88 protein-coding genes (1 of these 88 running past the window's edge) are annotated in these 115,343 nt (G+C 71.2%); 51 read left to right on the top strand and 37 right to left on the bottom strand.

Annotated features, from left to right (window positions below):
- Positions 1-492: 492 nt before the first annotated feature.
- Positions 493-783: a septal ring lytic transglycosylase RlpA family protein gene (locus ACFSKW_RS18775; RefSeq protein ID WP_379573546.1), complete on the bottom strand. Its 291-nt coding sequence runs from the start codon at positions 781-783 to the stop codon at positions 493-495.
- Positions 784-844: 61 nt separating this feature from the next.
- On the opposite strand from ACFSKW_RS18775, the gene ACFSKW_RS18780 reads away from it, so the two are divergent.
- On the top strand, positions 845-1,309 hold the full coding sequence (locus ACFSKW_RS18780; protein WP_379573547.1) for a hypothetical protein: 465 nt from the start codon (positions 845-847) through the stop codon (positions 1,307-1,309).
- Between the two features lie 668 nt (positions 1,310-1,977).
- On the opposite strand, the gene ACFSKW_RS18785 is transcribed toward ACFSKW_RS18780, so the two are convergent.
- Positions 1,978-3,504 carry an ATP-dependent DNA ligase gene (locus tag ACFSKW_RS18785; RefSeq protein WP_379573548.1) on the bottom strand — a complete coding sequence of 509 codons (1,527 nt, stop codon included), beginning with the start codon at positions 3,502-3,504 and terminating at the stop codon, positions 1,978-1,980.
- 574 nt (positions 3,505-4,078) lie between these two features.
- Entirely contained in the window at positions 4,079-4,453 is a 375-nt protein-coding gene (locus tag ACFSKW_RS18790) for an FKBP-type peptidyl-prolyl cis-trans isomerase (RefSeq protein ID WP_379573549.1), read from the bottom strand.
- 126 nt (positions 4,454-4,579) lie between these two features.
- On the opposite strand from ACFSKW_RS18790, the gene ACFSKW_RS18795 reads away from it, so the two are divergent.
- A complete protein-coding gene (locus ACFSKW_RS18795) occupies positions 4,580-5,209 on the top strand; it encodes an SDR family NAD(P)-dependent oxidoreductase (protein WP_379573550.1) in 630 nt (209 codons plus the stop codon).
- On the opposite strand, the gene ACFSKW_RS18800 is transcribed toward ACFSKW_RS18795, so the two are convergent.
- Positions 5,173-6,612, bottom strand: a complete 1,440-nt coding sequence (locus ACFSKW_RS18800) for a GuaB1 family IMP dehydrogenase-related protein (protein ID WP_379573551.1) — start codon at positions 6,610-6,612, stop codon at positions 5,173-5,175. The genes ACFSKW_RS18795 and ACFSKW_RS18800 overlap by 37 nt on opposite strands.
- A gap of 136 nt (positions 6,613-6,748) precedes the next feature.
- Between ACFSKW_RS18800 and ACFSKW_RS18805 the strand changes: the two genes are divergently transcribed.
- Positions 6,749-7,201, top strand: coding sequence for a GyrI-like domain-containing protein (locus ACFSKW_RS18805; RefSeq protein ID WP_379573552.1), 453 nt, complete (start codon positions 6,749-6,751; stop codon positions 7,199-7,201).
- An 82-nt stretch (positions 7,202-7,283) separates the two neighbouring features.
- Here ACFSKW_RS18805 and ACFSKW_RS18810 read toward each other — a convergent pair whose 3' ends face one another.
- From ACFSKW_RS18810 to ACFSKW_RS18830, 5 genes are all read right to left on the bottom strand, one after another.
- Positions 7,284-7,805: a hypothetical protein gene (locus tag ACFSKW_RS18810; protein WP_379573553.1), complete on the bottom strand. Its 522-nt coding sequence runs from the start codon at positions 7,803-7,805 to the stop codon at positions 7,284-7,286.
- Positions 7,802-7,996, bottom strand: a complete 195-nt coding sequence (locus tag ACFSKW_RS18815; RefSeq protein ID WP_203946469.1) for a helix-turn-helix transcriptional regulator — start codon at positions 7,994-7,996, stop codon at positions 7,802-7,804. The genes ACFSKW_RS18810 and ACFSKW_RS18815 overlap by 4 nt, the downstream gene beginning before the upstream one ends.
- Before the next feature lie 42 nt (positions 7,997-8,038).
- Positions 8,039-8,809, bottom strand: a complete 771-nt coding sequence (locus ACFSKW_RS18820; protein WP_379573554.1) for an ABC transporter permease — start codon at positions 8,807-8,809, stop codon at positions 8,039-8,041.
- Positions 8,806-9,630 (bottom strand): ABC transporter ATP-binding protein, encoded by an 825-nt coding sequence (locus ACFSKW_RS18825; RefSeq protein ID WP_379573555.1) that lies wholly within the window; start codon positions 9,628-9,630, stop codon positions 8,806-8,808. The genes ACFSKW_RS18820 and ACFSKW_RS18825 overlap by 4 nt, the downstream gene beginning before the upstream one ends.
- Positions 9,631-9,699: 69 nt before the next feature.
- Positions 9,700-10,230, bottom strand: coding sequence for a TetR/AcrR family transcriptional regulator (locus tag ACFSKW_RS18830; protein ID WP_379573556.1), 531 nt, complete (start codon positions 10,228-10,230; stop codon positions 9,700-9,702).
- Between the two features lie 67 nt (positions 10,231-10,297).
- On the opposite strand from ACFSKW_RS18830, the gene ACFSKW_RS18835 reads away from it, so the two are divergent.
- Positions 10,298-11,545, top strand: coding sequence for an FAD-dependent monooxygenase (locus ACFSKW_RS18835; protein WP_379573557.1), 1,248 nt, complete (start codon positions 10,298-10,300; stop codon positions 11,543-11,545).
- On the opposite strand, the gene ACFSKW_RS18840 is transcribed toward ACFSKW_RS18835, so the two are convergent.
- Entirely contained in the window at positions 11,520-12,620 is a 1,101-nt protein-coding gene (locus ACFSKW_RS18840) for a CaiB/BaiF CoA transferase family protein (RefSeq protein WP_379573558.1), read from the bottom strand. The genes ACFSKW_RS18835 and ACFSKW_RS18840 overlap by 26 nt on opposite strands.
- A gap of 115 nt (positions 12,621-12,735) precedes the next feature.
- Here ACFSKW_RS18840 and ACFSKW_RS18845 point away from each other — a divergent pair, with 115 nt between their 5' ends.
- The 4 genes from ACFSKW_RS18845 to ACFSKW_RS18860 all read left to right on the top strand — a co-directional run bounded on the left by ACFSKW_RS18845 (position 12,736) and on the right by ACFSKW_RS18860 (position 18,080).
- Positions 12,736-14,262, top strand: a complete 1,527-nt coding sequence (locus ACFSKW_RS18845; RefSeq protein ID WP_379573559.1) for a serine/threonine-protein kinase — start codon at positions 12,736-12,738, stop codon at positions 14,260-14,262.
- A 79-nt stretch (positions 14,263-14,341) separates the two neighbouring features.
- On the top strand, positions 14,342-15,310 hold the full coding sequence (locus tag ACFSKW_RS18850) for an NAD(P)-dependent oxidoreductase (protein WP_379573560.1): 969 nt from the start codon (positions 14,342-14,344) through the stop codon (positions 15,308-15,310).
- A gap of 157 nt (positions 15,311-15,467) precedes the next feature.
- Complete coding sequence (locus ACFSKW_RS18855) at positions 15,468-16,817, top strand: FAD-binding oxidoreductase (RefSeq protein ID WP_379574555.1); 1,350 nt, start codon at positions 15,468-15,470, stop codon at positions 16,815-16,817.
- A 3-nt stretch (positions 16,818-16,820) separates the two neighbouring features.
- Positions 16,821-18,080 carry a class I SAM-dependent methyltransferase gene (locus tag ACFSKW_RS18860; protein WP_379573561.1) on the top strand — a complete coding sequence of 420 codons (1,260 nt, stop codon included), beginning with the start codon at positions 16,821-16,823 and terminating at the stop codon, positions 18,078-18,080.
- A 52-nt stretch (positions 18,081-18,132) separates the two neighbouring features.
- On the opposite strand, the gene ACFSKW_RS18865 is transcribed toward ACFSKW_RS18860, so the two are convergent.
- The 4 genes from ACFSKW_RS18865 to ACFSKW_RS18880 form a co-directional block, all read right to left on the bottom strand.
- A complete protein-coding gene (locus ACFSKW_RS18865) occupies positions 18,133-18,693 on the bottom strand; it encodes a hypothetical protein (RefSeq protein ID WP_379573562.1) in 561 nt (186 codons plus the stop codon).
- A 24-nt stretch (positions 18,694-18,717) separates the two neighbouring features.
- A complete protein-coding gene (locus tag ACFSKW_RS18870) occupies positions 18,718-19,176 on the bottom strand; it encodes a hypothetical protein (protein ID WP_379573563.1) in 459 nt (152 codons plus the stop codon).
- Between the two features lie 71 nt (positions 19,177-19,247).
- Positions 19,248-19,685: a MarR family winged helix-turn-helix transcriptional regulator gene (locus ACFSKW_RS18875; RefSeq protein ID WP_379573564.1), complete on the bottom strand. Its 438-nt coding sequence runs from the start codon at positions 19,683-19,685 to the stop codon at positions 19,248-19,250.
- 104 nt (positions 19,686-19,789) lie between these two features.
- The gene (locus ACFSKW_RS18880; RefSeq protein WP_379573565.1) at positions 19,790-21,325 is read right to left on the bottom strand and encodes a long-chain-fatty-acid--CoA ligase; all 1,536 of its coding nucleotides are present in this window, start codon (positions 21,323-21,325) and stop codon (positions 19,790-19,792) included.
- 126 nt (positions 21,326-21,451) lie between these two features.
- On the opposite strand from ACFSKW_RS18880, the gene ACFSKW_RS18885 reads away from it, so the two are divergent.
- The 3 genes from ACFSKW_RS18885 (at position 21,452) to ACFSKW_RS18895 (ending at position 25,155) form a co-directional block, all read left to right on the top strand.
- Positions 21,452-22,996, top strand: a complete 1,545-nt coding sequence (locus ACFSKW_RS18885) for a GMC family oxidoreductase (RefSeq protein WP_379573566.1) — start codon at positions 21,452-21,454, stop codon at positions 22,994-22,996.
- Between the two features lie 66 nt (positions 22,997-23,062).
- On the top strand, positions 23,063-24,292 hold the full coding sequence (locus ACFSKW_RS18890; protein WP_379573567.1) for a cytochrome P450: 1,230 nt from the start codon (positions 23,063-23,065) through the stop codon (positions 24,290-24,292).
- A gap of 32 nt (positions 24,293-24,324) precedes the next feature.
- The gene (locus ACFSKW_RS18895; RefSeq protein ID WP_379573568.1) at positions 24,325-25,155 is read left to right on the top strand and encodes an alpha/beta fold hydrolase; all 831 of its coding nucleotides are present in this window, start codon (positions 24,325-24,327) and stop codon (positions 25,153-25,155) included.
- Here the strand turns inward: ACFSKW_RS18895 and ACFSKW_RS18900 are convergent.
- The gene (locus ACFSKW_RS18900; protein ID WP_379573569.1) at positions 25,121-26,185 is read right to left on the bottom strand and encodes a TRM11 family SAM-dependent methyltransferase; all 1,065 of its coding nucleotides are present in this window, start codon (positions 26,183-26,185) and stop codon (positions 25,121-25,123) included. The two genes, ACFSKW_RS18895 and ACFSKW_RS18900, sit on opposite strands and share 35 nt — an antisense overlap.
- A gap of 204 nt (positions 26,186-26,389) precedes the next feature.
- Positions 26,390-27,586, bottom strand: coding sequence for a beta-ketoacyl-[acyl-carrier-protein] synthase family protein (locus tag ACFSKW_RS18905; protein WP_379573570.1), 1,197 nt, complete (start codon positions 27,584-27,586; stop codon positions 26,390-26,392).
- 126 nt (positions 27,587-27,712) lie between these two features.
- Between ACFSKW_RS18905 and ACFSKW_RS18910 the strand changes: the two genes are divergently transcribed.
- Positions 27,713-28,954, top strand: a complete 1,242-nt coding sequence (locus tag ACFSKW_RS18910; RefSeq protein ID WP_379573571.1) for a cytochrome P450 — start codon at positions 27,713-27,715, stop codon at positions 28,952-28,954.
- 24 nt (positions 28,955-28,978) lie between these two features.
- Here ACFSKW_RS18910 and ACFSKW_RS18915 read toward each other — a convergent pair whose 3' ends face one another.
- Entirely contained in the window at positions 28,979-30,484 is a 1,506-nt protein-coding gene (locus tag ACFSKW_RS18915) for a hypothetical protein (RefSeq protein WP_379573572.1), read from the bottom strand.
- A 562-nt stretch (positions 30,485-31,046) separates the two neighbouring features.
- Between ACFSKW_RS18915 and leuS the strand changes: the two genes are divergently transcribed.
- The 3 genes from leuS (at position 31,047) to ACFSKW_RS18930 (ending at position 37,428) form a co-directional block, all read left to right on the top strand.
- Entirely contained in the window at positions 31,047-33,497 is a 2,451-nt protein-coding gene (gene leuS, locus ACFSKW_RS18920; protein ID WP_379573573.1) for a leucine--tRNA ligase, read from the top strand.
- A gap of 185 nt (positions 33,498-33,682) precedes the next feature.
- On the top strand, positions 33,683-34,201 hold the full coding sequence (locus ACFSKW_RS18925) for a DUF1697 domain-containing protein (protein ID WP_379573574.1): 519 nt from the start codon (positions 33,683-33,685) through the stop codon (positions 34,199-34,201).
- 74 nt (positions 34,202-34,275) lie between these two features.
- Positions 34,276-37,428 carry a S41 family peptidase gene (locus ACFSKW_RS18930; RefSeq protein WP_379573575.1) on the top strand — a complete coding sequence of 1,051 codons (3,153 nt, stop codon included), beginning with the start codon at positions 34,276-34,278 and terminating at the stop codon, positions 37,426-37,428.
- Between the two features lie 556 nt (positions 37,429-37,984).
- On the opposite strand, the gene ACFSKW_RS18935 is transcribed toward ACFSKW_RS18930, so the two are convergent.
- The 3 genes from ACFSKW_RS18935 to ACFSKW_RS18945 all read right to left on the bottom strand — a co-directional run bounded on the left by ACFSKW_RS18935 (position 37,985) and on the right by ACFSKW_RS18945 (position 40,386).
- The gene (locus tag ACFSKW_RS18935; RefSeq protein ID WP_379573576.1) at positions 37,985-39,115 is read right to left on the bottom strand and encodes a MalY/PatB family protein; all 1,131 of its coding nucleotides are present in this window, start codon (positions 39,113-39,115) and stop codon (positions 37,985-37,987) included.
- A gap of 260 nt (positions 39,116-39,375) precedes the next feature.
- A complete protein-coding gene (lexA, locus tag ACFSKW_RS18940) occupies positions 39,376-40,083 on the bottom strand; it encodes a transcriptional repressor LexA (RefSeq protein WP_379573577.1) in 708 nt (235 codons plus the stop codon).
- Positions 40,084-40,110: 27 nt separating this feature from the next.
- Complete coding sequence (locus ACFSKW_RS18945) at positions 40,111-40,386, bottom strand: hypothetical protein (protein ID WP_379573578.1); 276 nt, start codon at positions 40,384-40,386, stop codon at positions 40,111-40,113.
- A gap of 922 nt (positions 40,387-41,308) precedes the next feature.
- Between ACFSKW_RS18945 and ACFSKW_RS18950 the strand changes: the two genes are divergently transcribed.
- The 6 genes from ACFSKW_RS18950 to soxR all read left to right on the top strand — a co-directional run bounded on the left by ACFSKW_RS18950 (position 41,309) and on the right by soxR (position 49,514).
- A complete protein-coding gene (locus ACFSKW_RS18950) occupies positions 41,309-41,614 on the top strand; it encodes a LysM peptidoglycan-binding domain-containing protein (protein WP_379573579.1) in 306 nt (101 codons plus the stop codon).
- A gap of 162 nt (positions 41,615-41,776) precedes the next feature.
- Positions 41,777-42,688 (top strand): diacylglycerol/lipid kinase family protein, encoded by a 912-nt coding sequence (locus ACFSKW_RS18955; protein ID WP_379573580.1) that lies wholly within the window; start codon positions 41,777-41,779, stop codon positions 42,686-42,688.
- Between the two features lie 1,569 nt (positions 42,689-44,257).
- Positions 44,258-44,497, top strand: coding sequence for a hypothetical protein (locus ACFSKW_RS18960; RefSeq protein ID WP_379573581.1), 240 nt, complete (start codon positions 44,258-44,260; stop codon positions 44,495-44,497).
- A gap of 772 nt (positions 44,498-45,269) precedes the next feature.
- Positions 45,270-45,725: a transcriptional regulator NrdR gene (gene nrdR, locus ACFSKW_RS18965; RefSeq protein ID WP_183647109.1), complete on the top strand. Its 456-nt coding sequence runs from the start codon at positions 45,270-45,272 to the stop codon at positions 45,723-45,725.
- The gene (locus ACFSKW_RS18970) at positions 45,722-48,529 is read left to right on the top strand and encodes a vitamin B12-dependent ribonucleotide reductase (protein ID WP_379573582.1); all 2,808 of its coding nucleotides are present in this window, start codon (positions 45,722-45,724) and stop codon (positions 48,527-48,529) included. The genes nrdR and ACFSKW_RS18970 overlap by 4 nt, the downstream gene beginning before the upstream one ends.
- Before the next feature lie 529 nt (positions 48,530-49,058).
- Positions 49,059-49,514: a redox-sensitive transcriptional activator SoxR gene (gene soxR, locus ACFSKW_RS18975; RefSeq protein WP_379573583.1), complete on the top strand. Its 456-nt coding sequence runs from the start codon at positions 49,059-49,061 to the stop codon at positions 49,512-49,514.
- A 206-nt stretch (positions 49,515-49,720) separates the two neighbouring features.
- Here the strand turns inward: soxR and ACFSKW_RS18980 are convergent, their stop codons facing one another.
- Positions 49,721-50,734 carry a LacI family DNA-binding transcriptional regulator gene (locus ACFSKW_RS18980; RefSeq protein WP_379573584.1) on the bottom strand — a complete coding sequence of 338 codons (1,014 nt, stop codon included), beginning with the start codon at positions 50,732-50,734 and terminating at the stop codon, positions 49,721-49,723.
- A gap of 233 nt (positions 50,735-50,967) precedes the next feature.
- Here ACFSKW_RS18980 and ACFSKW_RS18985 point away from each other — a divergent pair, with 233 nt between their 5' ends.
- From ACFSKW_RS18985 to ACFSKW_RS18995, 3 genes are read left to right on the top strand one after another with little or no spacing between them, the layout of a single operon-like run.
- Positions 50,968-52,275: an ABC transporter substrate-binding protein gene (locus ACFSKW_RS18985; RefSeq protein ID WP_379573585.1), complete on the top strand. Its 1,308-nt coding sequence runs from the start codon at positions 50,968-50,970 to the stop codon at positions 52,273-52,275.
- Positions 52,272-53,126, top strand: coding sequence for a carbohydrate ABC transporter permease (locus tag ACFSKW_RS18990; RefSeq protein ID WP_379573586.1), 855 nt, complete (start codon positions 52,272-52,274; stop codon positions 53,124-53,126). The genes ACFSKW_RS18985 and ACFSKW_RS18990 overlap by 4 nt, the downstream gene beginning before the upstream one ends.
- Positions 53,123-53,929, top strand: coding sequence for a carbohydrate ABC transporter permease (locus tag ACFSKW_RS18995; RefSeq protein WP_379573587.1), 807 nt, complete (start codon positions 53,123-53,125; stop codon positions 53,927-53,929). The genes ACFSKW_RS18990 and ACFSKW_RS18995 overlap by 4 nt, the downstream gene beginning before the upstream one ends.
- A gap of 5 nt (positions 53,930-53,934) precedes the next feature.
- Here the strand turns inward: ACFSKW_RS18995 and ACFSKW_RS19000 are convergent, their stop codons facing one another.
- Positions 53,935-54,381, bottom strand: coding sequence for a hypothetical protein (locus tag ACFSKW_RS19000; protein ID WP_379573588.1), 447 nt, complete (start codon positions 54,379-54,381; stop codon positions 53,935-53,937).
- Between the two features lie 104 nt (positions 54,382-54,485).
- Here ACFSKW_RS19000 and ACFSKW_RS19005 point away from each other — a divergent pair, with 104 nt between their 5' ends.
- Positions 54,486-55,694: an amidohydrolase gene (locus ACFSKW_RS19005; RefSeq protein ID WP_379573589.1), complete on the top strand. Its 1,209-nt coding sequence runs from the start codon at positions 54,486-54,488 to the stop codon at positions 55,692-55,694.
- Positions 55,695-56,076: 382 nt separating this feature from the next.
- Here the strand turns inward: ACFSKW_RS19005 and ACFSKW_RS19010 are convergent, their stop codons facing one another.
- A complete protein-coding gene (locus tag ACFSKW_RS19010; protein ID WP_379573590.1) occupies positions 56,077-56,595 on the bottom strand; it encodes a winged helix-turn-helix transcriptional regulator in 519 nt (172 codons plus the stop codon).
- A 44-nt stretch (positions 56,596-56,639) separates the two neighbouring features.
- Here ACFSKW_RS19010 and ACFSKW_RS19015 point away from each other — a divergent pair, with 44 nt between their 5' ends.
- Positions 56,640-57,998 carry an MFS transporter gene (locus ACFSKW_RS19015; RefSeq protein WP_379573591.1) on the top strand — a complete coding sequence of 453 codons (1,359 nt, stop codon included), beginning with the start codon at positions 56,640-56,642 and terminating at the stop codon, positions 57,996-57,998.
- On the opposite strand, the gene ACFSKW_RS19020 is transcribed toward ACFSKW_RS19015, so the two are convergent.
- Entirely contained in the window at positions 57,906-58,478 is a 573-nt protein-coding gene (locus ACFSKW_RS19020) for a CGNR zinc finger domain-containing protein (protein WP_379573592.1), read from the bottom strand. The genes ACFSKW_RS19015 and ACFSKW_RS19020 overlap by 93 nt on opposite strands.
- A gap of 53 nt (positions 58,479-58,531) precedes the next feature.
- Between ACFSKW_RS19020 and ACFSKW_RS19025 the strand changes: the two genes are divergently transcribed.
- Positions 58,532-59,380: an alpha/beta fold hydrolase gene (locus ACFSKW_RS19025; RefSeq protein WP_379573593.1), complete on the top strand. Its 849-nt coding sequence runs from the start codon at positions 58,532-58,534 to the stop codon at positions 59,378-59,380.
- Here ACFSKW_RS19025 and ACFSKW_RS19030 read toward each other — a convergent pair whose 3' ends face one another.
- Complete coding sequence (locus tag ACFSKW_RS19030) at positions 59,381-60,412, bottom strand: PrsW family intramembrane metalloprotease (RefSeq protein ID WP_379573594.1); 1,032 nt, start codon at positions 60,410-60,412, stop codon at positions 59,381-59,383.
- 107 nt (positions 60,413-60,519) lie between these two features.
- Complete coding sequence (aceE, locus tag ACFSKW_RS19035) at positions 60,520-62,955, bottom strand: pyruvate dehydrogenase (acetyl-transferring), homodimeric type (protein ID WP_379573595.1); 2,436 nt, start codon at positions 62,953-62,955, stop codon at positions 60,520-60,522.
- Between the two features lie 37 nt (positions 62,956-62,992).
- Between aceE and ACFSKW_RS19040 the strand changes: the two genes are divergently transcribed.
- Complete coding sequence (locus tag ACFSKW_RS19040) at positions 62,993-63,598, top strand: GntR family transcriptional regulator (RefSeq protein WP_379573596.1); 606 nt, start codon at positions 62,993-62,995, stop codon at positions 63,596-63,598.
- Here the strand turns inward: ACFSKW_RS19040 and ACFSKW_RS19045 are convergent.
- Positions 63,586-65,013: an MFS transporter gene (locus tag ACFSKW_RS19045; protein WP_379573597.1), complete on the bottom strand. Its 1,428-nt coding sequence runs from the start codon at positions 65,011-65,013 to the stop codon at positions 63,586-63,588. The genes ACFSKW_RS19040 and ACFSKW_RS19045 overlap by 13 nt on opposite strands.
- A gap of 64 nt (positions 65,014-65,077) precedes the next feature.
- Between ACFSKW_RS19045 and ACFSKW_RS19050 the strand changes: the two genes are divergently transcribed.
- Both ACFSKW_RS19050 and ACFSKW_RS19055 read left to right on the top strand, forming a co-directional pair.
- Positions 65,078-65,707, top strand: coding sequence for a TetR family transcriptional regulator (locus tag ACFSKW_RS19050; RefSeq protein WP_379573598.1), 630 nt, complete (start codon positions 65,078-65,080; stop codon positions 65,705-65,707).
- A gap of 62 nt (positions 65,708-65,769) precedes the next feature.
- Complete coding sequence (locus ACFSKW_RS19055; RefSeq protein WP_379573599.1) at positions 65,770-66,393, top strand: pyridoxamine 5'-phosphate oxidase family protein; 624 nt, start codon at positions 65,770-65,772, stop codon at positions 66,391-66,393.
- Here ACFSKW_RS19055 and ACFSKW_RS19060 read toward each other — a convergent pair whose 3' ends face one another.
- Entirely contained in the window at positions 66,394-66,567 is a 174-nt protein-coding gene (locus ACFSKW_RS19060) for a hypothetical protein (protein ID WP_379573600.1), read from the bottom strand.
- Between the two features lie 359 nt (positions 66,568-66,926).
- On the opposite strand from ACFSKW_RS19060, the gene ACFSKW_RS19065 reads away from it, so the two are divergent.
- The 10 genes from ACFSKW_RS19065 (at position 66,927) to ACFSKW_RS19110 (ending at position 82,190) form a co-directional block, all read left to right on the top strand.
- Positions 66,927-70,379, top strand: a complete 3,453-nt coding sequence (locus ACFSKW_RS19065) for a WD40 repeat domain-containing serine/threonine protein kinase (protein WP_379573601.1) — start codon at positions 66,927-66,929, stop codon at positions 70,377-70,379.
- A 16-nt stretch (positions 70,380-70,395) separates the two neighbouring features.
- Positions 70,396-73,740 carry a WD40 repeat domain-containing serine/threonine protein kinase gene (locus ACFSKW_RS19070; protein WP_379573602.1) on the top strand — a complete coding sequence of 1,115 codons (3,345 nt, stop codon included), beginning with the start codon at positions 70,396-70,398 and terminating at the stop codon, positions 73,738-73,740.
- Between the two features lie 63 nt (positions 73,741-73,803).
- The gene (locus tag ACFSKW_RS19075; RefSeq protein ID WP_379573603.1) at positions 73,804-74,907 is read left to right on the top strand and encodes an MFS transporter; all 1,104 of its coding nucleotides are present in this window, start codon (positions 73,804-73,806) and stop codon (positions 74,905-74,907) included.
- Between the two features lie 46 nt (positions 74,908-74,953).
- Complete coding sequence (locus ACFSKW_RS19080) at positions 74,954-75,706, top strand: SDR family NAD(P)-dependent oxidoreductase (protein ID WP_379573604.1); 753 nt, start codon at positions 74,954-74,956, stop codon at positions 75,704-75,706.
- A 498-nt stretch (positions 75,707-76,204) separates the two neighbouring features.
- Complete coding sequence (locus tag ACFSKW_RS19085; RefSeq protein WP_379573605.1) at positions 76,205-76,921, top strand: hypothetical protein; 717 nt, start codon at positions 76,205-76,207, stop codon at positions 76,919-76,921.
- Positions 76,918-78,111 (top strand): S8 family peptidase, encoded by a 1,194-nt coding sequence (locus ACFSKW_RS19090; RefSeq protein WP_379573606.1) that lies wholly within the window; start codon positions 76,918-76,920, stop codon positions 78,109-78,111. The genes ACFSKW_RS19085 and ACFSKW_RS19090 overlap by 4 nt, the downstream gene beginning before the upstream one ends.
- Positions 78,112-78,169: 58 nt before the next feature.
- A complete protein-coding gene (locus ACFSKW_RS19095; RefSeq protein WP_379573607.1) occupies positions 78,170-78,421 on the top strand; it encodes a hypothetical protein in 252 nt (83 codons plus the stop codon).
- Between the two features lie 15 nt (positions 78,422-78,436).
- Positions 78,437-78,703: a hypothetical protein gene (locus ACFSKW_RS19100; RefSeq protein ID WP_379573608.1), complete on the top strand. Its 267-nt coding sequence runs from the start codon at positions 78,437-78,439 to the stop codon at positions 78,701-78,703.
- The gene (sthA, locus tag ACFSKW_RS19105) at positions 78,696-80,099 is read left to right on the top strand and encodes a Si-specific NAD(P)(+) transhydrogenase (RefSeq protein ID WP_379573609.1); all 1,404 of its coding nucleotides are present in this window, start codon (positions 78,696-78,698) and stop codon (positions 80,097-80,099) included. The genes ACFSKW_RS19100 and sthA overlap by 8 nt, the downstream gene beginning before the upstream one ends.
- A gap of 168 nt (positions 80,100-80,267) precedes the next feature.
- Positions 80,268-82,190 carry a S9 family peptidase gene (locus ACFSKW_RS19110; protein ID WP_379573610.1) on the top strand — a complete coding sequence of 641 codons (1,923 nt, stop codon included), beginning with the start codon at positions 80,268-80,270 and terminating at the stop codon, positions 82,188-82,190.
- A 53-nt stretch (positions 82,191-82,243) separates the two neighbouring features.
- Here ACFSKW_RS19110 and ACFSKW_RS19115 read toward each other — a convergent pair whose 3' ends face one another.
- Both ACFSKW_RS19115 and ACFSKW_RS19120 read right to left on the bottom strand, forming a co-directional pair.
- Positions 82,244-82,735 (bottom strand): hypothetical protein, encoded by a 492-nt coding sequence (locus tag ACFSKW_RS19115; RefSeq protein WP_379573611.1) that lies wholly within the window; start codon positions 82,733-82,735, stop codon positions 82,244-82,246.
- A gap of 75 nt (positions 82,736-82,810) precedes the next feature.
- Positions 82,811-83,251: a MarR family winged helix-turn-helix transcriptional regulator gene (locus ACFSKW_RS19120; RefSeq protein WP_379573612.1), complete on the bottom strand. Its 441-nt coding sequence runs from the start codon at positions 83,249-83,251 to the stop codon at positions 82,811-82,813.
- A gap of 150 nt (positions 83,252-83,401) precedes the next feature.
- On the opposite strand from ACFSKW_RS19120, the gene ACFSKW_RS19125 reads away from it, so the two are divergent.
- The 4 genes from ACFSKW_RS19125 (at position 83,402) to ACFSKW_RS19140 (ending at position 89,164) form a co-directional block, all read left to right on the top strand.
- Positions 83,402-83,797, top strand: a complete 396-nt coding sequence (locus tag ACFSKW_RS19125; protein ID WP_379573613.1) for a DnaJ family domain-containing protein — start codon at positions 83,402-83,404, stop codon at positions 83,795-83,797.
- Positions 83,798-84,029: 232 nt separating this feature from the next.
- Positions 84,030-85,235, top strand: a complete 1,206-nt coding sequence (locus ACFSKW_RS19130) for an ROK family transcriptional regulator (protein WP_379573614.1) — start codon at positions 84,030-84,032, stop codon at positions 85,233-85,235.
- A 333-nt stretch (positions 85,236-85,568) separates the two neighbouring features.
- On the top strand, positions 85,569-87,251 hold the full coding sequence (locus ACFSKW_RS19135) for an ABC transporter transmembrane domain-containing protein (protein ID WP_379573615.1): 1,683 nt from the start codon (positions 85,569-85,571) through the stop codon (positions 87,249-87,251).
- Positions 87,252-87,427: 176 nt separating this feature from the next.
- Positions 87,428-89,164, top strand: coding sequence for an ABC transporter ATP-binding protein (locus ACFSKW_RS19140; RefSeq protein ID WP_379573616.1), 1,737 nt, complete (start codon positions 87,428-87,430; stop codon positions 89,162-89,164).
- Positions 89,165-89,201: 37 nt separating this feature from the next.
- Here the strand turns inward: ACFSKW_RS19140 and ACFSKW_RS19145 are convergent, their stop codons facing one another.
- Genes ACFSKW_RS19145 through ACFSKW_RS19155 form a run of 3 tightly spaced genes read right to left on the bottom strand, consistent with a single transcriptional unit; the run spans position 89,202 to position 105,288 of the window.
- On the bottom strand, positions 89,202-89,417 hold the full coding sequence (locus ACFSKW_RS19145) for an MbtH family protein (RefSeq protein ID WP_379573617.1): 216 nt from the start codon (positions 89,415-89,417) through the stop codon (positions 89,202-89,204).
- Positions 89,418-89,420: 3 nt separating this feature from the next.
- A complete protein-coding gene (locus ACFSKW_RS19150) occupies positions 89,421-104,255 on the bottom strand; it encodes an amino acid adenylation domain-containing protein (protein WP_379573618.1) in 14,835 nt (4,944 codons plus the stop codon).
- 16 nt (positions 104,256-104,271) lie between these two features.
- Positions 104,272-105,288, bottom strand: coding sequence for an iron-siderophore ABC transporter substrate-binding protein (locus ACFSKW_RS19155; protein WP_379573619.1), 1,017 nt, complete (start codon positions 105,286-105,288; stop codon positions 104,272-104,274).
- Between the two features lie 140 nt (positions 105,289-105,428).
- Here ACFSKW_RS19155 and ACFSKW_RS19160 point away from each other — a divergent pair, with 140 nt between their 5' ends.
- The 3 genes from ACFSKW_RS19160 to ACFSKW_RS19170 are packed head-to-tail and all read left to right on the top strand — an operon-like array spanning position 105,429 to position 108,363.
- Positions 105,429-106,448 carry a FecCD family ABC transporter permease gene (locus tag ACFSKW_RS19160; RefSeq protein WP_379573620.1) on the top strand — a complete coding sequence of 340 codons (1,020 nt, stop codon included), beginning with the start codon at positions 105,429-105,431 and terminating at the stop codon, positions 106,446-106,448.
- A gap of 3 nt (positions 106,449-106,451) precedes the next feature.
- Positions 106,452-107,525: a FecCD family ABC transporter permease gene (locus tag ACFSKW_RS19165; RefSeq protein WP_379573621.1), complete on the top strand. Its 1,074-nt coding sequence runs from the start codon at positions 106,452-106,454 to the stop codon at positions 107,523-107,525.
- 4 nt (positions 107,526-107,529) lie between these two features.
- A complete protein-coding gene (locus ACFSKW_RS19170) occupies positions 107,530-108,363 on the top strand; it encodes an ABC transporter ATP-binding protein (RefSeq protein WP_379573622.1) in 834 nt (277 codons plus the stop codon).
- Here the strand turns inward: ACFSKW_RS19170 and ACFSKW_RS19175 are convergent.
- A complete protein-coding gene (locus ACFSKW_RS19175) occupies positions 108,329-109,603 on the bottom strand; it encodes a lysine N(6)-hydroxylase/L-ornithine N(5)-oxygenase family protein (RefSeq protein WP_379573623.1) in 1,275 nt (424 codons plus the stop codon). The two genes, ACFSKW_RS19170 and ACFSKW_RS19175, sit on opposite strands and share 35 nt — an antisense overlap.
- Before the next feature lie 81 nt (positions 109,604-109,684).
- Between ACFSKW_RS19175 and ACFSKW_RS19180 the strand changes: the two genes are divergently transcribed.
- On the top strand, positions 109,685-110,623 hold the full coding sequence (locus ACFSKW_RS19180) for a methionyl-tRNA formyltransferase (protein ID WP_379573624.1): 939 nt from the start codon (positions 109,685-109,687) through the stop codon (positions 110,621-110,623).
- A 196-nt stretch (positions 110,624-110,819) separates the two neighbouring features.
- On the top strand, positions 110,820-111,296 hold the full coding sequence (locus ACFSKW_RS19185) for a TetR/AcrR family transcriptional regulator (protein WP_379573625.1): 477 nt from the start codon (positions 110,820-110,822) through the stop codon (positions 111,294-111,296).
- A gap of 86 nt (positions 111,297-111,382) precedes the next feature.
- Here the strand turns inward: ACFSKW_RS19185 and ACFSKW_RS19190 are convergent, their stop codons facing one another.
- Positions 111,383-112,024, bottom strand: coding sequence for an FMN-dependent NADH-azoreductase (locus tag ACFSKW_RS19190; RefSeq protein ID WP_379573626.1), 642 nt, complete (start codon positions 112,022-112,024; stop codon positions 111,383-111,385).
- Positions 112,025-112,111: 87 nt separating this feature from the next.
- On the opposite strand from ACFSKW_RS19190, the gene ACFSKW_RS19195 reads away from it, so the two are divergent.
- Together ACFSKW_RS19195 and ACFSKW_RS19200 are read left to right on the top strand one after the other, a co-directional pair.
- Complete coding sequence (locus ACFSKW_RS19195; RefSeq protein WP_379573627.1) at positions 112,112-112,612, top strand: MarR family winged helix-turn-helix transcriptional regulator; 501 nt, start codon at positions 112,112-112,114, stop codon at positions 112,610-112,612.
- 50 nt (positions 112,613-112,662) lie between these two features.
- Positions 112,663-113,604, top strand: coding sequence for a DMT family transporter (locus ACFSKW_RS19200; protein WP_379573628.1), 942 nt, complete (start codon positions 112,663-112,665; stop codon positions 113,602-113,604).
- Between the two features lie 93 nt (positions 113,605-113,697).
- Here the strand turns inward: ACFSKW_RS19200 and ACFSKW_RS19205 are convergent, their stop codons facing one another.
- A complete protein-coding gene (locus tag ACFSKW_RS19205) occupies positions 113,698-114,462 on the bottom strand; it encodes a DoxX family protein (RefSeq protein WP_379573629.1) in 765 nt (254 codons plus the stop codon).
- A gap of 35 nt (positions 114,463-114,497) precedes the next feature.
- Positions 114,498-115,343, bottom strand: the 3' portion of a protein-coding gene (locus ACFSKW_RS19210; RefSeq protein ID WP_379573630.1) for an MFS transporter. It continues 675 nt past the right edge of the window; the window shows 846 of its 1,521 coding nt (coding positions 676-1,521); its start codon lies beyond the right edge, outside the window; its stop codon occupies positions 114,498-114,500.

Genomic DNA, 115,343 nt, shown 5'->3' on the forward strand with positions numbered 1-115,343 from the left:
GAAGGGGGAACATCCGCGGAGCGGTGGGACGTCCGAACGGCAGAGAACGTCCGGCGGTCCAACGGCGGGGGGAAGCCTGCGGGGCGGTGGAACATCCAAACGGCGGTGGGAACGTCCCAACGGCGGTGGGAAGTCGGCGGGGCGGTGGAGACATCCAAACGGCGGCGGGAACGCCCGAATGCCGGTGGGGAGTCTGCGGGGCGGGGGGAAGTCGGCGGGGAACGGCGGCGGGAACGCCCGAATGCCGGTGGGGAGTCTGCGGGGCGGCGGGAACGCCTCAACAGCGGTGGGAACGTCCGAAATGCTGGCGGGAACGCCCGAATGTCAGTGGAGAGGTGGGAACGCCTCAACGGCGGTGGGAACGTCCGAAATGCCGATGGGAACGTCCGGACGGGCGATGGTGGGGGTGCGGCCGGGCGCCGTTGGTAGGTCTGGGGGGATGTGTCGTCCGACGGGGTCCGGCCGCGAGTAAGTTCCCGCAGGGGGAAGCGCCTAGGCCGCGAGGACCTGGTACTTGACGGTCATCACGCCCGCGCTCGTGCTCCCGATGGCGGAGAAGGCGGCCGCGGACAGGTCGAGGCATCGTCCGCCGGTGTAGGGTCCGCGGTCGTTGATGCGGACGACGACGGCCTTGCCGTTCGACGGGTTGATGACGCGGACCTTGCTGCCCAGCGGGAGCGACTTGTGCGCCGCGGTCATGGCCGACGGGTCGAAGCGTTCGCCGCTGGCCGTCATCTGGGGCTCGTCGTAGAACGAGGCGCCACACCTGCCTGTGGAGATCACGCGCGCCCTCTGCTTGGCGGGCCTGTCGGCGACCTTGGATGACTCGGCCGAGGTGGCGTGCTTGGACGTCGCGTTCTTCTCGCCGTTCGCGGACGACGCGCGGTCTGCGGACGACGTGGAGGAAGACCCGCGGTCCACGTTCGATGTGGAGGAAGACCCGCGCGCGGAGTCCGAGGCGGTCTCCCGGGCCGAAGCCGAAGCCGAGGGGGTGACCCGCGGGGTGGGGGAGACCGAAGGGGAGGTGGCGGCCGAGGTCGACGCGGAGGGGGAGGCCGAGGCGGTCCGGGTCGAGGCGGCGGAAGGGGAGAGCGACGGGGTGCCGGTGGGCGAGCTTCCCGGTGCGACGGCCGCGGCGAGGCCCACGGCCGAGGTCTCGGGCGAGTCGCCGTTGGCGACGGCGGCCCATGCGGTGGTCGAGGCGGCGGCCAGTACGGCGGCGCCTGCCGCGACGGTCGTCCAGCGACGCCTGCCGGGGGCCATGAGACGGCCGAGCGGGTTCTTGCGTGACGACTCGGTCGAATGCTGACCCAAGGGAAACCACGGTCCTAGATAGGGGATAGGACAGGGAAAGGCCAGACGGGCAGGGGTGGGGGACACGCGTCGGCCGGATCCCTGGGCGAGGCGACGAGCGCTTCGCAACGCGCCGAACATACGTGACAAAGAGGAGGTAAAGGCAACCTAATGGGACATTCCGTGACATATCCCACTTTGGTCACGAAAGGGTTGCCGACGATCGACACTACGCCCTTGATCTTGGGTTTTATCGAGAACCGCACGATCCGGAACGTGGGCGGACGGCCCCATCGTGAGGCGTCGGACTCTGGTAGGCGTCCGCTCCCGGACGCTCTGGCGGGTGTCTGAATCGCGGCTGCCGGACTGTGGCGGACGCACCGAATCAGGGATGTCGCACCTCGCGGGCGTCCGAATCGCAGGGCGTCGCCTGCCGGCGTGCTGCCGGCCGAAGGGAGGCGCGCTGCCCGGCCGAAAGGGGAGGCGTGCTGCTCGGTCGAAAGGGGAGGCGTGCCGCTCGGCTGAAGCGAGGCGTGCTGCCCGGCTGAAGGGAGATTGGCTTGAGGCTCAGTCGGCCGGGAGGAGGGCTGACGCAAGAGGCGTGGTCGGACAGGCCGCCGGACCCAAGAAGCGCGCTGGTCTGAGAGGAGGGCTGGACCCCGGGCGGCCGACCTGGAAGCCGGGTTACAGCATCAGGGAGCGCACGGTCTCCACCGTGTCGGCGTCCTCGGCACGCTTGTCCGGCCGGTACCGCAGGACTCGCGCGAACCGTAGCGCCATCCCGCCCGGATAACGGGGCGAGCGCTGGACGCCGTCGAAGGCGATCTCCACGACCAGTTCGGGCCTGAGCGCGACCGTCCAGCCGTCGGTGGGGCCGTCGGCGATCTCCAGGAAGCGTTCGGTCTGCCAGGCAAGCAGCTCGTCGGTCAGCCCCTTGAACGTCTTGCCCAGCATGACGAACGCCCCGCTGTCAGGGTCGCGGGCGCCCAGGTGGAGGTTGGACAGCTTGCCCTCGCGCCGGCCGTGGCCCCATTCGGCGGCCAGCACGACCAGGTCGAGCGTGTGGCGGGGTTTGACCTTGATCCAGCCCGCCCCGCGCCGGCCGGCCGCATAGGGGGAGGTGAGGGACTTGGCGACCAGGCCCTCGTGGCCGCGCCGTACGACTTCGGCGAAGAAGGACTCGGCGGCGGGCAGGTCGCCGGTGACCAGGCGAGGGGTGAGCAGCTCCGGGGGAACGGCCGTGGCGAGCCGCTGCTGGCGCTCACCGTACGGCAGGTCGAGCAGGTCGGCGCCGTCGACCCTGAGCGCGTCGAAGAAGAAGACGCTGAGCGGGGTCTCCTCGCGCAACCTGGGCACGCCGGTCTTGCTGCTGACCCTGCTGGCGGTCACCTGGAACGGCTGGGGGCGGCCGTCGGGACGCAGCGCGATGACCTCGCCGTCGAGCACCAGATCGGTCGAGGGCAGCGCGAGCACCGCCTCGACCAGTTCGGGGACCTGGTCGGTGATGTCGTCGAGGGTGCGGGTGAAGACCCTGACGTCGTCGCCCGAGCGGTGCGTCTGCACGCGGACGCCGTCGAGCTTCCACTCCAGCGCCGCTTCGCCGCCGATCTTCTCGAGCACGGCGGCGACGTTGGGCGCGCTGCCGGCGAGCATGGGGGCGACGGGGCGGCCCACCTCCAGCTTGAAGGCGCGCAACGCCTCGACGCCGCCGGACAGCGCGGCCGCGCCGACAGCGGGGAGCCAGCCGCGCAGGGTGAGCGCGCGCCGTACGTCGGCCGAGGCCGCGTCTGAGGCCTTCGCGATGGCCTCGATCATGACGCCGTCGAGCGCGCCCTGCCGCAGCTCACCGGAGAGCAGCCGCAGCAGGAAGGACTGCTCCTGGCTCGTGACGGCGGTGAACAGCTCCTCGACCATGGCCTTGCGCGCGGCCTGCGAACCGGGGCCCGAGACGGCCTTGATGCGGGTCAGGAGGGCGTCGACGTCGGTGAGGGTGGCGGTGGCGACGAGTTTGGGCGAGGGCGGGTCCTGCAGCGTGCGCCAGCCGACCCCGATCTGGCGCTGGGGGAGCTCACCGGACAGGTACGCGATCGCGATCTCCGCCTCGTCGGCGCCGACCCGGCTCAGTAGCTCGGCCAGGTGACCGATCTTGCCCAGCCGGGCGGAGGTCCTGGCCACGGCCTCGGAGACGCGGACGACGTCGATCAGTAGCACACCGCTTATGTTGCCCTACGGAACCGACAAAAGTCGCGCCCGCCCTGCCCCTGAGAGGGCGGGCCCTGCTGCCGGCGCGCGGCCGGGGTTCCGGGCGGGGTACGGCCGGGTTGCCCGGCGTGTGGCACGTGCGATGCGCTCCCGGCCGTGGCGGTTCGCTGGGGCGGCCGGTGGGGTCCGGCCCTGCCCGCCTGCGTGCGGCCGGTGTTTACCGGCGTCAGGCGGTGGGTGCCACGCGCGTGATGGGGTGCTTCCTGCCCGTCTGCGTCGGCTGGGGTTTCCGGGGTGAGGTGTGGCCCTGCCCGTTTGCGTGCGGCTGGGGTTTCCGGGCTGAGGCGCGGCCCTGCCCGTCTGCGTGCGGCAGGGATTTCCGGGGTGGGATGCGGCCCGGCCCGTCTGCGTGCGGCAGGGATTTCCGGGGGTGCGGTCCGCCTTCCCGCTGGGGCACGCGTGGGTCGCGGAGCTGGCCGCCGCCGAGGGCAAGGGGTGCCGAGCAGCCGGGGGCGAGGGCGCCGGGCGAGGGTCGGGCGGGGAGTGTGGGGTACGGCGGGCCGTACCCCACGTGGTGTGCGGGTCAGCGCACGCCGAGCAGGTCGACGACGAAGATGAGCGTCTCGCCCGGCTTGATGGCCCGGCCGGCGCCGCGGTCGCCGTAGCCGAGGTGCGGCGGGATGACGAGCTTGCGCCGCCCCCCGACCTTCATCCCCGCCACGCCCTGGTCCCAGCCCGCGATGACGCGGCCACCGCCGAGCGGGAACTCGAACGGCGTGCCGCGGTTCCAAGACGAGTCGAACTCCTCGCCCGAGGAGAAGGAGACGCCGACGTAGTGCACCTGGACGCTGTGTCCAGCCTTGGCCTCGGGGCCGTCCCCCTCAACGATGTCGACGATCTCCAGGTCGGCGGGCGGGTTGCCCTCCGGGAAATCGATCTCCGGCTTCTCGAGTGCCACGATGTTCTCCTTGGTGGATGTCTTCTGACGGACAGACTCTATGGCAGCCCGCCACGCGGCCGGAGAACGCGCCCCGCCCGCGGGCGGATCGTGGCCGGCCGCGCCGGTCCGTGGTGAACTGATCGCATGGCCACCTCGCTGAGCGGACGAGTCGCTGTGATCACCGGCGCGGCGGGGCGCGTCGCCGAGACGCTCGCGGAGCTGGGCGCGACTCTCGTGGTCGCCGGTCCTGCGCCGGGGATGAGATCGGTCGCCGGTCCTGCGCCGGGGATGAGATCGGTCGCCGGTCCTGCGCCGGGGGTGAGGCAGGCCGCCGGTCCTGCGCCGGGGGTGAGGCAGGCCGCCGATCTGGCCCTGACGCTGGACCTGGCCGATCCGATGGCGCTCAACGTGCTGGCGACGGCCGTCGAGGAGCGTCACGGCAGGATCGACCTGCTGGTCGCCGCCGCGACGGGGACGACGATGGCGCCGTTCGAGTCGGTGACGGCCGGGGCGGAACGTGCTCTGGTCGAGGAGAACTTCACCGGCGTCACCACGGTGATCAGGCGGCTGCTGCCGTTGATGGGCGGCGGCTCGTCGATCGCCGTTCTCGTGCCCGAGGAGGCCCGCCACGCTCTCGACGCCGCCATGAAAGCCGCCGTCGAGAGCCTGTGCGAGGCGTTGTCGGTGGAGCTGGCCCCGCGCGGCGTCGGTGTCGGCGCCTTCACGGAGGCCGCCGCCTACCAGCTCTGGTGCAGCGGCATGCCCTCGGTGTAGCCGGACGAGCTCTGGATGCCGACCACGGCCCGCTCGTGGAACTCCTCCAGGTTCGTCGCCCCCGCGTAGGTGCACGAGGAGCGCAGGCCCGCCACGATCGCGTCGATCTGGTCCTCGACGCTGGGCCGCTGCGCGTCGAGGTACATGCGGGAGGTGGAGATGCCCTCCTCGAACAGCGCCTTGCGGGCCCGTTCGAAGGGGCTGTCCTCGGCGGTGCGCAGCCGTACGGCCCGCGCCGAGGCCATCCCGAAGTTCTCCTTGTACTTGCGCCCGTCGGCGTCGGTGCGGGCGTCGCCCGGCGACTCGTAGGTGCCGGCGAACCACGAGCCGATCATGACGTTGGCCGCGCCCGCGGCCAGCGCGAGGGCCACGTCGCGCGGGTGCCGTACCCCTCCGTCGGCCCACACGTGCCGGCCGAGGCGGCGTGCCTCGGCAGCGCACTCGAGGACGGCGGAGAACTGTGGCCTGCCCACGCCCGTCATCATCCTGGTGGTACACATGGCGCCGGGGCCGACGCCCACCTTGAGGATGTCGGCGCCGGCGTCGACCAGGTCGCGGACGCCCTCGGCCGTCACCACGTTGCCGGCGGCGACGGGCACGCCGGGGTCGAGCGCCCTGACGGCGCGCAGCGCGGAGATCATCTTCTCCTGGTGGCCGTGGGCGGTGTCGACGACGAGGCAGTCGACGCCTGCGTCGAGCAGTTCCTTGGCCTTGGCGGCCACGTCGCCGTTGACGCCGACGGCGGCCGCGACGCGCAGCCTGCCCCTGGCGTCGAGCGCGGGCTGGTAGAGGGTGGCGCGCAGCGCGCCGGTGCGGGTCAGGATGCCGACGAGGCGGCCCTCGCCGTCGACGATGGGCGCCAGGCGGTGACGGCCCTCGTGCAGCATGTCGAAGGCCTCGCGGGGATCGAGTCCCGCGGGCAGCGTGAGCAGGTTGGCCGACATCACCTGCGAGAGCTGGGTGAACATGTCGACCCCGTGGCAGTCGGCCTCGGTGACCACCCCGACGGGGCGGTTGTCCCAGTCGACGACGATGACCGCGCCGTGCGCCCGCTTCGGCAGCAGCGCCAGCGCCTCGCCGACGGTGTCGTGCGGGGTGAGCGTGAGCGGCGTGTCATGCACGAGGTCACGCTTCTTCACCCAGTCGACGACGTCGGCGACCACGTCGATCGGGATGTCCTGCGGGATGACCGCCATGCCGCCCCTGCGGGCGACGGTCTCGGCCATGCGACGGCCCGCGACCGCCGTCATGTTGGCGACCACGAGGGGCAGGGTGGTACCCGTGCCGTCGTTGGTCGACAGGTCGACCGCGAGCCTGGAGCCGATCGAGGACCGCGACGGGACCATGAACACGTCGCTGTAGGTCAGGTCGTATGACGGCTCGAGTCCGTTGAGAAACTTCACGTTCGTCCATCCTACTTGCGAAAACCGGACATGCCGCGCAGGTGGACGGGGCATGCACCGACTGGTTCACCAAGGGTCTTTCCCGCTTTCGATGGCCATATGATCTGCGGGATGGCTCTGGGGGATGGAGGACGCGTTGGACGTCGTTGAGCGGTCGGAGCTGCTGGTCGTGGGGCTTGCCGTACGGACCACGAACGCCGATGAGATGGACCCGTCGAGGGCGAGGCTGCCGGGGCTGTGGCAGCGGGCGGGGGCGCCCGGGGCCTTCGCGCACGTGCCGGGTCGCCTGGACGAAAACCTTTACGCGGTGTTGACCGACTACGAGAGCGATCACCACGGCGCGTACACGCAGATCGTCGGGGTCGGCGTGCGGACCGTTCCACGGCTGCCCGAGGGCATGGTGGCGGTACGGGTGCCCGCGGGAAAAGCCCTGAAGGTGGAGGCCAGGGGGCAGATGCCGCAGGCCATCGTCGACGCGTGGCAGCGGGTGTGGAAGCACACCGAGTCCGGCGGCACCCCGGCCAGGTCGTTCACCACCGACCTGGAGGTGCACCACCCGGCGGGAGCCGATCTCTACGTCGCGGTGTGAGGCCCGGCCCCGCGGCCGCAGGCGAGGGCGACGGGGCGGGCGTGCCGAGCTTCAGCCCGGGTGTCCCCGTACCGTGCGGGGATCACTCGTCGTCATCGGGCGGGTCGGCCACGGTCCAGGCCGCGATGAGCAGCGGGATCGTGTAGTGCGTCACGAACAGCGTCAGTGCCAGCGGCGCCACCAGGGCCGTCGGCACGGTCAGCGTGAGCCGATCCCCGTAGCTCCAGAAGTTGGCCAGCACGAACAGCGAGCCGAGCACCAGGCTGGTGGCGCGGTGGGCGGAGGTGTAGGCCCTGCGCCGGTCGTGCAGCTGCCGCTCGTCGAGCAGCCGCTCGGGCAGGTACAGCACACCCCTGGTGGCCGTGTGGAGCCAGCCGACCACAGGCAGGCCGACCAGCAGGCTGATCCCGAACATCGACAGGTAGACGTTGCGGGCCAGGTCGCTCGGCGCATGGCGGGCGATGATCACCAGCCCTGCCCACAGCACCACGAGCGCCGCCGCGGCGACCACGACCAGGCGGCGCCGGGCGGGCCTGGTCGACCACAGCCGGCTCGCCGGCATGTTCTCCAGGCGCTCGCGCCGTTTCTCCCACGTTCCCATCATGACCCCAGCCTGGCGAACGGATGGAGGGAGAAGACGACCTCCACCGGCACCTCGAAATATTCGGCGATCTTCAGCGCGAGGAAGAGCGAGGGGCTGTACTCGCCGCGTTCCAGGTAGCCGACCGTCTGGTAGTGCACACCCAGCGCCGCGGCCAGGTCCTTGCGGGAGATCCCCCGCTCGGCCCTGAGCATCGGGATCCTGTTGTAGACGACCTCGTTCGACACCGGGAATCCTCACTTGCGAGTGACCCTGCGCAGCAGCCACGGTGCCAGCACCATACCGGCCACCGCCCACGCCCCCATCACCGTCGCCGCGGTGCCGAGCTCCCACGTTCGGTGCAGCTCGCCCGCCGCGGAGTCGAAGAAGGCCGCCCGGAGCGCGTGGCCCTGCCAGTAGAGCGGGAAGGCCTGCGCGATCCACTGCACCGCCTCGGGCATCATCCGCAGCGGGATCATCACCCCCGACATGATCATCAGGAGCATCGTCGGCAGTCCGATGATCGCGGCCGCGGCCTTCGCGGTCGGCAGCATGGCGCCGATCGCCGTGCCGAGCGGGACCACCGCGAGCGCGCCGAGCCCGAGCGCCCACAGCAGCGTCGGCCAGTCGGAGGGCGCTCCCAGCCCGCCGAGCGCGGCGCCGAGGGCCATCATGAGCGCCGAGTTCGCGACGATGTGCACCAGCAGCGAGACCGCCCTGCCCGTGACGTACACGGGCATGCCCTTCGGCAGCGCGCGCAGCCGCAGCAGCGCGCCCTCCTCCCTGTCGGCGGCGATCAGCGTCGGCAGCGACATCGTGCCCGCGGAGAACACGGTGAAGGCGATGAAGCCGACCGCCATGAAGGCGCTCATCCCGATCCCGCCACCGGCGGGGTTGTCGCCGATCCACAGCATCAGCAGGACGAACGTCACCATGCCGGCGAGCTGACCGCCGAGCTCCTTGCCGTCCCGCATGATCGAGCCCTGCTCGATGAGGCCGCGCCTCACTCCCAGCGTCAACGTGTTCACGCCGCGCTCCTTTCCACCAGGTTGAGGTAGCTCTCCTCGAGAGTCGGGCGCCTGATCTCCAGGCCGGGGACGGGCCCGCCGTACTGCTGGTGCAGCCGCCAGGCCAGCTCGGAGGGCTCGCCGGTCTGCTCGGCCCCGTCCCTCCAGCGCACCAGGGAGGGCGCCTGCACGGCGTCGGCCAGCTCGGCGGGCGTGCCGAACACCGCGATCCGTCCCTTCACCAGGACGGCGATGCGGTCGGCCAGCTTCTCGGCCTCCGCCAGGTCGTGCGTGGTGAGCACGATCGTCGTGTCGAGACCCTCGATCAGGTCGTGGAACTCCCTGCGCGCCTCAGGGTCGAAGCCCGTGGTCGGCTCGTCGAGGAAGAGCAGCTCCGGCCTGCCGACGATGCCGAGCGCCACGTCGAGCCTGCGCCGCTGGCCGCCGGACAGCTGACCGACCTTGGCGGCCGCCTGCCCGGCCAGGCCGAGCGCCCGCAGCAGCTCGCCGGTGTCCCAGGGGTCGGGGTAGTGCGCGGCGATGTGGTCGACCAGCGTGGCGACCCTCCAGCGGGGGTGGTCGCGCCAGTCCTGCAGAACCACGCCCAGTTTGGCCCTCCAGGTGTCGTCGCCCTTGGCGGGGTCCTCGCCGAGCACCTGGACCTCGCCGCCCATGCGGTGCCTGAAGCCTTCGAGGATCTCGATCGTGGTCGTCTTGCCCGCGCCGTTGGGCCCGAGGAGCGCCATGGTCTCGCCCCGCCGCACGTCCAGGTCGACGCCGCGCAGGACCTCGCGCTTGCCGTACGACATCCGCAGTCCGCGGACGCTCACCACAGTATCCATGCTCGAAAACGTAGTACATGTACTACATTTCAGACAACTCCTATGACGGCTCCGTGCTCGGCGAAGGGGCTAGAGGCCGAGGGCGGCCATGGCGGAGTCGACGGCGGGCGGGCGCACGAGCTCGGCGGGCAGGTCGGCGAAGGTCCAGGTGCAGTCGGCGAGCCCGCCCAGTGCCACCACCGCCCCCACCTGCGCGGCCAGGGGCGCGTCGGCGCCGACGAGCATCTCGCCGAGCCGCTCCCGCCAGCCGGTCACGATCTCCAGCAGCCCGAGGTCGTTCAGCGTCGTCATCTCCCGTACCGCGAGCATCATGATGTCGCGATGGCGGTAGTGGAAGTCGAAGTAGCCCTCCAGCAGCGCCCTGGGCTCCATGTCCCCGCGGGCCGTCGCCTCCTCGAGGAACGCCCTGCCCTCCTCGATCAGCGGCACGATGATGCTGCGCACCAGCTCCTCGCGTGAGGCGAAGTGGTAGTAGAGCGCCGGCTTGGTGATGCCGAGCCGGTCGGCGATCTCCTGAAGGCTGGTCCGCTGCACGCCCTGCGCGATGAACAGCTCGCGGGCCACCTGCTGGATGCGTTCTCTGGTCTTTCCTCGTGCCACGGCCACTCAGCTTACTTATCGATCGGTAAAGACGTATTGTTTACTTATCGATAAGTAAGGAGACTCCATGAACATCCTCATCTCCGGAGCGAGCGTCTCCGGCCCCGTGCTGGCCTACTGGCTGAAGCGGCACGGCTTCACCCCGACCGTCGTGGAGAAGGCGCCCACCCTGCGCAAGTCGGGCGGTCACGCGGTCGACCTGTTCAAGCCGGCCATGGACATCGTCGAGCGCATGGGCGCGCTCGACGCGATCATGGAGAGGAAGACGGGCACCGAGTGGATCACGATGATCAGGCGGGGCACCGCCAAGCCGGTGAACATCCAGGTCTCCAGGCTGATGGGGGGAATCTCGGCCAGGCACGTCGAGATCATGCGCGACGACCTCAGTGAGGTCCTCTATGACGCCACCAAGGACGACGTGGAGTACGTCTTCGGCGACTCCATCACCTCGATCTCCGGCGACGGCGAGGTCACCTTCGAGCGGGGCGCGCCGCGCCGTTTCGACCTGGTGATCGGCGCCGACGGCCTGCACTCCAACGTGCGGCGGCTGGTCTTCGGTCCCGAGTCGAGCTTCACGCACTGGCTCGGCGCCTACATCGCGGTCGCCACCATCCCCAACTACCTCGACCTCGGCGACCGGATGGCAGGGATGCCCACCGTCGGCAGGATGGTCGGCGTCTACAGCGCCCGCCACATGGACGACGCCCGCGCCTTCTTCTTCATGCGGCCCGCCGGGCAGCTCGACTACCACTACCGCGACACCGCGCGGCAGAAGGAGCTGTTGCGCGAGCAGTTCGCGGACCTGGGCTGGGAGACGCCCAGGCTGCTCGACGAGATGGACCGCGCCGAGGTGTTCTACTTCGACTCCGTCACCCAGCTGCGCATGGACACGTGGTCACGCGGCAGGGTCACGCTGGTCGGCGATGCGGGCTACTGCCCGGGTCCCGCGGTCGGCGGCAGCACGAGCATCGCGGTCGTGGGCGCCTACGTGCTGGCGGGCGAGCTGGCGAAGGAGCTGGCGGGCGGGCAGGGAGCGGCGAGGGGCGACCACAGCCGCGCCTTCGCCGCCTACGAGAGCGAAATGTCGGAGTACGTACGGCGCAGCCGCGACTTCGCGATGACCGCCGCCAAGCGCCTCATCCCCGGCAGCGGGGCCGAGGTGTGGGCGCTGATCAACGGCGCGCGACTGTTCACCAGTCTGCCCACCCGCCTCACCAGGGCGATCACCAGGCGAGGCGGCGGCAACCTCGGCATGCACGACACGTTCGAGCCGAAGGACTACGGCGCCCTCACGCCAGCACACCCGCCTGCCTGAGCTTGGCCGCCCGCTCCTCGTCCAGTCCCCACGCCGTCAGGTCCTCCAGCCTGGTGGCGGGGGACAGGTCGGGCTCGGAGGTGCCCAGCAGGCGGGGGGCGGGTGTGGGCTGGGTGACCTCGCCGACCGTGGTGAACGTGCCGCGCGCGGTGTTGTGCGGGTGCGCTGCGGCCTCCGCCATGGACAGCACGGGTGAGACGCACGCGTCCGAGCCCTCGAAGACCGCCTCCCACTCGGCTCTCGTCCGCTGCTTGAACGCCGCCTCCAGGCGGAGCCTCAGCGCGGGCCACTGGGCGGGGTCGCCCCTGTCGGGCAGGTCGTCGAGGCCCGCCCTGGTCACGAACTCCGCCCAGAACTGCGGCTCCAGCGCGCCGAGCGCCATGAAGCCGCCGTCGGCGGTCTCGTAGGTGTCGTAGAAGGGCGCCCCCGTGTCGAGCAGGTTGGTGCCGCGCGGACCCCAACCCGACCGGTAGAACATCGCGAACAGCATGGCCGCGCCGTCCACCATCGCCGCGTCGACGACCCTGCCCCTGCCGGTCCTCTCGCGCTCGAACAGGGCCAGCAGCACGCCGTACGCGAGCATGAGGCCGCCACCGGCGAAGTCGCCGAGGATGTTGATCGGCGGCGTGGGCTTGTCGCCCGCGCGCCCGAGCATGGACAGCACGCCCGAGATCGCGATGTAGTCGATGTCGTGGCCCGCGGTCGTGGCCAGGGGGCCGTCCTGCCCCCAGCCGGTCATCCTGCCGTAGACCAGGCGCTCGTTGACCGCGTGCAGGTCGCCGGGGCCGATGCCCAGGCGCTCGGCCACGCCGGGCCTGAAGACCTCGATGACCACGTCGGCGGCCGCGGCCAGCTCCTTGAAGGCCGCCACACCCTCCGCCGACTTCAGGTCGAGCCCGATCGTGCGCTTGCCGCGGTCCATCACGTCCGTGCGCGGCCGTTCGGAGACGGCCGACACCCTGTCGACGCGCAGCACCTCGGCCCCGTGGTCGGCGAGCATCATCCCGGCGAAGGGGCCGGGCGCGAGCCCGGCCAGCTCCAGCACCTTCACTCCTGCCAGCGGTCCCTGAGTCATGTTCAAGAACTTTATTCGGTGCGGCCGCGCCGCGACAGCCCCCGTAAGATCGACACACCGCCCTGTCCGGCGGACCGCCCGCACGCTTGTCACCGGTATGGGAAACTTGCGCCTTATGGCTTCGGAATCCGATCAGCTGGTCGCCCATCGCTACCGCCTGGCCACAGAACTCGGCAGGGGCGGCATGGGCGTGGTCTGGGAGGGCCACGACACGCTGCTGAACCGGTCGATAGCGATCAAGGAGGTGTTACTCCCGCCCGGGCTGTCCAAGTCCGACAGGGAGCGCCACCTGATGCGCACCGCCCGCGAGGCGCGCACGGCGGCCAGGCTCAACCACCCGAGCGTCGTGGCCGTCTATGACGTCGTGGAGGAGGACGGCCGCCCGTGGATCATCATGGAGCTGGTGCGCGCGCCCGCCCTCGACGAGGTCGTCGCCACCCACGGCGCGCTGCCGATCAGGGAGGCCGCAGCAGTCGGCCGCCAGGTGCTGTCGGCGCTCAAGGCCGCCCACGAGGTCGGCATCCTGCACCGCGACGTCAAGCCGAGCAACATCCTGCTGTGCGACGACGGCCGCGCCGTCCTGACCGACTTCGGCATCGCCACAGCCGAGGGTGACAGCTCCCTCACCAGGACCGGCATGGTCACGGGGTCGCCCGCCTTCCTCGCGCCCGAGCGGGTCCGCGGCCTCGACGACATCGGCCCCCCTTCCGACCTGTGGTCGCTCGGCGCGACCCTCTACGCCGCGCTCACCGGACGCTCGCCGTTCGAACGGGGCGAGCCGATGGCCACCCTGTCGGCGCTGCTCGGAGAGGAGCCCGACTACCGCAGGATCCCTCCCGCGCTGCATCCCGTGCTGAAGGGGCTGCTGAAGAAGGAGCCGGAGGAGCGGCTGAGCGCGGCCGAGGCCGACGCGCTGCTCCTCTCGATCGGCGAGCAGCAGGCCGCCAAGCACGACGACGACGATGACGAGCGGCCGTCCTCACGCAGGCGCGGCAGCCGAACGACGCTGATGGCGGCCGCGGCGGCGATCCTGGTCGTGACCGTCGGCGCCGGCGCCTATCTGAAGCTCTCCCCCGAGGCGGCGCAGGGCAGCGCGCGCCTGCCGCAGACCAAGGCCGTCACGCCGGCCTCGACGCCCGCCAACCCTGCCTCCCCGGCGACGCCATCGCCCACCCCCACCCCGGCGGTCTCCAGGACGCCCGTCGCCCTGACCCGGCTGTGGACCTCGCCCGACGGCTGGTCGATCCAGCGGCCGACCAGGTGGAAGGGGGCCCGCTCCCAGGCCTACACGCAGTGGACCCGCCCCGACCGCTCGGCCCACCTCGGCGTCGAGGAGCAGTACGCCACACTCGATCCGCACCAGATCCTGCGCGACGCCGAGGAGAGCATGACCGGGGCCGCGGACGTGCGGACCGTGCGCCGCAAGACCGCCCCACAGGGCGCGGTGGACTGGGAGTTCACCTGGACCGCCGCTCCCGGGCACCCGTGGGCGGCCGAGGGACGGGTCTACCACGAGGTACGGCGCGCGATGGTGGCGGGTGACACGGCGTACGTGGTGTCGTGGACGGTCGCCGAGGAGCAGTGGCGGCGCCACGGCCGGATGATGCGCCAGGTGATGGGCAGCTTCACGCCGGGCTCCTGACGCGGAAGGGGTCCGGCACCCCGGCGGAGCCTCGCCGCGGGCGTGGTCAAGGTCCCGGCGCCGTCCTAGGGTCGGCCTCATGACTCCTTGGAACCTGCTGGCCCTCGCGCCCCTGCCGCCCGACGCGCTTCGCGGCCTGCTCGCCCCGCTCGGCGACGGCGTCACGCTCGTGACCGCGCGCGACAGGGCCGCGATGGAGGCCGCCCTCCCGGACGCCGAGATCGTGCTCGGCGACTGGAGCGGCAGCCTCGCCATGGACGCGGCCGCGGTCGCCGCGGCCCCGCGGCTGGCCTTCGTCCAGCAGCCCTCCGTGGGCGTCGACGGACACGACCTGGCCGCGCTGGCGGCGGCGGGGGTCCCGCTGGCCAACACCGCGGGGGTCAGCGCGACGGCGGTGGCCGAGTGGTGCGTGGGCGCCGCCCTGGCCCTGGCCCGCCGCCTGCCCGCCGCCGACGCGGCCGTCCGCGCCGGCCGGTGGCCGCAGCTCGACCTCGGCCCCCGTGAGCTGTCCGGCTCCCGCGTGGGCATCGTGGGCTACGGCCCGATCGGCGAGCGCTGCGCCCGCCTGTTCGAGGCGTTCGGCTGCCAGGTCTCGCACTGGACGCGGACGCCGCGCGGGGCGGGTCACGCTCCGCTCGAGGAGGTCGTGGCCACCTCCGACGTGCTGGTCGTGGTGATCGCCCTGTCCGACGAGACGCGCGGGCTCGTCGACCCCGCCTCGATGAAGAAGGGCGCGCTGCTGGTCAACGCCGCCCGCGGAGGCGTCGTCGACCAGCGGGCGCTCGTCGACGCGCTGCGCGAGGGACACCTGGCGGGCGCGGCGCTCGACGTCTTCGAGAGCGAGCCGCTGCCGGACGGGGACCCGCTGCGCGACCTGGAGAGCGTGCTCCTCTCGCCGCACGTGGCGGGCGTCACACCCCAGACGACAGGACGGCTCGTCTCCGCCGTCCTTGCCAACCTGGCTGCCGCGCTCGACGGAACGAAGATCATCAACGTCGTCAACGGCGTGCAGGCGCAGGTCCGCAGAAGGGGCGTATCTGGTAAGTAGAGTTTCCTGTCGGTTCGCCGGTCGATAGCGGCTTCACCTGGGACGATAGGAAGTTTTCGAGCGTTTAACGACCCCGACCTGTTCGAGGCTGATTTGGAGAGATACGGTCTTACGGACGATCTCGACCACAGCTTCTGGGGGTGTTTCTGTGACAACGATGTCGGCACACCAGCGGGCCGTCGAACAGATCAGGCAGTCCTATGCCGAGATTCCCGCGGACGCCGCTCCTCGGCTGGCCAAGGCGACCTCGAACCTGTTCAGGTTCCGCGATTCGGGCAAGGCCGCCAAGCTGTCGGCCCGCGACCTCGACGAGGTCATCAGCGTGGACCCGGTCAGCATGACCGCCGAGGTCCAGGGCATGACGACCTACGAGGACCTCGTCGATGCCACGCTGCCGCACGGCCTCATGCCGTACGTCGTGCCGCAGCTGAAGACGATCACGCTCGGGGGGGCGGTGACCGGGCTCGGCATCGAGTCGAGCAGCTTCAGGGACGGCCTGCCGCACGAGTCGGTCGAGGAGCTGGAGATCCTGACCGGCGAAGGGCGCATCGTGGTCGCTCGCGACGACAACGAGCACCGCGACCTGTTCAGGGCCTTCCCCAACTCCTACGGCACGCTCGGCTACGCGCTCAGGATCCGGATCAGGCTCAGGAAGGTCCAGCCGTACGTGCGGCTGACCCACCTGCGCTTCACCGACGCCGCCAAGTGCATGCTGGCCATGCAGGAGATCTGCGAGCAGATGGTGCACGACGGGGAGCCTGTCGACTTCGTGGACGGCGTGTTCTTCGACCCGTCGGAGATGTACATCACGCTCGGCCGGTTCGCCGAGCGCGCCCCGTACACCTCCGACTACACGGGGATGCGCATCTACTACCAGTCGATCCAGAAGAGGGGCCGCGACTGGCTGACCGTGCGCGACTACCTCTGGCGCTGGGACACCGACTGGTTCTGGTGTTCGCGGGCGTTCGGCGTCCAGCAGCCGCTGGTGCGGTCGCTGATGCCGCGCAAGTGGATGCGCTCGGACGTCTACCGCAAGCTCGTCGCCCTCGACCGCAAGTACGGCGTGGTCGCGAGGGTCGACAGGTGGCGCGACGCCCCGGTCCAGGAGTCGGTCATCCAGGACGTCGAGACGCCGGTGGAGAGGGGCGCGGAGTTCCTCGAGTTCTTCCACGCCAAGGTCGGCATGACCCCGGTGTGGATGTGTCCTCTCCGATCGTCGAGTGAGTGGCCGCTGTACCCGTTGGAGACGGGAAAGCTCTACGTCAACTTCGGCTTCTGGGGCCTGGTCCCGTTGCCGCGCGGACAGTTCGACGGTTACTACAACAGGCTGATCGAGAACGAAGTGCACGACCTCGACGGGCACAAGTCGCTCTACTCGACCTCTTTCTATGCCCGTGAGCAGTTCTGGCAGCTGTACAACGGCGATGCTTACTGGCCGGTCAAGCGGGAATACGACCCGAACGGTCGCCTGCTGGACCTGTACGACAAGTGTGTGCGGGGAAGGTGAGAGATGGCTCTGGCGAGCATCTTTGAGAAGATCGTTGGCGCGAACACCAACATCGCGTTCATGGCCTACGACGGTAGCAAGGCCGGTCCCGACGGCGCCGACGTGCGCATCGAGGTGAAGTCCCCCATCGCCGTGGCCTACCTGGCCCAGGCGCCGGGAGAGCTCGGCCTGGCCAGGGCGTACGTGTCGGGACACATCGACGTTCACGGCGACATGTACACCCTGCTCGACCGCATGTGGAACATCACCACCAATGACCTGACCCTCGCCGAGAAGGTCGACGCCGTGCGGGCTCTCGGCACCAAGCCGTTGCTGATGCGCGTTCCTCCGCCGCCTCAGGAGATGCGCAGGAGCACCCTGGCCAGGCTCGGCTCGCGCCACGCCAAGCAGCGTGACGCCGAGGCGATCCACCACCACTACGACGTGTCCAACCGCTTCTACGAGTGGGTGCTCGGCCCTTCCATGGCCTACACCTGCGCGGTCTTCCCTCGCGAGGACGCGACCCTCGAAGAGGCGCAGTACACGAAGTTCGACCTGGTGGCCAGGAAGCTGGACCTCAAGCCCGGCATGCGTCTGCTCGACGTCGGCTGCGGCTGGGGCGGCATGGTCATGCACGCCGCCCGCGAGTACGGCGTCAAGGCGCTCGGGGTCACGCTGTCCAGGCAGCAGGCGGAGTGGGCGCAGAAGGCGATCGTGGACGCGGGCCTGCAGGATCTGGCGGAGGTCCGCTTCATGGACTACCGCGACGTCCCCGAGGGCGACTTCGACGCGGTCAGCTCCATCGGGCTCACCGAGCACATCGGCAAGGACCAGCTGGCCGGCTACTTCGCCGGCCTGTACGGCAAGCTCAGGCCGGGCGGGCGGCTGCTCAACCACTGCATCACCCGCCCGACCAGCACCGAGAAGACGATCAACAAGGGCGGCTTCATCAACCGCTACGTCTTCCCCGACGGCGAGCTCGAGTCGGCCGGCTACCTCATCTCGATGATGGAGAACACCGGCTTCGAGGTCCGCCACGAGGAGAACCTGCGCGAGCACTACGCCCGCACGCTGAAGTTCTGGTGCGACAACCTGGACGACAACTGGGAGGACGCCCTCCAGGAGGTCGGCCAGGGCACGGCCAGGGTCTGGCGGCTCTACATGGCCGGTTGCATCGTCGGCTTCGAGCGCAACAAGGTCCAGCTCCACCAGGTCCTCGGCGTCAAGCTCGACAGGGAGGGCGGCGCGCACGTGCCGCTGCGTCCCTCCGTCGACTGGCCCTGACCGGCACATCGCGAGGACCGCGTCGCCCGGCGGGCGACGCGGTCCTCGCGCGTCACGGGGTGGGGGAGAGCGCGGCCAGTCCCCTTCTGGCGTAGGTGATGCTGCCCGACAGGAGCGTCACGCCCGACAGCACGCCGCTGACGAACGGAACCCATGCCAGGGCGGAGGTGAACGACATGGCCAGGCCGACGATCCCCAGGACGGTCAGGACCACGCCGGGAATCATGATGCTGGGCTCCTTCCACACCGGAGCCAGCGCGACGAAGTGGAGGCCCACGATCAGGGCGATCCACGCGACGTTGGTCTCCGCGGGGCGCTCCATCACGCGCAGCACCTGCAGGCCGCCGAACAGCAGGACGGCCTCCGCGGCGACGATCAGCAGGTAGCCGCGGCCGTACATGGTGCCCCCCGCGGGCGGCTGGGGAGGCTGCGCGCCCGACCTGATGCGCCGACCGGCGCTGAACCACAGGAAGATCGCATACGCCGCGGCGAGGGCCGCGGCCACGCGGAGGACGGTCGCGATCACGGAGCCGAGGGGCCCGGGCGCGTTGACGATCACGAATACCGCACCGAAAACGGCACCGACCAGCATTCCGGTCAGACGATTCTGCATGACCGCAAACCATACAGGTCATCATCATCTTTCACGGAAGTACGCGTTCGCCGCAGAACTAAACATCAGCACCATCGCTCCCAGAACGGCCGCCAGGTGCAGAATGCGACTCGCGGTGAACACGTACGTCATCGCGTCGGCCGAGGCGTAGAACTCGACGACGGAGTTGCCCGCGAGCAGCCACCGGATGGGCTCGATCACCAGCGACAGCGTGCCGAAGACGCCGAGCGTGAGCGCCAGCGCGACCCTGGCCCATGGGCGGCCCTGGCGCAGACACACCGCCAGGAAGACGGCGCCGGCGAACACCGCCAGCCGGAACGCGAGGCCACCGGCGAGATCGGAGAAGGGCGCGCCGGCGGACAGCGCCTGCCCGACGGCGAGGGCGGCCTCGAAGGCGCCCGCGCCGACGGCGGCGAACCAGAGGGTGGCGGAGGCCCTGACGGGAGCGGGGACGGGTTCGAGTGCCGAGAGTGTGGTGACCATGCACCCAGTGTTCACGCGCGCGCATGCCCCGATCAGCCCTGCGCGCACCCATGTCGGGGGTAGGGGGCGCCCTACCCCCGGCCTGAGGTGAGCTCGTCGGTGGCCTCCTGAAAGGCGTTCGCGGCCTTGTCGAAGTAGTCGAACAGCGTCGCTCGCTGCTCGTCGGTGTAGTCGCCGAGCAGCTCCGCCAGCCGCTGCCTGGCCCCCTTGAGCGCCTCGTCGAGCCGTGCGGGCCTGCCGGAGGCCTCGACGATCACCTTGCGCCGGTCGGTGGGATCCGCCACCCGCCGGACGTACCCGCTCTGCTCCAGCCGGTCGATCAGCCTGGTGGTCGCGCCCGTGGTGAGCCCCGCGCGCGCGGCCAACTCGCCCGACGTGAGCGGGCCCGACAGCTCCAGCGTGTTGAGCGCGTAGAGGTCGGTGGCGTTGAGCCCCGCCGATTCGGCGCTGGCCAGGCTGTGCAGGACCACCGCGCTGAGGTAGTGCCGGAAGACCGCGCTCGGTTCCATCGGGGGTTCCTTATCTCGTGCAAGTATTGCACTAGGGAAGATATCACCCCCGATGTCGCCGAGCGTGCCGGAGGCTCGCGGGACCGTGGCCGGACGGCGTGGCGTCAGCGCAGCTCGCGCTTGAGGATCTTGCCGGTGGCGGTCATCGGCAGGTTCTCGCGGAACTCGACGACGCGGGGGTACTTGTAGGCGGCCATGTTCTCCTTGCACCAGGCCACCAGCTCGTCCGCGGTGATCGAGGCGCCCGCGTTCAGGATGATGTACGCCTTGACCTCCTCGCCGTGCGAGTCGTGCGGGACCCCCACGACCGCGGCCAGCGAGACCGCGGGATGGGTCATCAGGACCTCCTCGATCTCGCGCGGATACACGTTGAACCCGCCGCGAATGATCATGTCCTTGGCCCTGTCGACGATGGCGTAGTAGCCGTCGGCGTCGCGGGTGGCGATGTCGCCGGTGCGGAACCAGCCGTCGTTCATGACCTCGGCGGTCGCCTCGGGCCTGTTGTAGTAGCCCTTCATGATGTTGTGGCCGCGGATGGCGATCTCGCCGGGGCCCTCGCCCTCGATCGTCTTCCAGTCGCTGTCGATCAGCCTCATCTCCACGCCCCAGATGGGCGTGCCGATGGTGCCCGGCTTGGTCGGCCTGCCGAGCTGGTTGAAGCTGGCCACGGGGGAGGTCTCCGACAGGCCGTACCCCTCGAGGATGCCGATGCCGAAGGTCTGCTCGAAGTCGCGCAGCACCTCGACGGGCGAGGAGGCGCCGCCGGCCACGGCGAGCTTGAGCGTGGTGGGTGCCTGGCCGCCCTCGGCGTGGATCTTGGTGAGCAGGCCCCAGAACATCGTGGGCACGCCCGCGAAGAACGTCACGTTCTCCTTGAGGATCAGGCCCAGGGCGTCACCCGGGTCGAAGCGCGGCATGAGCACGAGCGTGCCGCGGCGGCGGAAGCCGGTGTTCATCACGACGGTCTGGCCGAAGGAGTGGAAGAGCGGGAGCACGGCCAGATAGATGTCGCCGCCCGGCGTGCGCGGGAACATCTCGTCGCTCACCATGGCGTTCATCAGCATGTTCTGGTGACTGAGCTCGGCGCCCTTGGGCTGGCCCGTCGTGCCGGAGGTGTAGAGGATGACCGCGGTGTCCTCGGGAGCGGTCTGCACGGTCTGGAACTCGCCCGGCATGCCGTTCAGCGCCGCCCAGATCGACTCGCCGTACTCGGACTCGGTGGCGAGCGGCGTGGCAGGCAGCACGAAGAAGTGCTCGCACCCCTCGGCGGCCTCGAAGCCCGCCTTACCGCGCTCGCCGAGCGGCAGTTCGGGGGTGCCCTCGAAGCAGAACAACGCCTTGGCGTCGCTGTCGTCGAGGTGGTAGGCGATCTCCCTGGACTGCAGCAGCACGTTCAGCGGCACGACCGTCGCGCCGGCCTTGAGGATGCCGAAGTAGACGAAGGGGAAGTAGGGCACGTTCGGGCATGCGAGCGCGACCTTGTCGCCCTTGCCGACGCCGCGCGCCACCAGCAGGTTCGCCACCTGGTTGGCGATCGTATCCACCATGGAGTACGGCAGGCGCAGATCGCCGAAGACGACGGCCGTGTCGTCGGGCGCGGTGCGGGCGCTGTCCTCGAGGACGATCGACAGGTTGAGCATGGCAGGCCTTCCTCCCTCGCTTACTCCTACGCGCGCCATCTTGGCAGCAACTACATACCAACCGGTAGGTAACAAAGGTTACAGATGCATATGGACGAGCCCGGCGAGGTGACGTATGCACGTCCTGTGGAGTATGACTACGTGATCGTCGGCGCGGGCTCGGCGGGCTGCGTGCTGGCCAACAGGCTGACCAGGGATCCCTCGGTGAGGGTGGCGCTCATCGAGGCGGGCGGACCGGACGACAGGCTGGAGATCCGCATGCCCGTCGCCTTCGCCAAGCTCTTCAAGACCGACTACGACTGGAACTACTCCACCGCCAAGCAGGACGAGCTGGCAGGGCGCGAGCTCTACTGGCCGCGCGGCCGCGTGCTCGGCGGATCCTCCTCGCTCAACGCCCAGATGTGGGTGCGCGGCCACCGGCGCGACTACGACCAGTGGGGCGTGCCCGGCTGGGGCTACGACGACGTCCTGCCGTACTTCCACAGGGCCGAGCGCCGCGTCGGCAGCAACACCGGCGGCGTGTACGGCGCGGCGGGACCCGTGCACGTCTCCGAACTCCGCAGCCCCAGCCCCGTCACGCGAGCCTTCCTCAAGGGCTGCGAGGAGCTGGGCATGACCAGGCTCGACGAGCTCAACGGGCCGTCGAACGAGGGCTGCAGCCCCACCCCCGTCACCCAGAACCGCGGGCGCAGGTGCAGTGCCGCCGACGCCTACCTGAAGCCCGTGCTCAGGCGGCGCAACCTGACCGTCGTCACCGGCGCGCGGGTCGAGCGCGTGGTCTTCGACGGCAGGAGGGCGGTGGGCGTCGAACACGACGGCGGCGCCAGGATCACCGCCAGGCGCGAGGTCGTGCTGTCGGCAGGCGCGATCGGCTCCCCGTACCTGCTGCTGCTGTCGGGCGTCGGCGCGGCCGGCGAGCTGAAGGAGGCCGGCGTGCCGGTGGTCCACGACCTGCCCGAGGTCGGCAGGAACCTGCAGGACCACCTCGCCTCGGCCGTCTACATGAGCTGCCCGCAGCCGATCACCCTCACCAAGGCGGCGGAGAGCCTCGGGAACCTGCTGCGCTACCTGGTGCTGCGCAACGGCCCGCTGACCACGAACGTGGGCGAGGCCGTCGCCTTCGTCAGGACCTCGCCCGAGGAGCCCGCGCCCGACATCGAGCTGGTCTTCGCTCCCGGGTTCTTCTTCGAGCACGGGCTCGTCGCGCCCACCGAGCACGGGCTGACCATCGGCGCGGTGCTGCTGCAGCCGCAGAGCAGGGGAAAGGTGGGGCTGAGCGGCCGCGACGCGGCCATCGACCCCCGCTACCTGACGGATGAGGCCGATCTGCGCAGGCTGGTGGCGGGATTGAGGACGGCCAGGCGGATCTTCGAGACCGGCGCGCTCAGGCCGTACGTGTCGGGGCCGATGGCGCCCTACGCGGGGCAGGGCGGCGAGGAGGAGCTGGCGCAGTGGGTGCGCGAGCGCGCGGAGACCCTCTACCACCCGGTGGGCACCTGCAGGATGGGCGCCGACGCCGGCTCGGTCGTGGACCCCGAGCTGCGAGTGCGTGGGGTGGAGAGACTGCGGGTGGCCGACGCCTCGATCATGCCGACGCTCAACCGCGGACACACCCACGCCCCCGCCGTCATGATCGGCGAGAAGGCCGCGGACCTGCTGGCCTCGGCCTGACAAAGGCCCTTCCAGAGGCGGCGTGGACCCTTGACGTAAGTGAACACTTGCGTCAACGATGGCGGCATGGACATCGATCTGTCGCAGATCCCGTTCTGGGGACTTCCACAGGCCGAGCGGATGAACGCCTTCAGGCGGCTGCGCGAGCTGGACCGGCCGGTGTTCGTCAAGGAGAACGTGGTCCCCTTCATCGGCGCGGGCGAGGGCTACTACGCCCTGGTACGGCATGCCGACGTGACCGAGGCCAGCCGCAACGCCGGGGTGTTCAGCAGCGAGCCCTGCTCCAACAGCATCCCCGACATGCCGCGGTGGCTGGCCGTGTACTTCGGCTCGATGATCAATATGGACGACCCGCGGCACGCCAGGCTGCGCAGGATCGTCTCCAGGGCCTTCACGCCGCGCATCCTGGCGAAGATGGAGGACGACCTGGCCGTGGCGGCGGCCGAGATCGTGGACGCCGCGATCAAGGAGGGTCCGGGCGACTTCGTCGAGCAGGTCGCCGCCAGGCTCCCGGTGCGCGTCATCTGCGACATGATGGGGATTCCCCCGAAATTTCATGACATGGTGCTGCGCCGTACCAACGTGATCCTCGGCAACGCCGACCCCGAGTACACCGGCATCAGTCCCGACCTCAACCGCTGGAACGTCGCCAAGGGCCTCGGCAAGCTCCTGCACGCGGGCCACTCGCTCAACCGCCTGGCCGCCACGCTCGGCGACGAGCGGCGCAAGCGCCCCACGGGCGACCTCGTCAGCCTGCTGGTCAACGGCGAGGAGCGGCTCACCTCCCAGGAACTGGGCTCGTTCTTCATCCTGCTGGTCGTGGCGGGCAGCGAGACCACCCGCAACGCGATCGCCTACGGGCTCAAGCTGTTCACCGATCATCCCGAGCAGCGCGAGCACCTCATGGCCGACTTCGACGGGCGGATCGTCAAGGCGTGCGACGAGATCGTGCGCTACTCCACCCCGGTGATCCAGTTCCGCAGGACCGTCACCCAGGACCACGGGATGTACCACAAGGGCGACAAGGTGCTGCTCTTCTACAACTCCGCCAACAGGGACGAGGCGGTCTTCACCGACCCCGACGCCTTCGACATCACCCGCGACCCCAACCCGCACGTCGGCTTCGGCGGTCCGGGGCCGCACTACTGTCTCGGCGCGCACCTGGCGCGCAGGGAGATGACCGTCATGTTCCGCGAACTGTTCACCAGGCTGCCGGCCATCCACACCGTGGGAGAGCCCGACTTCCTGCTCTCCAACTTCATCAACGGCGTCAAGCACCTGCGGTACGCGCACTGATGGGACAGGAGGGGCGTGGCACACTTGCCGCCATGGAGATCAGGACTGTCCATGCCAACGGGCTGGAGTTCGCGTATCTGGCGTTAGGCGAGGGCCCCCTCGCCCTCTGCCTGCACGGCTTCCCCGACACCGCGCACACCTGGCGCCACCTCATGCCGGAGCTGGCCGAGCGCGGCTATCGCGCGGTCGCGCCCTTCCTGCGCGGCTACGCGCCCACCGAGATCCCCGCCGACGGCGCCTACGAGGCCGCGGCCCTCGTCGCCGACGTCCACGCCCTGCACGAGGAGCTCGGCGGCGACGAGCGGGCCGTGATCATCGGCCACGACTGGGGAGCCGTTCCCGTGTACGGCACGACCGGCCGCTTCCGCAGGTCGGTGGCCATGGCCGTGCCACCGATCGGCGCGTTGCTGACCGGGTTCACCGAATACGAGCAGCTCAAGCGCTCCTTCTACGTCTTCCTCTTTCAGACGGGCCTGGCCGAGAGCGCCGCCGCCGCGCCTGGCTTCATCGAGGGGCTGTGGCGCGACTGGTCACCCGGCTACGACGCCACCCGCGACCTGGAGTTCGTCAGCCGGAGCATCGGCGCGCCCGCCAACCTCGCCGCCGCCATCGGCTACTACCGCGCCATGCTCGGCACCACTCCGCCCTCGGGCCGCCACCCCGCCCCTCCCGCTCCCGACAGGCCCGTCCTCTACCTGCACGGCGCGCAGGACGGCTGCCTCGGCGAGCACCTGGTCAAGGACGCGCCGGCTCACCTGCCCGAGGGCTCCAGGGTGGAAAGGATCGCGGGGGCGGGCCACTTCCTGCACCTGGAACGCCCCCGCGAGGTCAACGACCTGATCCTCTCCTGGCTGGAGGGCTGAGCACCGCGATCACCGGGTGCCTGCCCATGAGGCTCAGCCGGACCGCCCTGTCCACCGCGAACCCCGCAGGCTCGACGTCGTCGGGCAGCAGGGCGACCACCCTGCCCCGCGGCGCCAGCACCCGCCGCACCTCTCGCCACAGCCTGTCGCCGTCGGCGGCCGGCAACCCCGCCATGGCCACCTGGCGGTCCCACGGCGGATTGACCAGCACGACGTCGACGCTGCCAGCGGGCAGCGGGACGCGGCCCGCGTCGGCCACCAGCCACCCGATCCCGCGCGCGTCCACCGCGTTCCCTGCCTGCCCGGCGTTGCCCGCGGCGACTCGCACCGCCGCGGGGCTGAGATCGGCGCCGAGGTAGCGGGGCCCAGGAACGCAGGCGAGGGCCTCGACGAGCGTCGTGCCCGCACCGCAGCACGGGTCGAGCACCGTACGCGCCCGCTCCAGCCCCGCCATCCTGGCCATCGCGGCCGCCACCGGCGGATGCAGCGTGCCGGGGACCGTGGCGAGCTTGTACGGCCTGCGATGCAGCGGCCGGTCGGCGATCCTCAGGCCGATCACCGCCTCGTCGTCCTGCACGCTGACCCGCCAGGACAGCGTGCAGGGCGGCGGCGGCCCATGCCTTCTCGAGTGGTACGGCACGCCGAGCCGCCCGGCCAGCTCGGCCCCCACGGCGTCCTCGACGTCGTAGCGCGTGAACGTGCGCCTGCCGAGGAAGGAGGCGGACACGTCCAGGCCCTTCACCTCCGTCGAGCCGCCGAACGCCGCCTTCAGCGCCACCAGAGCGGCGGCGTCGACCCCGCGCGCCGCCGCGCGCAAGCCGTCGAGGGCGGCCTTGGTGTGCCCGATCCGTCCTGCCACGGCGCCCGCCAGCAGCACGTCGTCAGCCGTTCGCAGCCCCAGCACGCCGGGATCGGGAACCGCGCGCCTGAACCACACCTCGCGATGCCGTCGCCGGACGGCACCGCCGATCTCCTCGGCCACCAGCGGCTCCAGGCCGCGGACAGTCCTGGCCACCAGGAGCGTATGCACTTGTCTTCTCCCACGTCGCGACCCGGGGCGGCGGCATGCCGTCCCGCATCACCGGCGGTGGGCTGGTGCTCGCGAAAAGCGGCCACGGCCCGCCGGCGGGTCGTCAACGTCGGAAGAAGAACGTCACGCGGCAGAACCTAGCGGGGGCGCAGAGGCGGGTTCAACACATTTACGTGGAGCGCCCGTGGACGGACGCCTGGCCGCCTACCTTCCCAGCACGAGGCTGGCGTTGTGCCCGCCGAACCCGAACGCGTTGACGAGGACCGCGCCGTGGGGGAGCGGCGCGGCCGATCCCCTTACGACGTCGAGCTCGATCCTCGGGTCAAGGGTGTCCAGGTTGATGGTGGGGGGCACCAGGCCCTCCACGATCGAGCGCACCGCCGCGACCGCGGCCACGCCGCCCGCGCCCCCGCACAGGTGGCCGAGCATCGACTTGATCGCGGTCACCGAGGGATGCCCGCCGACGGCCCTGCCGATCGCCTCCGCCTCCACGGGGTCGCCCTCGGGGGTGGAGGTGGCGTGCGCGCTGACGTGCCCCACGTCGACGGGGTCGAGCTCCGCCTCCCGCAGCGCCGCCGTGATGGCCCGGGACTGCCCTTCCACGTCGGAGGCGGTGATGTGGACCGCGTTCGACGTGATCGCCGCCCCCGCCAGCGTCGCCAGCACGCGGGCGCCGCGTGCGGCGGCGAACGCGGCCCGCTCCATCACGACCAGGCCCGCGCCCTCGCCGAGGACGAACCCGTCCCTGCCGGCGTCGAACGGCCTGGAGGCCAGCTCGGGCTCGTCGTTGCGCTTCGACAGCGTCCTGGCCTGGGCGAACCCGGCCAGCGTCAGCGGGTGGACACACGCCTCCGCGCCGCCGGCGACCACCACGTCCGCCCTGCCGAGCCTGATCAGGTCGAGGCCCATCGCGATCGCCTCGGAGCCGGACGCGCACGCGCTCACAGGGGCGTGGGCGCCGCCGCGCGCGCCGAGCTCGATGCTCACCCAGGCGGCGGGGCCGTTGGCCATGAGCATGGGCACCGTGTGCGGCGAGACCCTGCGCACACCCTCCTTCTCCAGGATGTCGTCCTGGCCGAGCATGGTCAGCGCGCCGCCGGTGCCCGTGCCGATGACGACGGCCAGCCGTACCGGATCGACCTGGGGGCTGCCCGCGTCGGCCCACGCCTCCCGGGCCGCGACGAGCGCGACCTGCTCGCACCGGTCGAGGCGGCGGGCCAGCGGTCTGCCGAGCACCTCGGCGGGATCGTCGGCCAGCAGCGCCGCGATCCGCGCGGGCAGGTCCCACTCCGTCGTCCGGACACCTGAACGGCCGGCCAGTAGCCCCTCCCACGTCGTCGTCACGTTCCCGCCGAGCGGGGTGGTCGCGCCGAGCCCGGTGATCACCACGTCAGATCTCATGTGTTCCACGCTGCAGCGCGAAGATCGCCGGTGTGGATGCCGCAACCGACGAACGTCGGAGCCAGATGTTGTCGGACCCGCACACAATCTTGACGTAAGTGGTCACTTTCGCCAACTATGGAGCCCATGACGCTCGTGGACTTCGACCTGTCGGACCAGGCTTTCTGGGCGTTGCCCATGGCCGAGCGCGAGGCGGCGTTCGCCCGGCTGCGCGCGCTCGACGAGCCCGTCTTCTTCGAGGAGATGGAGGTGTCCTTCGCCCCGAAGGGGCCGGGCTACCACGCGCTGGTACGGCACGCCGACATCCTCGAGGCCAGCCGCAACCCCTCGGTCTTCTGCTCGGGCGACGGCGGCGCGACCAACATCCCCGACATGCCCGCCGAGTTCACCGAGTACTTCGGCTCGATGATCAACATGGACGACCCCCGGCACGCCAGGCTGCGCCGGATCGTCTCGCGGGCCTTCACCCCCAAGATGATCAAGCAGTTCGAGGCGGACGTGGAGTCCGCGGCCGCCCGCATCGTCGACGACCTGCTGGCCAAGGGGCCCGGCTGCGACTTCGTCACCGAGGTGGCCGCCAGGCTGCCACTGAAGATCATCTGCGACATGATGGGCATCCCGGAGAAGGACTACCAGTTCGTCTTCGACCGCTCGAACTTCATCCTCGGCGGCTTCGACCCCGAATACACCGGCTCGGACGTCAGCGACATCGCCACCCGCCTGCTCAACGCGGGTTTCGAGCTCCAGCAGCTCGTGCAGGACCTGGCCGCCTACCGCGCCGAGCACCCCACGGCCGACCTGACCTCCTCGCTGGTCAACGCCAACCTCGACGGCGAGCGGCTCACGCTGCAGGAACTCGGCTCCTTCTTCATCCTGCTCGTCGTCGCCGGCAACGAGACCACCCGCAACGCCATCTCCTACGGCCTGCGTCTGCTCACCAAGAACCCCTCCCAGCGGGCCCTGCTGCTGTCCGACATGGAGATGCGCCTGCCCGGCACCGTGGAGGAGATCGTACGGCTGGCCTCGCCCGTCAACTTCATGCGCCGCAAGGTCACCCGCGACTTCGAGATGAACGGCCACCTCTACAGGGCCGGCGAGAAGGCCGTCCTGTTCTACTGGTCGGCCAACAGGGACGCCGAGGTCTTCACCGACCCCGACGTCTTCGACATCACCCGCAGCCCCAACCCCCACGTCGGCTACGGCGGTCCGGGCCCGCACTTCTGCCTGGGCGCCCACCTGGCCCGCAGGGAGATCACGGTGATGTTCCGCGAACTGCTGCACAGGGTGCCCGGCATCGAGGGCGGCAGGCCCGACCGCCTGCACTCGGCCTTCATCAACGGCATCAAGCACATGGAGTGCACGTTCTGACCCCGCCGGGACGGGGGCGCGAGGTCAGGAGGCGGCGGTCAGCTTGATCTGCTTGAACACGCTGTTGATGTCGGGCAGCAGTTCCTTCTGTTCCGACGGCACCGACATGTAGACGATCGCGGGCACGTCCGCGCCCGTGCTGACCGCGGCCGCGACCACGGTCGTCTTCACCCCGTCGACCGTGATCTCGTAGGCGTTGAGCTGCCCGGGCAGGCCGCCGATCTTCAGCGCCTGGGTGGCGGTCTTCCTGGCGGCGTTCGGGGTGGAGAAGTACAGCTTGCGGGCCGACACCACCACAGCCTTGATCACCGGCTCGAGGTTCTCCGGCGAGGTGTAGGTGGCCGCCAGCTTGGCGGGCAGAGGGCCGGTCATCACCTGGGCGACGACCTGCTTGCCCGCCGTGTCGGTGCCGGCGGGGGCGAACTGGCGGGTGCTGTAGCCGAACGTGGACTTCATGGTGCTGCGCAGGTCCGGCTTCCAGGTGCCGCCGAGGCGCGGCACGGAGATGCCGGCGGAGGGGTCGGCGGTCACACCCGTGACGGGGGACGCCTCGCCCTGGAACCTGGGCAGGCGGCCGACGGACGGCTTCTTGGTCGGCGGCTTCTTGTTGACGGACGCGGACGCGGACGGCTCGGCGGAGGGGGCGGCCGACGTTTCGGAGGCCAGCGGCCCGGCGATGAAGGCCCACAGGAGGGCGGCGACCAGCGCGATCGCGACCGAGCCCGCCAGGGCGTAGATCCAGACGGGCTTGCCCGAGCCCTCGTCGGCCTCGTCCTCGCCCATGGCCTCGTAGTTGTCGCCGAAGACGGTGTCCCAGAGCTCCTGCTGGCGCTCGGGCGGAGGAGTGCGGGAACCGCTGATCTGCCCGGCGGTGACGAAGCGGTTGTCCGGATCGGAGGGGTCGCGGCTCAGGTTGGCGCCCGGACGCGGCTCGCCTGGCGCGCCCTGCGGCAGGGCGTCGGGAGCGTGTGCGCCGGGTCCGGCCGCGTGGCCGTCCCGCATGGCGCGGGGGTCGGCGGGCCCGTGCTGGGGCTGCCCCTGGACGGGCGGCATGCCGGGCTGCTGGATGGGCTGCTGGCCCGGGTGCTGTGGCGCGAGCCCCGCCTGGCCGCCCGCCACGGGCGGAGCGCCGGCGGGCGGGGGGCCCGCCTGCGGATAGGCGGCCTGCGGATGGGCCTGCGAGCGGGCGGCGTGGGGGTCACCCGCCTGATGGTGGGGCGGGAGCGGGTCGAGGCGGGGGTGGGAGGGGTTGGTCCCCGCTCCGAGCGGGTCGGCCGGGTCGATGCCGAGTGGGCCGGTCCCCGGCGGCGGCGCGGGGGAGTCCCTCGGCGGCCACGGCGCGGGAGCCGACAGGTTGGACCAGGCGGGCAGCGGCTCACGAGTCGGCGGTTGTTCGGGCCACGCGGGCGACGAGCCGCCGGCGCGAGGGGCCTCGGGCCAGGAGCCCGAGGCGGGCTCGATGCGCCCTGACTCCGGCCAGGAGGTGGGAACGGGCTCCTCGCGCGAGGTTTGGGGCCACGACGTCGGCACGTCAGGCCAGGACGGCGGCAAGGGTGACGCTCCGGAATTCTCCGTTGCCATTGCTGCCGTACCTCCCGAGGTTATGTCCGGATTGGACGCACCCGGCATGATCTCATGCAAAGCCGGTGGTTCCGCAGCAAAACGTGAGAAGCCAGTGGGATCGGTCGGCGGGTCCTGCATGGGCAGGTCGTCGGGGTCCCATCCGGGCTCAGCTGGGCGCGCCACGGTGACGAGAGTAATCTAAAGGGACATAAAAGGGCACATGGGGCGTAGGTCGTCGGGTGGGGAGGGCGGGGACCGAAGCCGGCGCGGCTGGGAAACGCTCCATACATCACCAACAGGTCGGGCAGTGGCAGAAACGTCCATTGTGCCCGGGGATCCCGGCCCTGGCATGGCTTTCATGGAAGACGAGGGGTTGCGGGCTGCGCTAGTCTTGACGTATGCGTTCCGCGACCCAGCTCCTTAGCGGGCCGCGACGGCCGTCGAGCTGAACTCCTGCCGTCGCGGCAACCCCTCGTTGCGGGAACGAGGGGTTTTCTTATGGGTCAAATCAAACCGAAGGAAAATCGCCGTGAGTGAGTACGATCCGCAGGCGCTGCAGGCCAAGTGGCAGCAGCGATGGGAGGAACAGGACCCCTTCCGGGCGAGCGAGGACGCCGCCGACACCCGGGAGAGGCGCTACCTGCTGGACATGTTCCCGTACCCCTCAGGCGACCTCCACATGGGCCACGCGGAGGCCTTCGGCCTGGGCGACGTGGTGGCGCGCTACTGGTTCCAGAAGGGCTACAACGTCCTGCACCCCATCGGCTGGGACTCCTTCGGCCTGCCCGCCGAGAACGCCGCGATCAAGCGCAACGCCCACCCCGCCGAGTGGACCTACGCCAACATCGAGACCCAGGCGGCCTCCTTCAAGCGTTACGCGATCTCCTTCGACTGGTCGCGGCGGCTGCACACCAGCGACGCCGAGTACTACAAGTGGACGCAGTGGCTGTTCATCCGCTTCTTCGAGCGCGGCCTGGCCTACCGCAAGGGCGGCCTGGTCAACTGGTGCCCCAACGACCAGACCGTGCTGGCCAACGAGCAGGTCGTCGCCGGCAGGTGCGAGCGCTGCGGCGCCGAGGTGGTCCGCCGCGAGCTGACGCAGTGGTACTTCAAGATCACTGACTACGCGCAGCGGCTGCTGGACGACATGGAGCAGCTGCAGGGCGGCTGGCCCGACCGCGTCCTGGCCATGCAGAACAACTGGATCGGCCGCTCCACGGGCGCGGACGTGCAGTTCGAGATCGAGGGCCGCGACGAGCCCGTCACCGTCTACACCACCCGCCCCGACACCCTGTACGGCGCGACGTTCTTCGTCGCCGCCGTCGACTCGGCGCTGGCCGACGAGATCTGCGACGACGAGCACAGGGAGGCCTTCGAGGCCTACAGGTCCGAGGTCGCCAAGCTGAGCGACATCGAGCGGCTGTCCACCGAGAAGGAGAAGACGGGCGTCTTCCTGGGCCGCTACGCGATCAACCCGGTCAACGGCGAGCGCATCCCCGTCTGGGCGGCCGACTACGTGCTGTCCGACTACGGCCACGGCGCCATCATGGCCGTGCCCGCGCACGACCAGCGCGACCTGGACTTCGCCCGCACCTTCAACCTGCCGGTCAAGGTCGTCGTCCACACCGGACTGGCCGACCCGGGCGAGACCGGCATCGCGACCCCGGGTGAGGGCGAGCTGGTCAACTCGGGCACGCTGGACGGCCTGAGCAAGACGGAGGCGATCGCCAAGATCATCGAGGTGCTGGAGGAGCGCGGCACCGGCACCGCGACGGTCAACTTCCGCCTGCGCGACTGGCTGCTGTCGCGCCAGCGGTTCTGGGGCACCCCGATCCCGATCATCCACTGTCCCGACTGTGGCGAGGTCCCCGTCCCCGACGACCAGCTGCCCGTCACGCTGCCTGACGTGCGCGGCGAGGCGCTGGCGCCGAAGGGCATCTCCCCGCTGGCCGGCGCGACCGAGTGGGTCAACGTCGAGTGCCCCAAGTGCGGCGGCGCCGCCCAGCGTGACACCGACACGATGGACACGTTCGTCGACAGCTCCTGGTACTACCTGCGCTACACCGACCCGACCTACGAGGACGGCCCGTTCGACGTCGAGAAGGTCCGCGAGTGGGGCCCGATCGACCAGTACGTCGGCGGCGTCGAGCACGCGGTGCTGCACCTGCTGTACTCCAGGTTCTTCACCAAGGTCCTGTACGACATGGGCATGGTCGGCTTCACCGAGCCCTTCACCCGCCTGCTGAACCAGGGGCAGGTCATCAACCAGGGCAAGGCGATGTCGAAGTCCCTGGGCAACGGCGTCGACCTGGGCCAGCAGATCGACGCGTTCGGCGTCGACGCGGTCCGGCTGACGATGGTGTTCGCCGGTCCGCCCGAGGACGACATCGACTGGGCCGACGTCTCGCCCGCCGCCTCACAGAAGTTCCTGGCCAGGGCCTTCCGCGTCTTCGCCGAGGTGACGAGCGGGCCGGGCGTCTCCTTCGAGGACGGCGACCTGGAGCTGCGCAAGTTCACGCACAGGACGGTCGACGAGGTCACCAAGCTGGTCGAGTCCCACCGCTTCAACGTGGCGGTGGCCAGGATGATGGAGCTGACCTCGGCCATCCGCAAGGCGATCGACTCGGGTCCCGGCGCCGCCGATCCCGCGGTCCGTGAAGGAGCGCAGGCGCTGGCGGTCATGCTGTCGCTCGCCGCGCCGTACACCTCCGAGGAGGGCTGGGAGCGCATGGGCCGCAGCGGCTCGGTGTTCCACGCGGGCTGGCCCGTCGCCGAGCCCGCGCTGCTGGTTCAGGACTCGGTGACGTGCGTCGTGCAGGTGGCGGGCAAGGTCCGCGACCGGCTGGAGGTCTCGCCCGACATCTCCGAGGGCGACCTGCTGGAGCTGGCGCTGGCCTCGGAGAAGGTGCGGGCGCTGGTGCCAGGCGAGCCGCGCAAGGTGATCGTCCGCGCGCCGAAGCTGGTCAACATCGTCCCGTAGCGCCTTCCGCGCGGTTCTTGCGAGCCGCTCGTACGGCACGCGGGCTCACGGCCACCGGGGTCACCCGGTGGCCGTCCGTCTTTCACGCGTCCTCCGGCGGGACTTCGCCGCTCGCCGTCACGTCGCCCGCTGAATCTGCCTGTACCTGACAGCCGATGGCAGGTAGGCGGCGTAGCGTGCGAGGCATGCGATATGTGGCCTTCCTGCGCGGCATCAACGTCAATCCCGCCACCCAGGTCGACATGGCCGCCCTGCGCGCGATGCTGGAGGGCCTCGGCTACAGCGACGTCCGCACCCACCTGCGCAGCGGCAACGCGGTCTTCAGCGCCGAGCCGCAGCCCAGGGAGAAGATCGAGAAGGCGATCCGCGACGGGCTCGCCCTGCCCGTCGCGGTGATGGTGCGCACGGCCGACGAGTTGCGGGCCGTGGTCGACGGCAATCCGCTGGAGGTGCGGGAGCCGGCCAAGTTCGCGGTGGTGTTCCTGTCCGAGCCGCCCGACCGCGAGGAACTGGAAGCCATCGACCCGGCCCGCTACGCGCCTGAGGTGATGCGCATGGGCGAGCGGGAGCTGTACATCGACTTCCCCGATGGTCTGGCCAGGCCCAGGTTGCCCGCGCTGCTGGAGAAGGGGGCGAAGAACGCCGGTACGATGCGCAACTGGAACACCGTCACGAAGCTGCTGGAACTGGTCACGGCTTCCTGAGCGGCGGCGCCTTGCCCTGCGTTCCGGCACAGAAAATCTTCGGCTGCCGGCGGAGCGCGCATTAGTGTGCATCTGTGACAATTGGCGCTTACCTAAGGTATCCGCATCTGTACGGAGACCTGATCACGTTCGTGGCCGACGACGACGTCTGGCTCGCCCCTCTCGACGGAGGAAGGGCCTGGCGGTTCACCGCCGAGCGCACTCCCGCCTCATACCCCCGCTTCTCGCCCGACGGCACCCGGCTGGCGTGGACCAGCACCCGTGAGGGCGCGCCCGAAGCGTTCGCCGCCGAGATCGACGGGCCCGAAGGCGAACGACTGACCCACTGGGGCAGCGCGACGACCGGCGTACGCGGCTGGACGCCTGACGGCCGGGTCCTGGCGATCAGCGCGACGGGTCAGGCCTCGCGCGACAGGACCTGGGCCTACGCCGTACCGCTGGACGGCGGCCAGGCCGAGCGCCTGCCGTATGGATGGGTGAGCGAGGCCGAAGCGAACGCCGACGGCGGCGTGGTGACCGTCTCGCCGGTCTGGCGCGAGCCCTCGCAGTGGAAGCGCTACAGGGGCGGCACCGCCGCCAAGATCTGGATCGACGCAGCGGGATCGGGCGAGTTCACCAGGCTGTTCGCCGACAGCATCGCGCAGTACTGGTCGGCCATGTGGATCGGCGACAGGATCGCCTTCCTGGCCGACCACGAAGGCGTCGGCAACCTCTACTCCGCCCTGCCCGACGGCACCGACCTGCGCAGGCACACCCGGCACGAGGAGTTCTACGCCCGGCACGCCGCCACCGACGGCACCAGGGTGATCTACAGCCACGCGGGCGACCTATGGGTGCTCGACTCGCTCGACGGCGAGCCGTACCGGCTGGACCTCAGGCTGGGCGGCCCCCGCCCCGCGCGCGCACGACGCCCCGCGCCGAGCAGGATCGGCGACTTCGCGCCCGACGCCGGCGGCAGGGCGAGCACCGTCGAGATCCGCGGCAGCGCCCACTGGGTGACCCACCGCGACGGCCCCTCGGGCGTGCTGCGCGCCGAGCCGGGCGTCAGGGTACGACTGCCGCGCGTCCTCGGCGACGACGGCCTGGCCGTCTGGGTCAGCGACGCGACAGGCGAAGACGCGCTCGAGATCGGCCGCGCCGGCGGCGAGATCCGCACGCTGGCCTCCGGCGAGATCGGACGGGTCCTCGACCTGGCCGCCGCGCCCGACGGCAAGCACGTCGCGCTGGCCACCCACGACGGGCGCCTGCTCGTCGTCGACGTCGCGACCGGCTCGATCAGAGAGCTCGACAGGACCGCCAACGGCGACATCAACGGGCTCACGTTCTCGCCCGACTCCGCCTGGCTCGCCTGGTCGCACCCGCACCACGAGCCGCTGCGCCAGATCAAGATGGGCCGCGTCGACGGCACCTCCACCATCGAGGTGACCTCACAGCGCTTCAGCGACTACGCGCCCGTGTTCACCAAGGACGGCAAGCACCTGGCGTTCCTGTCGATCAGGACATTCGACCCCGTCTACGACGCGCACGTGTTCGACCTGTCGTTCCCCGCGGGTGCCAAGCCGTACCTGGTGCCGCTGCAGGCGACCACGCCCTCGCCGTTCGCGCCCTCGCTCGAAGGCCGCAGCTTCAACGGCGCCGAGTCCGGCGACTCCACCGACGACGGCAAGGGCAAGAAGGACGCCAAGCCCGCCACCGAGGTCGACGCCGAAGGGCTGCCCGCCCGCGTCGTGGCCGTCCCCGTCCCCGCCGGGCGCTACACCAACCTGCGCACCGCCAAGGACGCCCTCCTGTGGCTGCGCCACCCCCTGGCCGGCGAACTCGGCGACGGAAGCGACCGCGAGGAGGTCGTCCTCGAACGCTACGACCTCAAGAAGCGCGCGAAGTCCGAACTCGGCAAGGAGGTACGCGCCTTCGAGGTCAGCGGCGACGGCGCCCGCCTGGTCACCAACGGCAAGAACGGCCTGCAGACCCGCTCGGCGAACGAGGGCGACGAGGTCATCACCATCGACCTCGACCGGATCACCGTCACCGTCGACCCCGTCGCCGAATGGCGGCAGTCCTACCACGAGGCGGGACGCCTCATGCGCGACCACTACTGGCGCGAGGACATGAACGGCGTCGACTGGGCCGGCACCCTGGCCCGCTACGCGCCGCTGGTCGAACGGATCGGCGCCTACTCCGAGCTCATCGACCTACTGTGGGAGGTACAGGGCGAGCTGGCCACCTCCCACGCCTACGCCCGCCCCAACGGCGCCGCCGTCGACCCCAAGCGGCGTCAGGGGCTCCTGGGCGCCGACCTCGCGCTCCAGGACGGCTCGTGGGTGGTCGCCAAGATCCTGCCCGGCGAGTCATCCGACCACGCCGCCCGCTCCCCGCTGCTCGCCCCAGGCGTCGCCGTCCGCGAGGGCGACGCGATCGTCGGCGTCGGCGGCCGGCCCGTCGACCCGGTCCGCGGCCCCCAAGCCCTCCTCGCCGGTACGGCGGAACAGCCCGTCGAGCTGACGATCAGGCCGGCCGCGGGCGGCGACACCAGACGCGTGGTCGTGACACCGCTGTCCGACGAGACCGCGGTCCGCTACCACGACTGGGTGGAGAGCCGCCGCGGCTACGTCAGGCAGGCCTCCGGTGGCCGGCTCGGATACCTGCACGTGCCCGACATGGTGGCCAGCGGCTGGGCCCAGTTCCACCGCGACCTGCGCACCGAGATGCCGCAGGAAGGGCTGATCGTGGACGTGCGCGGCAACAGCGGCGGGCACACCTCCGAGCTGGTGCTCGAGAAGCTCTCCCGCAGAGTGTCAGGGTGGGCGATCTCGCGAGGCTACGAGCCGATGCGCTACCCCGAGGACTCCCCGCGCGGCCCGATCGTCGCCGTCACGGACGAGTTCGCCGGCTCCGACGGTGACATCGTCAGCGCCGGCATCAAGAACCGCCGCATCGGGCCGCTCGTCGGCACCCGCACGTGGGGCGGAGTGATCGGGATCGACGGCCGGTACCAGCTGGTCGACGGCACGATCGTCACCCAGCCCCGGTACTCGTTCTGGCTCGACGGCGAGGGATGGACGGTGGAGAACTACGGCGTCGACCCTGACATCGAGGTCGTGATCACACCCCAGGACCGCGTGGCCGGCCGCGACCCGCAACTGGAGAAGGCGGTGGAACTGGCGCTGGAGGCCCTCAACGACCACCCCGCCGCCACCCCGCCCGACCTTCCCCCCGCCGCCCACTAGCGGCACTGCCCCGCTGTGCACAGCTCCACCGTGCACTAGCTCTACGGGCCACTCGCTCTACGGTGCGCCCGCTCTACGGTGCGCTAGCTCCACTGTGCACCGGCCACCCGCCCGCCTCTCGTGCCCCGCACACCGTCGGGGTCACGAGAGGCGGTCACGGGCGAAGGACCCGGGGAAGGCCCACACCTGGTGCCACGTCCGTCCGCGCCTGTGCAGACCGGAACGGCCTGCCGCCGGCAGTGTCGTCCTGTGGAGGCCTCGGCGAACATCGGGGGCAGGTGCCTCTGCGCATCCGCGTTGGTGCTTGGTGCGCACCCGCGCTGTGCCGGCGCGGTCGAGCCCGCCTGCCTTCCCGGCTGGGCGGGGAAGTCCAACCGAACGTTTCCGGGGGCGACCTGGCAGCCCCGCCCCTTCCAGCGGGGATGGGGCAGTGTCGTTGACAGCGTCAGGCCGACCTGAGCGGAGGCCGTCCTGCCGTTTCAGGTTGGGATGGGGCGGTCTCGTTGACAGCGTCAGGCCGACCTGGGCGCAGGCCCCCCGCCGTGCGCAGGGGTCGTCAGCGGCCGGTGAGCGGTTCGGGCCGAGGTGACGTCGCCGCCGGGATCGCGCACACGCGAGTCAGGCGGTCCAGGACCTCGGTGAGGATCTCGGCCGAGGTCGCGAAGTTGACCCTGACGAACCTCTCCCCACCGGGCCCGAAGGTGGCGCCGTCGCTCACCAGGATGCGCGCCTCTCGCTCGAGCACCTCGGCCATCCCCGGACGGCCCACGTCCAGCCACGCCAGATACGTCGCGTCGGGCGCCACGTACCCGGGCACCCGTGAGGCGATCAGCTGCCGGTTGCGGTCCAGGACGGTCATGGTGTCGCTCAGCCACCCGTCGGCGTGCTTCCACGCGGCCACCGTGGCCTCGACGCCGAACACGTTCGCGCCGCCGTACAGGAAGGAGGGATGGGAGCGGAGTGTCTCGCGGATCCGCGGCGGGCCGAGGTGGGCCAGCGCGCAGCGGACGCCGCCGAGGTTGAAGGCTTTGGTCGCGGACGTGAGGGTGATCGTGCGTTCGGGCAGGATCGAGGCGAACGGGATGTGTTCGGCGGGGGAATAGACCAGGTCGGCGTGGACCTCGTCGGAGACGACTAGCAGGTCGTGCCGTTCGACCTGCTCGGCCAAGGCGGCCAGCTCGGATCTCGTGAAGACCCTGCCCGTCGGGTTGTGCGGGTTGACCAGGACGAGCGCGCGGCAATCAGCCAGGTCCGACAGGTCGGTGCGCAGCACGCGGCCCATCTCCTCGAGTGTGCCGAGGAACGGAGGGTAGGCCGGGGCGTGCATCGCGACCGTGTCACCAGGATCTGTGGCGATGTGGAGCACGACCTGGAGCGCCTGGTTGAGGTCGGAGAAGGCGCGGACGGCTGACGGGTCGGCGGCCCAGCCGTACCGGACGAGCATGCGTTCGGTGAACGCCTCGGCCAGCGGGCCCGCCTGCGGGTCGGCCGCCCAGGCGGGATAGCCCAGGTCGCCGCGGGCGCGTCGCTGGAGTGCCTCGACGATCGCGGGCGCGGTGGGGAAGTCCATGTCGGCGATCCAGCAGGCGATGACGTCAGGACCCGCGTTCGCCCATTTCAGGCCGTCTTTGGTGGGCCGGGGGAAGGTATCGTCCACCCGATCAGTGTCACCCAGAATGTGCGACATGCCCGATGGATACGGATTGCGAGCTGATCTGCCCGCTGGGAGGAGTCGACGGGCGAACCGCCGTGGTGGCCGAGAGCTCGGTACCGGAACACGTTCTGCGGCATGGCCCACCATGCCGGTTCGGCTGTGTCACCTCACAGTAAGGTCGGACGTTGCCTGATGCGGCACTGGAACACGTGCGCCATGAAGACCCAGCTCGGGGTACGCCGACTCGATCGACCCTCGGGAAAGGTGAGGGCCGATCGAGCGGCGAGACACGGCTAGAGGCGGCGGAGGACCGCCACGACCTTGCCGAGCACGCTGGCCTCGTCGCCCGGGATCGGGTCGTAGTTGGCGTTGTGCGGGACCAGCCAGATGTGGCCGTCCTTGCGCTTGAACGTCTTCACCGTCGCCTCGCCGTCGATCATGGCTGCCACGATGTCGCCGCTCTCGGCCACCGGCTGCTGCCGTACGACCACCCAGTCGCCGTCGGCGATCGCGGCCTCGATCATCGAGTCACCGGCGACCTGGAGGAGGAAGAGAGTGCCCTCACCGACGAGCTGCTTGGGCAGCGCGAAGACGTCCTCGACGCTCTCCTCGGCCAGGATCGGACCACCGGCGGCGATGCGGCCGACCAGAGGCACGTAGGCGGCCGTCGGCCTGCTGACCGGCGACTCGTCCTCGCCACCGTCGGGGTCCACCCACAGCACCGGCTCGCCGGGGAGCCTGACCTCAAGGGCGCGGGGGCGGTGCGGGTCACGCCGCAGGTAGCCCTTGCGCTGCAACGCGGTCAGCTGGTGCGACACACTGGAAGTGCTGGTCAGCTGCACGGCCTCGCCGATCTCGCGCATGGACGGCGGGTAGCCGCGCTGCTGCACCGAGTCGCGAATCACCTCAAGGATCTTGCGTTGCCTGGGTGTCAGGCCCAGTGAGTCACGACGGCGGACCGCAAGGTCGCTGACGCCATTGCCGTCATTCGGCTCGCTCATGCTCTCCTCCTCGCCCGGCGGCATGCCTCACCGGCCCACCTTCCGGTCCGTGGTCTTCATGTCGCACACAGCGACCGTACCGCCGATGAAGATCAACTTCAAACAATTGTTCGAGTCTTCCTCGAAATCGTCGGTGACGTGGTGTACAACATCGTACGGGAGTTCGATCGACACCGTGTTCGATTCGCTGATCTTTATTTGACCTTTTCCTTGGGTCGACGGTGGCGGGAGGTCATCAGTGCGAGCGACCACAACGACAGATTCGACCAGCCAAGACGAACAACTCACCTTGATCGCGGACATCACGAGAGAGGAGCGCGTGCGTCCTCCCGCTCCTGGAGGCCGACTCCGCCTGGTCCCCCCACCTCGTGGTACGGCAGGGCGCGGCGCGGCGCCTCGCACGGCGAAGGGGCGCGGCGCAGGGGAAGCGTCCGCGGGGGCGGACGGACGGGAGGCCCTGGCCGCCGACGGCGGCGCCAAGGGCAAGCAGGTCGGCGGACGGCCCGCGGGGCCGCGCGAGGCCGGGGGTGGGCGGTCTGCCGGGTCACGAGGGGCATCGGGCGGACGGTCCACGGGGCCACGCGCGGCAGGTGGCGGGCGGTTGCGGGTCGTCCGCGACCAGGGGGTGCAGGACTCGGACGCGCGGGAGGGCACGAGCGGTCCTGAAGGCGGGACGAGAGAGCCGGGGGCGGAGATGGACGGCATGCGGGGCCGGGCGATCGCGACAGGCGATCGATCAGGGCGGACAGGACGCGGCGAAGGTACGCGTGGAGGGCGGGAGGGGCGCCAGAGCGGTCGACGGGGCAAGCGAGGCGGGCTGCGCGGTACGTCGCTGGGCAGGCCGGCCTGGCGACGAAGGGGCGGCGGTCTCCAGACGGGCGCGACACAAGGGCAGAACGCGTTGCCGGGCGGGAACCGGCCCCAGGAGGTGGGGTCGCCCACGGAGCGGACGCGGGAGGTGGGATCGGCGGCGGCCCGGTCCCACGAGGCGCGGTCGGCCACGGTGCCTCAGATCGCGCGGGCGGCGTTGCCCCTGAGTGAGGCCGTCGCGGATCGGCCCAGGCCGATGGCGGTCGACCGAGCCCCGAAGGTGCGCACCGCGGCGAATCGGGGGAAAGCGAGGAAGCGTAGAGCGCGCGAGACCAGGCCGAGGTCGGGCCGGGGTGGGCTCAGGGTGGTCCCGGCAGGGCCGGAGCCGGGTGGAGAGCAGATCCAGCACCCTCCCATGAGGCTGACCAGACGGGGGAGGGTCGTGCTCGTGGGGTTGTTCGCCGTATTGTCCCTGGGAGGCTTCGTGCTCGGCGCCAAGGCCACCAGTTGGGCCATCGCGCAGGAGATGACCGGGACGGGGCGCGAGGGGCTGCCCTGGGTGGTCGTCGAGAAGGGCGACACGCTGTGGACCATCGCGGCCGCGGTCTCTCCGGGCGACGACCCCTCCGCGGTGGCGGGAGAGATCATGCGGCTCAACGGGCTGAACAGCTCACTCATCCGCCCCGGCGGTCGGCTCTACCTGCCCGACCGCGCGCCCTGACCGGCACCTGGGGTATGCGTCGGCCGCCGGCCGAGAGTCGGCGCCCCTTCTTCCTGAGAGACGACGTCCGCTCCACGGCACGCGCTCGGCAACGGCCTGCCCTCGCCAGGTGTGTCGCCCCGGCACGGGAGGGCAGGTGAGCGGTTCTCCGAAGGAGGAACCGTGAAGCTGCTCGTGATCCGTAACTCGAAGGCAGGCGGGGCCGACGACGACATCCGCCGCGCCGCGGTGGCGGCCCTGGAGGCCGGGGCCGATGTGCGGATCTGTGAGGATCCCGAGGATCTCGGCAGGGTGCTGGGGGAGCATTCCGACCGCGTACCCGTGGTCATGGGCGGCGACGGCACCCTGCACGCGCTGGTGGCGGCGCTCGCCGACCGCGGGGAACTGGAAAGCAGGCCGGTCGGGCTGGTGCCGATGGGCACGGGCAACGACCTGGCGCGCGCGGCCGGTCTGCCGCTCGACCCCCCGAGAGCCGCCCGCGTGGTCCTGGACGGGCGCGTGCGCCCCATGGATCTCCTCGCCGATGACAGAGGCGGCATCGTGATCAACGCCGTCCATCTCGGGGTCGGGGCGCTGGGTTCGCGCGAGGCCGTACCGCTCAAATCGCTGCTCCGCCGGGCCGCGTACGTCGTGGGGGCGGTGATCGCGGGCGTGCGGGCGCCGGGCTGGAGGCTGCGCGTCGTCGCGGACGGCGGGACGCTCGCCGACGGGCGGCGCAGGGTCCTGCTGGTCGGCATCGGCAACGGCAGGTCGATCGGCGGCGGAACCCCTCTGACGCCCGACGCCCTGCTCGACGACGGGCTGGCCGACGTGGTGGTCTCCTTCGCCACGGGCCCGCTCGCCCGCCTCGCCTTCGCCCTTCGGCTGCGTCGCGGCGAGCATCCCGATCATGCCGACGTGCGCACCTGCCGGGCAAGGGAGATCACGATCGCGGGGGAGCCCGTTCCCGTCAACGCCGACGGCGAGGTGGGTCCCGAGGTGACGCGCCGTACCTGGACGGTCCGCCACGCGGCCTGGCGCCTTCTGGTTCCCGCACCCGGCAGGAGCGACGATTCCGCGACAAGCCGACCATGACCCGGCCGCCCGATGGAGATACGGGTGCGGCGACCGGCGCATCGCCGGCGTTACTGATCTCGACGGGCGCCCGATGGGGATACGGGTACGGCCCTGTGTTGTTTCTGAAATGCCGCCAAGCCGGTGCACACACAAGGGGTGATGACGGCGGCCCCACTTTGATGCCGATAGCGCTGGTTCGGCAACCGGGCTGATGTCCGCGTGCTGATGTCGGCCGCGGATCCATGGGGACGTATGGTCGCACCGGGGTGGCGGATCCGGAGTGTGCTGGCGGCACTCATGGCCATTCTCGCCCTGGCCGGTTGCTCCGCAACTGTGGCACCTCCGCAGATTCCACGGTCGCAGCCGTCATGGGATTCTCTGACGGATGCCGATTCGCGTGCCGCGGCCGATGACATCTGCCCAAGGGGTAAGGGGTCGAGAGGGTTGGACTGCCGGCCGAAAGCGCCAGGATATGAGGACTGCGTCACGCGCCATAAGGCGAAGAACTCGGCCACATCGAGCCAGCAAGCACTGATCGTCGGAATTGAAGGTAGCTGCGGAGCGGGCGGCGTTCCCTAATGGAGAGGGCTGTGCCGCATCCGTCGAACCCCACTTGTCGTGCCGTACGGGAGCCCCCATCCGGTCTGACGTCGTGTGCGCTGCGAGTGAAAGAGAGTTCTCGCGCTGTCCGGGGAACGTTGATCCGGCTGTCGATTTCGACTGTTCGAAGGCCCGAGACGCCAACTATGAGTGCCGCGACGACCCGCGAGGTGACAACGCGTTCTGCTCGACATATATCGAGGTTCTCGGTTCGTGTCACACGCTTCTTGCGTGCGCCGGTGAAGGACTGTCCCCCATGAGTGCGCATTCGGGATCACTATGAGGATTCAATTGCTTGAGGGATCTGGGAGACGGCATCTTCCAGCAGATCGCGACGTGCGACACCATCTGGCGTCATGCCGTGAGGCTGCGGCGGTCACCAAGGGCTCAGAATGGACCGTCCTTCGCGTTGTACAAGCGGTGCGGACTGGGATGTGGCGAGCTACTCCCCACCTCAGAGAGACAGGGCGAACCTGCCGGAGCGGTGGGTGTGGCGTACGTGTATCCGTTGCACGGAGCCGTTGACCGTGTACATGTGTGCTGGGCGCCTGGGATGGGAGCTATTCCATGGTCGAGGCGGCCATGCACGCCTCTGGCGAACGGGGCGTTGGCGCCGTACATCGCCATGGTGAAATCACCTGTCAACCCCTGTGATCCGCATCTACAGCCGGTCAGACTTCCTCCCCTTCCGTGCCTGATGGTCCATCTCGTGCCTGATGGTCCATCTCGTGTTTGACGGTTCATCTCGTGCTTGATGGTCCATCTCATGAGGCGTCGCCGCCGCCGTGGTCGGCTCGCGTTCGCCGGTGGGAAGCAGGGGCTCGATCGCTGAGTTCGATCGCCACACCCCACCAGACGAACCAGGTCGTCATGATCGGCACCCAGGCGAGGCGGCAAGGCGCCGAGTGCGGTGTTGGCGGCGCTCCGAAATTGTCGGTGGCGTCTGGTGGGATGGAATCCACACCGGCGAGGTGAAGGAGGGATGGCATGGGCTTCGATTTGTGGCTGCCGTTCCTGAAGTGCTGGGGCAGGCAGTGGCCGTTCGCTCGCCTGGCTGCGCCTCGTTCGGCCTTCGAGCAGTCGATCATCGGCGGCCTGCCGGCCTTCTCACCTATCTCCGAGGGGGAGTCGGACGCGGCCGAGATGCGGCTTGGATGTGCGTTCACGCCCTCGTTACGCGCGTTACTCCCGGCGATCAACGACCGGCGGTACGCCGGCCTCGTCTGAGGGTTCCGTGTGGCCGGCGACCGGCGTATGCGAGCCTCGTCCGAGGTTCCGTGTGCCGAGCGCGGAGGTAGGCGGGCTTGGTCCGAGGTTCCGTGTGCCGAACGCGCCGGTGCGCGAGCTTGGTTCGGGGTTCCGTGTGGCCGGCGCCCGGCGTACGCGGGCCTCATCCGAGGGTTCCGTCGTACGGCGGGTGGCGGCGCGGCGTTGAGGCAGAGGCGGATCAAAGGCCTCGGCGATCATGACGGCGTCATCCTCCGCCGGTCGGATGTGAGGGGACACGGATCTGGTCGTCCTGTCGCTCGGTCCGGGACGTACCGACGAGTGCTCGAATTGAGCCGCGCATTCGCCGGTGTCGTGGTCGAGAGTGGGCGCGCGGCGGCATAGGGTCTTGCCTCGTGCCGACGTTCGCCCCCTTCACGGAGATCATCTGCGCCTGTCGACGAGCCGCGACGCGAGGGTGGCGGACCCGAGAACGGCGGCGCGGGCGGTCGTGCCGTGACGAGTCACAGGAGCGTGCGTACGTCACTCACGTGCGACACGCCCGACCCTGAACGGCTGATCAGCGACTTCGATTCACCGGGCCCGGCCAACTTGCGTTCATGGTCGCGCGCTTCTACGGTTGGACCACAACATCTAGTAGTTACACCGATGTAGGTTCACCATAACTTGTGTTTCCGTGACCGGTCCATGGCAGCCCGTGGAGCGGGCGCGAGCATCTGCCGACGAGCATTTTACGAGTGGTGAGCCAGGTGGAGTGTCGAGGAGGCGAAGCGTGCACTGTCCGTTCTGTCGTCACCCGGACACCAGGGTCATCGACAGCCGCTCCACGGACGACGGAGGCGCGATCAGGCGTCGCCGTACCTGCCCTGAATGCGGGCGCAGGTTCACCACGCAGGAGACGGTCCTGCTGATGGTGAGCAAGCGCAGCGGAGTGACGGAGCCGTTCTCGAGGGACAAGGTGGTGGCGGGCGTACGCAGGGCCTGCCAGGGCCGGCCTGTCACAGAGGATTCGCTCGCGCAGCTCGGGCAGCGGGTCGAGGAGGCGATCAGGGCCAGAGGCGCGGCTGAGATCCCCTCCAACGAAGTCGGCCTGGCGATCCTCGGGCCGCTGCGCGACCTGGACGAGGTGGCGTACCTGCGGTTCGCATCGGTATATCGCGGTTTCGAGAGCCTGGCGGACTTCGAGGCCGAGATCAAGCAACTTAAAGCCGAGAAGGGGGAGTCATGACGGAGACGGTCAGCGGGTCAGCGACGCGTGGGGGCAAGCGCAAGGGGTTGAAGATGAAGAGGATCTTCACCAAGCCCGGAGTGCATCCCTATGACGAGATCACGTGGGAGCGCCGCGACGTTGTCATGACCAATTGGCGCGACGGCTCGATCAACTTCGAGCAGCGGGGTGTGGAGTTCCCCGAGTCGTGGTCGGTCAACGCGGCCAACATCGTGACGACCAAGTACTTCCGCGGCGCGGTCGGCACCCCGCAGCGCGAGTGGAGCCTGAAGCAGCTCGTCGATCGCGTGGTCGGGATGTACACCAGGACCGCGGTCGAGAACGGCTACTTCGCCACCGACGAGGATGTCGAGATCTTCGACCACGAGCTGAAGCACGCCCTGGTCAACCAGGTGTTCGCCTTCAACTCGCCGGTGTGGTTCAACGTGGGCACGCAGAGCCCGCAGCAGGTCAGCGCCTGTTTCATCTTGGCCGTCGACGACACCATGGAGTCGATCCTCGACTGGTACAAGGAAGAGGGTGTGATCTTCAAGGGCGGTTCGGGCTCGGGCGTCAACCTGTCCCGCATCCGCTCCTCCAAGGAACTGCTGTCGAGCGGTGGTACGGCCAGCGGCCCTGTGAGCTTCATGCGCGGCGCCGACGCCTCCGCAGGCACCATCAAGTCGGGCGGCGCGACCCGCAGGGCCGCCAAGATGGTCGTCCTCGACGTCGATCACCCCGACATCGAGGAGTTCATCGAGACGAAAGCGCGCGAAGAGGACAAGGTTCGCGCGCTCCGTGACGCCGGGTTCGACATGGACCTGGGCGGCAAGGACATCGTCTCGGTCCAGTACCAGAACGCCAACAACTCCGTCCGCGTCTCCGACGAGTTCATGCGCGCCGTCGACAAGGGCGGCAAGTTCAGCCTGCGCGCTCGCCTGACGGGTGAGGTCATCGAGCAGGTCGACGCCAAGGACCTCTTCCGCAAGATGGCCAAGGCCGCGTGGGAGTGCGCCGACCCCGGCGTGCAGTACGACGACACGATCAACGACTGGCACACCAGCCCCGAGACCGGCCGCATCACCGCGTCCAACCCGTGCTCGGAGTACCTGCACCTGGACAACTCCTCGTGCAACCTCGCCAGCATCAACCTGATGAAGTTCCTGAAGGACGACAACTCCTTCGACATCCAGAACTTCGTGAAGCTCACCGAGCTGATCATCACGGCCATGGACGTGTCGATCACGTTCGCCGACTTCCCGACCGAGAAGATCGGCGAGACCACCCGCGCCTACCGCCAGCTGGGCATCGGCTACGCCAACCTGGGCGCGCTGCTCATGGCGACGGGCCACGCCTACGACTCCGACGGCGGCCGCGCGGTGGCCGGGGCGATCACCTCGCTCATGACCGGCGTGTCCTACCGGCGCAGCGCCGAGCTCGCCGCGGTGGTCGGGCCGTACGACGGCTATGCCAGGAACGCCGACGCGCACAAGCGCGTCATGCGCAAGCACGCGGGCGCCAACGACAGCCTGCGCACCATCGGCACCATGGACGCCAAGATCCACACCGAGGCGTCCAAGCAGTGGTCCGACTGCCTCAGGCTGGGCGAGAAGAACGGCTACCGCAACGCGCAGGCCTCGCTGCTCGCGCCGACCGGCACCATCGGCCTGATGATGGACTGTGACACCACCGGCATCGAGCCCGACCTGGCGCTGGTCAAGTTCAAGAAGCTAGTGGGCGGCGGCTCCATGCAGATCGTCAACCAGACGATTCCGCGGGCGCTCAAGCAGCTCGGCTACCAGCAGGAGCAGATCGAGGCCATCGTCGAGTACATCGGTGAGCACGGCCACGTCGTCGACGCCCCCGGGCTGAAGCGCGAGCACTACGAGGTGTTCGACTGCGCGATGGGCGAGCGGGCGATCGCGCCCATGGGCCACGTCCGCATGATGGCAGCCGCGCAGCCGTTCCTGTCCGGCGCGATCTCCAAGACCGTCAACCTCCCCGAGTCGGCCACGATCGAGGACATCGAGCAGGTCTACATGGAGGGTTGGCGGATGGGCCTGAAGGCCCTGGCCGTCTACCGCGACAACTGCAAGGTCGGCCAGCCGCTGTCGGCCGCGGGTAAGAAGGAGGCCGCTGCCGGCGTCGAGGCGCAGGAGCCCGAGGTCAAGGTCATCGAGGTCAACCGGCCGACCCGGCGCCGGATGCCGAACCAGCGTCCCAGCACCACCACCCGCTTCACCGTGGGCGGCGCCAAGGGCTACATGACCGCCTCGTCCTACCCTGACGACGGGCTCGGCGAGGTCTTCCTCAAGATGTCCAAGCAGGGTTCGACACTGGCGGGTGTCATGGACGCCTTCTCCGTGGCGATGTCCATCGGCCTGCAGTACGGCGTGCCGCTGGAGACGTACGTCAGCAAGTTCGTCAACATGCGCTTCGAGCCCGCCGGGATGACCGACGACCCCGACGTGCGGATGGCGACCTCGGTGATGGACTACATCTTCCGCCGCCTGGCGCTCGACCACCTGCCCTACGACGAGCGGGCCGCGCTCGGCATCTTCTCCGCCGCCGAGCGTACGGCTCAGCAGCGCGGCGAGGACCCCGCGGTCGACAGGGAGGAGCTCGCGCAGTCGGCGCCGATCGAGGCGAAGGCGGTCGAGCCCGCCGCTCCCGCGCCTGCGCGGGAGACCAAGGAGCTGACGCTGGAGAGCCACCAGCGCTTCACCGCCGACGCGCCGCTCTGCATGACCTGCGGCACGAAGATGCGGCCCGCGGGCAGCTGCTACGTCTGCGAGGGCTGCGGCTCCACCAGCGGCTGCAGCTGACACCTGGCTGAACAGGGGGATTCGGAGGGCGACTTCCGAATCCCCTGTTGTCGTCACGGCGTGGCCCGGTCGTCTCGAACCCCCGACCTGCGGGAATCTCTGGTCCCGGTGGGGCCGCGCCACCGGCCTGCGTGCTCGATGGCCGCGCTCCGACCTCGCGCATGCTCTCCGACCTCGCGCATGCTCTCCGACCTCGGTGAGGAGCCAGAGCGGAATAGCTACCCCGGGAAGTGGTGGCCGGACGGGGTGGCTTCGGGGTTTGGGTGGCGGGACCGTGTCAGGTGAGGAGGCGGGCAGGAGTGACTTCGGGGAGTGGACGATCATGTCGAACCATGCGCCGAGCGAGCCGCCCGACAGGCGATGGTCGGCATCATTCTCGGTGGTGTGGCCGGGGCCGATCAGGCACGTCGTCGCGGGTGCGTCGAGCCAGGCCCTGGGTCACGACGTCGGGCATCGGGGGACTCCTCGGTCGTCGAGGAGACCGCCCTCGTAGTTAAACCGAGGTTGAAGTCAAGCTAGCCTGGAGGGCGTGCCGGAGCCCGCAGCGATCTCCAAGGAACTCACGATCGGTGAGCTGTCGCAGCGCAGCGGCGTGCCCGCCTCCGCGCTGCGCTTCTACGAGCGGGAGGGCCTCATCGGCAGCCGCCGTACCATGGGCAACCAGCGCCGATACCATCGCAGCACGCTGCGCAGGGTGGCGTTCATCCGGGCCTCGCAGAGCGTCGGCATGCCGCTGTCGGTGATCGGCGACGTGCTGGGCTTCCTGCCGCCGGACGCGCCGCCCACGCGGGAGTTCTGGGTGCGGGCCTCGCAGTGCTGGAGCGAGGAGATCAACGCCAGGATCGAGAAGATGGAGCGGATGCGCGACAGGTTCACCGAGTGCATCGGTTGTGGTTGCCTGTCGTTCGAGCAGTGCACGCTGGTCAACCCCGGTGACGCGCTGGGAAGGCAGGGGTCTGGGGCCCGCCGCCTGCTGGAGCCCTGACTGGGGGCTCGGGTCGATAGGCGGACCACCAGCCTGGGGGCTCGGGTCGATAGGCGGACCACCAGCCTGGGGGCTCGGGTCGATAGGCGGACCACCAGCCTGGGGGCTCGGGTCGATAGGCGGACCACCAGCCTGGGGGCTGGGGTCGATAGGCGGGCCACCAGCCTGGGGGCTGGGGTCGATAGGCGGGCCACCAGCCTGGGGGCTCAGGTCGACAGGCGCACCACCAGCCTGGGGTCGATCGTCATCGCCTCGACGCCCGAGCCCTGAGGCGCGGTCATGACCGCCGCGACCTGGTCGACCGCCAGGTGGCCGAGCCTGCGTTTGTCGATGTGGATCGTGGTCAGCGGCGGGTCGACCAGCTCCCCGATCGCCAGCCCGTCGAAGCCGAGAAACGCACAGTTGCCCGGTACGGCGAGCCCGAGCCGCATGGCCCTCCGCATCGCCCCGATGGCGATGTGGTCGTTGTAGGCGAACACCGCGGTGACGTCGGGATGCGCGGCGAGCAGTTCGTCCATCGCCGCGGCGCCCCCGTCCACGGAGTTGACCGCGGGCTGGATCCACGTCTCGTCGACCGGCAACCCGTGCTCGGCGGCGAAGGCGAGGTAGAGCTCCCTGCGAGCGTTGTGTGTGCCAGGCCGGGCGTGCGCGTGGTCGTCGATCATCGCGATGCGCCGGTGTCCCTGCTCCATGAGGTGGTCGAGCCCCTGCCTGATGCCGCTGGCGAAGTCGATGTCCACGCCCGGCACCGCCGGTGCGCGGCCGCCTCGGTCGAGCAGCACGAAGGGGATGCCCGAGGCGGCGATCTTGTCGATGGCGCCCGTGTGGAGCAGGAACCCGACGCACGCGTCCACGTGGTTGGGCACGCTTTCGGCGACCGCGAGCTCCTTGTCCAGCTCTGAGCCCGTGGCGTACACGACGACCTGCCAGCCGCGCTCGTCGGCCGCCTCCAGCACGCCGGAGACCACCTCGGGGAAGAAGGGGTTGAGCACATCGGCGATGATCAGCGCGAGCGTGGTGACGTCCTGGCGCACCATGCCACGGGCGAACCTGCTGGGCCGGTAGCCCATCTCCTGGGCGACCTGGAGTACGCGCCGCCTGGTCTCGGGGTCGATCTCGCCCTTGTCGTTGATGGCCCGCGACACCGTCTGGCGGGAGACGCCGGCGGACCGTGCCACGTCGTCGATGGTGACCCTGCGCGACTTCTTCGTCCCTGGCACGACTGAGACTTTAGCCTCCTCTGGCTGCGCTGACGCCGCCACGCGTGAAGGGCGGAGGCAGCGGATGTGGGAGCGCTCACGTGAACGCTCACGGGCCGATCATCGGTCCGCCGCGCGTGGCTGTCAACCACCCCTTGACATCGCCGACGTCACGTCGGAGGCTGCTCGTGAGCGTTCACGTGAACGCTCACGGACAACTCCGACGCCCGCCCCCAGACGGAGGTAGTTCCGCCATGCCTGACCACCGCAGAACGGTCCTGGCGCTCCTGGCCATCGCGGTCGCCGCGACCGCGTGCACCGTGGGGGAGACCGCCCAGCCGGCCCCCGGCGGCACCGGCAGCGCTCCCGCGCGGCAGCAGCAGGAGATCAGCTTCCTGACCTTCGAGACCCCCAACCTCACCCCGGAGTACTGGGACTCGGCGATCAAGCGCGTCACCGACAAGTACCCCGACATCGCGGTGAAGAAGCTCGTCGCGCCGACCGTCGACCGCACGGGCTACGCCAAGCAACTGCTGACCTCCGGCCAGTTCCCCGACGTGATGCTGGCCGTCTCCCCCGCCGACATCGGCGCCGCGCAGAACCTCTATGCGTGGAAGCCCGAGGAACTCGGCGACTTCCTGGTGCCGGACGGCGGCGCGATCGACGGCAAGGTCTACCAGTTGCCCGCCAACACCCAGTCGATCCCCAACGTCTACTACCGCAAGTCGATGTTCGAGAAGGCGGGCATCAGCGCGCCGCCGAAGACCTACGCCGAACTTCTGGAAGCCGGCGCGAAGCTGAAGGCCAAGGGCATGACGCCGTTCGTGGTCGGCGGCGGCAAGGAGGCCTTTCCGAGCGTCCTCCCGCTCACCGCGACGGTGGCGACGGAGGTGTACAGGAAGACCCCCGGCTGGATGACCGACAGGAGAGCCGGCTCGGTCAGGTTCGCCGACCCCGACTTCGTCAAGGCGCTCACGCTCGTCGGCGATCTGGCGGGCAAGGGCTACATCGACAAGGGCATGCTCTCCCTCGACTACGCCGCCACCGAGCAGGCCTTTCTCGCGGGCAAGGGCGCGATGTACCCCATGGGCTCATGGTTCGCCGCCGCGGGTGACAAGAGCGACATCAAGGACGACCTCGGTGTCTTCGCATGGCCGACGGCCGACGGCGCGCCGCTCCTGCCCGGCTACACCGGCGGCGGGCTCGAGGTCAACGCCAACTCCAAGCACCTGGACGCGGCCAAGAAGTTCGCGCTGGCCTTCCAGCTCGACAAGAGCAACCTGGACAACTCCGTGAAGTCCGACGCGCTCTTCCCCGCGATCAAGGGCTACACCCCGCCCGCCGACACCGGCCCCGTCTTCAAGGCCACGTACGACCTGTGGTCGAAGAACGTCCAGGCGAACGCCATGGTGAAGGCCTTCTCGTGGGAGACGGGCGGCGACTCGCTGATCTCCGGCATGACGCCGAAGGTCTACGCCGCGGTACAGGACGTCATCCTGGGCAGGAAGAAGCCCGCCGAGGCCGCCGCCTATCTCGACACCGAATGGGACAAGGCCTCTTGAGGAGACTCGCGCACTTCGGCGTGTTCGCCGCACCCGGCATGCTCGTCTACCTGTGCTTCGTGCTCGCGCCGATCGTGGTGAGCTTCGGATACAGCCTCACCGACCACAACCCCTTCAACCCGCCGAGCAGGTTCGTCGGGCTGCGCAACTACCAGCTGCTCTTCACCGACGAGGAGTTCCTGACCGCGCTGAAGGTGACGGTGATCCTCACAGCGATCATCGTCGTCGTGCCCAACGTCGCAGGACTGGCCATCGCGGTGCTCCTCGACCGCAAGGGCTGGTTCTACAACGCGTGGCGGGCCACGTTCTTCGTGCCCGTCGTGCTCAGCTCGGTCGTGGTCAGCGTGGTCTGGACGCGCATGCTCGCCGACGACGGCATCGTCAACCTGATGCTCGGCACCGACATCGGCTGGCTGTCCGATCCCGACCTCGCGCTCTACTCGCTCGGCGGCATCATGTCGTGGCAGATGCTCGGTTTCTGCGTCGTCGTCTACCTCGCGGGGCTGCAGGCCGTACCGCACGAACTGCAGGAGGCGGCGGCCATCGACGGCGCGGGGGCCGTCGCCCGCTTCCGCAAGGTGACCTGGCCGATGCTGGCGCCCGCGGTCACCGTCAACACCGTCGTCCTGCTGATCACGGCGTTCAAGGCCTATGACCACATCCAGGTCATCACGAACGGCGGGCCGGGGTCGGGCTCGACCGCCACGATCGCGTTCGTGGTGCTGCAGACCGGATTCGTGGCCAACAGGCAGGGTTACGCCTCGGCGATGGCCATCGTGATGCTGGCGATCATCGCGTCGGCGTCGGCGGTGGCGCTGAGGCTGCTGCGGCGACGGGAGGTCGAGCTGTGAGAGCCCTGGTGACGACCGTGGTGGGGGCGCTGTTCGCGGTGCCGCTGTACGTCGTGCTGGCCAACACCTTCAAGCACGGCCCCGACATCGCGCCCGACCCGTTCGGGCCGCCGCTGCCGCCGACGCTGGACAACCTGGCGGCCGTGCTGTCGCGCCCCGACCGGCTGTTCTGGGCCAGCCTCGGCAACAGCGTCATCGTGACGGCGCTGTCGGTCGCGGTGCTGACGATCCTGTCGGCGATGCTCGGGCACTACCTCGCGCGCACGCCGTCGCGGTGGGGGAGAGCGACCGCGCTGTTACTGCTGTGCGGGCTGATGATCCCGCCGCAGGTCATCCTGCTGCCCGTGGTGCGGGTGCTCCAGCTCTTCGACCTGATGACGACCGTGCAGGGGCTGGTGCTGTTCAACGTCGGCTACTACGTGCCGTTCGGGGTGTTCGTCTTCTCGGGGTTCGTCCGGACGATCCCGATCGAGATGGAACAGGCGGCCGCCATCGATGGGGCGGGCCGCCTGGCCACCTTCTGGCGGGTGGTGTTCCCGCTGCTGCGCCCGGCCTCGGCCAGCGCGATCATCTTCTTCTCGGTGTGGATCTGGAACGACTTCCTCAACCCGCTGATCATCCTCGGTCCCAGCCAGGGGACGACGGTGACGACCGGCATCTATCGGGCGGTCGGGCAGTACCAGGTGGACTTCGGCACCGTGTTCGGGCTGATGTTCCTGGCCACGCTACCGATCCTGGTGTTCTACCTCGCCCTGCAGAGGCACTTCGTCAAGGGGCTGACCAGCGGGGCCACCAAGGGGTGAGGAGATCAGCCGCAGTTGCTCCACGCCTTGCTGCCGCCGTGGGAGACCGTCGACTTGCTGTATCCGTTGGCCATCGAGCCGAAGAACTTCACGCACATGCCCTTGCCCTGGAGCTTCACGGGCCCGGCGTAGTACTTGAACCGCCCGGAGTCGGAGTCCTTCTCGACATAGGGCGCGGTGCCGTTGCCGGCCGGACGCGAGACCTGCAGCTCGACCGTGGTGCGGGTGCTGAGCCCCTGGAGCTTGGACTTCATGGTGACGGCGCAGTTGAGCCCGTTCCTGCGGTTGTAAAGCAGGTAGACGGTGCCCAGCGACCCCACCGGCGCCTTGTTGACCACGGCGAAGCCACTGCCGCAGACCCCTTCGGGGGTGTAGCCGGCGGCGTTGGCGGCCGCGGGGACCGCCAGGATCCCGCCGATCATCACCGCAGCCGCGAGAGCAGACTTGAGCACGCTGCCATTCCTTTCGTCAGACTGCAGATCATCATGCCGGACATCTCCTGACAATGGGGGCGAAATCTGGAAAGCGGGCTGGTCAGTTCCGCTAGGTTGCATGCATGAATATCGCGATCACCAGCGGATATGTGGTTCCTGTCGACGGCGAACCCATCGACGGCGGCACCGTGCTCATCCAGGACGGCACGATCGTGGCCGTCGGGCGCGACATCGACATTCCCGAGGGCGTGCCGATCGTCGACGCGGCGGGCGGCTGGGTGCTGCCCGGCTTCGTCGAGGCGCACGGCCACCTGGGCGTCCACGAGGAGGCCGACGGCTGGGCCGGCCAGGACACCAACGAGATGACCGACCCCAACGGCGCCAGGTTGCGCGCGCTCGACGCCATCAACCCCGGCGACCTCGGTTTCGGCGACGCGCTGTCGGGCGGCGTCACCACGGCCGTCATCAAGCCGGGCTCGGGCAACCCGATCGGCGGTCAGACGGTGGCGGTGAAGTGCTGGGGCCGTACGGTCGAGGAGATGCTCGTCCGCGAGCCGGTCAGCGTGAAGAGCGCGCTCGGTGAGAACCCCAAGCGCGTGTACGGTGACCAGAAGAAGCTGCCTTCCACCAGGCAGGGTGTGGCCGCGGTGATCCGTGACGCGTTCCGCAAGGCGCAGGACTACCGGGCCAAGCGCGACCAGGCCGAGGCGGAGGGCAAGGCGTTCGACCGCGACGGCACGCTTGAGATCCTGGTGAAGGTGCTGGACGGGGAGCTGCCCTGGTGCCAGCACACGCACAGGGCCGACGACATCGCCACGGCGCTGCGCCTGGCCGACGAGTTCGGCTACCGAGTGATCATCAATCATGGCACCGAGGGCCACCTGATCGCCGACCTGCTGGCCGAGCGGCAGATCCCGGTGATCATCGGCCCGCTGTTCACCAGCAGGTCGAAGGTGGAGCTGCGCAACCGCTCGCTGCGCAATCCCGGCATCCTGGCGCGGGCGGGGGTGGAACTGGCCATCACCACCGACCACCCGGTGGTGCCGATCCATTTCCTGGTCCACCAGGCGACGCTGGCGGTGAAGGAGGGGCTCGACCGCGACACGGCGCTCCGGTCGATCACCGTGAGCCCCGCGAAGATCATGGGTCTTGACGACAGGGTGGGCTCGCTGAAGCCAGGGCTGGACGGTGACGTGGTCATCTGGTCCGGCGACCCGCTGGACGTCATGAGCAGGGCGCTGCGGGTGTTCGTCAACGGGCGGGAGGTGTACTCCTACTCGACCGACACCGGGGAGGGCACGGTCACCGACCCGTACTACCGCGAGTCCTGACGTCGTGCCGGGCGGGGGCGCCGACCTGCGGCTCCCCTGGTTCGGTCGGTGTCCTGCGAACGCCCATCCGGCCCTCAGGGACTCGTGGCCCTCACCGCCGCCCGGACCTCAGGTCTCCGGTTCCCCGGTTCGCCGAGCCCGGGCGGGTCACCCGGGGTGTCCGTCCCCTCGCACCGGCCCATTCCCAGGTCGCCGGTCGCTCGGGCGGGCCTGGTCCTCAGGCCCGCAGGGTCCCGGTTGGGCCCGGTCCCGGGTCGGCCTCATCCCGGGTCGGACGGGTCTCGGTGGGTCGGGTCTCGGGTCGCCGGTCCTTTTGGATCCGGTGTGTCCTCAGGTAGCCCTGCGCCGTGGGCGATGGATGACGAGAGGCTTGAGGCGGCCGTCAGGGGAGGGGTTCGAGCATGCGGTGCGACCGGCGGAGTGCCACACTCACGGCGTCCGACCTGGAGGTCTCCAGCCCCGGCCCCGGCCGTACCTCGACCTCCTCGAGGCCCACCCGCACCCCGCACGCCGAGCAGTGCGCCGCCTGGTCCAGGCGGGTGCCGCAGGCGCTGTGGAAGAACAGCCGCCGCGCCCCCGCCGAGGTGAGGTGGCGCTCGCCCCACTGCGCCAGCGCCAGCACGGGCAGCCAGAGCTCTCTGCCCACCTCCGTCAGCACGTACTCCTCGCGGGGCGGGTTGTCCTGATAGCGCCGCTTGTCCAGCACTCCTGCCTCGACCAGCGCGGCCAGGCGCTGTGACAGCACCGCCCTCGGGATGTCGAGGTGGGCGAGGAAGTCGCCGTAACGGCGCACGCCGTACATCGCGTCCCTGATCACCAGCAGCGTCCAGCGCTCGCCGATCAGTTCGAGCGCCTTGGCCAGCGAGCAGTCCTGCCCGTCGTAGTTCTTGCCGAGTGCCATGACCCCACGTTAGTTCATTCATTGAACCGTGCTAGGTTCAATGAATGAACCGACTGACCGTGGCGGCCTCGGCGCCGCTGCTCGTGCTCACGAACTACACGGCCCCGATGGTCACGCTGCCCGACACCGCCATGGCGCTGGGTGCGGGGCCGACCGGCCCGGTGTGGATCCTCAGCGCCATCGCGCTGGGCCTGTCGTCCCTGTTGCTCGTCGCCGGCGGGCTGGCCGACGACTACGGGAGGAAGCGGACGCTCGTCGCGGGCACCGCGGTGCTCGCCGTGGCGAGCGTGGTGGCCGCGACCGCGCCGAACGTGCCGGTGTTCGTCGCCGCCCGGCTGGTGCAGGGCGCGGCCAGTGCCGCGGTGCTGGCCGCGAGCCTGGGCATCGTCGGCCATGCCTTTCCCTCCGGCGCTCCCCGCCTGCGGGCCACGGCCGTCTACGGCGCGATGATGGGCCTGGGTACCGCCGTCGGCCCGCTGCTGTCAGGCCTGCTGGCGGTGCTGACGAGTTGGCGGGCGATCTACTGGGTGGTGGCGGTCGCCGCGCTCGCGCTGACGGTGGCGGCGGCCGTGACGTTGGAGGAGTCGCGGGCCGCGCAGCGGCGCAGGATCGACCTGCCGGGCGTGCTGCTGCTGACGCTCGGAGTCGCCGCGCTGGTCGCGGGGGTGACCGAGGGCCGGATGGGCTGGGCGCGGCCGATCGTCGCCGTCGCCTTCGCCGTCTCCGCGCTCCTCCTGGTGGCCTTCGCGGTGGCCGAGCACCGCAGCCGTGAGCCGCTGCTGGACCTCGCGCTGTTCAGGCGGCCGCGGTTCCTGGTCGCCACCGGGGGTGCGCTCGTCGTCGGCGCCGCCGTCATCGGCCTGCTCAGCTACCTGCCCACCGTGCTCCAGGCCGCCCACGGGATGACCCCGCTGTCGACCGCGCTGCTGTTCGGCGCCTGGTCCGGCACGTCGTTCGTGTCCTCTCTCGCGGTCGGCAGGGTGCGCCTCGGCGCGAGTTCGAGACTGTCGCTCGGCCTGGTGCTGAGCGCGGTCGGGTTCGCGGGGCTGCTCGGCGTGGTCGCGGACTTCTCGCTGCCGCTGACCATCGCGGGCCTGGTCGTCAGCGGCGTCGGCAGCGGACTGATCAACTCTTCGCTCACCCATCTGGCGATCGAGAGCGTGCCGCAGCACCGCGTCAGCATGGGCTCGGGCGCCAACAACACCGCCCGCTATGTCGGCTCGTCGCTCGGGGCGGCGGCCATGGCCGCCGTGATCGGCGCGCACGGCATGGAGGCGGGCGTGCTGGTGACCCTGATCGCCTGCATCGTCCTACTGGTCGGTACGGCGGGCGCGGTGCAGGCGCACCTTCTCGCGGTTCCCGCACCGCTTCATGGAGCACCACTGCCTGGTCCCCGCGTTTGACCTGTCGGCGAAGCGCAGGCCGCACGTGGGGGAGGCGCACACCCGTACCTGGTGCAGGTCGGGCCCGCCGATCAGTTCGACGGCGTCGCTGGCGATCTCCGCCAGCCCCGCGACCACGGGGTCGGCGGGCGGCAGCCGGACGACCGACAGGTCGGAGCCCAGCTCGACCAGGGCCGGCTGTCTGCGCGCGGCCCAGCGGTTGATCGGCTCGGGGAAGCCGCTCTCGCCCGCGGCGGCCGCGTCGACGCACCGGCAGATGGCCTCGCGCAGCTCTCTCGCCGCCATCAGCAGCGTCGTCCCGGCCACCGAGGACTCCTGCGGGCTCGGGGCGAACGGCAGGTCTTCGGGCAGGCCGAGCCACGCCAGCAGGTCCTCGGGCTCGCGCAGCAGTTCCCGGCCGCCGGTCTTGCGGTCTCGGTAGGTGTTGACGAAATCCAGTGCGGGCCGTCCGCCGTCCCACACCCAGTCTCGCGTTCGCATGTCTCTAACCATATGATGGGGTTAAGCCTGTAACCACACGATGGAGTTACACGATGGTGGAATCACGGATGGCCCAGGTCGGCGACCTGCGCATGCACTACCTGATCGAGGGCGAGGGGCCGCTGCTGATGCTGCTGCACGGCTGGCCCCAGACCAGCCACTGCTGGCGCCACCTCATCTCCCCGCTGGCGGAACACTTCACGGTCGTGGCACCCGACCTGCGCGGATACGGGCTGACCGACAAGCCGCGCACCGGGTTCGACAAGCGCACGATGGCCGCCGACGTGCGCGAGCTGGCACGACAGCTCGGCCATGAGCGGGTCGCACTGGTCGGCCACGACAGGGGAGGGCGCGTCGCCCACCGTTACGCCCTCGACCACCCCGACGAGGTGGAGCGCCTGGTCGTCATGGACATCATCCCCACCAGGGAGATGTGGCGGCGCTTCGACATGATCTCGGGCGTCGCGCTCGGCACCTGGCACTGGACCTTCCACCTGCAGCCCGACCTGCCCGAGCGGCTCGCGGGCGCCGACGTGCGCGGTTACCTGGGCTACTTCTTCGAGAAGTGGACCGTCCAGCGGGCCGCTCTCGACGTGGAGGAGTACTACCGGGCCTTCTCACAGCCGGGGGCTCTCAGGGCCGGGTTCGACGACTACCGGGCCTCGTTCCCCGACGACGCGGCCCATGACGACGCCGACTACGACGCGGGCAGGCGGCTGGAGATGCCGGTGCTCGCCCTGTGGGGCTCGGCGGGCCTGCCCGCCCGCGTCGGCGTCGAGGAGGTGTGGCGTGACTACGCCAGGGACGTGCGGGGCGCGGAGATCTCCGACTGCGGCCACTTCCTGGCGGAGGAACGCCCTGACGTCGTGCTGTCCCACCTGCGCGACTTCCTGAAGGTGTAGTCACCAGCGCCGGGCCGCGCCCATGACGTGCAGCAGCGCCTCGCGCTGCCCGGTGAACTCGGCGGGCGCCATGCCCTCGCGCTCGGCGCGCATGTGGAGCATGGCCAGCTCCGTGGCCGCGTGCTGGTAGTCGGACATGGCCTTCGACAATCCCGCCTTCCTGGCCCACCTGCGGGCGTGCCTGCGCGCCTTGAGCGAGCTCAGCATGCCGACGTCCTGCGGCGTGACGACGCCGGTGGGCAGGTATGCGGGCAGGACCCCACCGATCTTGCCGAGCACCCTCTGGCGCTCCCTCACGGTCACCACCACGAGCACGATGATCACGGCGAGCTCGAGCAGGTAGGCGCCGCCCAGCGCGGGAAGGCTTCCCAGCGTCGCCGCGCCGTTCCACGCGCCGTGCAGCAGGACCGCGCCCAGATAGCCGAGCGGGATCGCCAGCCACCTGACGGGGTGGCGCCTGGTGGCGGCGTAGGCCACGCCGAGCCCGATCATCGAGGTGTAGACGGGGTGGCCGAGCGGCGAGATGACGCCGCGCATCACGAACACGCCGACGGCGTCGCCCGCCCCGCCCTCGACGAAGGCGACGAGGTAGTAGCCGACGTTCTCCACGAGCGCGAAGCCGAGGCCCGCCATGGCGGCGTAGATGATGCCGTCGGTCAGGCCGTCGATCTCCTTGCGCCTGCGCAGGAGCAACAGAAGCGCCGCCCCCTTCAGTGCCTCCTCGGTGACGGGGGCCAGGACGACGACGCCGATGTTGCCGGCCACCGTCTGGCCGTACCCCGCGCTGCGGACCAGGGCCTCACCGGCCATGCTCAGCACGACGGCCAGCACGACGGCCACGCCCGCGCCCCAGACGAAGGCGAAGGCGAGGTTGAGCCTGGGTTCCGGCTCCAGCCTGTCGAGCGCCAGCACGGCGGCGAGCAGGATGGGCAGGGGCGCCACGGCCATGAGCGCCGCCAGGCCGAAGCCGGAGGGTTCGTTGGACAGCAGCATCGAGGCCAGCACCAGCAGAGCGCAGATGCCGGAGATCACGAGGCCGATGATGAGCGATTTGCTTGGTCGCGGATAGAGCACCGCAGGGCGAGTCACAGAGGTCACGCTCTCACAGTGCTCTCCTCCGATAGATGGACAGTTGACTCCTACTTACCGGCCTTGAGCACGGCCTCGACGATCGAGCGGGGGTCGACGCCGAAGTGCTCGCGGACGGCCTCGCGGGTGTCCGACAGGCCGAACCCGTCGGTGCCCAGCGAGGTCCACGGCCGCTCGATCCACGGGCTGATCTGGTCGGGCACGGCCCTCATCCAGTCGCTCACCGCCACGATCGGTCCATGCGTGCCCTCGAGGGCCTGTTTCACGTACGGCACGCCGCCCGTCGACATCGCGTCGCGGCGCAGCTCGCTCCACGAGGTGACCGACCAGACGTCGACCCCGACGCCGTGCTCCTCGGCCAGCAGGCGCTGGGCCTCCAGCGCCCAGTGGATCGCGGTGCCGCTGGCCAGGATGTGCGCCTCCCCTCCGCCCTCGGAGAAGCGGTACAGGCCTCTGACGATCCCCTCCTCGACGCCTTCCGGCATGGCGGGCTGGGGCAGCGGCTCGTTGTAGACGGTGAGGTAGTAGAAGACGTCCTCGCCCGCCTCGCCGTACATCCTCCGCAGGCCTTCGCGCACGATGACGCCGACCTCGTAGGCGAAGGCCGGGTCGTAGCTGAGGCACGCGGGGTTGGCCGAGGCGAGCAGCTGGGAGTGGCCGTCGGCGTGCTGCAGCCCCTCACCTGTCATGGTGGTGCGGCCCGCGGTCGCGCCGATGAGGAACCCGCGGCCGAGCTGGTCGGCCAGCGCCCACATCTGGTCGCCGGTGCGCTGCCAGCCGAACATCGAGTAGAAGATGTAGAAGGGGATCATGGGCTCGCCGTGCGTGGCGTAGCTGGTCGCCGCCGCGGTGAAGGAGGACATCGAGCCGGCCTCGGTGATCCCCTCGATGAGGATCTGCCCGTCGGTGGCCTCCTTGTAGGCGAGCAGCAGGTCCCTGTCGACGGCCTCGTAGCGCTGGCCGAGCGGCGAGTAGATCTTCGCGGTGGGGAACAGCGACTCCATGCCGAAGGTCCTGGCCTCGTCGGGCACGATCGGCACCCAGCGGCCGCCGGTCGCCGGATCCTTCATGAGGTCCTTGACCAGCCTGACGAAGGCCATCGTGGTGGCGACAGGCTGTTTGGAGCCTTTCGCGAGCGCGGCGAACGGCGCGGACGGCACCTCCAGGCGGCTCGGCCGTACGGTGCGTCGCGGTATCGGCCCGCCCAGCGCGGCCCGCCGCGCGGCGAGGTAGCGGACCTCGGGCGAGTCGGGCCCCGGGTGCAGGTAGGGAGGAAGCTCGCCGTCCAAGGAGGGAACGGGCAGCCCGAGGCGCTCGCCCATCACCCTGAACTCCTCCTGGGTCAGCTTCTTCATCTGGTGGTTGGCGTTGCGCGCCTCGACGCCCGCTCCCAGCGTCCAGCCCTTCACCGTCTGCACGAGGATCACCGTGGGCACGCCCTTGGTGTCGAGCGCCCTGCGGTAGGCGGCGTACACCTTGCGCGGCTCGTGCCCCGCCCGCGAACCGCCGACGACGCGGCGCAGCTCCTCGTCGGTGAGGCTCGTCTCGATGCCCTCGAACAGGTGTCGCCTGATGTAGGCGCCGTCCGAGGCGGCGAACGTCTGGAACTGCCCGTCGGGGACCGCGCCCAGCCTGGCCACGAGCTCGTCGGACTCCAGCAGCGGATCCCATTCGGCGCCCCACAGCGCCTTGACGACGTTCCAGCCCGCGCCGCTGAAGACGCTCTCCAGCTCCTGCACGATGCGGGTGTTGCCGCGCACCGGGCCGTCCAGCCGCTGGAGGTTGCAGTTGATCACGAAGGTCAGGTTGTCGAGCCCCTCCCGCGCGGCCAGCGTGAGGGCGGCCGTCGCCTCGGGCTCGTCCATCTCGCCGTCGCCGAGGAAGGCCCACACGTGGCCGGAGGAGGTGTCCTTGATGCCGCGGTTGTGCAGGTAGCGGTTGAACCTGGCCTGATAGACGGCGTTCAGCGGGCCGAGGCCCATCGACACCGTGGGGAACTGCCAGAAGTCGGGCATCGCGCGAGGATGCGGGTAGGACGACAGCCCGCCGAGGGTCTCCCGGCGGAAGCGGTCGAGGCGCTCCTCGCTCAGCCTTCCTTCGAGGAAGGCGCGCGCGTACACGCCAGGCGAGGCGTGCCCCTGGAAGTAGACCTGGTCGTCCTCGCCGTGGAAGAAGTGGTTGAACCCGACCTCGTACAGCCAGGCGGCCGAGGCGTAGGTCGCCATGTGGCCGCCCAGGCCCAGCTTGCTGCCGCGGGTGACCATGGCGGCCGCGTTCCACCGGTCGTAGGCGGCGATGCGCTCCTCCAGCTCCAGGTCGCCCGGGTAGGGCGGCTCCTCGGCCGTGGGCACGGTGTTGACGTATCGGGAGCTCGTGGACAGCCGCCTGACGAGGTAGTCCGCGCGCTCCTGCCCCTTGGCCCTGACGACCGCCTCGAGCGACTCCAGCCACTCCGCGGTCTCCTGGGGGTCCAGATCCATCTGCATATTGCCATTAAACACCCTATGATCGATCATTGGGCGTATGAGGCCCGTAGTCAGGTCGCCGCTGCGCGACCAGATCCGTCAGTTGGTGCTCGAAGGGCTGGTCAGCGGTCGTTGGGCGCCTGGCGACAGGCTGGTCGAGCGGCGCATCGCGGCCGAGCTCGCGGTGAGTCAGGCTCCCGTGCGAGAGGCGCTGCGCGAGCTGGAGGCGCTCCGGCTGGTGGAGTCCTCGCCGAACAGGGGTGCGAGGGTCCGCGCGTTCAGCCGCGCCGACCTGCGCGAGGTCTACCACGTGCGGGCCGGCCTGGAGGAGACCGCGGCCCGTCTCGGCGCGCCCGACGTGGAGGCGCTGGAACGTCACACCGCGCTCCTGCACGCCGCCGCCGCGGCGGGCTCCCTCGACGACCAGGTACGGCACGGCGTCGCCTTCCACCGTGAGATCGTCGCCGCCTCCGGCAACCAGCTCCTGCTGTCGGTGTGGGAGTCGCTGGGCATCGAGGTATGGACCCACGTGTCGATCCGCCTGTTCCGCGCCGAGCTGCACGAGAACGCCGCGGACCACGAGCCGATCGTGGAGGCTTTCAGAAGGGGGGATCCCGAGGTCGGCCGCCTGGTCCGCGAGCACGTCCTCGGCTACGCGGACTGACCTGGCGCCGAGGGCCGCAGCAGCGCGTGGATGCCGGCCGCCATCGCGAGCGTGATCACCGCGACCGCCCACAGGACGAGGTGGAAGGCGCCGGTGAACTGATGGCCGTGGCTCGCCGCGCCCGCCGCGATCCGGCCGGCCAGCTCCGCGTCGCCCACTCTGGCCTGCAGGAGGCTGACCAGCGCCGAGCCGTACACCGCGATGACGATCGCCTCGCTGCCGATGCGCAGCGTGTTGACAAAGCCCGCGGCCATCCCCGCCCTCTCGGGTTCCACCATGCTCATCGCCAGCCCGTCGCCGACGCCGAAGCCGAGACCGGCGCCCACCCCGACCAGCAGCATCGGCCCGGCGGGCAGCGCCGTGTCCGTCACCGCGAGCCACGCGTTGCCCAGCCCGAACAGCAGCACCGCCACGGTCACCAGCGTCCTGGCCGGCACGCCGCGGTTCAGCAGCCAGCCGCCGGCGGGCGGGGCGATCAGCACGGGCGCGGTCATCACCAGCATCCACAGGCCCGCCTGCTGCGGCGAGGCACCGTGGACGCCGGCGAAGTAGGTGGGCAGGTAGGTCAGCAGCGTCACCATGCCGAAGCTGGTCGCGACGGGCACGAGGCTCAGCGCGAGAAAGCGCCTGTTGCGCACCAGCGTGAGGTCGAGCACGGGGTGCGGGCTGCGCCGTTCGATCCTCGTGAACGCGACGAGCAGCGCCGCCGCCGCGGCCAGCGGCACCAGCACGCCGGGGCCGCCCCAGCCCGCCTGCGGCCCCTGGACCACCGCGATCGTCAGCAGGGCGAGCCCCGCGACGAACGTCACCGCCCCCTTCACGTCGACCCGCGGCCGCCGTCCGGCGCGTGACTCGGTGACGAACGGGACGCCGAGCAGGGAGAGCGCCAGGATCAGCGCGTTGGACAGGAAGATCGCCCGCCAGCCGTACCCGCCCGCCAGCCAGCCCGAGATCGTCGGGCCGAGCGCGAGCCCGATCCCGGCGACGGTGCCGAGCAGCGCGAACGCCCTCGTCCTCGCCGGACCGTCGAACGTGGTGGCCAGGATCGCCGCGCCCGAGGCCATCACGCCCGCCGCGCCCACGCCTGACAGGGCCCTGGCCGCGTCCAGCAGCCAGATGCCGTCCGAGAGGGCGGCCACCACCGAGCCCGCCGCGAAGACCGCGGCACCGGCCGCGAACACCGCGCGCCGGCCGAACAGGTCGGCCAGCGACCCCGCGACCAGGGTGAAGGAGGCGAAGGTGAGGTTGTAGGCGTTCATCACCCACTGCAGGGGGGCGCCCGCGGCGTGCAGGTCGGCGCCGATGCCCGGCAGCGCGACGGCGGCGCCGGAGATGGACATGGGGACGACGAGGAAGCCCAGCAGGACCACGGTCATGGTCAGGGCGGGGTTCGGAGTTCGTGTACGGATTGCCACTCAGCAGAAAATGCCACTTAGTGGCGTTAGCTGTCAATCGGCACTTCTGGAGTAGGCTGAGCGCATGGATCTGCGTGAGCTGCCGCTCAGGGAGCGCAAGAAGGCGCGCACAAGACAGGCTCTGACGGAGACGGCGCTGCGGCTGTTCACCGAGAAGGGCTTCGACCACACGACGCTCGACGAGCTCGTCGACGCGGTGGAGGTCTCCAAGCGCACCTTCTTCCGCAACTTCCCCAGCAAGGAGGACGTGGCGCTGGCCGCCGACACCGAGCTGTGGTCGACGTTCCTGGCCGAGGTCGACGCGATGGAGGTGTCAGGGCTGGTGCTCGACGCGTTCAGGTCGGCGCTGCGGGTGAGCCTCGCGCGGATGGAGGAGGGGTGGGGCGCGAGGTTCCTCGCGACCAGGGCCCTGTGCGCCGTGACCCCCGCGGTCGAGGCGCACAGCCTGCGCTACTGCGACCAGACCACCCAAGCGGCCTTCGCCAGGATGGGCGCCAGGACGGGGTTCGACGCCGGCGACGTCCGGCTGAAGCTGGTGATCGAGGTGGCGATCGCCGCCTGGCGCCACGCGGCGATCGGCTGGACGGCCGACGGCGGGCCGGGAGGGCTCGCGGGCCTGCAGGAACGCCTCGACGCGGCTTTCGCCGCGATCCCCGAGAGCATCGCGCTGACCGGCGTGAACCTGCCCCGGTAGCGGCCGGCCCGCGGTCATGGTCGAAGATGGGCCCCGCAGGCGAGTCCGACAGAGGGGATCCCATGGGCTGGGACGAGATCACATCCGAGGAAGAGCTGCGCGACCTGCTGGGGGAGGTGATGCCCAGGGCCGTGACCAAGGAACGGGTCTCGCTTCACGAGCGTGACAAGGAGTGGCTGGCCAACTCGCCGTTCTGCCTGATCGCCACCGCGGGCGCCGACGGCACCTGCGACGTCTCGCCCAAGGGCGACCCCGCCGGCTTCACGTACGTCATCGACGACACGACGATCGCGATCCCCGACCGCCCGGGCAACCGCAGGGCGGACGGCTTCCACAACGTCCTGGTCAACCCGCACGTCGGCCTGCTCTTCACGATCCCGGGCCGCGGCGAGACCCTCCGCATCAACGGCAGGGCCAGGCTCGTCAAGGAGGCCCCGTTCTTCGACGAGATGATCGTCAAGGGCCATCGCCCCAGGCTGGCACTGGTCGTGGAGATCGAGCAGATCTTCTTCCACTGCGCCAAGGCGTTCCTGCGCTCGAAGCTGTGGGAGCCGGAGACGTGGAACCCGGACGCGATGCCGTCGCACGCGACGATCATCAAGAGCCTGCAGAAAGTGGAGGAGTCCCTCGAGGAGCTGGAGCGCTACTACGGGGACTCCTACAAGGAGAAGCTGTACAAGGCCTAGTCAGGCGGCGGGCAAGGGTCCCGTCGGCAGCCGGATGACGTTGCGGCCGCTGTAGGCGCTCAGATCGACGACGGTCGGATCGGTCTGGGCCGGCTTGCGGCGGCCGGCCTTCCTGATGTCGCGGACCTTGTGCCGGGCCACACGCGGCGGCACCACCTCAAGCCTCGTCCTCACAGAGCCCCCCGGCGTGATGTTTTCGTTACATCACATTACTTACAGAATGCCCCATAAGTGCCATGTAAAGATCGCGTCAGTACGGAAGCCGCCGCCCGGACGGCGACCGCAGATCCAGGTCCTGAGGCCGGGTCGGCTGGCGCTTGGACGGTGTCTTGACGATCCTGATGCGTCGCATGGTCTGCCCCCTTCGCTTGCCTCAACCATGGATCCAGCCGCTTGACAGCCGCTTGGCGTGCGCTTGCGGGCCGCCTTCGCGTCAACCTAACCGGCCCGCTCACCGGCGCTCAACGCATTTTGACCGGTATTCCGGCCGCCCCTTCGCCAACTTCGTGGCGCAGGAGGGCGTCTAACCCGCCGTGGAAGATCCAGAGCGCATCGGGGACTACTGGCTGGCGGGACGGCTCGGCGAGGGCGGGCAGGGGGTCGTCTACGAGGCCTACGACAGCCAGGGCCGCAGGGTGGCGGTCAAGGTGCTGCACACCGCCGACGCCGCACGGCTGGCCAAAGAGGCGACCGCGGCCCAGCGGGTCGCCTCGTTCTGCACCGCCCGCGTCCTGCACGTCGAGACCGAGGGGCCGAGGCCGCACATCGTCTCGGAGTACGTCGAAGGCCCGAGCATGCGCAAGGTGGGCAGGCTCTTCGCCGGCGACGACCTTCACCGCCTCGCCACCGCCGTCGCCACCGCGCTGACCGCCATCCACGAGGCCGGCGTGATCCATCGCGACCTCAAGCCCGACAACGTGCTGCTCAGCCCCGGCGGGCCGCGCGTCATCGACTTCGGCATCGCCAGGACGGCGGACATGTCGCTGACCAGGAGCGGCGAGGTCGCGGGCACGCCCAGCTACATGGCGCCGGAGATCTTCACGGGCCAGCGGGCCACGCCCGCGGTCGACGTGTTCGCGTGGGGCGCGGTCGTGCTGTTCGCCGCGACGGGCGAGGACCCCTTCCGCGCCGACCACCTGGGCGGCGTCATGCACAGGGTGCTGTCCTCGCAGCCCGACCTGAGCGTGCTGCCCGAACCCCTGGCCACGCTGGTGGCCGCCGCGATGGACAAGAACCCCGCCGCCAGGCCCGCCGCGAGGGACCTGCTGCTCGCGCTGGTCAGCGGCGCGGACACCGGCACCAGGGGGCTGCTCGCCGCCGGCAGCCGCTCCGCCGTGGGCATCAACGTGGGGGACACGGCCGATCCCGCGCTCGGCACGATCGCCGAGGACGCCTACGAGGGCCTCGACGCGCAGGAGCGGGAGCTGGCCCCCGAGGTGTTCCTCAGGCTGGTGGCCGTGGACGAGGACGGTCAGGAGGCGGGCAGGTGGACGCCGAGGTCGGAGCTGCTCGACGGCCGTAGCCGCGAGTCGGTCGAGCGGATCCTGCGCGTCTTCTCCTACGTCGTCACCGAGAAGGACGGCATGGTCGCGCTGTCCCGTCCCGCCCTGCTGCGCGCCTGGCCCAGGTTGCGGATGTGGGTGGACGCCGACAGGGAGGGGCTCGCCGTCCTCACCCGGCTCAGCAGCGCCGCCAGGCAGTGGGCCGACCACGGCCGCCGCGACGGTGACCTGCTCCAGGAAAGCCGGCTGGAGAGCGTGCTGAGCTGGGCCGCGACGGCGCGCAGGCACGTCACGCTCACCCCGACGGAACGCGACTACCTGCGCGCGGGAACCGAGCTGACCAGGAGACGCGCGCGCAGGCGCCGGCTGACCACGGGGGCGCTGTCGGTCCTGCTCGTGGTCGCGCTGGCGGCGGGTGGGCTCGCCGTCTGGCAGGCCAGGCGCGCCGACGGCCAGAGAGACGCCGCCACGGCGCGCAACGTCGCGATCGAGGCCGCGTCCCTTCGCGCGGGCGATCCCGTCAAGGCGATGCTGCTGACCGTCGCCGCCTGGCGGATCTCGCCCGACGCGGACACCCGCTCCGCGCTCGTGTCCTCCTACCAGCAGAGCGAGCGGGCCGCCTTCCACGACCCGCCGGTCGACGGGGTGGCGCTGCGCGCGCTCACCCACGACGGGCGCTCCCTGGTCAGCGTGAGCGAGAGCGGCGTGGCGGTCTACGACGTGCGCTCGGGCAGGAGGACGCGAGGCTGGGCCGTACCGGGGCTCGACAGCGAGTACCTGTTCGACGTCTCGGTCAACGGCAGCGGGCGGCGCGTCGCCGTGACGACCGACAAGAGGATCACCGTGTGGGACGTCGCCACGGGCAGGCTCGTGGCGGAGAAGGCGATGCCCGAAGGATCGGGCGGGCGCGGCGCCGAGTACGGCGACAGCGAGTCCACGCTGGCCGTCAGCCTCACCGACGAGCTGATCCATCTGTGGGACCACGAGCGGGGCCGCACGTTCGGCGGGGTCCTCGACGAGGGATACGCCGCGTCGCAGTACCCGCTCGTCGACAGGACGGGACGGCTGCTCGTCGTTCCCGGCGACCCGCGCTTCTACGTCCGCCACCTTCCAGCGTGGACCAAGGACGACAGGCTGAGCGCGGCCTGCAAGGGCCAGCCGTACGCGGCGGCGTTCAGCCCCGACGGCAGGACGCTGGCCTGCGCGGGAAGCGAGATCCAGCTCGTCGATGTCGCGACGGGCAGGACGCTGCCGCTGCCGGGCGGGGACAAGCAGTTCTGGCCCGCGGCGCCGTCCTGCGAGCTGTGCGAGGCGGCCGCCAAGGGCCTGCGCTTCAGCCGCGACGGCCGCTACCTGGCAGCCTTCGCCGACAGGTCGCTGCGCGTCTGGCAGGTCTCCGGCCAGCGGCAGGTCCTCGCCTACCAGGCGGAGGGCGAGCTGACCGACGTAAGGTTCGACGGCCACGCGCTGCGCTACCTCCTCGACGACACCGTCGTGACCCTCGACCTGAAACCGCGCGTCACCGACTTCCGCACCACCCGCGCGCAGTGGGGCACCGAGCTGAGCCCCGACGGCAGGTGGGCGCTGGTCAGACCGGACGAGAACACGATGGCGCTGTGGGACCTGGCCGCCCGGCGGCGGATCTGGACCATGCGCGGCTCCGGCCGGACGGTCTTCGACCAGCGGGGCGAGCGGCTGGCCACCATCCCCGACAGCGGCGAGATGACGCTGCGGGACCTCAGGACCCGCCGGCCGCGCTGGTCGGCGCCCGTGCCCTTCGGCATGCCGCCGGTCCAGGCCGAGTTCACCCGCGACGGCCGCACGCTGGTCATCACCACCTCGCTGACGCAGACCGACTTCAGGCTGACCCGCCTCGACGCGGGGACGGGGCGCGTGCTCGGCACGTCCACGACCCGCAGTTCCGGCGGCGTGCTCACCCCTGACGGCAAGCGCATGGCGTCGAACGACGGCAGGTTCTACGACCTGACGACAGGCAGGCCGCTCGGCGCCGGGTTCGGCTCGGGCGCCCTAGCCGTCAGCGACCGGTCGGTGATGGCCGTCAGCGGCGACCGGGCGGGCAGGATCGCGCTGCGCGGGCTCGACGGAGGGCCCACGTCCGCGCCCCTGCTCCGGGGCGTGAACGAGCGGGTCGCGCACCTGGCGTTCTCTCCGGGGGGCGACCTGCTGGCCACCGTGGGCGACGACCCGGGCACGCTGCAGCTCTGGGACGTGCGGGCGCGCCGGCGGCTCGGCGGCCCGGTCGGCGCGTACGCCGACGGCGTGCCCGGCGAGGGCGGCCTCGCCTTCAGTCCCGACGGCGGAGCCCTGTACGTCGCCGAGCACGACGGCCTGATCCACGAGTTCGTCGTGGACCCCTCGAAGATGGCGCGACTCGTCTGCGATCGGGCGGGACGCGAGCTGACCGAGCGGGAATGGAGTGAATTCTTCGATCAAGTTCCCTATCGCCAACTTTGCGGCTCCTGAGCGCATCCAACACGCCATGGGCGAAGCACTGATCGACGGAGACCCCCAGCGACTGGGCGGCTACTGGCTCGCGGGCAGGGTGGGGGCGGGCGGCCAGGGAATCGTCTACGAGGGCTACGACGCCCAGGGTGAGCGTGTCGCGATCAAGGTGCTGCGCGGCGACCCCTCGACCCAGCCGCGCCTGGCCAAGGAGGCCGTCGCGGCCCGGCGCGTCCCCGCCTTCTGCACCGCCAGGGTGCTCGACGCCGACCTGGAGGGCCCGCGGCCCTACATCGTCTCCGAGTACGTCGAGGGGCCCAGCCTGCGCCAGGCGGCGCGGCTGTTCCGCGGCGACGAACTGCACAGGCTCGCCACCGCCATCGCCACCGCGCTGACCGCCATCCACGACGCAGGCGTCGTCCACCGCGACCTCAAGCCGGACAACGTGCTGCTCGGCCCCGATGGGCCACGCGTCATCGACTTCGGGGTGGCCCGCACGCTGGAGATGTCGCTCACCTCGGCGCAGTTGCTCGCCGGCACACCCGGCTACATGGCGCCGGAGGCGTTCTCCGGCGAGCGCGTGGGCATGCCCGCCGACGTGTTCGCGTGGGGCGCGACCGTCCTGTTCGCCGCGACCGGCGAGGATCCCTTCAGCGCCGACTCGCTCGGCGCGGTCATGCATCGCGTGCTCTCCCACGAGCCCGACCTGTCGGCGCTGGCCGGCCCGCTGCACGCGCTGGTGGCGGCCGCGCTGGCCAAGGACCCCCGGCAGCGGCCCACCTCAAGGGAACTGCTGCTCGCGCTGGTCAGCGGCGACGGCCTGGACACCGCCAGGCTGCTGGCCCAGGGGGCGGGCTCGGCCGCCGCCGTGGGAGCCCACGCCGCGGGACCTGCGCACGACCCCGCGCTCGGCACGCTCGCCGAGGACGCCTACACGGCGCTGGGTCCCGCCGAGCGGGAGCTGGTGCCCGAGCTGTTCCTCCGCCTGGTGACCGTCACCGACCAGGGCGACCTCACCGTACGGCAGGCCGCCCGCGCCGAGCTGCCCGCGGACATCGAACCCGTCCTCGACAGGTTCGCCTACCTGGTGTCCGGCGGCGACCCCGTCAGGCTGCTGCGCCCCGCCCTCCCGCTGGCCTGGCCGAGGCTGCGCGCCTGGATCCAGGCCGACAGGGACGGCCTGGCCGTGCACAGGCGCATCGCGAGCGCCGCCGGCAGCTGGGCCTCGGGCGGGCGAAGGGAGGCCGACCTGTTCCAGGGCAGCGTCCTCGACGACGCCCAGCGCTGGGCAGCGGCCGGCCGCAGGAACATCACGCTCACCCCCGCCGAGCGCGACTTCCTCGAGGCGGGCGCGGCGCTGGCCAGGAGAAGGGGGCGCAGGGTCAGGGCGATCTCCGTCGCGCTGGCCGTGCTCCTGGTGCTGGCGCTGGCGGCGGGCGGCCTCGCCTTACGGCAGAGCCGGGAACTGGCCGCGCAACGGGACGTGGCCGAGTCGGGACGGCTGGCGGCGCTGGCCGACTCCGTCCGCGGCAAGGATCCGGTGCTGGGCATGCTGCTCGGCGTCGCCGCGCACCGCATCGCCGACACGCCGCAGGCGCGGGCCGCGATGGACCACGGCCTCACCTCGGCGGCCACCAGATCCTTCCGCGACCCGGCGACGACCGCAGGCAGGGCTCTCAGCCCCGACGGCCGCCGCCTGTTCAGCGAGTCCGACGGCCAGGTCAGGGTGTGGGACACGCGTACCGGGCGAAGGACGGCGGCCTTCCGCCACCAGAGCGGCACGTTCCTCAGCATGGCCGTCAGCCCATCGGGCCGCACGATCGCGATCGCGACGGAGGAGGGAGGGGTCCGGCTGTGGAACGCGGCCACGGGTGCCGCTCTCAAGCCGCGCCTCAAGCTCTTCGACGGCGCGGGGGACTCCGACTTCGGCCTGTCCTACAGCCGGTCGGAGGATGTCGTCGTGATGTCCATGGGGCAGGGCCTGACGTTCTGGAACACCCGCACCGGCACCAGGGGCACCGCGCCGACGCTCGGGGGCCTGCGCGCGGTGACGCCTGACGGCAAGGCGGCCGTCTACACGTTCATGGACAAGGTGCTCAGGCAGCCGCTGCCCAGGGGCAAGGCCGTGACGCTCTGGCGGACCTGCCGGTCGTGCTACGACATGGCGCTGAGTCCCGACGGCGCCACGGTGGTCGCCGGACGGGAGGGCGACCAGGACATGGTGGTGTACGACACCCGGACGGGCAAGCAGGAGGACAGCGTCTATTTCATGGGCTGGGCCGGTGGCACCCTCTCATGGAGCAGGGACGGCAGGTTCGTCGCCGCCCTGGGCGCGAGCCGGCTCCAGGTGTGGAGGGCGGACGACCGCGAGACGGTGTTCGAGCAGCCCGTCCCCCCCGGCGCCGCGGAGCTCGCCTTCGATCCCGACCTGCGCACGCTGCGATATCTGGTGGGAGACACCGTGGTCAGCGTGGACTTCGGCGCCAAGCCGCCCGCGGGCCCGCGAGGCGACCTGCTGAGCCCGGGCGGGCGGCACCTGCTGTCGGGCTCCAAGGTGCGGGACCTGGTCACCGGCAGGAGCACGGCCATGCCCGTCGAAGGCTCCTCCGAGACCGTCTTCAACCGGGGCGGCTCGGCGCTCGCCATGATCCGCGACTCCTCCGTCGTCGTCCACGACGTCGCCACGGGCAGACGGCTGTCCGAGGTCCCGCTCGGCGAGGAGTCGGGCCGGTTCCTCGCCTTCAGCCCCGACGGCACGCGCCTGGCCGTCGCGACCGAGAAACACGTGCTCGTGGTCGACCCCACGACGGGAAGGCGGCTGTGGGGCAGAGCCGTCGAGACCGTCGAGCGGGTGGTCTTCACGCCCGACGGCCGCCGTCTCGGCGCCGACACGCGGTTCTTCGACGCGGCGACGGGGAGCCCCACCCCCTTCCAGCCGCTGGGCGCGAACGTGCGCGACCTGACCGTTTCCGGAGCGGGCGACTTCTATGGATGGCCCGACGGCTCGGCACGGCTGGCGTACTGGCGGCAGGGAACGGCGGAGCCGTCGTCGGCCCCGCTGCGTGACCTGCCCTTGTCCAGGCCGGAGCTGATGTTCTCCGCCGACGGCGTGTTCGTCGCCGCCGGAGACACGGACGGGGTGACGGTGTACGACCTCGCCTCGGGTGTCGCGGTCGCCACGATGGCGGACGCCGAGGCCGGTCAGGTCCGGTTCTCCGGAGACCGGCTGCTGGCGATCGTCGACGGGAGGCTGGTGGAGCATCCGCTGGATCCCGCCGCGGTGGCGGCGAAGGTGTGCGCGAGGGCGGGGCGGTCGCTGAGCGCGGAGGAGTGGGCGGCCTACGTGCCGGGCCTGCCGTACAGGGAGGTCTGCTCGAAGTGAACGACCTGCGCCAGGCGAAGCCTCCCCCTACGCTACGGCCATGACGCGGATCCTCTCGTTCACATGACGCTGCCCAGGCTCGTCGCCGTCTGCGCGGTGTGGGGCGTGTTCTGGGGGGCGTGGTCGGCGCTGCTGCCCGCCGTACAGACCCAGGTCGGAGCCGCCACCGCCGATCTCGGGCTGGCGCTGGCCGGCGTGCCGGTCGGGGCGATCCCGGCGATGGCGCTCACCGGCAGGCTGGTCAGAGGCAGGGAACGCGCCGCGCTCGCCGCCTCCACCGCGCTGTTCGCCGTCGCGGTGGCGGGCATCGGGTTCGTCACGACCCCGGCGGCGCTTGGCCTGGCGCTCGTGGGGCTCGGGGCCACCAGCGGCGCTCTCGACATCGCGCTCAACACCGCGACCGGCAGGGCCGAGCGCGAGTCGGGACGCCGGCTCTTCCAGCCGGTGCACGCCGCCTTCCCCGTCGCCGTGATCGTCGCCGCGCCGGCCACGGGGCTCGCCCGCTCCCTCGGGTACGGCCCCGCGCAGGTGCTGGCCGTCATCGCGGTGCTCGTGCTGGCCTGCGCCGTGTTCGCGCTGGGCCTGTCGCTGGGCCGGGGCGTCCAGCCGGTCGGCGAGAGCAGGCCGAAGGGAGCGTGGCGGCACGCCGCCGTCCTGGGCGGGCTGGCCGCGGGCGCGCTCGTGATCGAGAACTCCGTCGAGCAGTGGTCGGTCCTGCTGCTCGAGGACCACAGGGCCGCGCCCACCCTGCTGGCCAGCGCCGCTCCCGCCGTCTACATGGGCGCCCTCACCGCGGGCCGCCTGGGCGCGCAGGCGATGCCGAGGGTGGGCCTGCGCACCCTCTACCTGCTGGCGGGGTTCGGCGGCGGGGGAGGGATCGCGCTGGCGGGGCTGGCGCCCGCGGCGTGGCTGTCGCTGGTCGGGTTCGGGCTGACCGGGTTGGCGCTCGGGCCGCTGGTGCCCGCCATGCTCAGCAAGGCCGCGGTGGGAGACGAGGACGGGACGCTGGTGTCCGCGGTGTCCACGATCTCCTACGCGGGGTTCGTCGTCAGCCCGTTGCTGGTCGCGGGGCTGTCGGCGGCGTTCTCGCTGCCGGTGGCGCTGGCGCTGCTGGGTCTGCTGGCCGTACCGCTCCTCGGCGGATATTTGACCGAGCGTTCTCGATAGGGCATATTCGAGACCGTTCGTTCTAGATTGCGACGGAGGATTGGTCATGCGATTCAGCGGCAAGGTCGTGCTTGTGACCGGGGGCGGATCCGGCATCGGCAGGGCGAGCGCGCAGGCGTTCGCCGACGAGGGGGCCACGGTGGTCGTGGCGGGCAGGAGTGCGGGGCCGCTGGAGCGGACGGTCGAACTCATCACTGAGTCCGGCGGCACGGCCGGCCACGTGCGGGCCGACGTGGCGAACGCGGCCGACGCGGAGGCGATGGTGGCCGAGGTCGTCGCGCGGTACGGCAGGCTCGACATCGCCTTCAACAACGCCGGCGTCTTCGCCGGAGGGGCGGTCACCGACCTGGACGAGCAGGCGTGGGCCCGGGTCATGGACGTCAACGTCACGGGCGTGTGGCTGTCGATGAAATACGAGATCGAGCACATGCGCCGCAACGGGGGCGGCGTCATCGTCAACACCGCGTCCAACCTCGGGGCGCACAAGCGCTACAGCGGCATGGCCGCCTACATCACCTCCAAGGCCGCGGTGAGCGCGCTGACCAAGGCGGCGGCGCTGGAGTACATCGGGGAGGGCGTACGCATCAACGCCGTCAGCCCCGGGCCCGCGGAGACCACGATGTCGCTGCGGCCGGGCGAGAGCGAGGCGGACAGGGACGAGCGGATGAAGTCGGCGCTGCCGCTCGGCAGGGTGGGCAGGCTCGAGGAGATCGCGGGAGCGGTGCTGTACCTGGCCTCGGCCGAGGCCGGTTTCGCCGTGGGCACCGACCTGGTGGTCGACGGCGGGGCGTCCGCCTGAGACCACTGATCGTTCTGTCGGCGGCGGCAGATAGGGTCGGACGCGCTCAACGGCCGTGCGACAGGAGTGACGATGACATATCCCCCGCCCACCGGTCAGCCGGGCGCGCCCGGCCCCTGGACGGGACCCCACTCGCAGCAGCCCCAGCCGCCCGGCCAGTGGCCGCCCGCGCCGCCGTATCCGGCTGAGGCCCCGTGGGGTGCTCCGCCCGCCCAGGGGCCCGCGCAGGCCCCCGGACATCCGCCCGTACAGGCGCCTCCGCCCGCTTCCGGGTATCCGCCCGCGCCCGGCCATGCGCCGGCTCTTGGGTATCCGCCTGTGCCCGGCCATGCGCCGGCTCCCGGATATCCGTCAGCGCCCGGGTATCCGCCCGCCGGGGCTCCATGGGGGCCGCCGCAGCCGGGGCAGCCCGGTCACCCTCCCGCCGGCGCGCCCCAGGAGCAGGCGCCGCGCGGGCCTGGCGGGCACAGGGCCGAGGGCCCGCCGGCCCGCGGTGCCGTGCGCGTCGTCCTGGGGGTGCTGTTCGCCGGGTTCGGCGTGCTGGCCGTCCTCGGCGGTGGAGGGGTCATCGCCAAGGCCTACGGCAACAGCAGCCAGATGATCCCCAACAAGCGGTACCTGGCCAACCTCTGGATCAACGTCCCCGTCGAGACGCTGTTCCCCGCCACGATCGGCCGCCCCGACCCCGACGGCGAGCTCTCCGGCGACCGGGGCTGGACGCGGGTCGCCATCTCGCAGGACACCTCGTGCGAGGCGGCGCTGTCGGGCGCGATCGCCAAGGAGGCCAGGCAGCGCGGCTGTGTGGCCGCGCTGCGCGCCACCTACCTCGACGGCACGGGAGGTACCGCGGCCACCGCGGCCGTCCTCGCCTTCCGTGACCAGGACGACACTCGTGACCTGGAGCAGATCGTCCACCAGGAGCAGGAGAAGTCCGACCACGCGGTACGCGCGCTGGCCGCGCAGGGCCTGCAGTGGAAGGACGCCGCGCGCGCGGGCAGCGCGGGAAGAGGAGCGATCGACATCGACCTGCCCTACGTCGTGGTGGTGAGCGCGGGCCCCGCCGACGGCCGCAGGGCCGGACGGCTGCCCGAGCCGTGGGGCAGCAGGGCCTTCCCGCAGAAGCAGGACCGCTCGCCTTGGGCGGACACGGCGAAGGGCGTGGCGGAGGCGCTGGCCAGACGGCTGGCCGACGAGGGAAGGAAGGTCAGGGCATGAACGTGCTCCAGATCGTCACCGTCGCCGCCCTACTAGCGGGACCCGCCGTTCCCGCCGCGGTCACGGCGCAGGCACCGCAGGGCTGGGAGCAGACGGCCCTGCGGGTACCGGCCGCGCATCGGCTCGCCCAGGGCAAGGGCGTCACCGTCGCCGTCCTCGACACCGGGGTCGTCGCGGGACACCCCGAGTTCAGAGGCCGCGTCACCGGCGGCCCCGACTACATCGGCGGCGGCGCCCGGCCGGGACAGTCCTACTGGGGAGAGCACGGCACCTCGATGACCTCGAGCGTGCTGAAGGTCGCGCCGCAGTCCCGCGTCCTATCGGTGCGGGTCATCTGGGACCACCTCGACCCAGCCCGCAAGAAGGTCGACGCCTTCATCAAGGAGAACGACTTCAAGTCGGCCGAGAAGGTCGGCAAACCGGGCAACGCGCTGGCCAAGGGCATCCACTACGCCGTCGACAAGGGCGCCAGGGTCATCTCCATGTCGCTGGGCAGCGACGAGTGGGGGTGGGGCGGCTACGAGGACGACACCGCCGCTGCCGTCGACTACGCGCTCGGCAAGGGCGTCGTCCTGCTGGCCAGCTCCGGCAACGGCGGCTCGACCGACAGGAACGACGTCGACGCCAACAACGTGGTCTCCTACCCTGCGGCCTACCCCGGTGTGATCGGCGTGGCCGCCTCGGGCCCGACCGGAAGGCGCGCGGACTTCTCCCAGGTCCACACCTACACGACGATCGCCGCGCCGGGGATCGACATCTGGGCGGCCAACAACAGGGGCGGTCACGACAACGGCAGCGGCACCTCCCCCGCGTGCGCGCTGGCGGCGGGGACCGTGGCGCTCATGCTCTCCCGCAACCCCGACCTCACCCCGCGCCAGGTGCGCGACATCCTGGTCAGGACCGCCAAACGGCCCACCGTCTCCTATACGACCTACCTCGGGTTCGGCGTGATCGACGCCGCGGCCGCCGTCCAGGCCGCCGGTACGGCGAAGGCCGCCAAGGCCGTGCCGTACAAGGGGAAGAAGTACTTCGGCCAGGGCCCCACCGACCGGCCGACGGTGAACGCGCCCCTCGATCCCGACTACCTCATCATCGGCGGCGGGGCGGCGGGCATCGGCCTGCTCTGCCTGGTCGGGGCCTTCTTCCTGCTGCGACGTAGATCATCGGCCAAGAGTGGGCGCAGACGATGAATGAGGTCCGCTCTCGGGGTATCTCGCTGGAAGCGACCCCGAGAGCGGAGGACCGGCCATGGCTGTCTGTGAAGTGTGCGGCAACGACTACGACATGAGTTTCGAGGTGCGCGCCCAGGGCGCGGTGCACGTCTTCGACTCCTTCCAGTGCGCCATCCACGCGATGGCGCCCATCTGCGAGCACTGCGGGCAGAGGATCATCGGTCACGGCGTCGAGGCCGATCGCCGCTGGTTCTGCTGTGCCCACTGCGCACACCAGGAGGGGGCGATGGCCATCGTCGACAGGGTCATGGCGGGTTCGTCCTCTTAGGGGCACACTGACCTTGTGGCCGACGTTGATGTACTTGTCGTGGGCTCCGGCCCCGGTGGGCAGAAGGCGGCCATAGCCGCCACCAAGCGGGCGCGTCCCGACTCCGTCGAGTTCGACGAGGAAACCGTCATCGACTCCGACGGCATCCTCACCCTGCCCGGGGCGCCGGACTCCCTCGACGTCGTCGGCATCGTTCTCTCCCCTGTTCGTGCGTGGTGCGATCGCGGCGCAGGCAACTTCCCGAACGGGCTCGTCAGCCGGGAGGTCTGCGCCGATGTATGACTTCGATCTCCTTGTTCTCGGGTCCGGGCCTGGCGGGCAGAAGGCGGCGATCGCCGCAGCGAAACTCCGCAAACGGGTCGCGGTGGTCGAGAAGAAACACATGCTCGGAGGCGTGTGCATCAACACAGGGACGATCCCGTCGAAGACCCTGCGGGAAGCCGTCCTCTACCTGACCGGTCTCAACCAGCGAGAGCTGTACGGAGCGAGCTACCGGGTGAAGGAGGAGATCACGGTCGCGGATCTCGGGATGCGCACGCAGCACGTGATCGGCCGGGAGATCCAGGTGATCCGGAGCCAGCTGGGCCGCAACCACGTGACGGTCCTGCAGGGCACCGGGCGGTTCCTGGACGCTCACACCATCGGAGTCACCGGGGACGAGGAGAGGAAGATCACGGCCGAGAAGATCGTGATCGCCACGGGGACTTCGCCGGCCCGCCCGTCCAGCGTGGAGTTCGACGACAAGATGATCATCGACTCGGACGCGATCCTGCATCTCGATCGGGTGCCCGAGACCCTCGTCGTCGTCGGAGCCGGGGTCATCGGCATCGAGTACGCCTCGATGTTCGCGGCGCTCGGCACGAAGGTCACCGTGGTGGAGCGCCGTGAGCGGATGCTGGAGTTCTGCGATCTGGAGATCGTGGAGGCGCTCAAGTACCACCTGCGCGATCTGGCCGTCACGTTCCGGTTCGGTGAGAACGTCGCCGCGGTCGAGCGGCGGCCGCGTGGGGCCTTGACGGTCTTGGAGAGCGGCAAGAAGATCCCCGCCGACTGTGTCATGTACTCGGCGGGCCGGCAGGGCAAGACGGCGGAGCTGTGCCTGGAGAACGCCGGACTCGCCGCTGACGACCGAGGCCGGATCCAGGTGGACGAGAACTACGCCACGTCCGTCCCGCACATCTACGCGGTCGGCGACGTGATCGGCTTCCCCGCGCTCGCGGCCACCTCGATGGAGCAGGGACGGCTGGCAGCCCAGCACGCGTGCGCCGAACCGGTGGCGGAGATGCAGGAGCTGTCGCCGATCGGGATCTACACCATTCCCGAGATCAGCTTCGTCGGGAAGTCCGAAGACGAGCTCACCCGTGACAAGATCCCGTTCGAGGTGGGTGTCTCGCGGTATCGGGAACTCGCCAGGGGGCAGATCATCGGCGACTCGTACGGGATGCTCAAGCTGCTCGTCTCCTCCGAGGACCGGCGGCTGCTCGGCGTCCACGTCTTCGGCACGGGAGCCACCGAGCTGGTTCACATCGGGCAGACCGTCATGGGATGCGGCGGCACGGTCGACTATCTGGTCAACGCCGTGTTCAACTATCCGACGCTCGCGGAGTCGTACAAGGTCGCCGCCCTGGACGCGATGAACAAGATGCGAGTGATCGCTCGGCTGACAGCCGAGCTGTGACCTTCTGATCGCTGCTCAGTTGCCATATCGCTTGGTTTGAGGAAGTCGGCCCGGCTCGCCTCGTCGAGTGCACGCGATCTCGGCGATCTGGAATGCCGACCGATTCTCACGGCCCAGTGGCATGATCGCCACTGGGCTGATCATTCCACGTGCTACGGGAGGACGAGCTTGATCAACGAAGTCTCACCGCAGGTGATCGTGGACGGTGTCGCGCCGCTCCATCCGGTCATTTCCCCGGATGGCCGCTGGATCGCCTACACGGCCGCCACGATCGGGCGGAAGGAGCGGCACCCGAGCAGTGCGATCTGGGTCGCCGCGACTGATGGGAGCTCATCGCCCAAGAAGCTGACCGCTGGTACGGCCAAGGACTCCCTGCCGCGCTGGGCGTCGGATTCAGGCTCGCTGTTCTTCGGCTCCGATCGGATGAAGCCGGGCACCGTTCAACTGCATCGGATATCCCTTGACGGCGGTGAGGCGCAGGCGCTGACCACTGGGAAGAGCGGGATCTCCCACTACCTCCCGCTTGCTGACGACCGGGTGGTCGCGGTGGTGGCCGCTGACGAGCCGACCGGCGAGGATGAGCACGACGCGAAAGTGTGGGGAGAGCAGGCGCCCTACGGGCGGTTACGGCTCCTTGACCTGGACACCGGCGTGTGGCGTGTGGTGGACGGACTCGGTGACAGGCACGTCGTCGACGTGACGCAGTGTCCGGACGGCAGGCTCGCGGTGCTCAGCCGAGCCACTCCGGAGTTCGACCCGTTCAGCCCTACCGGCGAGTTGCATGTGGTCGAGGTGAAGACGGGGGACGTACAGGATCTCGGCCAGACCGCGATGGAGGCGTCCTCGCCGACCTGGTGGAACCCCGGCGGCGTCTGGCACGTGTGCTACCTGGCGACGACCCCGCCCGGCCCGGTGGGAGGCCGCGCCGTCTTCGATCTCATCGTGCCCGAGAGCGGTGCCGCAGGGGAGCATCGCAACCTGACCAGCGGAATGTCCGTCTGCCCTTCTGGTTTGGCGCAGATCGCCGATGGGCCGCCGCTGGCGCTGTTCGCCGACGGGCTTGACACCGCGATCTACCGGCTCGATCCGGAAACGCGACGGTTCCAGTGGCTGTCCTCCGTGACCGGCTTGGCCGGTGCACTCACCGCGTGTCACTCGGGCGAACTTGTCGCAGCCCTGGTGAGCACGCCGTACGAGCCGATGAACGTTCACGCCGGGCCGCCTGCCGGTCGGCTCATCAGGATCAGCGACACCAGGCCGGAGCTGCGCGCGCTCAGGTGGGGAACTCAGGAACGCCTGTCCTACAGCGCGTCCGACGGGCTTGAGCTCGACGGGCTGCTGATCCTGCCGGCTGGCCGGGGGCGTCAAGACGGCCCGTTTCCGCTCGTCACGCTGGTGCACGGCGGTCCGTACGACAGGTTCGCCGACCGGTTCATGCTCGGCATGGGCCTGTCGGGACAGTGGTTCGCGACCGCGGGATACGCGGTCTTCCTGCCTAATCCGCGTGGCGGTGAGGGCCACGGGCACGCCTTCGCGGCGGCCGTCGCGGGAGCGGTCGGGATGGACGAATGGACCGACATCGTCAGCGGCATCGACCTGCTGATCGCCGACGGCGTCGCGGACCCGGATCGGCTCGGGATCGGTGGATGGAGTCATGGAGGGTTCATGGCCGCGTGGGCTGTCGGGCAGACCGGCAGGTTCAAGGCCGCGGTGATGGGCGCCGGTATCAGCGACTGGGGGATGCTCGTCGCCACCGGCGAACTGGGGACCTTGGAGGCGGGGCTCGGTGGTAGCTGCGGCTGGGAGGGCACCGGCCCGCACCGGCACGACGAGCTCAGCCCTGTCTCGTACGCCTCGAAGATCCGCACCCCGGTTCTGATCCTGCATGGTGAGGACGACACGAATGTGCCGGTTGCCCAGGCCACGTACTTCCATCGAGCCTTGCGGCGGTACGGGGTCGCGCACGAGTTCGTCGTCTATCCGAGGGAAGGCCATGCGATCCAGGAACGTCATCACCAACTCGACGTTCTGCGGCGCACCCGCGCGTGGTTCGATCGGTGGCTCGCCGACCCTGCATCGGATCACGCCTGACGGCCGGAGCGGCTGACGAGCGGCCGCCAGTGGGGAGGTCCGGACGCCGCCGCTCAGGCCTGGGCTCCGGGGCGCACGATCATGAGGACCACGACGACCGCCCACAGCAGGTTGTAGATCCCGGCGAGCATGCTCAGCGTGCGCAGCCGCGTGCCGTCGTCCGGTGCGGCGAGGGCGTCACGTTGCCGCGGATAGATCTGCAGCGCGAGCAGCCCGCCCGCCACGGCGGTGAGGACCATGGAGACCGTGATCCAGAGCTCGCCCATCCGGCCCTGGACGAGGGCCAGGGTGATCCCCGCGACCGGTACGACGACGCCGAGCATGCCGTAGCCGCGGGTGATGCGGTGCAGCGCGACGGCCACGGCCCTGTCGCGCTCCCCTTGGGTGTCCTGCAGCGGGTCTGCCGGCGCGCCCGCGACGCCCTGGGCCGCCGTGACGCTCGTGGCGACGGGGGCATAGCGGGGGAACAGGCTGGTCGCGATGGCCGAGCCACCGACCAGCACGATGCTTGCGAGCACATGGATCGACAGCAGCACGGCATCCACGGGGTCTCCTCCTCGTCGCAACCTTCAGGCAGGCTGAAGCCTAGCAGAAGGTTTCAGCCTGCCTGAAGGTGGGCGTCAGGGGCCGGTCCCGAACGCGGCACGTACGGCGTCGGCGATCTGGCGCTGGATCGGGTCGGCGTCCGGACCGAACAGCCGCTCATCCACCTCGGCCAGGGCCTTCGCCGCCTCCCGCATGAGGCGCCTGCCGTCAGGTGTGATCTCGATGGCCGAGGCGGACCCGGGGCGGGCGGTGTTGTCACGGACGAGCCCGGCGCCGGACAGCGCCTTCACCGCCGTGTGGACGCTCTGGACGGTGATCCCTGACATGCGTGCCAGGTCGCTGAACGACACCCCGGGCACGCCGGAGATGTGCCCGAGCAGGCCGAGCCTGCTGACGGTCAGTCCCAGCGGCGCGAGGGCGGCCCCGAGCTCGGTCTCGATCCGGTGCGCCAGGGTGAGCAGCACGATCGATGGGCTGGTCTCCGGTGGACCCGGGCGGGCGTTCTCGATGGTCACCTCCCCAGTCTCCCGCACCGCCCGCCGGCGGCCCGCCGGATCGCGTCGCGTCGGCCGCGAGCGCGGGGACACGGCGTGCGACCCAGGCACGGGACCGATCGTTTCGCGTGTCAGGGTGGTGACGTCGCCTGATACGCGGGAGGAGCGTCCATGACCGATCGCTTCGAGACGTTGATCGACCGGCAGATCCGTGAAGCGCAGGAGCGCGGCGAGTTCGACGACCTGCCGGGCGCCGGCAAGCCGCTGCCGAACAGGAACGAGCTGAACGACGAGCTCTGGTGGGTCAAGCGCAAACTCGCCGACGAGAGCCTGACCATGCCGCTGCCTCCCTCGCTCGCCCTGCGCAAGGAGGCGGAGAGCGCACTGGCCGAGGCGCGAACCGCCGCCACCGAGGACGAGGTCAGGCGCATCCTCGAAGAGATCAACGGGAAGATCGCCGAGGGCAACAGGAAGGCGATGTCGGGTCCGCCGCTCAACCTGATGCCCTATGACGTCGAGGAGTTCCTGGACGGCTGGCGCGAACGCCGGCCGGGCGGCGGTTCCTGACCGGTCCGGCCGGGGTCGCTCAGCCCAGCTCCGCCGCCAGGTCGTCCAGGCGGTCGAACTGGATCAGCAAGCAGGTAGGCTCGGGCCTCTCTGATTGGTTGGGCCATTGTCCGAACGAATCCCTCCTGTGGAATCGCTCCCACATGGGAGGGGTCGCGAGGAATTGGTCTGGGGGCGCCGGCGTGCGGCATGATGGGGCCAGCCTGGCCGATCGTGGGGAACGGGGCTGACCTTGATCACTTCCTCAGCGGACCCGCGGCCCGCGGACTTCACCGACGTCAGGGCGGCCAATCTCGCCGTCGTCCTGAGGTTCGTGCGCGACAACGCGCCCTGCTCGAGGGCCGACATCGCCGCTTCCACGGGGCTCAACAAGGCCACCGTGTCCAGCCTCGTCGCCGACCTCATCGACCGGCGGCTGCTGCGTGAGGTAGGCCTGACGGAGCACCGCGTCGGCCGGCCGGCCACGATGCTGGTCCTGGACGGCTCGCCGTACGCGTCGATCGGCCTCGAGATCAACGTCGACTACCTGACGGCGGTCGCGGTGGACCTGTCGGGGGAGCGGCTGCTGTCGTGGCGGCGCTCCTTCCCCGGCGCGACGGCCACGCCCGCGCAGGCCGTGTCCGCGATCGCCGCTCTCACCAGGCGCGTCATCAGCCGCATGACGAGGGACCGGCGGCAGGCGCTGGGTGTGGCGGTCGCCGTTCCCGGCCTGATCGACACCGGCGGCACGGTCGTGGTGGCGCCCAACCTCGGCTGGCGCGGGGTGGACCTGGCGGGCGACCTCGCCAAGGCGCTCCACGACCCGGGTCTGCCCATCCAGGTGGAGAACGACGCGAACCTCGCGGTCCTGGCGGAGCATCGGTTCGGTCCGCTCGGCGGCACCCCGAACCTGGTGTACCTGACCGGCGAGGTGGGCGTCGGCGCCGGCGTCATCCTCGACGGGCGGCTGCGGCGCGGCGGCCAGGGGTTCGGCGGGGAGATCGGGCACATCGAGATCGATCCCGAGGGGCCGGCGTGCCGCTGCGGCCGTACCGGCTGCCTGGAGGCCGTCGCGGGCATCGGCGTGCTCGTCTCGTCGACCGACCCCGCGAAGGTGGAGCCGGAGATCGAGGAGGTCGTCCGCAGGGCGAAGGCGGGCGACCGGCCGACCCTCGACCGGCTCGCCAGGGTCGGCCGCGACCTCGGCAAGGGCATCGCGATCGCCACGAACCTCCTCAACCCCGAAGCGGTGATCCTGGGCGGCTACTACGTCCCGCTCGCCCCGTGGCTGCTGCCCGCGGCCGCCGCCGAGGCGGGGGACCGGACCATCGCGGCGGACCTGGGCGGCTGCCGCATCGTCGCCTCCACGCTGGGGTACGGCGCCGCGGCCCTCGGCGGCGCCGCGCGCGTCCTCGACTCGGTCGACTCCGGCCGGCTCCCCTCACGCCCGACCTCCTGACACCGACCTTGCCGCCCGATTCGTCGGCGCGAGCAGGCCGCCCGCCGTACGGGGGCCGAACTCGTCCTGGCGCCGCGGAGGCGGTCGCCTGGCGCTGGTCGCCTGCGGATCGGGCCGGCGCGCGTCCATCGCCGCCGGGCTGCTCCAGGCGGACGGAGGCCGGCCGGTCGTGCTGACCGGCACCGGCGTGGCCGACGTGGCGTCGGCGTCCGGTGGTCGCCGGCACGTCACCTGACCGGCCTCGGGGGTGGATGGCACTCCTGCGATCGATCATATTAGGTTAGGCTCGCCTTAGTACGAACCCGCGCGCGACGAGCCGGAGGAACCGCAGCAGTGCCCATCGAAGGCCGTGACGTCCTGCGACGTGCCATCACCGGACAGTGGAAGCTGAGCGCGGGCGGAGCCGTGCTCGCCGCGAGCCACCAGACAGGAGAGGCCCTGGTCCCCGTCGTGGTCGGCGTGGTGATCGACCAGGCGGTCTCGGGCGGTGACGGCCGCGCCCTCGTCACCTGGATCGCCGTCCTGGCGCTGGTGTTCGCCGGGCTGTCCACCAGCTACCGGTTCAGCGCCCGCGCCGCGGAGAAGGCGGCCGAACTGGCCGCGCACGAGCTGCGCCTGGCACTGACCGGCCGGGTGCTGGAGCACAGGGCGGGAGCGGAGATGGGACGGCTGCCCGGCGAGCTGGTCTCCATCGCCACCGCCGACGCCAAGCGGGTGGGCGCGGTCAACGTCGCGCTGAGCGCGGGGGCCGCGGCGCTCGCGGGCCTGCTGGCCGGAGGCGTGGCGCTGCTGCTGGTGTCCGTGCCGCTCGGCCTGCTGGTGCTGCTTGGTGTCCCGCCGCTGCTGGCGCTGGCACACCTGCTGGGCAAGCCGCTGGAACGGCGCAGCGGCGCTGAGCAGGAACGGGCCGCCAAGGCCTCAGGAGTCGCCGCCGACCTGATCGCGGGACTGCGGGTGCTCAAGGGGATGGGCGCCGAGCGGGCCGCGGTCGACCGGTATCGCGCGACCAGCAGGGACGCGCTCACCGCGACGGTGCGGGCGGCCAGGGCGCAGGCCTGGCACGACGGCGGCATGCTGATCCTGACCGGCGTCTTCATCGCGATCGTGGCGCTGGTGGGCGGGCGGCTGGCCGCGCAGGGCGACATCAGCGTAGGCCAGTTGGTGGCCGCCGTCGGCCTGGCGCAGTTCCTGCTCACGCCGCTGTCGATCCTGGCGTGGGCCAACGGAGAGCTCGCCCAGGGCAGGGCGTCGGCCGCGAGGATCGCGTCGGTGCTGTCCTCACCGCCCGCGGTGGCGGGAGGCGAGGACGACCTGCCGCCGGACGTGCGCGGCGGGATCGCGTTGAAGGAGGTCTCCTACGGCCTGCTGCGCGACGTGAGCGTCGAGGTGGCGCCTGGCGAGCTGCTCGGCGTCGTCACGATCGACCCCGCCGTCGCCACCTCGCTGCTGAAGGTGCTCGGCAGGGCGGCCGACCCCGAGTCGGGCGTCGTCGAGCTGGACGGCGTGCCGCTGTCGAGCATCGAGCCAGGGCAGGTGCGCAGGGCGATCGTGGTGGCCGAGCACGACGCCGACCTGTTCGAGGGCACGCTGCTGGAGAACGTCGGCGCCGCCGCCGAGCCCGGCGCGGCCTGGCCCGCCATGGAGGCGGCCGCCGCCGACCAGGTGGCGGCCGCGCTGCCGTACGGGACGCAGACCCCGCTCACCGAGCGGGGCCTGTCGCTGTCGGGCGGCCAGCGGCAGCGGGTGGCCCTGGCCAGGGCGCTGGCGGCGGCACCGCCGGTGCTGATCCTGCATGACCCGACCACCGCGGTCGACGCGGCCACCGAGGCCAGGATCGCCCGGGGGATCAGGACCGCGAGGGAGGGGCGCACCACGATCATGGTCGTCACCAGCCCCGCGCTGCTGGCGGGGGCCGACAGGGTGATCTTCGTGGACGGCGACGGCCGGATCACCCACGGCACCCACGCCGAGCTCGTCCACGACCACGAGACCTACCGGGCCGCGGTCCTGACCTGACGGGCCGCGGTCCTGACCCGAGGGGCCGCGGTCCTGGCCCGAGGTGCCGCGGTCCTGGCCCGGGGGCCGCGATCCTGCACCCGTCCGGCGAGGAACGCGAACGAGGACCGTCCGGAGAAGAACGGGCACCGCCCGCCGACGACAACGAGCACGAACCCGCCGCGAGGAGAGCGCCGATGACGACGACCGAGGACCGCGAGCTGCTGCCGACCGCCACCGCGGCGCAGACCAGGGCGGCGGTGTGGCGGCTGGCCGGGCCCCACAGGTTCGCGGCGCTGGGCGGCTTCGCCGTCCTGGTCGTCGCGACAGGGATCGGCCTGCTCACCGCCCCGGTGCTGGGCCACATCATCGACCTGGTCACCCGGGCAAGCCCGGCGGCGGCGATCACCGAGCCCGTGACCTGGCTCGTGGCGATCGCGGTGGGCCATGGCGTGGCGACCGCGCTCGGGGTCTCCCTCGTGGCGCGGCTGGGCGAGGGGATGCTCGCCACCCTGCGCGAACGCTTCGTCGACAGGGCACTGCGGCTGCCGCTCGACCAGGTCGAGCGGGCCGGTTCGGGCGACCTGACCTCCCGCGTCACGAGCGACGTGGCGGTGATCACCAACGCGGTCCGCGACGCGCTGCCCGCGCTGGCCCGCTCGGTCCTGACGATCGGGCTCACCCTGGTGGGCATGGCGGTCCTCGACTGGCGCTTCCTGCTCGTCGCGCTGGTCGCGGTGCCGATCCAGGCGCACACGCTGCGCTGGTACGTGCGCCGCGCCGTGCCGCTCTACGCGTCGCAGCGGGTGGCCGTCGGCGCCCAGCAGCAGCAACTGCTCGGCACGGTCGGCGGCGCGCCGACCGTGCGCGCGTTCAGGCTCGCCGACCGGCACCTGTCGATGGTGGGGGCCGCCTCACGGGCCGCGGTCGACCTCGCGGTGGCCGGCGTCAGGCTGGTCACCGGGTTCTACGGCAGGCTGAACCTGGCCGAGTGGGCCGGGCTGTCGGCGGTGCTCGTGACGGGCTTCCTGCTGGTTCGCGGCGGCGAGGTCTCGATCGGCACGGCAGGCGCCGCGGCCCTCTACTTCCACAGTCTGTTCACGCCCATCAACATCGCGCTCGGCCTGGTCGACGACGCGCAGGCCGCGGGGGCGGGCCTGGCCAGGCTGGTCGGGGTGGTCGACGCCGCCGCCGTGCCCGCGCCGCCCCTGGCCTCCGGCTCGCCCGCCCCTGACGTCCGCGTCTCGGACGTCGGGTACGCCTACAGGAGCGGCCATCCGGTGCTGCGCGGGGTCGACCTGGACATCGCGGCCAAGGAGACGGTCGCGCTCGTGGGGGCCAGCGGAGCGGGCAAGACCACGCTGGCCAAGCTGATCGCGGGCATCCACGAGCCGGACAGCGGCTCGATCACCGTCGACGGCGATGACAGGAACGTCGCGCTGCTCACCCAGGAGGTGCACGTCTTCACCGGCACGCTCGCCGACGATCTGAGGCTGGCCAGGCCGGAGGCCGGCGGCGAGGACCTGGTCGCCGCGCTCGACCTCGTCGGCGCGCTGGCATGGGTGCGGGCGCTGCCCGAGGGACTCGACACCGTGGTGGGGGAGAGCGGCCACCGGCTCACCGCCGCCCAGGCCCAGCAGCTCGCGCTGGCCAGGCTGGTGCTGGCGGATCCGCCGGTGGTCGTGCTGGACGAGGCCACGGCGGAGGCGGGCAGCGCGGGCGCCAGGGCGCTGGAGGCGTCGGCCGCGGCCGCGATCGAGGGCAGGACCGCGCTCGTGGTCGCCCACCGGCTCACCCAGGCGGCGGCCGCCGATCGCGTGGTCCTGCTGGAGGAGGGCCGGGTGGCCGAGACCGGCACGCACGACGAGCTCGTGCGTGCCGGCGGCCGCTACGCGGCCCTGTGGGAGGCCTGGTCCGGCCACCGCGAGCGGTAGCGGGGCCGGGCCCCGCACGTGAGCAGCAGCGCAGGGCTCAGCCCTGCTCCATGGCCTCGACGAGGCTGCGGGGCCGCAGGTCGGTCCAGTGGGTCTCCACGTACTCCAGGCAGGCCTCGCGCGTCTCCTCGCCGAAGACCACCTGCCACCCTGCGGGCACCTCGGCGAACGACGGCCACAACGAGTGCTGGCCCTCGTCGTTGACCAGCACAAGGAACCGGCCGTCCCTGTCCTCGAACGGGTTCGTGCTCATGCCTTAACTCCTCACTTCGGTGTTCAGAATGCGGACCAGCTCGTCCGCCATGGACTGGACCGTGGCCTGGTCGAACAGGTCGGTCGCGTACTCCAGCAGGCACTCCACGGGACCGTCGCCGCGCGGCTCGAAGAAGCTGAGCGTGAGGTCGGCGTTGAGCGCCCCCGTCGGGAGGTGCTCGAAGGCCTGCTCGCCCATGTCGGCCTGCTCATGGTGGACGATCATCACCTGCGGAGCCCGCAGGCCCAGCGCCCCTGCCACCCTGTCGAACGGCACGTCCTGCCGGTCGAGCGCGGTCAGGTCGCTCTCCCTGACCCTTGCGAGCAGCTCGCGGAAGGTCGGTTCGCCCGAGGTGTCGGTGCGCAGGACGACGGTGTTGAAGAAGCAGCCCACCAGACCGGTCAGCTCCTCCTCCGCGCGGCCCGCCACCAGCGAGGCGATCGGCAGGTCGGTGCCCGCCCCTCGCCGGGTGAGCAGGGTCGCGAACGCCGCGTGCAGCACCATGAACATGCTGGCGCCGCTCTCGGCGGCGAGCCTGTCGATGCCCCTGTGCAGCTCCGCGTCGAGCGCGACGCCGACGTGGCCGCCGCGCACGCCCTCGCCCTGCCTGTCGTACGGCAGCGCGAGCGTCCGCGGCATCCCGTCCAGCGCCCGCCGCCAGTGGTCGAGCTGCCCGTCGTCGGCCACCTCGTGCGCCCACCGCGTGTAGTCGCCGTAACCGACCGGCAGCGGCTCCCATTCGGGGGCGCGGCCCCGCCGCCTGGCCTCGTAGGCGGCGGCGAAGTCGCGCACGAGCGGCACCACCGACCACTCGTCGACGGCGAGATAGTGCATGGTCAGCAGCAGCGCCTGCGCGCCCGCCTCGTCGGTGAGGAGCCTGGCCCGCAACGGGGGCCGCCCCTCCAGGTCGGCCGGTTCGGTCGCCAGCGTGCGCAGCCCCTCGTCGAGGTCGCGCACCCGGATGCGCTCCAGCCACTGCGCCACCGGCACCTGGACGAGTCCGCCGTCGCGGAGCACCAGGGCCGTACGCAGCGGCTCGTGCCGGGCGGTGACGTCGGCGAGCGCCGCGGCGGCGGCATCGGCGTCGGGGGAGCGCAGCGCGAACGCCATGTCGTAGGGCGCGCCCTCCCTGTGTCTGGACCACTGCCATTCCTGGGGCGGCGCCGCGGGCAGGTCCAGCCGCCGCAGCCTGGCCCTGTCGCCGAGGTCGCCCTCGTCGAGCACGGCCGCCAGCGCGGCGACGGTGGGCGCGTCGAAGACCGCCCGCAGCGTGAGGCGGGCGTCCATCGTCGTGCGGATCCTGCCGAGCAGCCGCATGGCCGACATCGAGTGCCCGCCGAGCTCGAAGAAGTTGTCGTGGACACCGACCTCGGGCAGGCCGAGGACCTCGGCGAACAGCTCCGCGAGCCGGTGCTGGCGTCCCGTACGCGGTCGGGTGGCGCCGGTCAGCGCCGACCAGTCGGGCGCGGGCAGCGCGGCGCGGTCCAGCTTGCCGTTGGGCGTCAGCGGCAGTGGCCTGTCGAGCACCACCACCGCGGACGGCACCATGGCGGGCGGCAGCAGCGCCGCCACGTGCGCCCGCACCCGCGCGGGGTCGAGCGGGCCCGCCGTCGAGACGGCGTAACCGATCAGGCGCGGCTCCGGCCCGCTCGTGTCCGTCACGACGGCCGCCTGGGAGATCGACGGGTGCCTGGTCATCGCGCCCGCGATCTCGCCGGGCTCGATCCTGAAGCCGCGGATCTTGACCTGGTCGTCCGCCCTGCCCAGGAAGTCGAGGTTGCCGTCGGCCCGCCAGCGGGCCCTGTCGCCCGTCCGGTACATCCTGGCGCCCGGAGGGCCGAACGGGCAGGCCACGAACCGCTCGGAGGTCAGGCCGTGCCTGCCGAGGTATCCGCGCGCCAGGCCGCGTCCCGCGACGTACAGCTCGCCCGCCACGCCGGGCGGCACCGGGCGCAGGCGTTCGTCGAGCACGTAGGCGCGGGTGTTGGGGTCGGGAACGCCGATCGGCACCGCCCCTGCCCAGCCGGGCTCGGCCGCCCACAGCGTCGAGTTCACCGTGGCCTCGGTCAGGCCGTAGGCGGCCAGCAGCCGCAGCCTGCCCGCCCACCGCTCGATCACGTCCGGCGGGACCGTCTCCGTGCCGACCAGCACGGTGCAGCCCTCGGGCGGCTCGCAGCCGGCGGGCAGCGCCGCCACCAGGGAGGGCGGCAGGATGGCGTGGGTGATCCGCTGCTCGTTCATGAAGTCGGTCAGCTCACGGCCCGGCACCCTCGCCGCGTCGGGGACGAGCACCAGGCTGCCGCCGTGGCACAGCGCCATGCTCAGCTCGAAGGCGGTGACGTCGAACCCGATCGAGGCGAAGTGGAGCACCCTGCTGTCGGGGGTGAGCCCCATCCTGTCGACGGCCGTGGCCACCAGGCTGCCGATCCCCTCGTGGGTGACGAGAACGCCCTTCGGCCGTCCCGTCGAGCCCGAGGTGTAGATGACGTAGGCCGCCTGGTCGAGCGTGACCTCGGGATAGGCGGGCCTGCGCCGCTCCCCGCCGCGGGTGTCGTCGAGCAGCAGCACGTCCAGCCCTTCGACCGGATGGGCGGCCACGACCACCTTCGCCCCCGAGTCGCCCACCATGTACGCCAGGCGGTCCACGGGATGGGCGAGGTCGAGCGGGAGGAAGGCCGCGCCGAGCTTGAGCGCGCCGAGCATCACCGCGACCATGTCCACCGAGCGCGGCACCGCCACGCCGACCACGCTCTCCTCCCGCACGCCGTGGTGGGCGAGCACCCCGGCCATCCGGTCGGAGAGCGCGTCCAGTTCGGCGTAGGTGACCGAACGGCCGCCCTCGACCACCGCGACGGCGTCGGGGCGCTCGGCGACCCTGCGCAGGAACATCCCGTGCATGCTCTCCTCGGCCACCTGACGGTCGGTCGCGTTGAAGCCCGTCACGACCAGTTCCCGCTCGTCCCTGGTCAGCACGTCGATCTCGCCGACCCGGACCGAGGGGTCGGCGGCGACGATCTCCACGAGTCCCGCCAGCCGCTCTCCGATCGCGGCGACCGTGGACCTGTCGAACAGGTCGGAGCGGTATCCGATCACGCAGGAGATCGCGGCATCCTCGGCGAAGCCGAACACCAGGTCGAACGTGGCGGTGCTCGCGTCCACGGGCGCGGGCAGCGTCTCGAGCCCCTCCAGGGCGAAGTCGTCGGCCGCGCGGTTGCGGTAGCCGACCATCACCTGGAACAGCGGGTTGCGGCTGGGTGACCGTACCGGGTTGAGCTCCTCCACGACCGCCTCGAACGGCACGTCCTGGTGGGAGAAGGCGGCCAGGTCGTGCTCCCTGAGCCGCGCGACCAGCTCGGCGAACGTCGGGTCGCCCGACACGTCGGCGCGCAGCACGAGCGTGTTGACGAAGAAGCCCACGAGATCGTCCAGGGCCTCGTCGGTGCGGCCCGAGATCGGCACGCCGAGCGGGAGGTCGTCACCGGCGCCGAGACGGTGCAGCAGCGCGGCGACCGCCGCGTGGCAGACCATGAACATGCTCGCGCCCGACCTTTGGGCCAGCCGTCGCAGCCGCTCGCTGTCCTCCTCGCCGAAGTCGACCCGCAGCTCGCCGCCCGCCGCGGTGGGGCGCGTGGGGTACGGCCTGTCGGCGGGCAGTTCGAGCCGCTCGGGCGCCCCGCGCAACGTCTCGGCCCAGAACGCGAGCTGGCGGGCGGCCACGCTCTCGGGGTCCGATCTGTCGCCGAGCAGCCGCCGCTGCCAGAGCGTGTAGTCGACGTACTGCACCGGCAGCGGCTCCCACGCGGGGGCCACGCCCCTGCGGCGGGCGGCGTAGGCGGCCGACAGGTCGCGCAGGAACGGCCCGTCCGACCACTCGTCGGTCGTGATGTGGTGCAGCAGCAGCGCCACCACGTGGTCGCGCTCGCCGAGCCTGACGACGGTGGCCCGCAGCGGCAGCTCGGCCGCCAGGTCGAAGGGCCTGGCGATGATCGCCTCCAGCGACGCCTCGTCTCCGTCGACGACCTCGACGGAGGGGATCGCCTGCTCCACGCTCACCACGCGCTGGAAGGGGCGGCCCTCCCGCTCGACGATCAGCGTGCGCAGCGCCTCGTGGCGGGCCGTCAGGTCGGCCAGCGCGGCCGCCAGCGCCTCGACGTCGAGTTCGCCGCGCAGCCGCATCACCAGCGGGAAGTTGTACAGCGCCGACGGACCTTCCAGCTGTTCGATCACCCACAGCCGCTGCTGCGCGAACGACAGCGGAGGCTCGGCGGGACGCTCGGCCACCGCGGCCAGCGCGGGGCGCACGTCGTGCCCGGTCAGTCTGACGGCCAGCTCGGCGACGGTCGGCGCCTCGAACAGGTCGCGGATCGCCAGCTCGGCGCCGAGGGCCGCGCGGGCCCTGCTGACCAGCCGGGTGGCCAGCAGGGAGTGCCCGCCCAGATCGAAGAAGTCGTCGTCGACGCCGACGCCCTCCACACCCAGCAGTTCGCCGAACAGCTCGCACAGCACGCGCTCGCGCGCCGAGCCGGGCGGGCGGCTCTGCCCGCCGCCGCTGACGGCGGGCCGGGGTAGCGCCCGCACGTCCAGCTTGCCGTTCACGGTAAGCGGCAGGCGGTCCACCGCGACGAGCGCGGCGGGCACCATGTAGCCCGGCAGCCTGTCCTTCAGGAACCCGCGCACCTGCGCCGGATCCCCGTCCTCGCTTCGGAGGACGACATAGCCGAGCAGCCGCCTGCCGCCGTCGGCGACGACAGCCGCGTGGGAGACCAGCGGGTGCTCCTCCAGCGCCGCGGCCACCTCGCTCGGCTCCACCCGGTATCCCCTGATCTTCACCTGGTCGTCGGTGCGGCCGAGGAAGTCGAGGGCGCCGTCGGGGCGCTGCCGTACCAGGTCGCCCGTGCGGTACATCCGGGCGCCCGGCACGCCGAACGGGTCGGCGACGAAGGCCGCGGCGGTCAGCGCGGGGCGGCGGTGATAGCCGCGGGCCAGGCCGACGCCCGTGATGTACAGCTCGCCCGGGGTGCCGGGCGGCACCGGGCGCAGCGCGGAGTCGAGCACGTACGCGCGGGTGTTCCAGATCGGCCTGCCCACGGTCGGCGTGGCGCTGTCGTCCGTGGACGCGCCAAGCGTGTTGATCGTGTACTCGGTCGGCCCGTAGAGGTTGTAGCCGAAGGTGCCCTCGGTGTCGCGCAGCGCGGACCACACCGTCTCGGAGACGGCCTCGCCGCCCAGCAGCACCAGCGGCGGCCGATGCCCTTCGAGCAGGCCCTGCTCGATCAGGTGATGGGCGTAGGTGGGCGTCACGTTGACGACGTCGACGCGTTCCCTGTCGCAGTAGGCGACCAGGGCCTCGGCGTCGCGCCGCAGGTGCTCGTCACAGACGTGGACCTCGTGCCCCTCGACCAGCCACAGCAGTTCCTCCCACGACATGTCGAAGGCGAAGGAGACCGTGTGCGCGATGCGCAGCCGCCGCCCCCCACCGGCGGCGATCGCCGGCTCGAAGATGGCTTCGCGGTGGTTGAACTGCATGTTCGTCAGGCCCCTGTACGGCGTGACGACGCCCTTCGGCCGGCCGGTGGACCCCGAGGTGAAGATCACGTAGGCGGGGTGCTCGAGCCGGTGCGGCAGGTCGCGGGTGAAGCGGGGCCGCTCGGTGTCGGTCAGCTCGCCCCGCGGCAGCTCCGCCAGCCGCGCGGAGGTGGCGGGATCGTCGAGAACGAGGCAGGGCACACCGGTCTCCGGCAGGGCCACGGACCCGGTGGTCACCACGCACGCGGGAGAGGTGTCCTCCATCATGAACGACAGCCGCTCCGCCGGGTACTCCAGGTCCAGCGGAAGGTAGGCGGCGCCGGTCTGGAGCACGGCGAACAGCGCCACGACCATGTCGGCCGAGCGGGGCAGCGCGAGCGCGACCACCCTCTCGGGCGCCGCGCCGTACTCGATCAGCAGCCTGGCCATCCGGTTGATCCGGGCGTCGAGCTCGGCGTAGGTCAGCCGCTCCTCGCCGAAGACCAGCGCCACCTCCTCCGGCGTGCGGGCCGCCTGCTCGGCGAGCAGTTCGGCCACCGTCGCCCGCGGCAGCGGCCTGGGCGGGTCCGCTTCCCCGCGCTCGCCTTCCAGCAGCAGGTCCATGGTGCCGACCGGGGCGTGCGGCGCCGCGACCATGCGGGCGAGCACGGCGGCGAAGCGGTCGACCACCCTGCCCGCCTCCTGTCCGCCGAACACGTCGGGCCGGTACGACAGCGTCACCCGCAGGCGGGCGCCCTGCGTCACGATGAGCGTGAGCGGGTAGTGGGTGGCGTCGACGGCCGTCACGTTCACGATGCCGTGACGGCCGGTGAACTCGGCCATCCGCTCCTCTCCGCCTGCCTCGCGCAGCACGAAGAGGGTGTCGAAGAGCCGCCGGTGACCGCTCTCCCTCTGCAACTCGCCGAGTCCCACATGCTCGTACGGCATCAGCGCCACACGCTCGTCCTGCATCCGCCCGGCCAGCTCGAGCACCGACTCGCGGGGGTCGAAGGCGATCCGCACGGGCACCGTGTTGAGGAACATCCCGACGATGCTCTCCACCTCGGCGACCGCGACCGGCCTGCCGGCCACGGCGGCGCCGAACACCACGTCGTCGCGGCCGACCGTGGCCGTGAGCACGAGCCCCCACGCCGCGTTGAGCAGCGTGTTGAGCGTCAGCCCCGTCTCGCGCGCCATCGCGCGGAGGCCGTCGCCCAGCTCGGCGGGCAGCACGACGTCCAGGTCGACGGGGATGGCCGGCCGCAGGCCGTCGTCGGCCGGCCGGACGAGCGTCGGCTCGTCCAGTCCCGACAGGGCCGTGCGCCACGCGGCGAGCGCCTCGCCGTCCGGCTGCGTGGCCAGCCACGCGAGGTAGTCGCGGTAGGTGCCGGGGGCGGGGAGGGCGGCCGCGTCGCCGAGGAGTTGTTCGAGCACCAGCCAGCCCGACCAGCCGTCCCACAGGATGAGGTGGTGGCTGAGCACCAGCAGGTCGCGGTCGCCGCACCGGATCAGCAGCAGCCGCATGAGCGGGGGGCGGGCCAGGTCGAACCGTGTGGTCCTGTCCTCGGCCAGCAGTTCGGCCACGGTCCTGTCGCGCTCGTCGCGCGGCATGCCGGACAGGTCGACCTCGCGCAGCGGGACCTCCACCTCGGCCGCGACGAACTGCACGGGGCGCGACAGCCCTTCGGCGGTGAAACCCGCCCTCATGCTCGTGTTGCGCGCCAGCATCGCCGCGCAGGCCGCGCGCAGCCGGTCGGCGTCGACGGGCCGCTCGAACTCGAAGACGTCCTGCGAGGTGTAGACGTCGACGGCGTCGGCGTCGTAGCTGGAGTGGAAGTGGATCCCCTCCTGCAGCGGGGACAGCGGCCAGACGTCCTCGACGGCGACGTCGACGGCGCGTCGTACGCGCTCGCTCTCCTCGTCGGTCAGCGCGACGAGGTCGGCCGTGGCCGTCGGCTCGGTCGCCTCGGCCGTCGCAGCCGCCAGCGCCGCGGGGGTGCGGCGGGCGAAGACGTCACGGGGGCTGAGCGCCAGACCCGCCCTGCGGGCCCGGCCCGAGACCGCGATCGAGGCGATGCTGTCGCCGCCGAGCGAAAAGAAGTCGTCGTCCACGCCGACCTCGGCGCCGAGCACCTCGGCGAAGATGTCGCAGAACAGCCGCTCGCGCGCGGTCCGCGGCGCGCGCACGCTCCTGGGCCCCGTCTCAGGGACGGGCAGGGCCTCGCGGTCCAGCTTGCCGTTGATGGTCAGCGGCAACCTGTCCAGCGTCACGACCGCGCTCGGCACCATCGGCGCGGGAAGCGCCGCGGCGAGCGCGGCGCGCAACCCCGCGCCGTCGACCCCCGCCCCGATCTCGGGGACGGCGTAGCCGATCAGGCGCGTGGCGCCGCCGTGGTCGCGGGCGACGACCACGGCCTCCGCGACACCTTCGAGGGCCGCCAGCCGCGTCTCGATCTCGCCGAGTTCGACGCGGTTTCCATGGATCTTGACCTGGTGGTCGGTCCTGCCGACGTACTCGAGCGCGCCGTCGGGGCGCAGCCGTACCAGGTCGCCGGTGCGGTACATGCGCGTGCCCGGCGGGCCGAACGGATCGGCGACGAACCGCTCGGCGGTGAGCGGGAGCCTGCCGTGGTAGCCGAGGGCCAGCTGCTCGCCCGAGACGTAGAGCTCGCCCTCCGCCGCGGGGCGCAGGCACACGTCCAGAACGTAGAGCCCGGTGTTCCAGACGGGTCCGCCGATCGGCACCGCCTCGCCGCCGTCGTCCTCCCCGTCCCACCAGGTGACCTGGACGGTCGCCTCGGTGGGGCCGTAGGCGTTGTCGACGGGCACGCCGGTCAGCTCCCGCCAGCGGCGCGCCAGCTCGCCGGTCAGCGCCTCGGCCCCGCCGAAGACCCTGCGCAGGCTCGCCGCCCAGCCGGGATCCCGTGTGACCTCGTCGGTGACCAGGAATGCCCTGATCATCGAGGGCACGATGTCGAGGACGCTCACCCGCCTGTCCCTGATGAGCCCCGCCAGATAGGCGGGGTCGGCGTGCCCGCCCGGCTCGGCGAGCACGACGGCGGCGCCCGAGCACAGCGGCCAGAAGATCTGCCAGACGGAGGCGTCGAAGCTCGCCGAGGCCTGCTGCAGCATCCTGTCGCTGGCGTCCATGGCGAACAGGTCCTGCGCCCACGCCAGGTGGCCGACGATCGACCGGTGCGTGACGACCACGCCCTTGGGCAGGCCGGTCGAGCCCGAGGTGTAGATCAGGTAGGCGGGGTCGCCCTGCCCCGCCGGGCGCGGAGCGGCCACCGTCCGGTCGGCCACCGCCCGGTCGGGCGCCGCCCGGTCGGGCGCCGTCCGGTCGGGCTCGCCGACGACGACGCGCTCCACCCCCTCGTGCTCGGGGAAGGAGGCCACGGTGACCACCACGCGGGCGCCGCAGTCGCCGAGCATGTACGTCAGCCGCTCGGCCGGATGGTCGGGGTCGAGCGGCACGTAAGCCGCGCCGGCCTTGAGCACCCCGAGGATGGCGACGAGCAGATCGGGCGAGCGCGGCAGCGCCACCGCCACGAACTGGCCAGGGCCGACCCCTCGCCCCGCCAGCCGTACGGCCAGGGCCCCCGCCCTGCGGTCCAGTTCGGCGTAGGAGATCTCGTCGGCGCCGAAGAACACGGCAGGCGCGTCCGGCGTCCTGGCGGCCTGGGCCGTGAACGCGCTCGCCAGCGTCGTGGCCGGCGCCTCACGCGGGCCTCCCACCAGGCGCGCCGCGTCGAGGTCCATCAGGTCCAGGCGGCCCACCGGACGGTCGGCGTCGGCGATCATCCCTTCCAGCAGGCGCTTCAGCCCTTCGGCCACACGGGCGGCGGCCGTCTCGCCGATGGCGTGGTCGAGCCTGAACGCGACCCGCCGCCCCGGCACGACGGTGAGCGACAGCGGGTAGTGGGAGCCGTCGCGGACGTCGACGCCCGAGATCGCTCCCGTCCCGCCCTCGACGGGATAGTTCTCGACTGCCACCAGCGTGTCGAAAAGGGTGGCGAACCCGCTGATCCGCTGGATCTCGGCCAGCCCGAGGTGCTGGTGGTCGAGCAGTTCGGCCTGCGCGTCCTGGAGCCGGGACAGCAGGTCGGCGGGCCGATCCTCTGGGCGCCATGCCAGCCGTACGGGGACGGTGTTGACCAGGAGGCCGACCATCGACTCGACGCCCTCGACGTCGGCCTGCCTGCCGGAGACCGTGCTGCCGAAGACCACGTCGCGGCGTCCGGTCAGCCTGCCGAGCAGCAGTCCCCAGGCTCCCTGCACGACCGTGCTCAGCGTCAGCCCGCGCGCCCGCGACCACGCGGCCAGGTCCGCGCCGATCTCGAAGGAGATCCGGCCCGCCGGGCCCGTCTCGCTCGGCGCGCCGAGCAGCGTCGGCTCGTCGAGCCCTGCCATGGCCCGCCGCCACGCCTGCCTCGCCGCCTCGTCGTCACGGCTCAGCAGCCAGGTGAAGTAGTCGCGGTAGGGCGTGACGTCACCGAGGCGCTCGCCCGCCAGCTCACGCAGCATGATCGGCACCGACCAGCCGTCGGCGACCAGGTGGTGCAGCGTCAGGACGAGCGTCCGCCCGTTGACCAGGGCGGCTCTGAGCAGGGGCGGCGCGGCGAGGTCGAAGGGACGCGCGCGCTCGCGTTCGGCGACCTCCTCGACGTCGGCGGAGGAGACCTCCTCCCACGGGACGACGGCGTGGCGGACGACGTGCTGCGCCACCCTGCCGTCGGCGCGGTGCAGGAAGCCCGCGCGCAGCGGCGCGTGCCGGTCCACCAGACGCTGCACCGCGCCGCGCAGCCTGGCGGGGTCGACGTCCCCCGCGAGTTCGATGACCTGCTGGACGGTGTAGACGTCGGGGTCGGACAGCGAGTGGAAGAACAGGCCCTGCTGGAGCGGCGTCACGGGAAGGACGTCTTCGAGATCGCGCGGGAGCGCGTCGATCTCCTCCTGGCCGAGCGTCACCATGGGGAAGTCGGACGGCGTGTGCCCGCCCGTGGAAGGCTCCGCCACGTGGGCGGTGATCCCGCGCAGCGCCTCCAGCCACGCGTCGGCCAGCCCGGCGACGTCGCCGGGATCGAGGACCCCTTCGGGCCACGACCAGGTCGCGCTCAGCTCGGGCCCCCACGCGCCGTCCCTGACGATGGCGTTGATCTCCAGAGAGTGCGTCAGCGGCATCCCGGGGTCGCGCCCCGCCGACAGCGGGTCGGCGTCGCCCACGGGTTCCCAGTCGGCGTCGCCTCCCGCCCTGAAACGCCCGAGGTAGTTGAAGAGCAGCTCCGGCGCGGGCAGGTCGCCGAGCACCGGGCGCAGCAGGCCGAAGCCGAGGCCCGACGAGGGGACGGCGCGCAACTGCTCCTTGACCCGCTTGAGCGCGTCGCCCACCCCTGGGCCGCCCGAGCGGAACTCCTCCCAGGCCAGGTCGCCTGCCTCGATCCGCACGGGGAACAGGCTGGTGAACCAGCCGACCGTGCGGGTCACGTCCGCCTCGCCCGCCACCTGGTCCTGCTCGCGACCATGTCCCTCCAGGTCGGCCAGCAGCCCTCCGGGACCGCGGCGGCGGAAGAAGGCGGCGGCGAGCGCGGTCAGCAGGACGTCGTTGATGTTGCCGTGGTAGGCGGCGGGGGCATCGGTCAGCAGCGGGGCCGTCTGCTCGACGGGCAGGGCGACCGTCAGCCTGCGCTCGCGCGCGGCCGTGTCGGCCGAGGGGTCGAGGGGCCGTGATCCGAGGGGCTCGGCGGGCTCGGCGAGCGTCGGCCGCCATCGCTCCAGCTCGGCCTGCCGGGACGGGGACAGCGCCTCCTCGCCCAGCAGCCGCGACCACCGCGCGAACGAGGTGGCGACCGGAGGCAGCTCGACCGGTTCGCCCGCGGCGAGCGCCTGCGCCGCCTGCGCCAGGTCGGCCAGCAGGATGCGCCAGGAGACGCCGTCGACGACGAGATGGTGGGCCACCAGCGACAGCCGCCGCCCGGCTGGCGACCACACCGCCTGCAGCATCACGCCCGACGCGGGATCCAGCCGCGCCACGGCGGCGTCGGTGTCGGTCTCGCTGTCGGAGCCGGCAAGGGTCAGGAGGCCGGCGGCCCGTACGGCACCGGGCGGCGGCACCTCCATGCGCCAGCCGTCCTCGCCGCGCAGCAGCCGGGCGCGCAGCATGCCGTGGTGGTCGAGGACGGCCTGCAGCGCCCCGGTGAGCACACCCTCGCCGAGATCGGCGGGCACGCGGACCGTCACCGACTGGTGGAAGCCGTCGATCGGCCCGCCCGCCTCGCGCAGCAGGCCGACGATCGGCGTCTCCTCCACGAGGCCGACCCCAGGATCGTGGGCCCGCTCGGGCAGGGCCCCTTCCCTGCCCTGCGCCAGCGCGGCCACGGTCCTGTGCTGGAAGACCTCGCGGGGCGTGATCGCCAGACCCGCCCGCCTTGCCTTGTTGACCAGCTGGATCGCGACGATGCTGTCGCCGCCGAGCTCGAAGAAGCTGTCGTGCACGCCCACCGAGGGCAGGCCGAGCACCTCGGCGAACAGCCCGGCGAGCGTCCGCTCCGCCGGGGTGGCGGGCGCGGCGCCGCCCGGCTGGGCCGTCCACGCGGGCTGGGGAAGCGCCCGCCTGTCCAGCTTGCCGTTCGGCGTCAGCGGCAGCGGCCCGTCCAGCACGACGATCGTGCCGGGCACCATGTACTCGGGCAGCGCGCTCGCCGCCAGCCGCCGCAGCGGCGCGGGGTCGATGTCGCCCTCGCCGCTCACGTAGCCGACCAGCCGCTTGACGCCCCTGTGGTCCTCGACGGCGGTGACCGCCGCCTGGGCGACCGAGGGGTGGCTCATCAGGACGCTCTCGACCTCGCCGGGCTCGATGCGGTAGCCGCGGATCTTGAGCTGGCCGTCCTCGCGGCCGAGGAAGTCGATGGTGCCGTCGGCACGCCGGCGGGCCCTGTCGCCCGTGCGGTACATGCGGGCGCCAGGCTCGCCGAACGGGTCGGCGACGAACCGCTCGGCGGTCAGCGCCTGCCTGCCCAGGTAGCCCCTGGCCAGGCCGCGCCCGCCGACGTACAGCTCGCCGGTGACGCCAGGCGCGACGGGGCGCAGGGCGGAGTCGAGGATGTGGCAGCGCGTGCCGGGGTCGGGCACGCCGATCGGCACAGGGCCCGTCCAGTCGCGCTCGGCGAGCCAGAGCGTGGAGTTGACCGTCGCCTCGGTCAGGCCGTAGGCGACCACGACCCGCATCCGGTCGCCCCAGCGGGCCACCAGCTCGGCGGGGACGGTCTCGGTGCCAACGACGAGCACGCCGCCCTCCGGCAGCTCGCACTCGGCGGGCAGCGCGGCCACCAGTGACGGCGGCAGGATCATGTGGGTGACCTGGTGCTCGGTGAGGTAGCCGGTCAGCTCCACGCCCGCCACCCGCCGCTCGGACGGCACGACGACGACCGTCCCTCCCACGCACAGCGACATGACGAGATCCCACACGGCCACGTCGAAGCCCACGGAGGCGAACTGCGCGACCCTGCTGGAGGCATCGACCCCCAACCGTTCCGCGGCGGTGGCGATGAGGGCGCCGACACCGTCATGGGAGATCACGACGCCCTTGGGACGGCCCGTCGAGCCCGAGGTGTAGATGACGTAGGCGGCCCTGTCCAGCTCTCCTTCGGGCAGGTCGCCCTCCTGCCCCCGCGGCAGGTCGTCCATGAGCAGGCGGGGCAGCGGCAGGTCGACGGCCTCGCCGGTCACCGTCACGAGCAGGCGCGCCCCCGCGTCGTCCACCATGTACGTCAGCCGGTCGGCCGGGTGGTCGGCGTCCAGCGGCAGGTAGGCGGCGCCCGCCTTCATGACGCCGAGCAGCGCGGCGACCATGTCCGCCGAGCGGGGCACGGCCACCGCGACGACGTCCTCGGCACCGACGCCTTCGGCGCGCAGCGCGTGGGCGAGCCTGTCGGCCCTGGCGTCCAGCTCGCCGTAGGTCAGCCGCTCCGACTCGCAGATCACCGCGACCTTGCCGGGGGTGAGCGCGGCCCGCCGCCGGAAGGCCGCCGTCCACGAGACCTCCCGCAGATCGGGCAGAGCCGCGAACGGCGGGACCGGCGCCAGGTCGATGACGCCCAGCGGCAGGTCGGGCCGCTCGGCCATCGACTCCAGCACGTGGAGGAAGCGGCGCTCGTGCTCGGCGAGCTCGCCGGGCCCGCAGACGGCGGCGTCCGCGTCGAAGTCGATCCGCAACCCCTGCCCCGCGGGCCGGTCGTAGACCGCCACGGACAGGTCGCTGACGGGTCCGAGCGAGAGGTAGCCGATGGAGCAGCCGCCGTCACCGAACCTGATCTCCTCGTGGTACGGCATGACGTTCACGGTGGGCCCGATGAGCGAGCGCAGCCCCTCGGCCCTGCCGAGTTCCCTGGCCAGGTCCTCGCCCCGGTAGCGGGCGTGCGCGGCCACCCGCCTGACCTCCTCGGCCACCGCCGCCACCAGCTCGGCCCCCGTGGTCCACGGGCCCACGGCGAGCCTGAGCGGCAGCACGTTGGACATCAGCGCGGGGGAGTCCTCACCTCGGAGCCTGCCGGTGACGGGAAGGCCGAGGACCACGTCGCGCTCGCCGCTCGCCCTGTGCAGGTAGGCGGCGACGGCGGCGATGGCCAGCCGCGACAGGCGGGAGCCCAGCGCGGCGGCCGACGCCCTCAACCGGTCGGAGCGCTCCGACGACAGGTGCACGGTGCGCCGGAGGGAGCCGACCGCCTGGGCGGGTGGGCACTCCACCAGCCTGGCGGGCTCGTCGGGCAGGCCCTTCAGCCTGTCGTGCCAGAAGTCGGCGTCCGCCGCGTGCTCGGCCGAGGCGCGGTGGTCCACGTCGGCCGCGACCAGCCTGGGAAACGACCAGTCGACGTCGGCGTGGGGGCCGTCGCCGTACAGGTCGGCCACGCGCTGGATGAGGCGCAGTACGCCGGTGCCGTCGGTGACCAGGTGGTGGTAGCGCTGATACCACCACACCCGGCCGTCGCCGAGCCTCAGCAGCACGTGGGCGAACATCGGGCCGCGGGCGAGGTCGACGGGCCGCGCCAGGTCGGCCGTCATCCACGCGCGGGCGGCCGCCTCCGTCAGGTCGAGCACGGGAAGCGGCCACTGGCCCGCGGGCCTGGTCATCTGGACGGGGCGTCCCTCGTCCTGGGCGAACACCACGTGCAGGCTCTCCGCCTCGCTCACGGCTCGCCTGATCGCGTCGGCGAGCCGTGACGTGTCGGCCGACAGCTCCACGTAGCAGCCGATGGTGTAGGCCGGGCTGTCCGGCTCTATCTGCTGGGCCAGCCAGATTCCGGTCTGGGCTCCGGTCAGCGGAAGTACGGACATCTGGCTGCCTTTCACGTCACTTCTTGAGAAGCGGGACGACCTGGTCGATGGCGTAGGGGATGCTGAGCACCGTGTTGAAGGACAGCGCCGCGCCGACCGGCGGGTCCTGGTAGGTCAGGAAGAGGTCGCGGCCCTGCTTGGCGACCTTCAACTCCTTGTAGACGCTGTCGTTCCTGATCCGCTCCCACGGCTCCTTGCCGGTGGTGAGCCAGACGAGGCGGTCGACTTCGAGCAGGTTCAGGCCCTCGGAGCCGAACTCGGCGACGTTGGACTTGCCCGCCTGCTCGGTGATCCGCTCGGGGATGGTGAAGCCGAGCTCTGCCAGGAAGGCCGACTTGGGATCGCCCTTCTGGAAGGCCGAGTACTGCCCCGCCTTGAAACTGTCGGCGGCGACCGCCGTCAGCCCCTTCCACTGCGGGTTGTCCGCGCGGACCTTCGCGAACCTGTCGGCGATGCCGGCGATGAGCTCCTGCGCCCTGGCCTCCTCGCCCAGCGCGCGGCCCGCCAGCAGCGTCATCTCCTGCCACGGGGCGGCGTAGGGGTCGTAGCCCTTCGGCTGGGCGACGACGGGAGCGATCTGCGACAGCTTGTCGTAGTGCTCCTTCTGGATGCCCGAGTACATGGCGAAGATCAGGTCGGGCTTGAGCGCGACCAGCTTCTCGAACTTGACGCCGTCCTCGCGCAGGCCGAGCACGGTGGGCTCGGTGCCGCCCCACATGGCCTTGGCCCACGGCCAGTCGGAGAAGGGGCTGCGCTGGAACCAGTCCACGACGCCGATCGGCTTGAAGCCCAGCGCCAGAACGGGCTCGTGGTCGCTGAGGCCGATGGTGACGATCCGCTCGGGCCTCTTGGCGATCTCGGTCGTGCCGTAGATGTGGTCGACCTTCACGGGGAAGGCCGCTCCCGACGGCGGGGCGGCCGTGGCCGTTGCGGGTGCGGACGCCGCCGTACCCGGCGGGGGGCTCGAGGTGCCGCAGCCGGCGGCGGCGGTCAGCGCCAGGGCGGCGAGCACCGCCGAGAGACGTTTGAACATGGATTCCTCTTCCGGATCTGGAGTGTCACCGGAACGCAGACTAAGGTAAGCCTTACCTATCTTCAATCGCCGGAAAAGTCTTGCGCGAGGCGCTTGAGTGAGGTATGCCTTACCTAAATGCGCAGCCAGATCGGATCTTCGTGACACAGCAGAAAACCGCCGCGGCACGGCGTCCGCTTCTCATCGCGGCGAGTGCGGGGGTCCTGGTCGCGCTCTGCGCGCTGTCCCTCGCCGTGGGCAGCAGGCCGCTGCCGCTCGACCAGGTCTGGACGGCCCTCGTCCACCCCGCGGGCGTCGACCCCGAGGTCGCGGCCATCGTCGCAGGGACCAGGATTATCCGCACCCTGGTCGCCGTCATGGCGGGCGCGGCCCTCGGCCTCGCCGGAGCGCTCATGCAGGGCCTGACCCGCAACCCGCTGGCCGACCCAGGGCTCCTCGGCGTCAGCGCGGGCGCCGCGTTCGGCATCGTGGTCGCCGCGGCCGCGCTAGGCGTGAGCGGTCTGGGGTCAGCGGTCTGGTTCGCCTTCGGCGGCGCCGCGCTCGCCGGCGCCGTGGTCTATCTGCTCGGCAGCAGGGGCAGGGGCGGGGCCTCTCCGGTCAAGCTCGCGCTGGCCGGCGTCGCCGTGACCTACCTGCTCGACTCCCTGACCGGCGGGATCGCGCTGACCGACCCCGAGGCGCTCGACCGCTACAGATACTGGTCGGCGGGCTCGCTCACCGGTCACGACGGCACGACGCTGCTGGCGGTGCTGCCGTTCCTGGCCGTCGGCGCGCTGCTTGCGCTGAGCACCGCGCCCGCGCTCAACAGCCTCTCCCTCGGCGACGACGTCGCCACCGCGCTGGGTCGCCGCCTGATCCTGGTACGGCTGCGCGGCGCGCTCGCCGTCACCGTGCTGACCGGGGCGACGGTGGCCGTCACGGGGCCGATCGTCTTCGTCGGGCTCGTCGTCCCGCACGTGGTGAGAATGATCACAGGCCCGGACCACCGCTGGCTGCTACCCGCCTCCATGACGCTCGCGCCGTGCCTGCTGCTCGTGGCCGACATCCTCGGCCGCGTCGTCGTGCGCCCCACCGAGCTCGACGTGAGCCTGGTGGCCGCCTTCCTCGGCGCCCCCTTCTTCATCGCCCTGGTCCGCCGCCGCAGGCTCGCGGAGCTGTAGCCGATGTCCGGACTCCACCTGACCCGCTCTCGCGGACGCCTGGCCTTCCGCGTGGACAGGCCCGCCGTCTCCGGCGTGCTGCGGCCGCGGCTCGTGCTGACCTGGCTCGTGCTCGCCTTCGTCGTGTTCGCCGCGCTCTGCCTGACCGTCGGAGTGGGCGCGGGCGACTACGCGATCTCGCCTGCCGCCGTCGTGCGCGCCCTGGGGGGAGAGGGCGAGCGCGCCGACCTGTTCGTCGTCCGTGGGCTGCGCCTGCCGAGGGCGGTCGTGGGCCTGCTGGCGGGCGCCGCCTTCGGCCTGTCGGGCGCCATCTTCCAGGCGATCACCCGCAACCCCCTGGCCAGCCCTGACATGCTCGGCATCACCCAGGGGGCCGGTGCGGCCGTCGCCGCGGGCATCGTGCTCGGCCTCGGCGCGGGTCTCGGACTGCAGGGCCTCGGGTTCGCCGGAGCCGTCGCCACCGGGCTGCTGATCTACCTGCTGGCCTGGAAGCGCGGCACCACCGGCTACCGGATCGTCCTGGTGGGCATCGGCGTCAGCTGGATGTGCGTCAGCCTCACCTCCTACCTGCTGAGCAGGGCCGAGCTCTACCAGGCGCACAAGGTCCTGGGCTGGCTGGTCGGCAACCTCAACGACAGGGGATGGGCGCACGCGGGACCCCTCGCCGTGGCGCTGGCCGTCCTGCTCCCCGTGGTGCTCCTGCTCGTACGGCTGCAGCGCACGCTCCGCCTGGGCGACGAGGTCGCCGGAGGGCTCGGCACCCCCGTGCAGCGCACCCGCCTGGCCCTCCTGCTGTGCGGCGCGGCCTTCGCCGCCTTCGCCACCGCCGCCGCGGGACCGATCCTTTTCGTCTCGCTGGCCGCGCCCCAGATCGCCCAGCGCATGGCCCGCACGGCCGCCCCGCCCGCCACCGCCGCGGCACTCACAGGGGCGGCGATCGTCCTCGTCGGCGACCTGATCAGCCAGCGGCTCATGGCCGACTCCGTCCTGCCCGTGGGGGTGGTGACAGGTGTGCTCGGCGCGCCTTTCCTGTTGTGGCAACTCGCCCGCGCCAACCGCATGGGCACTGGAGGATGAACACGTGACGCACCCGTCGCTGCGGGCCGCCGGGCTCAAGCTCGCCTATGACGACCGCGTCGTGGTCGACGGCCTGGACCTGGAGGTGCCGCCCGGCAGGATCAGCGCCATCATCGGCGCGAACGCCTGCGGCAAGTCCACGCTGCTGCGTGCCATGGCCAGGCTGCTGTCGCCTCGCGAAGGCGCCGTGCACCTCGACGGCCGCGCCGTTCACACCATGCCGACCCGCCAGGTCGCCCAGCGCCTCGGCATCCTGCCGCAGTCACCCGTCGCGCCCGAGGGGCTGACCGTCACCGACCTGGTCGGGCAGGGCAGGTCGCCGCACCAGACCTGGTGGCGGCAGTGGTCGTCCCAGGACCAGGACGCGGTCACCGAGGCCCTGACGGCCACCGGCATGCTCGAACACGCCGACCGGCCGCTCGACGAGCTGTCGGGCGGTCAGCGGCAGCGGGCCTGGATCGCCATGGCGGTCGCGCAGGGCACGCCCGTGCTGCTGCTCGACGAGCCGACCACGTTCCTCGACCTGGCGCACCAGATCGACGTCCTCGACCTGGTCGTCGACCTCAACCGCACCCGGAACCGCACCATCGTCATGGTGCTGCACGACCTCAACCAGGCCTGCAGGTACGCCGACCAGCTGATCGTGATGAAGGCCGGCCGGATCGTCGCCGAGGGCCCGCCCGCCGAGGTGATCGACGCGGAGCTGGTGGAGCACGTCTTCGGCATGCGCTGCCAGGTGGCGGCGGACCCGGTCAGCGGAACCCCGCTGATCATCCCGATCGGCCGCCACCACACCGGCTCCGTCAGCGCCGGCCCGCGTACGAACGCTCGCGGGTGATCGAGCTCACGATCTCGCCCACCCGTACGGCGGTGTTCGACAGCAGGGTCGAGGTGATGCCGTGCGTGTGCTCGGTGGCTCCCTGCACGTAGATGCCGCAGCGCATCGCCTCCGTGGTGGCCAGTCGGTAGTCACGCTCGACGCGCAGGCCGCCGTCCGGCAGCCGCAGGCAGTGCTCGCCCGCCTCGCCCAGCAGCGTCAGCGGATCGCCGGGCCGGTAGCCGGTGGCGTACACGAGGAGGTCGGCCTCCAGCACCGTGCGCTCTCCCGTCGGCAGGAACTCGACCGTGACCCGAGGCCCCTCCGCGACCTCGGCCACCCGGGAGGCGTTGAAGATCCGCAACCGCTCCACGCCGCGCACCTTCTCCTGGTAGTGCCGCCGGTAGAGCTCGTCGATGAGCTCCAGGTCGACCACCGAGTAGTTCGTGGAGGCGTGGTAGTCCAGCAGCCGCCGTTTCACCGCGTCGGGGGCGGTGTAGAAGTGGTCGACGGCGGCGGGGTCGAAGATCCGGTTGGCGAAGGAGCTGTCGTCGGCCGGGGTGTAACCGTACTTGGCGAAGACCGCGCACACCTCCGTGTCGGGGAAGGTGGCGTGCAGGTGGTCGGTCACCTCGGCCGCGCTCTGCCCCGCACCCACCACGACCACCCGGCGCGGGTCGCGCAGCGCGGGCAGCCGGTCGAGCAGTTCCTCGCTGTGCCAGACGCGCTCGCCGCTCACCACGCCGGGCGGCAGGACGGGCTCCAGACCCGCCGCGATCACCACGTTCCTGGTCCTTCTGGTCGTCAGCTCGTCGGAGCAGCCGCCCTGCCGTACGACCACGTCGAGGTACTCGATCACGCCGTCGACGCTCACCGGGGTGACCGCGACGACCTCGGACCTGTACTCCACCTGGTCGGTGAAGGAGGCCGCCGCCCACTCGAGATAGTCGTGGAACTCCAGCCGCGAGGGGAACATCGTCTTGTGGTTGATGAAGTCGACGAGCCTGTCCTTCTCGCGCAGGTAGCTCAGGAAGCTGAACTCGCTGCCCGGGTTGCGCATGGTGACCAGGTCCTTCAGGAAGGACACCTGCATCGTCGTGCCGTCCATCAGCATGCCGCGATGCCATCCGAAGGCCGGCTGCTTCTCGAGGAAGACCGCGTCGAGCGGAGCGTGCTCTCGTAAGGCGATCGCCAGCGCGAGGTTGGAGGGACCGAAACCGATGCCCACGAGATCGTGGACGTGCTGCTCCGACGGGGGCATTGATGACCTTCCAGGGTTAGGTTAGCCTGACCTAATTAAGGGGAGCCTAACTCGTTCCGATCGCCCCTACAAGGAGACGCCATGCGGGTCGTGATGTTCGGCTACCAGACCTGGGGCCACCGCACGCTGCAAGCGCTGCTGGACTCAGGTCACGAGGTGGCCCTCGTCGTGACGCATCCCAAGAGCGAGCACGCGTACGAACGGATCTGGAGCGATTCGGTCGCCGACCTCGCCGAGGAGCACGGTGTCCCCGTGCTGATCCGTAACAGGCCCGACGACGAGGAGTTGATGGTCAGGCTCAAGGCGGCCGACCCCGACCTCATCGTCGCCAACAACTGGCGCACCTGGATCCCGCCGGAGATCTTCGCTCTGCCCCGCCACGGAACCCTCAACGTGCACGACTCGCTGCTGCCCGCCTACGCCGGGTTCTCGCCGATCATCTGGGCGCTCATCAACGGCGAGAAGGAGGTCGGCGTCACCGCGCACATGATGGACGCCGAACTCGACGCGGGCGACATCGTGCTCCAGCGGGCCGTAGCCGTCGGTCCCGACGACACCGCCACCGACCTGTTCCACCGCACCGTCGACCTGATCGGGCCCATCGTCGCCGAATCGCTGGAGCTCATCGCCTCGGGGCGCAAGGACTGGACGCCCCAGGACCGGTCAAAGGCCAGCTTCTTCCACAAGCGGGCGATCGAGGACAGCCGGATCGACTGGACGTGGACCGCCGAGGAGATCGCCCGGCTGGTCCGCGCCCAGTCCGACCCGTATCCCAACGCGTTCACCTACCACGACGGCGAGCGGATCAGGGTGCTGAAGGCGTCGGTCTCCCGGGGCAGGTACGGCGGCACGCCCGGCAGGGTGTTCATCCGCGAGGGCGACGGCGTGGTCATCGTCGCGGGATCCGACGCCCGCCGGGGCCGCAGCCACGGCCTGGTGATCGAGCGGGTCCGCACGGAGGACGGCCGCGACCTGCCCGCCACCGAGGTCTTCACGACGATGGGCGGCTACCTCCGTTAGCCGTGCCTGGACCGCTGTCCGGGCAACCCGTTCTCGGACAGCGGTCCAGGCGTCACCCGAGGGAGAGGCTCTGGGGGTTCTCGCCCCAGGTCTCTCGCCTCGGGCTTCAGGTCAGGGCCGGCACGACGGCGCTGACCCCGCCGGCGAACAGCACGCCGCCTTCTGGGGGTGCCCTCGAGTTCGGTGGGATGGAGCCATGGCGACTGGAGCAAGGCCGTTGCGGGCCGACGCCGCGCGCAACCGAGACAAGCTGCTGGTCACCGCCACCCAGCTGTTCGGCGAGCGCGGCCTTGACGTGCCGTTGGAAGAGATCGCCCGCAGGGCCGGTGTCAGCATCGGCACGCTCTACAACCACTTCCCCACGAGGGAGGCGTTCTTCGACGCGATCTTCCCTGAGCGGCTGACGGCCCTTGACCGGATCGCCGAGGCCGCGCTGGCCCATCCTGATCCGTGGGACGGGTTCGCCGGCTTCCTCGAAGGGCTCTTCGCGTTGCAGGCCGAGGACCAGCTCAACGACGCGCTGGCCCGGCGGTTCCCCGTGACCGCCGAGGTGACCGACGCCTGCCACCGCGGGTTGCGGCACGTGGATCGGATCATCGCGCGGGCGAAGGACGCGGGGCGGCTGCGTGGGCAACTGGACGAAGTGATCCAGAGGTCGGCGAACCGTCCCTGAGGCGGCCGGGCGCGGAACCCGGCCGCCTCGTGGCGGAACGCGACGCTGGAAGGTGAACGGCGGGTCCTCGGCGGGTGCCCGTGCCGTCAGACCAGGGCCTTCGCGCTGAGCTTCCTGGCGTGGTCGCGGGCGGCGGCGTGCGCGGCGGCCTGCGAGGCGGCCGCGGCCTCGCGCAGGGGCGCCATCGCGGGGACGGAGTCGGCCAGCGTCAGCTCGGCGGTGATCACGTGCAGGTCGAGACCGAACACCTCGGTCAGAATCTTGCGCAGGTAGGGGTCGGCGAAGTCCCAGCCCTCCCTCGGCGTGCCGGGGCCGTACGCGCCGCCCCGCGACAGGACGAGTGTCGCGGGCCGTCCCGCGATGGGGCTCTCGGCCGGCGTCATCCCGAACGTCCTTCCGGCGATCATGACCTGGTCCAGCCACGCCTTGAACGTCGAGGGGGCGCCGTAGTTGTACATCGGCACCGCGAACAGGTACGCGTCGGCCTCCTCCAGTTCCCTGGCGAGCCCGTCCTGCAGGAACGCGGCCGTCGCCTGCTCGGCGTCGTGGTCCGCGGCGGCCGCGAAGCGGGCGCTGATGCCCGCGGCGGTGAGGTGCGGGATCGGTCGCGCGCCCAGGTCGCGGTAGGTGACGGTGCCTTCCCACGCGTCCCTGAACGTCCCGGCCACGCCACGCGAGATCGATCCGCTCGGTACGGCGGACGCGTCGATGTGAAGCAGGTGGGGCATGATGATCCTCTCATCGGTGAGGCAGATAATCTGTAAAACAGATTGTCTGCTCGACCGCTTATCTGTCAAGTGAAGTAGAATCCGACCATGAAGACTGAGCGCGAGCTGCCGACCGGACTCGACGACTCGATGGGCTGGCTCCTCGGTCAGGTCTTCCACGCCCATCTGACGTGCTCGCAGGAGGCGCTCGCCGACTTCCCCGGCACGCAGCGCGGCTACATGGTGGTCAACGCGGCCGCCAACGGCTGCGCGCGCAACCAGATCGACATGGCCAACCAGCTCCGCCTCGACCGCACGGTGATGGTCTACCTGGTCGACCAGCTCGTGGCCGCGGGCCTGGTCGAGCGCGTGCCCGACCCCAACGACAGGCGCAGCAGGATCATCGTCGCCACGGACGACGGCAGGGCCAGACTGGCCGAGGCGACGCAGAAACTGCGCCGCGTCGACGACCACGTGTTCGGCGCGCTCGGCGCCGAGGAGCGCCGGCGCTTCCGCGACATGCTCCAGCGCGTCACCGCCCACCACCTGGCCGGTGGAGGCGACGCGCACGAGGCCTGCGCGGTCGCGGCGGCCGCCATGGACAATTAAAGATATTTCCCTACAGCTCGCGCGAGGCTCACGGGTACGCTCATGACCTCGTGAAGAGCACCCCCGTGGGCCGCTGGCTGCCCGCCTTCCTCCTGCTCGCCCTCATCTGGGGCAACAGCTTCTTCTTCATCAAGGTGGCCGTCAGCGCGCTGCACCCCCTCCAGGTCTCGTTCGGCCGGATGGCCATCGGCGCGGCCACCCTGCTGGTCGCGCTGGCCGTCACCCGCAAGGCGCTGCCCCGCGATCCCCGCCTGTGGGGCCACTTCCAGGTGGCCTCCGTGGTGCTCACGACGGTGCCCTTCACCCTCTTCGCGTACGGCGAGCAGTACGTCTCCTCTGTCGTGGCCGCCATCTGGAACGCCACCACCCCGCTGTGCACGCTCGCCTTCACGCTGCTGCTGCGCGCGGAGAAGGCGAACGCGAGCAGGGTGGCGGGGCTCGGAATCGGATTCGCGGGCGTGATGGTGGTCCTCGGGGTGTGGCAGCCCATGGACGGCGGCCGGCTCGGCGGCAGCCTGGCCTGCTTCGGCGCCGCGCTCTGCTACGGCATCGGCGGCTCCTACCTCGGCCGCTTCGTCACGGGCCGCCGCACGGAGGCGCCCGTCGTCCTCGCCGCGGGACAACTGTTGAGCGGCACGCTCCAGCTCGCGATCATCACCCCGCTGGCGGGGGTGGCACTGGTCGACCTCTCGGCTCCGCCCGCCGTCTGGTGGAGCATGCTCGGCCTCGGCGCTCTCGGCACCGGCATCGCCTACCTGCTGCTGTACGGCGTGCAGGCCCGGGCGGGGGTGACCACCACCTCGACGGTGACCTACCTGCTGCCGGTGGTCGCCGCCGCGTCAGGGGTGATCGTGCTGGGGGAGAGCATCACCTGGAACCAGCCGGTGGGCGCGCTGGTGATCCTGATGGCCATCGCGATGACCCAGGGCCTGGTCCGTCTGAGCCGCGCCCCTTCGGCCGCCGTCCCCCAGGGCGAGCCCACCAGAACCTGACAACGGGCCCGATCGCCCCGCCGCCAGAACCCGACAGCGGGCGCCCGGCCCGCCTCACCAGAACCGACAGCCGATGGGGCCGCGTCCCCTGTCTCACTCGGCCGGGTCGGCGGGCTTTCTCGACCGGCCGCGCCCGCCCCTGGCGGTGCTCGTGGCCTTCCTGCCCGCCACGAGCGTGTCGCCCGGCAGCGGCGGCTCCGACGTCTCCTCCGCCGAGGCGCGCGGCCGCGGGTGCGGCGCCGTGTCCTCGCCGGGCCCGCCGTCACTCTCGTCCGCCGCGGGCGGGGCACCGGCGGCGGGCGCTCGCGATGCCGGCCGGGCGGGGGAGGGTTCGCCCGTGCCGTGCTCGTGGAAGGATTCGGGGTCGCGCAGGGACTCCGGGTCGCGGAAGGACTCGGGGTCGCGCAGAGCGGCGATGACGGTGTCGGCCTCGTTGTCCGAGGCGAACTCGTCGGCCGCCTGGGCCTCCCTGCGCCTGATCACCACCATGTGGTCCACCGAGATCCGTCCGGCGGCGGTCACGGCCAGCAGTACCGAGGCCGCTCCCAGCGCCACGATCAGGTTGGTGTCGATCGGGTTCAGCGGCCTGGCGACCAGGAAAACCGCCAGCGTCTCGGCGAACAGCACCAGTCCCATCACGGGGGTGAACAGGCCGGCCACCAGTAACGCGCCGCCGATCAGCTCGGTGAGCATGGTGACCGCGGCCCACGCGCCGGGCGCAGGCGCGCCCTGCGCGGCGAACTGGGCGCCGGTGGCGGTGAGGCCGACTTCGAGCTTGTGCCAGCCGTTGGCGAAGAACAGCCCGCCGACCCCTACCCGGGCGGCGAGCGTGGCGAGATCGTGGAGGGTCCGTCTCACGGTATTCCTGTGACCTGATCGGGTCATTCCAAACCTCAGTCGCGTCGGATGAGCACGGCCACGGCGGCCGCGGTGGCTGCGAGCAGCACGACGCTGACGACGATCGTCGTGTGGAGCGCGTGAACGAACGCCCACCGTGCCGCCTCGAGCAGCGCGGCCCCCGCCTCGCCGCCCGTCTGCCGCGCCACGTGCGCGGCGCCTGCCATCGACTGCCGCGCCTGCTCCATCCCCTGCGCGGGCACCCCGCTCACGGAGGGGACGCCCGGCGCGTAGACGACCGCGGTGATCGTGCCGAGGACCGCGACCCCGAGCCCGGCGCCGAGCTCGTAGGCGGTCTCCTCGATCGCGGCCGCGCCGCCCGCCCTGGACTCCGGCGCGGCCGACATGATCGTGTCGGAGGCGGCCAGCAGTGCCACCTGCAGCCCGAAGCCAATGCCGACGAAGCAGATCGCCAGCATGAACGAGTGGGGCTCCACCCCCCACGCCAGCGGCGGCGTCAGTGACACCGCGACCAGCGCCAGCCCGCCGCTCATCGTGGCGCGCATGCCGATCCTGCGCAGCACGGACGCCGCCGCGAGGCCTCCCGCGATCGCCGACAGCACCAGAGGCAGCATCCTCAGCGCGGCGCCCAGCGGGCTGTCGCCGAGGACGAGCTGGAGGTACTGGGCGAGCATGAGCTGCAGGCCGACCAGGGAGAAGACGCCGAACAGCACGCCTGCCACGCCGGTGGCGAAGGCCCTGTCCTTGAAGAGGCCGACGTCGAGCAGGGGGTGGGGCAGGCGCCGTTGCCGCCGTACGAACCAGCAGAGCAGGCCGGCGCCCACCAGCAGGACGAGCAGGGCGGCCGGATGGCCCGCGCCGGCCTCCTTGAGTCCGAAGAC

It is taken from the genome of Nonomuraea mangrovi (genome assembly GCF_042681425.1).
Lineage (GTDB): Bacteria > Actinomycetota > Actinomycetes > Streptosporangiales > Streptosporangiaceae > Nonomuraea > Nonomuraea mangrovi.

What these genes read in the sequence shown, in the direction of transcription:
- ACFSKW_RS18795 (WP_379573550.1), top strand. Translation starts at nt 4,580, where the DNA reads ATGGCCACCTCGCTGAGCGGACGAGTCGCTGTGATCACCGGCGCGGCG.
- ACFSKW_RS18810 (WP_379573553.1), bottom strand. Translation starts at nt 7,805, where the DNA reads ATGATGGGAACGTGGGAGAAACGGCGCGAGCGCCTGGAGAACATGCCG.
- ACFSKW_RS18815 (WP_203946469.1), bottom strand. Translation starts at nt 7,996, where the DNA reads ATGCTCAGGGCCGAGCGGGGGATCTCCCGCAAGGACCTGGCCGCGGCG.
- ACFSKW_RS18825 (WP_379573555.1), bottom strand. Translation starts at nt 9,630, where the DNA reads ATGGATACTGTGGTGAGCGTCCGCGGACTGCGGATGTCGTACGGCAAG.
- ACFSKW_RS18835 (WP_379573557.1), top strand. Translation starts at nt 10,298, where the DNA reads ATGAACATCCTCATCTCCGGAGCGAGCGTCTCCGGCCCCGTGCTGGCC.
- ACFSKW_RS18840 (WP_379573558.1), bottom strand. Translation starts at nt 12,620, where the DNA reads ATGACTCAGGGACCGCTGGCAGGAGTGAAGGTGCTGGAGCTGGCCGGG.
- ACFSKW_RS18845 (WP_379573559.1), top strand. Translation starts at nt 12,736, where the DNA reads ATGGCTTCGGAATCCGATCAGCTGGTCGCCCATCGCTACCGCCTGGCC.
- ACFSKW_RS18850 (WP_379573560.1), top strand. Translation starts at nt 14,342, where the DNA reads ATGACTCCTTGGAACCTGCTGGCCCTCGCGCCCCTGCCGCCCGACGCG.
- ACFSKW_RS18855 (WP_379574555.1), top strand. Translation starts at nt 15,468, where the DNA reads ATGTCGGCACACCAGCGGGCCGTCGAACAGATCAGGCAGTCCTATGCC.
- ACFSKW_RS18860 (WP_379573561.1), top strand. Translation starts at nt 16,821, where the DNA reads ATGGCTCTGGCGAGCATCTTTGAGAAGATCGTTGGCGCGAACACCAAC.
- ACFSKW_RS18865 (WP_379573562.1), bottom strand. Translation starts at nt 18,693, where the DNA reads ATGCAGAATCGTCTGACCGGAATGCTGGTCGGTGCCGTTTTCGGTGCG.
- ACFSKW_RS18870 (WP_379573563.1), bottom strand. Translation starts at nt 19,176, where the DNA reads ATGGTCACCACACTCTCGGCACTCGAACCCGTCCCCGCTCCCGTCAGG.
- ACFSKW_RS18875 (WP_379573564.1), bottom strand. Translation starts at nt 19,685, where the DNA reads ATGGAACCGAGCGCGGTCTTCCGGCACTACCTCAGCGCGGTGGTCCTG.
- ACFSKW_RS18880 (WP_379573565.1), bottom strand. Translation starts at nt 21,325, where the DNA reads ATGCTCAACCTGTCGATCGTCCTCGAGGACAGCGCCCGCACCGCGCCC.
- ACFSKW_RS18890 (WP_379573567.1), top strand. Translation starts at nt 23,063, where the DNA reads ATGGACATCGATCTGTCGCAGATCCCGTTCTGGGGACTTCCACAGGCC.
- ACFSKW_RS18895 (WP_379573568.1), top strand. Translation starts at nt 24,325, where the DNA reads ATGGAGATCAGGACTGTCCATGCCAACGGGCTGGAGTTCGCGTATCTG.
- ACFSKW_RS18905 (WP_379573570.1), bottom strand. Translation starts at nt 27,586, where the DNA reads ATGAGATCTGACGTGGTGATCACCGGGCTCGGCGCGACCACCCCGCTC.
- ACFSKW_RS18910 (WP_379573571.1), top strand. Translation starts at nt 27,713, where the DNA reads ATGACGCTCGTGGACTTCGACCTGTCGGACCAGGCTTTCTGGGCGTTG.
- ACFSKW_RS18925 (WP_379573574.1), top strand. Translation starts at nt 33,683, where the DNA reads ATGCGATATGTGGCCTTCCTGCGCGGCATCAACGTCAATCCCGCCACC.
- ACFSKW_RS18935 (WP_379573576.1), bottom strand. Translation starts at nt 39,115, where the DNA reads ATGTCGCACATTCTGGGTGACACTGATCGGGTGGACGATACCTTCCCC.
- lexA (WP_379573577.1), bottom strand. Translation starts at nt 40,083, where the DNA reads ATGAGCGAGCCGAATGACGGCAATGGCGTCAGCGACCTTGCGGTCCGC.
- ACFSKW_RS18945 (WP_379573578.1), bottom strand. Translation starts at nt 40,386, where the DNA reads ATGTCCGCGATCAAGGTGAGTTGTTCGTCTTGGCTGGTCGAATCTGTC.
- ACFSKW_RS18950 (WP_379573579.1), top strand. Translation starts at nt 41,309, where the DNA reads ATGAGGCTGACCAGACGGGGGAGGGTCGTGCTCGTGGGGTTGTTCGCC.
- ACFSKW_RS18960 (WP_379573581.1), top strand. Translation starts at nt 44,258, where the DNA reads ATGGGCTTCGATTTGTGGCTGCCGTTCCTGAAGTGCTGGGGCAGGCAG.
- ACFSKW_RS18970 (WP_379573582.1), top strand. Translation starts at nt 45,722, where the DNA reads ATGACGGAGACGGTCAGCGGGTCAGCGACGCGTGGGGGCAAGCGCAAG.
- ACFSKW_RS18985 (WP_379573585.1), top strand. Translation starts at nt 50,968, where the DNA reads ATGCCTGACCACCGCAGAACGGTCCTGGCGCTCCTGGCCATCGCGGTC.
- ACFSKW_RS19005 (WP_379573589.1), top strand. Translation starts at nt 54,486, where the DNA reads ATGAATATCGCGATCACCAGCGGATATGTGGTTCCTGTCGACGGCGAA.
- ACFSKW_RS19010 (WP_379573590.1), bottom strand. Translation starts at nt 56,595, where the DNA reads ATGGCACTCGGCAAGAACTACGACGGGCAGGACTGCTCGCTGGCCAAG.
- ACFSKW_RS19015 (WP_379573591.1), top strand. Translation starts at nt 56,640, where the DNA reads ATGAACCGACTGACCGTGGCGGCCTCGGCGCCGCTGCTCGTGCTCACG.
- ACFSKW_RS19020 (WP_379573592.1), bottom strand. Translation starts at nt 58,478, where the DNA reads ATGCGAACGCGAGACTGGGTGTGGGACGGCGGACGGCCCGCACTGGAT.
- ACFSKW_RS19025 (WP_379573593.1), top strand. Translation starts at nt 58,532, where the DNA reads ATGGTGGAATCACGGATGGCCCAGGTCGGCGACCTGCGCATGCACTAC.
- aceE (WP_379573595.1), bottom strand. Translation starts at nt 62,955, where the DNA reads ATGCAGATGGATCTGGACCCCCAGGAGACCGCGGAGTGGCTGGAGTCG.
- ACFSKW_RS19040 (WP_379573596.1), top strand. Translation starts at nt 62,993, where the DNA reads ATGAGGCCCGTAGTCAGGTCGCCGCTGCGCGACCAGATCCGTCAGTTG.
- ACFSKW_RS19050 (WP_379573598.1), top strand. Translation starts at nt 65,078, where the DNA reads ATGGATCTGCGTGAGCTGCCGCTCAGGGAGCGCAAGAAGGCGCGCACA.
- ACFSKW_RS19055 (WP_379573599.1), top strand. Translation starts at nt 65,770, where the DNA reads ATGGGCTGGGACGAGATCACATCCGAGGAAGAGCTGCGCGACCTGCTG.
- ACFSKW_RS19070 (WP_379573602.1), top strand. Translation starts at nt 70,396, where the DNA reads ATGGGCGAAGCACTGATCGACGGAGACCCCCAGCGACTGGGCGGCTAC.
- ACFSKW_RS19075 (WP_379573603.1), top strand. Translation starts at nt 73,804, where the DNA reads ATGACGCTGCCCAGGCTCGTCGCCGTCTGCGCGGTGTGGGGCGTGTTC.
- ACFSKW_RS19080 (WP_379573604.1), top strand. Translation starts at nt 74,954, where the DNA reads ATGCGATTCAGCGGCAAGGTCGTGCTTGTGACCGGGGGCGGATCCGGC.
- ACFSKW_RS19090 (WP_379573606.1), top strand. Translation starts at nt 76,918, where the DNA reads ATGAACGTGCTCCAGATCGTCACCGTCGCCGCCCTACTAGCGGGACCC.
- ACFSKW_RS19095 (WP_379573607.1), top strand. Translation starts at nt 78,170, where the DNA reads ATGGCTGTCTGTGAAGTGTGCGGCAACGACTACGACATGAGTTTCGAG.
- sthA (WP_379573609.1), top strand. Translation starts at nt 78,696, where the DNA reads ATGTATGACTTCGATCTCCTTGTTCTCGGGTCCGGGCCTGGCGGGCAG.
- ACFSKW_RS19125 (WP_379573613.1), top strand. Translation starts at nt 83,402, where the DNA reads ATGACCGATCGCTTCGAGACGTTGATCGACCGGCAGATCCGTGAAGCG.
- ACFSKW_RS19140 (WP_379573616.1), top strand. Translation starts at nt 87,428, where the DNA reads ATGACGACGACCGAGGACCGCGAGCTGCTGCCGACCGCCACCGCGGCG.
- ACFSKW_RS19145 (WP_379573617.1), bottom strand. Translation starts at nt 89,417, where the DNA reads ATGAGCACGAACCCGTTCGAGGACAGGGACGGCCGGTTCCTTGTGCTG.
- ACFSKW_RS19150 (WP_379573618.1), bottom strand. Translation starts at nt 104,255, where the DNA reads ATGTCCGTACTTCCGCTGACCGGAGCCCAGACCGGAATCTGGCTGGCC.
- ACFSKW_RS19155 (WP_379573619.1), bottom strand. Translation starts at nt 105,288, where the DNA reads ATGTTCAAACGTCTCTCGGCGGTGCTCGCCGCCCTGGCGCTGACCGCC.
- ACFSKW_RS19165 (WP_379573621.1), top strand. Translation starts at nt 106,452, where the DNA reads ATGTCCGGACTCCACCTGACCCGCTCTCGCGGACGCCTGGCCTTCCGC.
- ACFSKW_RS19175 (WP_379573623.1), bottom strand. Translation starts at nt 109,603, where the DNA reads ATGCCCCCGTCGGAGCAGCACGTCCACGATCTCGTGGGCATCGGTTTC.
- ACFSKW_RS19180 (WP_379573624.1), top strand. Translation starts at nt 109,685, where the DNA reads ATGCGGGTCGTGATGTTCGGCTACCAGACCTGGGGCCACCGCACGCTG.
- ACFSKW_RS19185 (WP_379573625.1), top strand. Translation starts at nt 110,820, where the DNA reads ATGGCGACTGGAGCAAGGCCGTTGCGGGCCGACGCCGCGCGCAACCGA.
- ACFSKW_RS19190 (WP_379573626.1), bottom strand. Translation starts at nt 112,024, where the DNA reads ATGCCCCACCTGCTTCACATCGACGCGTCCGCCGTACCGAGCGGATCG.
- ACFSKW_RS19195 (WP_379573627.1), top strand. Translation starts at nt 112,112, where the DNA reads ATGAAGACTGAGCGCGAGCTGCCGACCGGACTCGACGACTCGATGGGC.